The 98,125-nt window shown below is 62.6% G+C and carries 96 protein-coding genes, 1 tRNA gene and 5 pseudogenes (1 of these 102 cut by a window edge); 46 read left to right on the top strand and 56 right to left on the bottom strand.

Translation table 11 applies throughout. From position 1 onward, the window contains the following. Both NKH70_RS18335 and NKH70_RS18325 read right to left on the bottom strand, forming a co-directional pair. Positions 1-516 (bottom strand): ABC transporter substrate-binding protein (locus NKH70_RS18335; RefSeq protein WP_353025789.1); only part of this gene is annotated, 516 nt, incomplete at its 3' end. A 602-nt stretch (positions 517-1,118) separates the two neighbouring features. Further along, positions 1,119-1,418 (bottom strand): annotated as a pseudogene (locus NKH70_RS18325) (diacylglycerol kinase); the annotation flags it as partial. Between the two features lie 663 nt (positions 1,419-2,081). On the opposite strand from NKH70_RS18325, the gene NKH70_RS18320 reads away from it, so the two are divergent. The 9 genes and pseudogenes from NKH70_RS18320 to NKH70_RS18280 all read left to right on the top strand — a co-directional run bounded on the left by NKH70_RS18320 (position 2,082) and on the right by NKH70_RS18280 (position 10,051). Next, positions 2,082-2,756 (top strand): protein-L-isoaspartate(D-aspartate) O-methyltransferase, encoded by a 675-nt coding sequence (locus NKH70_RS18320; RefSeq protein ID WP_352979064.1) that lies wholly within the window; start codon positions 2,082-2,084, stop codon positions 2,754-2,756. Positions 2,757-3,424: 668 nt separating this feature from the next. Beyond that, a pseudogene (locus NKH70_RS18315) lies at positions 3,425-3,549 on the top strand (IS6 family transposase); the annotation flags it as partial. Positions 3,550-3,852: 303 nt separating this feature from the next. Beyond that, positions 3,853-4,290: a hypothetical protein gene (locus NKH70_RS18310; protein ID WP_292659986.1), complete on the top strand. Its 438-nt coding sequence runs from the start codon at positions 3,853-3,855 to the stop codon at positions 4,288-4,290. Between the two features lie 633 nt (positions 4,291-4,923). Continuing rightward, a complete protein-coding gene (locus tag NKH70_RS18305; RefSeq protein ID WP_352466759.1) occupies positions 4,924-5,238 on the top strand; it encodes a co-chaperone GroES in 315 nt (104 codons plus the stop codon). A 50-nt stretch (positions 5,239-5,288) separates the two neighbouring features. After that, complete coding sequence (groL, locus tag NKH70_RS18300) at positions 5,289-6,932, top strand: chaperonin GroEL (RefSeq protein ID WP_352979894.1); 1,644 nt, start codon at positions 5,289-5,291, stop codon at positions 6,930-6,932. 42 nt (positions 6,933-6,974) lie between these two features. Beyond that, positions 6,975-7,049, top strand: a pseudogene (locus NKH70_RS18295) (NADH-quinone oxidoreductase subunit D-related protein); the annotation flags it as partial. Between the two features lie 49 nt (positions 7,050-7,098). Further along, a complete protein-coding gene (locus tag NKH70_RS18290) occupies positions 7,099-7,464 on the top strand; it encodes a 4a-hydroxytetrahydrobiopterin dehydratase (protein ID WP_352912585.1) in 366 nt (121 codons plus the stop codon). 775 nt (positions 7,465-8,239) lie between these two features. After that, positions 8,240-8,395: a hypothetical protein gene (locus NKH70_RS35820; protein ID WP_502908371.1), complete on the top strand. Its 156-nt coding sequence runs from the start codon at positions 8,240-8,242 to the stop codon at positions 8,393-8,395. A 441-nt stretch (positions 8,396-8,836) separates the two neighbouring features. Then, a complete protein-coding gene (locus NKH70_RS18280; protein ID WP_352912584.1) occupies positions 8,837-10,051 on the top strand; it encodes an NAD-dependent formate dehydrogenase in 1,215 nt (404 codons plus the stop codon). A gap of 837 nt (positions 10,052-10,888) precedes the next feature. Here the strand turns inward: NKH70_RS18280 and NKH70_RS18275 are convergent. Next, positions 10,889-11,074 (bottom strand): hypothetical protein, encoded by a 186-nt coding sequence (locus NKH70_RS18275; protein ID WP_111549063.1) that lies wholly within the window; start codon positions 11,072-11,074, stop codon positions 10,889-10,891. A 96-nt stretch (positions 11,075-11,170) separates the two neighbouring features. Here NKH70_RS18275 and NKH70_RS18270 point away from each other — a divergent pair, with 96 nt between their 5' ends. Then, the gene (locus NKH70_RS18270; protein WP_502908370.1) at positions 11,171-11,674 is read left to right on the top strand and encodes a site-specific integrase; all 504 of its coding nucleotides are present in this window, start codon (positions 11,171-11,173) and stop codon (positions 11,672-11,674) included. A gap of 229 nt (positions 11,675-11,903) precedes the next feature. Here NKH70_RS18270 and NKH70_RS18265 read toward each other — a convergent pair whose 3' ends face one another. Continuing rightward, entirely contained in the window at positions 11,904-12,140 is a 237-nt protein-coding gene (locus tag NKH70_RS18265) for a hypothetical protein (RefSeq protein WP_352912583.1), read from the bottom strand. Positions 12,141-12,859: 719 nt separating this feature from the next. Here NKH70_RS18265 and NKH70_RS18260 point away from each other — a divergent pair. From NKH70_RS18260 to NKH70_RS18250, 3 genes are all read left to right on the top strand, one after another. After that, positions 12,860-13,942: a substrate-binding domain-containing protein gene (locus NKH70_RS18260; protein WP_353025786.1), complete on the top strand. Its 1,083-nt coding sequence runs from the start codon at positions 12,860-12,862 to the stop codon at positions 13,940-13,942. 83 nt (positions 13,943-14,025) lie between these two features. Continuing rightward, positions 14,026-16,281 carry an ABC transporter permease gene (locus NKH70_RS18255; protein ID WP_352912581.1) on the top strand — a complete coding sequence of 752 codons (2,256 nt, stop codon included), beginning with the start codon at positions 14,026-14,028 and terminating at the stop codon, positions 16,279-16,281. Continuing rightward, positions 16,274-17,065 (top strand): ATP-binding cassette domain-containing protein, encoded by a 792-nt coding sequence (locus NKH70_RS18250; RefSeq protein ID WP_352912580.1) that lies wholly within the window; start codon positions 16,274-16,276, stop codon positions 17,063-17,065. Before NKH70_RS18255 ends, NKH70_RS18250 begins: the two co-directional genes overlap by 8 nt. A 473-nt stretch (positions 17,066-17,538) precedes the next feature. Here NKH70_RS18250 and NKH70_RS18245 read toward each other — a convergent pair. From NKH70_RS18245 to NKH70_RS18235, 3 genes and pseudogenes are all read right to left on the bottom strand, one after another. Beyond that, positions 17,539-17,769, bottom strand: a pseudogene (locus NKH70_RS18245) (amidohydrolase family protein); the annotation flags it as partial. 26 nt (positions 17,770-17,795) lie between these two features. Further along, positions 17,796-18,005, bottom strand: a complete 210-nt coding sequence (locus NKH70_RS18240) for a recombinase family protein (RefSeq protein WP_352912578.1) — start codon at positions 18,003-18,005, stop codon at positions 17,796-17,798. A gap of 196 nt (positions 18,006-18,201) precedes the next feature. Next, positions 18,202-18,624 (bottom strand): CBS domain-containing protein, encoded by a 423-nt coding sequence (locus NKH70_RS18235; protein WP_125007292.1) that lies wholly within the window; start codon positions 18,622-18,624, stop codon positions 18,202-18,204. A gap of 192 nt (positions 18,625-18,816) precedes the next feature. On the opposite strand from NKH70_RS18235, the pseudogene NKH70_RS18230 reads away from it, so the two are divergent. The 3 genes and pseudogenes from NKH70_RS18230 to NKH70_RS18220 all read left to right on the top strand — a co-directional run. After that, positions 18,817-18,945: pseudogene (locus tag NKH70_RS18230) on the top strand (NAD-binding protein); the annotation flags it as partial. 184 nt (positions 18,946-19,129) lie between these two features. Beyond that, positions 19,130-19,591, top strand: a complete 462-nt coding sequence (locus NKH70_RS18225) for a phasin (protein ID WP_352912577.1) — start codon at positions 19,130-19,132, stop codon at positions 19,589-19,591. Between the two features lie 537 nt (positions 19,592-20,128). Next, entirely contained in the window at positions 20,129-21,757 is a 1,629-nt protein-coding gene (locus NKH70_RS18220; protein ID WP_352912631.1) for a recombinase family protein, read from the top strand. On the opposite strand, the gene NKH70_RS18215 is transcribed toward NKH70_RS18220, so the two are convergent. Next, a tRNA-Met gene (locus NKH70_RS18215) sits at positions 21,714-21,790 on the bottom strand. The genes NKH70_RS18220 and NKH70_RS18215 overlap by 44 nt on opposite strands. A 236-nt stretch (positions 21,791-22,026) precedes the next feature. On the opposite strand from NKH70_RS18215, the gene NKH70_RS18210 reads away from it, so the two are divergent. Beyond that, positions 22,027-22,986 (top strand): Gfo/Idh/MocA family protein, encoded by a 960-nt coding sequence (locus NKH70_RS18210; RefSeq protein ID WP_352466761.1) that lies wholly within the window; start codon positions 22,027-22,029, stop codon positions 22,984-22,986. A gap of 13 nt (positions 22,987-22,999) precedes the next feature. On the opposite strand, the gene mnmA is transcribed toward NKH70_RS18210, so the two are convergent. Beyond that, positions 23,000-24,190 carry a tRNA 2-thiouridine(34) synthase MnmA gene (mnmA, locus tag NKH70_RS18205; protein ID WP_352912576.1) on the bottom strand — a complete coding sequence of 397 codons (1,191 nt, stop codon included), beginning with the start codon at positions 24,188-24,190 and terminating at the stop codon, positions 23,000-23,002. Positions 24,191-24,451: 261 nt separating this feature from the next. Between mnmA and sciP the strand changes: the two genes are divergently transcribed. Then, the gene (gene sciP, locus NKH70_RS18200; protein ID WP_023679563.1) at positions 24,452-24,727 is read left to right on the top strand and encodes a CtrA inhibitor SciP; all 276 of its coding nucleotides are present in this window, start codon (positions 24,452-24,454) and stop codon (positions 24,725-24,727) included. A 57-nt stretch (positions 24,728-24,784) separates the two neighbouring features. Here the strand turns inward: sciP and NKH70_RS18195 are convergent, their stop codons facing one another. After that, entirely contained in the window at positions 24,785-25,711 is a 927-nt protein-coding gene (locus tag NKH70_RS18195) for an NADP-dependent oxidoreductase (protein WP_352713317.1), read from the bottom strand. Between the two features lie 91 nt (positions 25,712-25,802). Here NKH70_RS18195 and NKH70_RS18190 point away from each other — a divergent pair, with 91 nt between their 5' ends. Continuing rightward, positions 25,803-26,198: a winged helix-turn-helix transcriptional regulator gene (locus NKH70_RS18190; RefSeq protein WP_352466764.1), complete on the top strand. Its 396-nt coding sequence runs from the start codon at positions 25,803-25,805 to the stop codon at positions 26,196-26,198. Between the two features lie 62 nt (positions 26,199-26,260). On the opposite strand, the gene NKH70_RS18185 is transcribed toward NKH70_RS18190, so the two are convergent. Then, positions 26,261-26,638, bottom strand: a complete 378-nt coding sequence (locus NKH70_RS18185; protein WP_023719275.1) for a flagellar export protein FliJ — start codon at positions 26,636-26,638, stop codon at positions 26,261-26,263. Between the two features lie 450 nt (positions 26,639-27,088). On the opposite strand from NKH70_RS18185, the gene ctrA reads away from it, so the two are divergent. Continuing rightward, complete coding sequence (gene ctrA, locus NKH70_RS18180; protein ID WP_006203583.1) at positions 27,089-27,784, top strand: response regulator transcription factor CtrA; 696 nt, start codon at positions 27,089-27,091, stop codon at positions 27,782-27,784. A gap of 105 nt (positions 27,785-27,889) precedes the next feature. On the opposite strand, the gene NKH70_RS18175 is transcribed toward ctrA, so the two are convergent. The 3 genes from NKH70_RS18175 to NKH70_RS18165 form a co-directional block, all read right to left on the bottom strand. Then, entirely contained in the window at positions 27,890-28,258 is a 369-nt protein-coding gene (locus tag NKH70_RS18175; RefSeq protein ID WP_352466765.1) for a response regulator, read from the bottom strand. A 238-nt stretch (positions 28,259-28,496) separates the two neighbouring features. After that, positions 28,497-29,126, bottom strand: a complete 630-nt coding sequence (gene chpT, locus NKH70_RS18170; protein WP_023679558.1) for a histidine phosphotransferase ChpT — start codon at positions 29,124-29,126, stop codon at positions 28,497-28,499. Positions 29,127-29,147: 21 nt separating this feature from the next. After that, on the bottom strand, positions 29,148-29,393 hold the full coding sequence (locus tag NKH70_RS18165; RefSeq protein ID WP_352912575.1) for a hypothetical protein: 246 nt from the start codon (positions 29,391-29,393) through the stop codon (positions 29,148-29,150). Between the two features lie 117 nt (positions 29,394-29,510). Between NKH70_RS18165 and NKH70_RS18160 the strand changes: the two genes are divergently transcribed. Together NKH70_RS18160 and NKH70_RS18155 are read left to right on the top strand one after the other, a co-directional pair. After that, positions 29,511-30,047, top strand: coding sequence for a DUF1134 domain-containing protein (locus NKH70_RS18160; RefSeq protein WP_292660010.1), 537 nt, complete (start codon positions 29,511-29,513; stop codon positions 30,045-30,047). A gap of 147 nt (positions 30,048-30,194) precedes the next feature. Then, positions 30,195-31,358 carry a coiled-coil domain-containing protein gene (locus NKH70_RS18155; protein ID WP_352912574.1) on the top strand — a complete coding sequence of 388 codons (1,164 nt, stop codon included), beginning with the start codon at positions 30,195-30,197 and terminating at the stop codon, positions 31,356-31,358. A gap of 135 nt (positions 31,359-31,493) precedes the next feature. Here NKH70_RS18155 and NKH70_RS18150 read toward each other — a convergent pair whose 3' ends face one another. Further along, positions 31,494-32,291, bottom strand: coding sequence for a TrmH family RNA methyltransferase (locus tag NKH70_RS18150; protein ID WP_352912573.1), 798 nt, complete (start codon positions 32,289-32,291; stop codon positions 31,494-31,496). Positions 32,292-32,606: 315 nt separating this feature from the next. On the opposite strand from NKH70_RS18150, the gene NKH70_RS18145 reads away from it, so the two are divergent. Further along, positions 32,607-33,611, top strand: a complete 1,005-nt coding sequence (locus tag NKH70_RS18145; protein ID WP_352912572.1) for a L,D-transpeptidase — start codon at positions 32,607-32,609, stop codon at positions 33,609-33,611. A gap of 55 nt (positions 33,612-33,666) precedes the next feature. On the opposite strand, the gene NKH70_RS18140 is transcribed toward NKH70_RS18145, so the two are convergent. The 4 genes from NKH70_RS18140 to NKH70_RS18125 form a co-directional block, all read right to left on the bottom strand. Next, the gene (locus NKH70_RS18140) at positions 33,667-34,005 is read right to left on the bottom strand and encodes an ArsR/SmtB family transcription factor (protein WP_352466769.1); all 339 of its coding nucleotides are present in this window, start codon (positions 34,003-34,005) and stop codon (positions 33,667-33,669) included. 173 nt (positions 34,006-34,178) lie between these two features. Further along, positions 34,179-34,985: a HugZ family pyridoxamine 5'-phosphate oxidase gene (locus NKH70_RS18135; RefSeq protein WP_352912571.1), complete on the bottom strand. Its 807-nt coding sequence runs from the start codon at positions 34,983-34,985 to the stop codon at positions 34,179-34,181. Then, positions 34,957-35,718, bottom strand: a complete 762-nt coding sequence (locus NKH70_RS18130; RefSeq protein WP_352912570.1) for a 3-hydroxyacyl-CoA dehydrogenase — start codon at positions 35,716-35,718, stop codon at positions 34,957-34,959. The genes NKH70_RS18135 and NKH70_RS18130 overlap by 29 nt, the downstream gene beginning before the upstream one ends. A gap of 63 nt (positions 35,719-35,781) precedes the next feature. Further along, positions 35,782-36,318, bottom strand: coding sequence for a GNAT family N-acetyltransferase (locus NKH70_RS18125; RefSeq protein WP_353025783.1), 537 nt, complete (start codon positions 36,316-36,318; stop codon positions 35,782-35,784). 282 nt (positions 36,319-36,600) lie between these two features. Here NKH70_RS18125 and NKH70_RS18120 point away from each other — a divergent pair, with 282 nt between their 5' ends. Next, positions 36,601-37,590: a glutathione S-transferase family protein gene (locus tag NKH70_RS18120; RefSeq protein WP_352912568.1), complete on the top strand. Its 990-nt coding sequence runs from the start codon at positions 36,601-36,603 to the stop codon at positions 37,588-37,590. Position 37,591: 1 nt separating this feature from the next. Here the strand turns inward: NKH70_RS18120 and NKH70_RS18115 are convergent, their stop codons facing one another. Further along, on the bottom strand, positions 37,592-38,092 hold the full coding sequence (locus NKH70_RS18115; RefSeq protein ID WP_352912567.1) for an NUDIX domain-containing protein: 501 nt from the start codon (positions 38,090-38,092) through the stop codon (positions 37,592-37,594). Positions 38,093-38,145: 53 nt separating this feature from the next. Between NKH70_RS18115 and NKH70_RS18110 the strand changes: the two genes are divergently transcribed. Then, the gene (locus NKH70_RS18110; protein WP_352912630.1) at positions 38,146-39,090 is read left to right on the top strand and encodes a metallophosphoesterase family protein; all 945 of its coding nucleotides are present in this window, start codon (positions 38,146-38,148) and stop codon (positions 39,088-39,090) included. Positions 39,091-39,166: 76 nt separating this feature from the next. Here NKH70_RS18110 and NKH70_RS18105 read toward each other — a convergent pair whose 3' ends face one another. The 4 genes from NKH70_RS18105 to leuA all read right to left on the bottom strand — a co-directional run bounded on the left by NKH70_RS18105 (position 39,167) and on the right by leuA (position 44,622). Beyond that, positions 39,167-39,784, bottom strand: a complete 618-nt coding sequence (locus NKH70_RS18105; RefSeq protein ID WP_254819130.1) for a hypothetical protein — start codon at positions 39,782-39,784, stop codon at positions 39,167-39,169. A 134-nt stretch (positions 39,785-39,918) separates the two neighbouring features. Next, positions 39,919-40,722 (bottom strand): alpha/beta fold hydrolase, encoded by an 804-nt coding sequence (locus NKH70_RS18100; protein ID WP_352912566.1) that lies wholly within the window; start codon positions 40,720-40,722, stop codon positions 39,919-39,921. A gap of 229 nt (positions 40,723-40,951) precedes the next feature. After that, on the bottom strand, positions 40,952-42,742 hold the full coding sequence (locus NKH70_RS18095) for a tetratricopeptide repeat protein (protein WP_352912565.1): 1,791 nt from the start codon (positions 42,740-42,742) through the stop codon (positions 40,952-40,954). Between the two features lie 143 nt (positions 42,743-42,885). Then, on the bottom strand, positions 42,886-44,622 hold the full coding sequence (gene leuA, locus NKH70_RS18090; RefSeq protein WP_353025780.1) for a 2-isopropylmalate synthase: 1,737 nt from the start codon (positions 44,620-44,622) through the stop codon (positions 42,886-42,888). A gap of 772 nt (positions 44,623-45,394) precedes the next feature. Between leuA and NKH70_RS18085 the strand changes: the two genes are divergently transcribed. From NKH70_RS18085 to NKH70_RS18075, 3 genes are read left to right on the top strand one after another with little or no spacing between them, the layout of a single operon-like run. Further along, entirely contained in the window at positions 45,395-46,561 is a 1,167-nt protein-coding gene (locus NKH70_RS18085) for an ATP-grasp domain-containing protein (RefSeq protein ID WP_353025778.1), read from the top strand. Positions 46,562-46,565: 4 nt separating this feature from the next. Continuing rightward, positions 46,566-47,342 (top strand): esterase family protein, encoded by a 777-nt coding sequence (locus tag NKH70_RS18080; RefSeq protein WP_352713280.1) that lies wholly within the window; start codon positions 46,566-46,568, stop codon positions 47,340-47,342. Between the two features lie 18 nt (positions 47,343-47,360). Beyond that, positions 47,361-47,675: a nuclear transport factor 2 family protein gene (locus NKH70_RS18075; RefSeq protein ID WP_352713278.1), complete on the top strand. Its 315-nt coding sequence runs from the start codon at positions 47,361-47,363 to the stop codon at positions 47,673-47,675. Positions 47,676-47,694: 19 nt separating this feature from the next. Here NKH70_RS18075 and NKH70_RS18070 read toward each other — a convergent pair whose 3' ends face one another. The 4 genes from NKH70_RS18070 to NKH70_RS18055 all read right to left on the bottom strand — a co-directional run bounded on the left by NKH70_RS18070 (position 47,695) and on the right by NKH70_RS18055 (position 50,739). Continuing rightward, on the bottom strand, positions 47,695-48,783 hold the full coding sequence (locus NKH70_RS18070; protein WP_352713275.1) for an AbrB family transcriptional regulator: 1,089 nt from the start codon (positions 48,781-48,783) through the stop codon (positions 47,695-47,697). Positions 48,784-49,053: 270 nt separating this feature from the next. After that, the gene (locus tag NKH70_RS18065) at positions 49,054-49,362 is read right to left on the bottom strand and encodes a putative quinol monooxygenase (protein WP_352713272.1); all 309 of its coding nucleotides are present in this window, start codon (positions 49,360-49,362) and stop codon (positions 49,054-49,056) included. A 49-nt stretch (positions 49,363-49,411) separates the two neighbouring features. Then, on the bottom strand, positions 49,412-50,209 hold the full coding sequence (locus NKH70_RS18060; protein ID WP_353025776.1) for an SDR family NAD(P)-dependent oxidoreductase: 798 nt from the start codon (positions 50,207-50,209) through the stop codon (positions 49,412-49,414). Positions 50,210-50,280: 71 nt separating this feature from the next. Further along, positions 50,281-50,739: a DsrE family protein gene (locus tag NKH70_RS18055; protein WP_352713267.1), complete on the bottom strand. Its 459-nt coding sequence runs from the start codon at positions 50,737-50,739 to the stop codon at positions 50,281-50,283. Between the two features lie 102 nt (positions 50,740-50,841). Here NKH70_RS18055 and NKH70_RS18050 point away from each other — a divergent pair, with 102 nt between their 5' ends. After that, a complete protein-coding gene (locus tag NKH70_RS18050) occupies positions 50,842-51,942 on the top strand; it encodes a hypothetical protein (RefSeq protein ID WP_352713264.1) in 1,101 nt (366 codons plus the stop codon). A gap of 27 nt (positions 51,943-51,969) precedes the next feature. Next, entirely contained in the window at positions 51,970-52,245 is a 276-nt protein-coding gene (locus tag NKH70_RS18045; protein ID WP_502908369.1) for an antitoxin, read from the top strand. Positions 52,246-52,630: 385 nt separating this feature from the next. Here the strand turns inward: NKH70_RS18045 and NKH70_RS18040 are convergent, their stop codons facing one another. The 5 genes from NKH70_RS18040 to NKH70_RS18020 form a co-directional block, all read right to left on the bottom strand. Continuing rightward, a complete protein-coding gene (locus tag NKH70_RS18040; protein WP_352713258.1) occupies positions 52,631-53,560 on the bottom strand; it encodes a cation diffusion facilitator family transporter in 930 nt (309 codons plus the stop codon). Between the two features lie 32 nt (positions 53,561-53,592). Beyond that, positions 53,593-55,782 carry an anthranilate synthase gene (locus NKH70_RS18035; RefSeq protein ID WP_352713255.1) on the bottom strand — a complete coding sequence of 730 codons (2,190 nt, stop codon included), beginning with the start codon at positions 55,780-55,782 and terminating at the stop codon, positions 53,593-53,595. 226 nt (positions 55,783-56,008) lie between these two features. Beyond that, positions 56,009-57,058, bottom strand: coding sequence for a M14 family metallopeptidase (locus tag NKH70_RS18030; protein WP_352912561.1), 1,050 nt, complete (start codon positions 57,056-57,058; stop codon positions 56,009-56,011). Positions 57,059-57,159: 101 nt separating this feature from the next. Continuing rightward, positions 57,160-58,536, bottom strand: coding sequence for an FAD-containing oxidoreductase (locus NKH70_RS18025; RefSeq protein WP_352912560.1), 1,377 nt, complete (start codon positions 58,534-58,536; stop codon positions 57,160-57,162). Then, a complete protein-coding gene (locus NKH70_RS18020; protein ID WP_352912559.1) occupies positions 58,533-58,994 on the bottom strand; it encodes a DUF4126 domain-containing protein in 462 nt (153 codons plus the stop codon). Before NKH70_RS18020 ends, NKH70_RS18025 begins: the two co-directional genes overlap by 4 nt. A 146-nt stretch (positions 58,995-59,140) precedes the next feature. On the opposite strand from NKH70_RS18020, the gene NKH70_RS18015 reads away from it, so the two are divergent. Then, a complete protein-coding gene (locus tag NKH70_RS18015; RefSeq protein WP_352978776.1) occupies positions 59,141-59,698 on the top strand; it encodes a sugar O-acetyltransferase in 558 nt (185 codons plus the stop codon). 56 nt (positions 59,699-59,754) lie between these two features. Here NKH70_RS18015 and NKH70_RS18010 read toward each other — a convergent pair whose 3' ends face one another. The 3 genes from NKH70_RS18010 to NKH70_RS18000 all read right to left on the bottom strand — a co-directional run bounded on the left by NKH70_RS18010 (position 59,755) and on the right by NKH70_RS18000 (position 62,098). Further along, positions 59,755-60,264, bottom strand: coding sequence for an RES family NAD+ phosphorylase (locus tag NKH70_RS18010; protein WP_352466798.1), 510 nt, complete (start codon positions 60,262-60,264; stop codon positions 59,755-59,757). Beyond that, entirely contained in the window at positions 60,261-60,746 is a 486-nt protein-coding gene (gene parS, locus NKH70_RS18005; RefSeq protein ID WP_352912558.1) for a type II RES/Xre toxin-antitoxin system antitoxin, read from the bottom strand. Before parS ends, NKH70_RS18010 begins: the two co-directional genes overlap by 4 nt. Positions 60,747-61,108: 362 nt before the next feature. Then, positions 61,109-62,098, bottom strand: coding sequence for a helix-turn-helix domain-containing protein (locus NKH70_RS18000; RefSeq protein WP_352912557.1), 990 nt, complete (start codon positions 62,096-62,098; stop codon positions 61,109-61,111). A gap of 146 nt (positions 62,099-62,244) precedes the next feature. Here NKH70_RS18000 and NKH70_RS17995 point away from each other — a divergent pair, with 146 nt between their 5' ends. Further along, complete coding sequence (locus NKH70_RS17995) at positions 62,245-62,892, top strand: cysteine hydrolase family protein (protein WP_352912556.1); 648 nt, start codon at positions 62,245-62,247, stop codon at positions 62,890-62,892. Positions 62,893-62,969: 77 nt separating this feature from the next. On the opposite strand, the gene NKH70_RS17990 is transcribed toward NKH70_RS17995, so the two are convergent. The 9 genes from NKH70_RS17990 to NKH70_RS17950 form a co-directional block, all read right to left on the bottom strand. Beyond that, on the bottom strand, positions 62,970-64,649 hold the full coding sequence (locus NKH70_RS17990) for a formate--tetrahydrofolate ligase (RefSeq protein WP_353025773.1): 1,680 nt from the start codon (positions 64,647-64,649) through the stop codon (positions 62,970-62,972). 306 nt (positions 64,650-64,955) lie between these two features. Further along, the gene (locus NKH70_RS17985) at positions 64,956-66,080 is read right to left on the bottom strand and encodes a DUF2333 family protein (RefSeq protein ID WP_352978778.1); all 1,125 of its coding nucleotides are present in this window, start codon (positions 66,078-66,080) and stop codon (positions 64,956-64,958) included. 15 nt (positions 66,081-66,095) lie between these two features. Further along, complete coding sequence (locus NKH70_RS17980) at positions 66,096-67,394, bottom strand: DUF6638 family protein (protein ID WP_352912554.1); 1,299 nt, start codon at positions 67,392-67,394, stop codon at positions 66,096-66,098. 67 nt (positions 67,395-67,461) lie between these two features. Continuing rightward, positions 67,462-67,872: an endonuclease domain-containing protein gene (locus NKH70_RS17975; protein WP_352714560.1), complete on the bottom strand. Its 411-nt coding sequence runs from the start codon at positions 67,870-67,872 to the stop codon at positions 67,462-67,464. A 63-nt stretch (positions 67,873-67,935) separates the two neighbouring features. Continuing rightward, entirely contained in the window at positions 67,936-69,846 is a 1,911-nt protein-coding gene (locus NKH70_RS17970; RefSeq protein ID WP_352912553.1) for an AAA family ATPase, read from the bottom strand. Positions 69,847-69,870: 24 nt separating this feature from the next. Beyond that, positions 69,871-71,016: a hypothetical protein gene (locus NKH70_RS17965; RefSeq protein ID WP_352912552.1), complete on the bottom strand. Its 1,146-nt coding sequence runs from the start codon at positions 71,014-71,016 to the stop codon at positions 69,871-69,873. Positions 71,017-71,051: 35 nt separating this feature from the next. Then, a complete protein-coding gene (locus NKH70_RS17960; protein WP_292660727.1) occupies positions 71,052-72,140 on the bottom strand; it encodes a hypothetical protein in 1,089 nt (362 codons plus the stop codon). 216 nt (positions 72,141-72,356) lie between these two features. After that, entirely contained in the window at positions 72,357-72,746 is a 390-nt protein-coding gene (locus NKH70_RS17955; RefSeq protein WP_352978781.1) for a c-type cytochrome, read from the bottom strand. Between the two features lie 126 nt (positions 72,747-72,872). Further along, positions 72,873-73,484, bottom strand: coding sequence for a thymidine kinase (locus NKH70_RS17950; RefSeq protein WP_353025771.1), 612 nt, complete (start codon positions 73,482-73,484; stop codon positions 72,873-72,875). Between the two features lie 236 nt (positions 73,485-73,720). On the opposite strand from NKH70_RS17950, the gene choX reads away from it, so the two are divergent. From choX to choV, 3 genes are all read left to right on the top strand, one after another. Further along, positions 73,721-74,656, top strand: a complete 936-nt coding sequence (choX, locus tag NKH70_RS17945; protein WP_352978785.1) for a choline ABC transporter substrate-binding protein — start codon at positions 73,721-73,723, stop codon at positions 74,654-74,656. A 116-nt stretch (positions 74,657-74,772) separates the two neighbouring features. After that, positions 74,773-75,627, top strand: coding sequence for a choline ABC transporter permease subunit (gene choW / locus NKH70_RS17940; protein ID WP_352978787.1), 855 nt, complete (start codon positions 74,773-74,775; stop codon positions 75,625-75,627). Further along, on the top strand, positions 75,624-76,805 hold the full coding sequence (gene choV, locus NKH70_RS17935; protein WP_352978789.1) for a choline ABC transporter ATP-binding protein: 1,182 nt from the start codon (positions 75,624-75,626) through the stop codon (positions 76,803-76,805). The genes choW and choV overlap by 4 nt, the downstream gene beginning before the upstream one ends. 109 nt (positions 76,806-76,914) lie before the next feature. On the opposite strand, the gene NKH70_RS17930 is transcribed toward choV, so the two are convergent. Further along, the gene (locus tag NKH70_RS17930; protein WP_352978791.1) at positions 76,915-78,324 is read right to left on the bottom strand and encodes an ATP-binding protein; all 1,410 of its coding nucleotides are present in this window, start codon (positions 78,322-78,324) and stop codon (positions 76,915-76,917) included. Continuing rightward, on the bottom strand, positions 78,321-79,037 hold the full coding sequence (locus NKH70_RS17925; RefSeq protein ID WP_352466812.1) for a response regulator: 717 nt from the start codon (positions 79,035-79,037) through the stop codon (positions 78,321-78,323). The genes NKH70_RS17930 and NKH70_RS17925 overlap by 4 nt, the downstream gene beginning before the upstream one ends. A 237-nt stretch (positions 79,038-79,274) precedes the next feature. Here NKH70_RS17925 and NKH70_RS17920 point away from each other — a divergent pair, with 237 nt between their 5' ends. The 3 genes from NKH70_RS17920 (at position 79,275) to clpS (ending at position 80,433) form a co-directional block, all read left to right on the top strand. Further along, positions 79,275-79,619, top strand: coding sequence for a hypothetical protein (locus NKH70_RS17920; RefSeq protein WP_292665026.1), 345 nt, complete (start codon positions 79,275-79,277; stop codon positions 79,617-79,619). 36 nt (positions 79,620-79,655) lie between these two features. Beyond that, positions 79,656-79,871 (top strand): hypothetical protein, encoded by a 216-nt coding sequence (locus NKH70_RS17915; RefSeq protein WP_352713203.1) that lies wholly within the window; start codon positions 79,656-79,658, stop codon positions 79,869-79,871. 256 nt (positions 79,872-80,127) lie between these two features. Further along, positions 80,128-80,433, top strand: a complete 306-nt coding sequence (gene clpS / locus NKH70_RS17910) for an ATP-dependent Clp protease adapter ClpS (RefSeq protein WP_023679498.1) — start codon at positions 80,128-80,130, stop codon at positions 80,431-80,433. Positions 80,434-80,598: 165 nt separating this feature from the next. On the opposite strand, the gene NKH70_RS17905 is transcribed toward clpS, so the two are convergent. The 4 genes from NKH70_RS17905 to NKH70_RS17890 are packed head-to-tail and all read right to left on the bottom strand — an operon-like array spanning position 80,599 to position 87,427. Further along, positions 80,599-82,686: a hypothetical protein gene (locus NKH70_RS17905; protein WP_352713201.1), complete on the bottom strand. Its 2,088-nt coding sequence runs from the start codon at positions 82,684-82,686 to the stop codon at positions 80,599-80,601. A gap of 3 nt (positions 82,687-82,689) precedes the next feature. Continuing rightward, entirely contained in the window at positions 82,690-85,512 is a 2,823-nt protein-coding gene (locus tag NKH70_RS17900; protein WP_352978794.1) for a DUF4159 domain-containing protein, read from the bottom strand. After that, positions 85,509-86,423, bottom strand: a complete 915-nt coding sequence (locus tag NKH70_RS17895; RefSeq protein WP_352912544.1) for a DUF58 domain-containing protein — start codon at positions 86,421-86,423, stop codon at positions 85,509-85,511. Before NKH70_RS17895 ends, NKH70_RS17900 begins: the two co-directional genes overlap by 4 nt. After that, positions 86,423-87,427, bottom strand: coding sequence for an AAA family ATPase (locus NKH70_RS17890; protein WP_292662167.1), 1,005 nt, complete (start codon positions 87,425-87,427; stop codon positions 86,423-86,425). The genes NKH70_RS17895 and NKH70_RS17890 overlap by 1 nt, the downstream gene beginning before the upstream one ends. A gap of 145 nt (positions 87,428-87,572) precedes the next feature. Between NKH70_RS17890 and NKH70_RS17885 the strand changes: the two genes are divergently transcribed. The 3 genes from NKH70_RS17885 to NKH70_RS17875 are packed head-to-tail and all read left to right on the top strand — an operon-like array spanning position 87,573 to position 90,113. Continuing rightward, complete coding sequence (locus NKH70_RS17885; RefSeq protein WP_352714559.1) at positions 87,573-88,202, top strand: DUF1285 domain-containing protein; 630 nt, start codon at positions 87,573-87,575, stop codon at positions 88,200-88,202. A gap of 13 nt (positions 88,203-88,215) precedes the next feature. After that, complete coding sequence (locus tag NKH70_RS17880) at positions 88,216-88,848, top strand: CoA pyrophosphatase (protein WP_352713193.1); 633 nt, start codon at positions 88,216-88,218, stop codon at positions 88,846-88,848. Continuing rightward, a complete protein-coding gene (locus tag NKH70_RS17875; protein WP_352912543.1) occupies positions 88,845-90,113 on the top strand; it encodes a CCA tRNA nucleotidyltransferase in 1,269 nt (422 codons plus the stop codon). The genes NKH70_RS17880 and NKH70_RS17875 overlap by 4 nt, the downstream gene beginning before the upstream one ends. Positions 90,114-90,116: 3 nt before the next feature. On the opposite strand, the gene NKH70_RS17870 is transcribed toward NKH70_RS17875, so the two are convergent. The 3 genes from NKH70_RS17870 to hemF form a co-directional block, all read right to left on the bottom strand. Further along, positions 90,117-90,302, bottom strand: coding sequence for a DUF1059 domain-containing protein (locus tag NKH70_RS17870; protein ID WP_292662162.1), 186 nt, complete (start codon positions 90,300-90,302; stop codon positions 90,117-90,119). A 283-nt stretch (positions 90,303-90,585) separates the two neighbouring features. Beyond that, positions 90,586-90,846: a DUF1344 domain-containing protein gene (locus NKH70_RS17865; protein WP_023679489.1), complete on the bottom strand. Its 261-nt coding sequence runs from the start codon at positions 90,844-90,846 to the stop codon at positions 90,586-90,588. Between the two features lie 258 nt (positions 90,847-91,104). Then, positions 91,105-92,019, bottom strand: coding sequence for an oxygen-dependent coproporphyrinogen oxidase (gene hemF / locus NKH70_RS17860; RefSeq protein WP_352912542.1), 915 nt, complete (start codon positions 92,017-92,019; stop codon positions 91,105-91,107). 105 nt (positions 92,020-92,124) lie between these two features. Here hemF and NKH70_RS17855 point away from each other — a divergent pair, with 105 nt between their 5' ends. Further along, entirely contained in the window at positions 92,125-92,382 is a 258-nt protein-coding gene (locus NKH70_RS17855) for a hypothetical protein (protein ID WP_023679487.1), read from the top strand. Here the strand turns inward: NKH70_RS17855 and soxR are convergent. Then, positions 92,379-92,825 carry a redox-sensitive transcriptional activator SoxR gene (gene soxR, locus NKH70_RS17850; protein WP_352466819.1) on the bottom strand — a complete coding sequence of 149 codons (447 nt, stop codon included), beginning with the start codon at positions 92,823-92,825 and terminating at the stop codon, positions 92,379-92,381. The genes NKH70_RS17855 and soxR overlap by 4 nt on opposite strands. 170 nt (positions 92,826-92,995) lie before the next feature. Further along, positions 92,996-93,454 (bottom strand): tRNA (cytidine(34)-2'-O)-methyltransferase, encoded by a 459-nt coding sequence (locus NKH70_RS17845; RefSeq protein WP_352912541.1) that lies wholly within the window; start codon positions 93,452-93,454, stop codon positions 92,996-92,998. A gap of 283 nt (positions 93,455-93,737) precedes the next feature. On the opposite strand from NKH70_RS17845, the gene NKH70_RS17840 reads away from it, so the two are divergent. The 4 genes in view from NKH70_RS17840 to NKH70_RS17825 are tightly spaced (at most 26 nt apart) and all read left to right on the top strand, a layout consistent with a single transcriptional unit that may run on beyond the window. Beyond that, on the top strand, positions 93,738-94,280 hold the full coding sequence (locus NKH70_RS17840) for a hypothetical protein (protein ID WP_352912540.1): 543 nt from the start codon (positions 93,738-93,740) through the stop codon (positions 94,278-94,280). A gap of 26 nt (positions 94,281-94,306) precedes the next feature. After that, on the top strand, positions 94,307-96,196 hold the full coding sequence (locus tag NKH70_RS17835; RefSeq protein ID WP_352912539.1) for an ABC transporter ATP-binding protein: 1,890 nt from the start codon (positions 94,307-94,309) through the stop codon (positions 96,194-96,196). Further along, positions 96,193-98,076 carry an ABC transporter ATP-binding protein gene (locus NKH70_RS17830; RefSeq protein ID WP_352912538.1) on the top strand — a complete coding sequence of 628 codons (1,884 nt, stop codon included), beginning with the start codon at positions 96,193-96,195 and terminating at the stop codon, positions 98,074-98,076. Before NKH70_RS17835 ends, NKH70_RS17830 begins: the two co-directional genes overlap by 4 nt. Before the next feature lie 22 nt (positions 98,077-98,098). Then, positions 98,099-98,125, top strand: the start of a protein-coding gene (locus NKH70_RS17825) for a DUF6665 family protein (RefSeq protein WP_352466824.1). It continues 288 nt past the right edge of the window; 27 of the gene's 315 nt are visible here — the first part of the coding sequence; its start codon is at positions 98,099-98,101; its stop codon lies beyond the right edge, outside the window.

The raw sequence follows: 98,125 nt of genomic DNA, 5'->3' as shown, positions 1-98,125 counted from the left end.
CCTGTTTTCCATGAGATATTTGTAGATCGCCGGAGCCGACTGGTAGTTGGCGATCATGCCGAGCACGGCGTTGGACGCCGGCGGGGTGTAGAGTTCCTTCGGGAACGCGTAGGGAAAATAGATGAGGCCCTTGGATTCAGCCACGGGACGCACCGCCGCGGCGCCGTCGTCGACATTCGGACCGACGACATAGTGTATGCCCTCCTGGGCCATCTTCTCCATGCCGGCGATCGCCCGCTTCGGATCCTTCTGGTCGTCGAAGGTGACGATTTTGATGTCGTAGGTCTCGTCACCAATCTTCACACCGCCGGTTTCGTTGATCCAGGCGGCGCGCGTCTGCATCGAGCGGACGTTGGATGTGCCCCACGCAGCGGCCGCGCCACTCGTCACGCCGACAAAGCCGATCTTGAGTTCCTTGTTGGCGGCGTGCACCGCGATTGTGCCGCCGGCCATGATTGCCAGCGCGGAGACGGCGCCGCGCGCCGCGGATGTGATTATTGAACGTCTGTTGATCATTGTTCTTTCCCCTTTGGAGGCCGCGCATTGTTGCGACAGAACTCGACCGATACGCGGACTTTTGTGAGTGAAGGCTCAAATCAATCACCTGTCAACAAAACTTTCTCAGATTGTTGACAATCTTGTGAGCGGCCGTAGGCGAAGAACGTAGGACCGATCGCGGTTCGGTGCTTTGCTCGAGAGGTTCGTGGTGTCGGAATTCCTGAAGCTCGCATGGTGGTCAGAGCGACGGGTGTCTTTCTCACACTACCGGACCAAGGATCAGGACGAAGTCGGCGTCGTGATCGAGGATCGACGCGGTCGGGTCGTCGGTATCGAGGTGAAGGCCTCCGCAACGGTTCCGCAGGACTTTCGGGGGATTGCGCCAGTTGCAGGAAGGAGTCCGCGATCGTTTTGTGCGCGGGCTGGTGCTGCACGACCATCACCGTGTGACGCCGTTCGGCGAAAAAATTGCAAGCTGCACCGGTGTCGGTTCTGTGTTCGATGTAAAGTTGCATAAAATGCGGTCTGGAACTTGGGTCGCGAGGTGGTCTAAATAATCCCAGATCGATACGAGCCGAGCCTTCATTGGTCGCGGTGATTTCTGGCAACTTCGACACCCCCGTAAGCCATCTTGCATCGAACCAGCGGTCCGTCGGCCCGTCATAGGGCAGCCGCGTGACATCCCAGTGGCTGACGAAGCGCGCGTAGGCGTCCCAGACCGGTGGACCGCCGCCGATGAAGACGACACGGCCGGCAAAGCGCTTGAGCGTGTCCTCGGGATCCATACTGGAGCGAACGACGACAAGTTCCCGATCCGCGCGAGCAAAATCCGGAACGCTTGCGATCGTCTTGGGACCGGCGAGCAAGACGTGTCCTCTCGTGACGTCGAAAAACCGTGCAACGTCGGCTACGAACTCCGGCGAGCCGAAGCGATATTGGCAAACTGAAACGTCAGAGCGGGCATCGCGCAGATGCCCGCCACCAAGGGTACGGATGCACGCAAGGGACCGAAGAAGCGCCGGCGACCCCCCACCGCTCGAAGAACAGGAGAGGGGCCAATAGTGCGAAACCCGCTTTCCAAGCCGTTTGCCGATCCAGAAGGACAGCCAGTCCCCCAGTGCCGCGCCAATGGCGGCGGCAAGCCATCACGAAATTCCGGTTCTTCTCAGCAGCGCCACGCGGGCTAACGCTGATTATCGTATGGCCGGCCTGCAGCGCGAATAGCGCTGCTGGCTCGCCCAGGTTCGGTCATCGTCAATCGCCAGATCACGCACGATCAGCACGGGATGGAGCCGGTGAGCGACAGCGCAGGGTTCGGCGTCGTTTTGGCCTTCGGCCTATTGGTGCTCAACTGGCTGGCGATCCGCTATATCGATGTTGTCGCCTGGCTGGCGAGCTTCTGATGCGCACGCCGTTCCACCCCGGTGCGAGGAACGGGAGAGCACCAAGGACGGCGACGAAATAGCAGGGCGGTACAACCCGCCCCAACCGAAGCCGCGTTCTCGACGACATGGTTACTGTGACAAGACGAACAGGGTATAAGGCTATCAGGCAGCAGACTGGTTGAGGAGCGCCCCACCGTCATGAAGCCGATGAACGAAGAGCACCTCGCGGTTCTACGCAGGCACATGGTCGAGATGATTGCAATTCACACCGATCTTGCAAGCGAAGAACTTGGCAAGGCGGCGCTCGATGAGCGGGTATTGGCGGCGATGAGGCGGATACCGCGGCACCTCTTCGTGCCAGCATCAGTTGCGCCTTATGCCTACCAAGACATGCCGCTGCCGATCGGCTTTGATAAAACCGTCTCGCAGCCCTTCATCGTTGCTCTCATGACCGATCTCCTTGCGCCGCAACCGCACGAGGTAGTGCTCGAGATCGGCACCGGCCTAGGCTACCAAACCGCAATCCTCGCGGACCTTGCCGGGCAAGTTTGGAGCGTCGAAATCATCGAGGAATTCGCAAGCCATGCCGAGGCTCTCCTGCGGGGTCTCGGCTTCTCCAATGTCGGCATTCGTGTCGGAGACGGGTCTCGCGGCTGGCCTGAGCACGCCCCATTCGACAAGATCCTGGTCACCGCGGCCGCTGAGCGGACACCGCCGGCTTTGCTTGAGCAGCTCAAACCGGGGGGACGCCTGGTCCTGCCCGTGGGACCTGGAGAAGCGCAGTTGCTGACGGTCATCGACAAGGATGCGGCAGGGCAACTGAAGACTCGCAAACTCATCCCGGTTCGGTTCAGCCGTCTCGAAACGGTCTAATGAGGGGTGCGGCTGCGCGGAGCCGTGCTGGAAGATCAGGATAACGCGCGCCGCATCGATCACACAGGCGCTGGATGGCATCGCCGATCTTTTGACATCCATGCCGCAACGCTACTCGTCGAGCACGCCTGCAGCCGCCGGTCGCAGCCGCTGGCGATCATGCCGGCGCGGTCGTATTGCGCGCTTCTCAAAGACCCCTTATCCAGCCTACTGTGTGCCTGCCAGACGGCACTGGGTCGCTCATCTGGGAAATGACGGCCAAAGGCTCAAGGAATTCGCCCAGTGGCCAACATGTAGCGGGCAGGAGGTAACGATGGATCTCAAGGACAGGCGCCTCTGGTACGGCGTGGTATCCGTGATCGTGGTATTGGTCGTGATTGCGTATGCGGCTGGTTGGTTTGGCGGCACACCGATACCAGCGCCGCAGCAGTGAGAGCGATCGTCATTCTCGCTTGGCGGCAGCTGACTGCTCAGTCTCTAAAGGTCGAAGGAAGGGACACCTGGTTGGCTGTTTCGCTGGTTCGGCTACCATCCTGACGACGCACAGCCTGGACCGTTTTTGAGGTGGCTTCCGCTCAACTTGTTGGTTGATGGACGGACCGGTCCTTGGATCGCGCAATCCGCAACACTCCGCCATCGGGCCGGGTAACTTCGATAATGGTTTCGACACGGACAAACTGCGATCCTACGGAGTAGCCAGGCGCCAGGTCATGCCGGAAGTCGTACACTGGAGCCACAAGGGCCCAACGACCGGGCGGAGAACTCGCATCAGCCCGGCCTTCGGCGGTTTCGAAGCTAAACTGCCACTCGCTTGATCCCGCTGCCCGGCCAGCGATGAGCCGGGCTACTCCAGCACAGACTCTGCCCGTCGATCACCTCGATCGGCACGGACTCCAGACCGACATCGTCGAACAGCCGCGCATTAGACCGCGTTCGCCAAATTAATGGCCGGATCTTTGCGAAGCCTCCGCATTTTCGTGGGGGGAAGCCCTCCCAGCATCATCGTGATTGGACTTCACGATCGGTCGGAGTCACGCTGGCCGCAGGTATAAGAAGGATATGGGTGGGCCAACTATCGTCCGAATAGGAGGCTAAAATGAAGCACCAGACGCTTGAGCAACTGCAGATCGTCGCCGAGATCGATCAGGACTACCTGCGCCAGGCCATGTCGCGCAGCGAACGTCTTGAACGCTGGGCGGAGCTCCTTGAACGGAACCCTGACCGGCGACTCTCGACGCTACACCAGACCGAGTATCAGCCGGTTAGATCACGCGGGGCCATGCGCGGCGACGGCTCGCCGATCTCAGTCGCTTTCGAGGATCCTGTCCTCCGCGCCGCCGGGTTGGAAAACGACAACTACGGCGAAGCGAAGCGGTTCTTCGAACTGACCGACAGGCAATTGCATGAGATCATCTGCTATTGTCATTTCGGCGCGACGGTGAGCGCCGTAACGGCCGCCCGTCACATCCGTGCGGCGATTGCCGGGAGACAGCCCGGCATGTTCGCTCGGATGCGTGAGGCGTTCGTCGGATAAAGCCGGAGCCGTTTCGCAGCATCATTTTTGAAGCGGCTCGCATGGAAAGCCGCCGCCGTAGCGCAGGCAAGCGCTCCCCACGCGGGAGGCTGCGTTGCATGAGGGGGTGCGGCTTTCCGCAGGAGCACGCCGACCTGCATCTTTTCCATCCGAACCGGAAAGATCCCAATGCTGCCAGTACATCCGTGGTCAGCGCCGTGGTTCAAAGGCTCGAACAGAGCGACATGCGCGCCGGATAAGCGCTATACATTCGCTGTCGAAAATTCGGTGCTTCATGGTGGGTCGAAGGTCGCGGACCTATGTCGATCGGGACCGGGAAAGCCAAATCGTGCCAAATTTTCGCGAACTGTATATATCTCTCGATGCACATTCAATCAAGGCTCAATAGGTTTGGTTCATAATTGCGGATTAATATAGTCTGTTGTCGGCAAAATTAAGAGGGATGAATTACAATAAAATTGCTTATGGCTCCGCCTTTCGGACGGCCAAAAGCGCCGGTAACAACGACTGATTTACATTTCAAATATTTTCGGTTTGAGGAATTAAAAATTTGGCACTCCTATCATTCGAGTGCCAAAGGGGCTATGTTAAGTGTTGCAGTCGCTCTATGTGCGGCGGCAGAAAGAACCCCCAATGAAATTCCGGCCACTCCACGACCGCGTCGTCATTCGGCGCGCGGAAGGCGATACCAAATCCAAGGGCGGGATCATTATTCCCGACACCGCCAAGGAAAAGCCTCGGGAAGGCGAAGTGATCGCCGTGGGCCCGGGCTCGCGTGACGAGAGCGGCAAGCTGATCCCGCTCGACGTCAAGGCCGGCGATCTCATCCTGTTCGGCCAATGGTCCGGCACCGAGGTGAAGATCGACGGCGAAGACCTCCTGATCATGAAGGAGAGCGACATTTTGGGCATCGTCGAGAAGACCAAAGCGGCCAAGAAAGCCGCCTGACCGGGCGATTTCCGATCCCGCAATTTCAAGACTGAACTGGACCTAAAATCATGTCTGCCAAGGAAATCAAATTCGCTACCGATGCCCGCGACCGGATGCTTCGCGGCGTCGAAATTCTGAACAACGCCGTCAAGGTGACGCTCGGCCCCAAAGGCCGCAATGTCGTCATCGACAAGGCCTATGGCGCGCCGCGCATCACCAAGGATGGTGTCGCCGTCGCCAAGGAAATCGAGCTTGCCGACAAGTTCGAGAACATGGGCGCCCAGATGGTGCGCGAAGTGGCCTCGAAGACCAACGACCTCGCCGGCGACGGCACCACCACCGCCACGGTGCTGGCCGCTTCCATCCTGCGCGAAGGTGCCAAATTCGTTGCCGCGGGCATGAACCCGATGGACCTCAAGCGCGGCATCGACCTTGCTGTGGCTGCTGTGGTGAAGGACATTCAAGCCAGGGCCAGGAAAGTCAAATCTTCGGACGAGATCGCCCAGGTTGGTACGATCGCCGCCAATGGCGACGCGTCGGTCGGCGCCATGATCGCCAAGGCGATGAACAAGGTCGGCAATGAGGGCGTGATCACCGTCGAAGAAGCCAAGACCGCCGAAACCGAACTCGATGTCGTCGAAGGCATGCAGTTCGACCGTGGCTATCTCTCGCCCTATTTCGTCACCGATGCCGAGAAGATGCGCGCGGAGCTGGAGGACCCTTACGTTCTCATCCATGAGAAGAAGCTCGGCAATTTGCAGGCGTTGCTGCCGATCCTCGAAGCTGTGGTGCAAAGCGGTAAGCCGCTGCTGATCATCTCGGAAGACGTCGAAGGCGAGGCGCTAGCGACGCTGGTCGTCAACAAGCTGCGCGGCGGCCTCAAGGTCGCAGCCGTCAAGGCGCCAGGCTTCGGTGACCGGCGCAAGGCGATGCTGGAAGACATTGCCGTGCTCACCGCCGGCCAGATGATTTCCGAGGATCTCGGCATCAAACTCGAGAACATCACGATCGACATGCTCGGGCGGGCCAAGCGCGTGCTCATCGAGAAGGATACGACGACGATCATCGACGGCGCCGGCGAGAAAGCCACCATCCAGGCGCGCGTCCAGCAGATCAAGTTGCAGATCGAGGAAACGTCCTCGGATTACGACAAGGAGAAACTCCAGGAACGTCTCGCCAAGCTGGCTGGCGGCGTTGCTGTCATTCGCGTCGGCGGCGCGACCGAGACGGAAGTCAAGGAAAAGAAGGACCGCATCGATGATGCGCTGAACGCCACTCGTGCAGCCGTGGAAGAAGGCATCGTTGCCGGCGGCGGTGTTGCGCTTTTGCGCGCCAAGGCAGCTTTGACTGAGCTTACTGGCGCGAATGCTGACATGACGGCAGGTATTTCGATTGTGCTGAGAGCACTTGAAGCGCCGATCCGGCAGATTGCCGAGAATTCCGGCGTTGAAGGTTCGATCGTCGTCGGCAAGCTCTCCGACAGCAAGGATCACAATCAGGGCTTCGACGCCCAGAACGAAGTCTATGTCGACATGATCAAGGCCGGTATCGTCGACCCCGCCAAGGTCGTTCGGACGGCCCTGCAGGATGCCGGCTCGATTGCCGCGCTCCTGATCACCGCTGAAGCAATGATCGCGGACATTCCGCAGAAGGTTTCGCCCGCTATGGGTGGCGCGGGAGGTATGGGCGGAATGGGCGGAATGGACTACTGAGCGGCGCCTGAGACTATAGCCAGGACGACGGAAGACCAGCGACGCGGGCACATGCGAGCCGATATCTCGGCGATCATCGGTTCGCTCGACATCGTGTTCGGGGAGATCGATCGATAGGCTCGTCGCTGTCGTATTTGCTGCTAAAAATGGTCTTGGAGACAAGAACATGACCGACACTCTTGCCGAGAAAACATGTACGCCTTGTCGCGGCGGCGTCCCGCCGCTCACGCGTGATGAAGCCCAAGGGTTCCAGGCACAGGCTCCTGATTGGGAGCTGGGTGACGATGCCCACCGCATCCAGCGGAGCTTTCGATGCCGCAATTTCCGGGACGCGCTCACCCTTGTTCAGGAGATCGGTGAGCTCGCCGAAACCGAGGGCCATCACCCCGACATCAGCTTCGGCTGGGGTTATGTGACGGTTTCCCTGAGCACCAAGAAGATCAAAGGACTGCACGAGAACGATTTCATCATGGCGAGCAAGATCGATCGGATGCTCGATCGCGCGGGGCGGCCCCTCGACCGCCAACGGTGACACGGCAAATCCATTGCCAATCAAGTGAGGTCGTTTATGCACTGTCGTCCGCAGCACCATGACAATGATGTCTGCATGCTTGGCTCACCCATTCGGCGTCGGCTATTTGCGCGGAACCTCCCACGCATGGTGAATGGCGGGCGCGCTCCAGCAGCACGATCTTATCCGCTGATCCATGGTTTCCGGGAAGCTGCGCGCATCGCTGATCAATGGTGCGGTTTCCATTCCGACGCGCTCTCGGCAGGGAGCGGGCGAGGCGAGCGCCCTCCATTCGCCGGTTTTCGCGCACGGGCGACATCCGGAATGACGTTGCAATGCGTAGCGACCGTGACGCGAATGTTGCGGCAGAGGCAGTGTTCGCGGCGATTCATTCGCCCAACAGTCGGTCGCCGACGAACGTTGCCGTAGTTGACTTAACTGCGGTCGAGCCTCGGCCCGATAGCTTGTGTGTCCGGCTGCGAGACCCGCCGCAGATAGCCTGTTTGTCCAGTGCCCTTCCATAGCATCACGTTGGCAGTGGCATTCCTGGTCAAGCGCATTTCGGTCTGTTGCGTCGCGGGAACTGCAGTGGGAGGGTTGTTTCAGGGGGACGGGGAGAGATAGCGGAGGACGGGAAGGACGGGAGCGGGACAGCGGGACGGGAGGGACGGCCGCCGGTAATCGGGGCGGGCGCCTGGCGGGACGGCAAAGCTGTGCGTCGGCCGCGGCGCGACTGGTGGTGGCTGGCGACTCGGCGGCAAGATCTGCGCCTGTGAAGCAACGCAGGAGGCGAACAATGGAATTCTTTTGTGGACTGGATGTTGCGATGGATGAGACGGCGGTGTGCGTCGTCGATGATCGCGGCGAGGTGCAGCTGCAGGCGACGGCCTTGTCTGTCTCGTCACTTTCGCCATTTCCAGGTGACATCGGTGAGCGTTGCGAACTGGCTTAGCAATACCGTCTGAGCGGCAAGCGATGCGAGATTCCTCTGCTTGATAAGCGCTGACTAACAGGTTTTTTGCAATCTTTGAGGGGATGCAGAAGCCCTTGAGGCCTGCGAAGTCGGAGCCTGTCAGTGATCATGATGCACGGTGCCCAACCTCGGCAATTCTGAAGTGTCCGCATCAAGCATTTGTTGTCAGCAGACCGTGCGCGCGGTCTGAAATAAAGGAACTCGAACGCTGCACCAGTGCCGCCCGCAGCACTTGAAACCATGCCCGGGTCTTCCATGTAATACGCAATAGCGCACAACTTTCCGAATGAGGAAGCGCCGGCAGATGAGTCTGCTCCCCACCAGCAATTCAACAGAGCATCGCCGTGCCGACCATCGTTGGCCGGCAGCGTTAACAACAGAGCGTTTTCCTCTTCGTTGTCAGACGAAGGAAGATACACAATGGCAAAGGTCGTTTGCGTCCTCTATGACGATCCGGTCGACGGTTATCCGACAAAATATGCGCGGGACGGCCTGCCAAAGCTCGACCGCTATCCCGGCGGCCAGACACTTCCCACGCCGAAGGCCATCGACTTTGAACCGGGGGTCTTGCTCGGTAGCGCGTCGGGCGAACTCGGCCTGAGGAAATTTCTCGAAAGCGCGGGCCACAGCCTGGTGGTGACCTCGGACAAAGACGGTCCCGCCAGCATTTTTGAACGCGAACTCGTTGACGCCGAAATCGTGATCTCGCAGCCGTTCTGGCCGGCATATCTGACCGAAGAACGAATAGCCAAGGCAAGCAGACTGAAGCTTGCGATCACCGCCGGCATCGGATCCGATCATGTCGATCTTCAGGCCGCCATGGACCGCGGCATCACGGTTGCCGAGGTGACTTACTGCAATTCGATCAGCGTGTCCGAGCATGTGGTCATGATGATCCTGGGGCTCGTGCGCAACTACATCCCGTCCTACCAGTGGGTCGTGAAAGGCGGCTGGAATATCGCGGACTGCGTCGCACGCTCCTACGATATCGAGGGAATGCAGATCGGAACCGTCGGCGCCGGCCGGATCGGCAGCGCGGTATTGCGCCGGCTGAAGCCGTTCGACGTCAAGTTGCACTACACCGATCGCCACCGACTGCCTGAGGCGGTCGAGAAAGAACTTGGCGTCACCTTCCACCAAGATCCCGCATCCATGGTCGGCGTCTGCGACGTGGTCACGATCAATGCACCTCTGCATCCGGAGACGGAGAATCTCTTCGACGAGACGATGATCGCCAGGATGAAACGCGGCGCCTATCTGGTGAACACGGCGCGCGGCAAGATCTGCAATCGTGACGCCATCGCCCGCGCGCTGGAGAGTGGCCAACTCGCTGGCTATGCCGGCGACGTCTGGTTCCCGCAGCCGGCTCCCAAGGATCATCCGTGGCGATCGATGCCGCATCACGGCATGACGCCGCACATTTCAGGATCGTCGCTCTCCGCCCAGGCGCGCTACGCCGCGGGCACCCGCGAAATTCTCGAATGCTGGTTCGAAGGCCGGCCGATCCGTGAGGAATATCTGATCGTCGATGGCGGCAAGCTCGCCGGCGCCGGTGCGCATTCCTACAGCGTGGGAGACGCCACCCGAGGTTTGGAAGAGGCAGCACGCTTTAAGGCCAGGAGTGATCCGAGCTAGATCGATTTCCGCTGCGCTCGACTCGGACGGGAAGAAGACAAGGGTGGGGGGCAGATCAACATGGGTCCTGCTGCCAAGGTTGACGAAAAGACCAAGGCCGAACTCAAGAAAAATTGGACGATGATGCTGGCCGCTTCGACAAAGTCCGCTAAAGAAGATTGATGTGTGCGTGCCTCTGATTAGCGTTAACACGCTAGGGCGGAGCGGTTGGACAGGACTCATCCCAACCGGAACAAGTCAGCTTCCGCGCATGCATTCTCAAATTTCGTTGACTGACAAGTCTTCCCGATGTGTCCCGATCTGCCATCTATACCCCCACGCATCCGGCATCATCGCTCGTCGGTCGCCATAAGGCGGAGCAGGATGCGCTCGGCGCCTTCGAGCCCGTCATGACGCATTCCTTCGGAATTGATCCGCAGGACGGCCGGCCCGTGATGTTCCACTCTCAGATGATCTGCGACCTAGCGACCGTCGTCGACATCGGTGAGTCGTGATCGCCGAGCCTAAGCACATATTGAGGCCGACCGCTGGCTCTCCGCCCCAATGCCGCATCGTGGAGGTGGTGCGTCGCTACCGCGTAGGGTGGTCGTGGCATGAGTGCCGATGTCCGCTTGGGTCAAAGTCGACATTCAGCCGGCAGGCAAATCAAGCTAACAGAGTAGCCGAGAATTTCGTCCAGTTCAGATCGCCACCGTGCACTGGTGGCTCTGAATCAGGTGCTTCTGCAAACGGTGAAGGAAGTCCCCAGACCGCCCCTTGGATCTTGTAGGGCTCTACGGGGCCGATGAAGCCGCCCGTACGGTTGGGTAGCGACTGCGCGAGACCGGATGGCCATCGCTAGCTCTCCGCATGGCTAAAGACCACAGCGCCGTTGTCGTTACGAACTTCAACGGCGACGATTCCATCGTCACCTTTTCGGGTCTGGAACATCGAGATTGCATGGTCTTTCGCTGTCTTCTCGGCGTCGAACGTCTCCTTGTCGACGATGCCCTGTCTTCCGTACCAGATGACAGTGAAGGCCATTTTTGGTCGTTCCTTTGCGCCAAGCATACAGGAATTCAGGGCGGTAGGGGATGAAAGCACGGTGCCACATTCAAGCATTGGCGCTCCACAGGGCCGGTGGCCGCGCTTGTCCTGCACATACCCAGGCCGAAGGGCGGCGAAGTCAAGGCATTCGACATTCCGCTTTCGAACGCCATGATCCGCTGTCTGGTTCGAGTGATGCGCATTGGCCGGGCTCTCTACGGCGAGCAATCGCGTGAATGGCTCTTTCCGGCCGAGAGCGAAAGCGGTCACATCGTCGAGCACAAAGAGAAACGCAGCGATCTCTCGAAATGGGGGAATGACCTACGGCAGACGTTCCGCACAATCGCCCAAACCGCGGGCGTTGCGGAGCTGGACGTTCACCTGCTGATGAACCACTCGATCCCGGGCGTTAATGCGGGCTACATCACACGCAACAAGCTGCTGAGCGATCACCTGCGCCAGCAGCAAGAAGCCATCTCGAGCCGGATGCTGGAAGCCGGGCGCTCGCGAAGGAAAGAAACGGAGCGTCGCACTTCTGTCTGGCCCGCACTTCCAAGCAGCCGCCTGCTTTCTAAACTGATGAGCGAGGAGGACTAGCTGCTCCAAGACATTTCCGCATTGCACCGGACCTTGTCTGGGGCTAACGGCTGCTTTGCGCCTGATGTCGGTCATTCCGCCGGCCCCTCCCGCCCCCCAGAAGCGGACTTCGCAGGTGTCAACGCGATGCGCAACCGGGACTGCAACGCCCACATGCTTGAACTGTCACGCACGATCTTCGATGAAAGTTCCGCGCAACCGCCCGCAGGTCAGCCGTCGCGGCAGAGCGCTAAATCCGGCAGACCGCGACGACGAAGAACTCGCGGTAGCAGAAGTCCGGATCGTCGAGCAGGCGATCCGGCCGCTCCTTTAGTTCCTGCCAATAGGCCTGGTCGGCGTCAGGCAGGACGTAGCCCGGCGCGACGCTGGCAAAATAGGCTAGTAGGTCGCGAACATAGTTATGCGTGAGGCGAGGCGCGGCCGCCCAGCGCTCGACCAACCAGCCCTTGCGACTGACGACCTCCAAGCCCCGCCTGCCGCAGACGCGCCGGAAGCGTCGAACCGCAATCGGTGCCGAGCACGCCTCGGTCGCGAAATCCTTGGAGCATGGCTGCCATGAAGCGCGCGAACAGGGCTCGATCCATAGGCAGGATCTGCATGACGCCGGTCATTGCACCCGTCATTTGAAGGCTGGATGGACAAGATGCGCCGCATTTCGGTACCTCAGGTCGACGTTGCCATTTCGCGCAAGCGGACATAGCGGCCAGCGAAGCCCAAGTCGTGGTTGCGCCAGAAACGGTCCTTCCCAGGTGGGACAGCCAAAGGCGTGTCACTATACAATTGCGGTCATTCGCATTGGCCGATTTCTGGCGACGATTGTGCTGTATCCATCCTCGCTTGCGAGCAGCGGATCGGCCGTCCACTGAATGAGTCATCGCTTCCCGTATCGCCGCTGCCCCGGCGTCGATCTTCTTCTCGAACACCGTCATGTCGAGCTGACTGCCGTTCGGGATCGCGCTTCGCCGGCCAAAAGCCTTCCGAACTCTCAGCCGGCCTTCACTTGCGTCAGGTGACCTTTCGACGGCGGATGCTTTTCCGCTCTAAACCAATTCGTCGGTGAAAGTGGGAGCACTATTTACGTGGGCGGGCTTTGGGCAGAATATGAGGGGTGGGAGGAAGCATTCGGAATCCCTGAATAAATGCGCCCGAACGGCTTCCGACCGTTGGTTGCAAGGGAGGAAAATCATGAAACGCATTTTCTCGCTCGCGGCGTGTGCCGCGGCGTTATCGCTCGGCGTATCGAACGCCTACGCACAATCGGGCGGCGTCGATAAGGCGGTCGGCGGCTACAGCTTCGAAGAAGCCGCAAAGGAGGCCCCCGGTACCAAGGACTTCCATTCGGCCGATGGTCACCTCACTTTCGCTATCGTGACACACACTGCCGGCAATGGCTTCTTCGATCCGGTCTACGTCGGCGCGACCGTCGCCGGCAACCTGATCGGCGCCAAGATCCTGCTGCTCGGCTCGGAATCGCCGACCGACGACCCTGCCCGCGAGATCGAAATCCTGAACCAGATCGTGCAGGATCCGACGATCGACGGGCTGATCATGACAACGCCCCAGGTCGGCGCCTATAACGACATCGTCAAGGCCGCCGAGGCGAAGGGCATACCAGTCGCCACGACCAATTCCTTTGACGGCACGATCCTCAACCGCAGCGGCATCGGCCACACCGGCCAGGACGCCTCCGCTGCCGCAATCGCCGGCGAGGCGCTCGTCAAGTGCCTCGCGGACAAGGATATCGAGAAGGGTTCGATCGTCCTGCCGTCGTCGACCGCAATGGGCAACATCGAGGTGAACAATCGCGTCACTTCGGCTTTCAACGCCATCGTCAAGGGCTTGAAGGATGCCGGCAAGCTTGATGCCTTCAAGGTCGGCGCGGGTCCGGAGAACACCGGTATCGACACCAATCCGAATGATCCGGTGAACGGCATCGTGACGCTGTTCGAATCGCGCGGCGATGTCGTTGGCGCCTTCGCCGGCAACAACGTGTTCACGCCGGCGCTTGCCAAGGCCGTCGCTCAGACCGGAATGACCGGCAAGATCTGCGCCTACGGTTTCGACCTCGGTCCGGCCCAGCAGGATGCGATGAAGAGCGGCGATCTGACCGGCGCGCTCGGGCAGCAGCCCTTCTTGCAGGGCTTCTGGCCGGTCATGCAGCTCTATCTGGAGATCGATCGAGGCATCGCGGCGGCCAACCTCGACACACGCGCCCAACTCGTGACGAAGGAGACCGTCGAGGACGTCGGCAAGCGCTTCGAGAACTGAGTCCGCTCGGAACGTCTGAAATCACTGCGGGAGGGCGCAGGCTCTCCCGCAATGCGGCAGCAGGAAATCGACCAGAAGAGACCATGGCGCTTACCGCGACCACATCGCTCGGCCGTGCGCCGTCCCAGATTGTCGGCGGCTGGGAGGTGGGGCTCGTTGCCTTGCTTTTGCTGCTCTATCTCGGCGGCGCTCTCGTCAATCCCGCGTTCTTCGGGTCAACAGGAGCGTTTCACTCGCTGCTCCGCGACACCTCGCGGGTTGCCATCATCGCGGTCGGAGTGACCTTCGTCATCGTCAACAAGGACCTCGACCTTTCGGTCGGTTCGACTTACGGCCTAGTCGCCGTCGTCTTCGCCAGGCTGTTCGCGCCGAACTTCCTTGACCTCGGCGTCGTCACGTCGGTAATCCCCTGCGTCCTTCTCGGCACGCTGATCGGGCTGGTCAACGGCGTGCTCGTCACCATCTTGAAAGTGCCGGCGTTCATCGCCACTCTGACTGTCCTCTTCATCGGCCGCGGCTTCGTGCTGGCGCTCACTCACGGCCAGGCGATCTACTACCCTGCCAAGGCGACCGGCTATCCGGTTTTTTTTCACCTCGGCGAGACTAACCTCCTCGGCTTCAACAACCAGATCGTGATCTTCCTCGTTGTCGCCGTGACCGGCGCCTATGTGCTTGCCAAGACGCGCTGGGGCTACGAGACCTTCGCCACCGGCGGCAACGAGCAGGCGGCGTCCTATGCCGGCATCCCGACCAACTGGGTGCGCATCCGAGCCTTTCTGATCTCCTCGCTCTGCGCGGCGCTAGCCGGCTTGATGTCAGCCGCCCAAGACAAGGGCGTGACGCCCCTCTACGGCGTCAGCGGTGAGCTGACCGTCATTGCCGCCGTGATCATCGGCGGCGCCTCGATCCTCGGCGGCCGCGGTCGGGTCGCCGGATCCTGCCTTGGCGCCCTGCTGGTGGTGCTGCTCGACAAGGTGTTGCGCGAGGGCTGGCCGATCACGCGCATCATCAAGATCGGCGACGAGGAGATCACGGTCAACGCCGTTTTCTCGCTACCGGTCGGCGCGGTGCCGGTGTTCCTCGGGCTGCTGCTCGTCGTCGCGGTGCTCATCGAGCCCTATCTCATCCGCCGCCAGGTGGCAGGGCGCCTCTGGGCCTGGCTCCGCGGCCGGCCGCCGCCACCGGCCTACGAGATCGGCGGCATCGCGATCGAGGGGGTGCAGACCAAGGGCGCGATGGTGACCGACATGGCGCTGTCGGCCACCGGGTTCGGCAAGTTCCTCGCCCGGCGCGACGCGCTCGCCATCATCCTGACCGCGCTCCTGTGGCTGACCGGCCTCGCGCTCCGGCCGGACTACTGGTGGAACCTGTCCAACAGCTTCGCGATCTTGCTCAACTACACCGAGCTTGCGCTGATCACCATCGGGCTCACCTACGTCATCGCCGCCGGCGATATCGACCTCTCCGTCGGGGCGGTGCTCGCCCTCGCCGGCAGCACCGCCGCCTATTTCCTCAAGGTCCTTGGCGCCGACCCCGTGACCGCCGTGGCTATGGGCCTGCTCGCGGGCATGTGCGCCGGCCTCGTCAACGCGATCGTCACCGTCGGCTTCAAGCTGCCGGCCTTCATCGCCACGCTCGGCATGTTCTACATCGCCCGCGGCCTCGCCGCCTGGTTCGTCGCCGGGCAGCAGCTCACCGGCTGGCCCGAGGGCTACAACCTGCTTGGCCGCAAGGTGAACGACATCCTGCTGCACTACCGCATCTCGCTGCCGGACGGGCTCCTGCGCTCGATCGCCGAGGTGGTGAGCGTCCAGACCATCTGGATGCTGTTCGTCGCCCTCATTGCCGGCGTCGTGCTCGCCTACATGCCGTTCGGGCAGAAGGTCTATGCGACCGGCGGCAACATTCGCGCCACCGCTTATGCCGGGATCAACACCAACCGGGTGCGGTTCCTCGCGCTCATGCTGGCGGCGCTCTGCGCGACAATGGCCGGGATCATCAACGTCGCCTACTTCCGCAGCTTCAACCCGGTGGCTGGCCAGTTCCGCGAGCTCGACGCCATCGCCTCGGTAATCATCGGCGGCGGTTCGATCTTCGGCGGCTACGGCACCGTGATCGGGGCGCTCGCCGGGGCGGCGGTGATCACCCTGATCCGGGCGCTGCTGCAGCTCAACGTCCAGGGCTTCGCCATGCCGCAGCACTGGATCAACGTCTTCATCGGCGGCATCCTGATCGTGGCGGTGCTGATTGACATCTGGGTGCGCCAGGCCAACATCCTCGGCCGCCTGCGGGCGCGCCTCGCGCGGCGCACAAGAACGGCGGAAACCACCCATGCGTGACGCGACGAGGCCTGCACCGATCGTAGAAATGCGGGGCATCGAAAAAGCCTTCGGTGCGGTGCAGGCGCTCCGCAACGTCGACCTCGTGCTCTATCCCGGCGAGATCCTGGGCCTCGTCGGCGACAACTCGGCCGGCAAGTCGACGCTGATGAAGATCCTGACCGGCGCCTACCAGCGCGACGCCGGCGGCGAGGTCTTCGTCGCCGGGCAGCCGGTGCACTTCAAGAGCCCGCACGAAAGCCGCGACGCCGGCATCGAGATGATCTACCAGGATTTCGCTCTTTGCGGGAATATGGATGTCGGTCAGAATATCTTTCTTGGCCGTTGGCCGCTCAAGGGCCTTTTCGTCAATCGGCGGAAAATGTACGCGGAAGCCGACAGCGTGCTGAAGCGGCTCAAGGTCGACGTGAACTCCGTCTATCAAAAGGTCGAGAGCCTGTCGGGCGGCCGCCAGCAATCTGTGGCGATTGCCCGCGCTATCTCCTTCCAGCCGCGCGTGGTGATCCTCGACGAGCCGACCGCCAATCTCTCAGTGATGGCGACCGAGCGGCTGCTCGAGACCATGCTGGAGCTGAAAAAGCAGGGCGTTGCCCAGATCATCATCTCCCACCGCCTCGTCGACATCTTCGCTGTGGGCGACCGCGTGATGGTGCTGAAGCGCGGCGAGAACGTCGGCGATCGCTACGTCAGGAACACCGACGAGCACGAGGTCCTGGAGATTATTGTCTCCGGCACGCGAGCGCGCGCCCTTACGGCAGATGAAGCGTCGCCAAGCAAGATTTAACCGATCAGGACCAACGTCTCCGGGTGTGGCTGTCAAACGGCCCTTTCACAGCGGACGTTTCCCGCCAGGAAGCACGCACCGGATATGCAACCGCATAATGAAGGCCAGCCTTCGCTAAACTCGGTTCATCTCCCCTATGGCGCGCTTTCCGGCTCGAATGGCAGCTTCCACCCTTGTGCAGATCCTGCACCGTGACCTCAAGAAGGTCGTCACCGGGTCAGATCCAGACCATCTGTGTGCGGAGATGAATGTCCGTTTTGACAGTCCTCGCGGCGAAAGCTGCCATTCCGCTGTCGGCCCGTAGCGGAAATCTCTGCGGCTATCGGGTTCGTCGTTCGTTAAGCACAAACTGCGCCAAATCTCCATACGGAGCGGAATAGATGATGTATCGCAAATACGCGTTGCACCCGAAGGACAAATTAGTCCTGAAAAAAGATGCGATATCGCAGAACAAGTTGAAGTTACTTCTGGATCTAGACCATTCTCACAATATATTTACCGGCTCCCCTCGGTCCGCAGAGCTGTCCCTCTGAAATCATGACAGTGCCGCCCACGACGACCGTAGTCGGCCAACCGCTCACTTCCAAACCTTCATAGGGCGAATAGTCCGACCCATCATGTAACTCGCCGTGACGTATGGTTTTGCGCATGCTGGGGTCCCAGATCGCAATGTCAGCGTCTTTGCCCACCGCAATTGAGCCTTTATGTTTCAATCCAAAACCGTCCCGGTCTAACCGGGGCGGTTTTTGCGGCAACTCGATTTGGGCGAACTGCTCGCCGCCTCAACCTGGGCCAGGCGACCAGTCGCAGCCGCATCGCTGGCATTTCGTGGATTACCCAGCTTTTCGCCACGCTGCTTCCGGGCTGCCAGTTCGGCCCGAATCCGTTCGGAAATTTTCCGGCGCTCCTTCCTGGCCAGTGCGGTGTAGAGGTGCAGCATGAAGGGTCGGCGTCGGCCCCGAGTTCTGCGACGATGAACGACACGTTAGGCCATCAAGTCGGCAATAAACGCGACGTCGCGCGCGAGGCGGTCGAGCTTGGCCACGAGGACCGGACATTTCTGCCGGTTGAGGTCTTCGATCGAGGGCATGGGCAAAGCCCGGCGGATATCGACTATCCGCCGGGCGAGCCGCCCTTCAGTGGTGATGGGCGGAAACGCTCTTGACGTATTCGGACACAAGTTCCCTCGGCGCCGACTGACCGACGTCGCCGACGCTGAGGATGCCGACCATCCGCATACTCTTGTTGATCACCGGCAACCTGCGGATTTTCAGTTCCTCCATGTGCCGCATGGCCTTGGCCAGATCGTCGTCTTCGCGGCAGCAGTGAATGCCGGTCGTCATGACATCGCGCGCCGTCGCGGTGCGGCTGTCGAAACCGTCCTCCGCCAGTCCTTTGCAGACAATGTCGCGGTCGGTCACCATTCCGATCAGCCGGTCGTTCTCTCCGATGGGAATCGAACCGATATCCTCGGCTCGCATCAATTTCGCAAGTTCGGTGACAGCGGTTTCGGGGCTGACCCAGTCGACACCCTTGTGCATTGCGTCTTTGACTTTCATGGCGGACCTCCCTTTCTGGGGTTGGTGCATGTCCCTCTGTCTCATGTTACCGCGGACAGGATTTTCTGGAAACATCAAAAGGCTCTCCGACACAGAACCGGTGGAGCATCGACGAGTACGTTGAGTGCGTATCGATCGCCTTTCTCTTCGAATGGTCCAGCCGCTATTTTCTTCGGCACCCTCCGGCTCCCGACTGCGCGCCGCGGCATCGTGCTTGGCGCCAGTTTCATTGGCCTGGAAGTTGCCGCGGCCCTGCGCTCGCGCGATATCGAAGTTCATGTCGTGGCGCCGGATAACGGCCCATGGAGCGGTCCCGGAATGAGAGGCATGCGAGTGCCCCAGGTTCCGTTTCCGCCAGCGATTGCGGGCGCCGCCCTGCCTTCAGCGCTCGGTTGCCGTAGGGGAAGAAATTCATGGTGCAGCGCACAAAAACATTGCTATTGGGTTGTGTCGGTTTCATAATGAACGAGGCGTTTTTGGGGGTATCCACTGAAGGATGGAAACTATGTCCACCACTGAAAAAACCGCTGATGCCATTGAAGGCACCGCCCTACCGACCTTCGATCCGTCCAAGGTAACGGCCGAGTTCCGCGCTGCCGCTGAAAAGGGCGTCGAACAGTCGAAAGAAGTTTTTACCAAATTCAAGGCCGGCTCTGAAAACGCCCAGAAGGCTCTCGAGTCGAGCTTCGAAACCGCCAAAGCCGTTGGCAGCGATCTGTCGCTGAAGACAATTGCCGTTCTGCGCGCCAATACTGAAGCCGCCTTCTCGCACTTCGAAGCCCTAATTGCCGTTAAGTCGCCTTCCGAATTCGTTGAACTGCAGACCGCCTTCGTTCGCAAGCAGGTTGAAACGGCCGTCGAGCAGTCCAAGGAACTCCAGGCCATCACGACCAAAGCCGTCGAGGACGTATCCAAGCCGATCAAGTCCGCCTTCGAGAAGGCGATCAAGGAACTCAAAGTCGCCTAGCTTTTTCTTGGGCGGAGCCTTGGTCGCCGAGGCATCGGCGAAGGGGCAGGGGTAAGTGCGAGTAGGTCGGAAAGAGTCGCCACCGCGAGGCCAGTGCAGGAATGCCGCAGGCTTTGTACGTTTGAGTGGTCGCACGTCCGTTATTTGAACTTGTCGTTTTTCCCGACAAGGCTGAACGAGTTCAACCGATCAAGCTCGCGACTTTCCGAATAGCACGCCTTGCTATCCTTTTCTGCGACTGGTCGGTTTGATGGCTTCTCTGGTCTCCTGCATGAGCACATCTTGGAACACATGGACCAAGATCATGAACTCGGCAGGCTTGAAGGAGGCTACCCATCCTGCGGACTGCTATTCTCCGAGCCAACATGGCGGACGCTATTCTTGACTCGTTGCGAGCGCCACCCGCAATGGTGGTGAAATCCCCAAGACGGGTCTTGCGCCAGGCGCCTGACAGAGCGATTCTGCGCCTTGCAAGCGCTCTCGCGCGCCAGGCGGCCCGCGAAGATCACGCACGTGAACAGGCCGAGAAAATACATCATGAATCGAGCCGCGATCTACGCACGCTTCTCAACCGATCTTCAGAATGAACGATCTATAGACGATCAACTCGCGTTGTGCCGAACATACGCCGAGCGCGAGGGTCTGAACATTGTCGCAACGTTTGACGACCGAGCTCGCTCTGGCGGGTCCGTTATGGGCCGTGATGGTTTGCTCCACCTCATGGACAAAGCTCGTGAGCACGAATTTGATGTGCTGGTCGTAGAGGCGCTTGACCGGCTCTCTCGCGACATGGAAGACCTCGCCGGCATTCACAAGCGCCTTTCATTTCTTGGCGTCGAAATTCGTGCCGTCCACGAGGGCGTGGTGAACACAGTTTTGGTCGGGCTTCGCGGTCTTGTTGGGCAACTCTATCGAGAGGACAATGCTCACAAAGTTCGGCGGGGCCAAGCCGGCCGGATCAACAAGGGGCTCCACGCGGGTGGAATAACCTACGGCTACACTTACGTGCTAGGAGATCCTGGGAAGCGGCTGATCGCAGAGGACGAAGCGGAGATCGTGCGTCGTATCTTCAGGGAATACGTCGACGGACAGACCCCGCGCGACATCGCTCACAAACTCAACAGAGACCGCATACCGCCACCTCGTGGTCGAGCCTGGAATGCCTCTACCATCAATGGAAACGCGCAGAGAGGGACGGGGCTGCTTCAGAATGAACTCTATGTCGGCCGGTTGATTTGGAACAGGGTCCGAATGGTCAAGGACCCTGATAGCGGGAAGCGTGTCTCGCGCCCGAATCCTAAGAGCGAATGGCGAACAATCGAAGTTCCCGATCTCGCCATTGTTTCGCCCGACCTGTTCGAGGCGGCACGGGAGAGGAAAAAGGCTCGCGCAATCACCCATCCAAGCCATCAGCGCCGACCACGGCATATGTTGTCGGGGCTCCTTAGGTGCGGCGCTTGTGGAGCGGGAATGTCGTCAAACGGCAAGGACAAGTCCCGGCGTATTCGCATCCGTTGCTCGGCCGCCACGGAAAGCGGAACATGCCCTGATCCTAAAACCTTTTATTTGGATACAGTCGAGACCGCGGTTCTAAATGGGCTTACCGCCGAGTTGCGTCATCCTGAAGTAATTGCCCACTACGTCCAGACGTATCAAAAAGAACGGAGGCGCCTGGCAGCCGAAACCGATGCGCGGCGCACTCGTTTGGAGCGAAGGCTTGGAGAATTATCTCGGGAGATCGAGCGGCTGGTCAACGGCATCGCCAAGGGCCATGGCGACCCAGCCGTATTGGGACCGCAATCAACGACGCTCAATGAAGAGCGCAAGTGCATTGTGGCTGAGCTGGATCAGGCGCCCGCGGCGACCGGCGTGATCGCGCTGCATCCTGCAGAGCTGGCACGCTACGAGGAACAAGTAAACCAACTTCGAGCAGGGCTTGCCAACGGCCTTGAGGCAGGCGATCCCGAGTCCGCAGAGGCGATGCGGGAGTTGATCGACACCGTTACTGTGTTTCGAGATCCTTCGAGGATCGGCGGAATCGAAGTCGAAATCGCCGGACGTCTAACGGCACTCTTGGGCGAGAATGCCTTCCCCAACGGCGTCAAAGGAGTGTGGGGAAAGGTGGTAGCGGGAGAGGGACTTGAACCCCCGACCCCAGGATTATGATTCCCGTGCTCTAACCAACTGAGCTACCCCGCCAGGGCGGCGAAGGCCCGAAATCCAGCTTAAATCGGCAGGCATATCGGCGCGTTCGCCAAGGTCGCGCGGATATAAGGTTGCGAGGCCAAGCCTGTCAAGCATCGAAGTGGCTGCCGAGCCGGCATATTGCTGGCGCCTAAAGCTTTGCCGGGCAGACATTTGGGCGCACAGGCCGGGGTTGAGTTCAGCGAGGCACGTCGCTATGTCTCGGCCACGAAAGCCATGGTCAGGAATTGATGAAACCGCGCATTGCAGTCCTCGGTTGCGGATACTGGGGCAGCAACCACATCCGCACCCTCAAGGCGCTCGGCGCGCTGCACGCGGTTTCGGATGTCAACCCTGCGCGTGCGGAGGGTTTTGCCAGCGAGCAGGATTGCCTGGCAATCGAGCCGGAGGCGCTGTTTGCCCGCGACGATGTCGACGCCATTGTCATGGCGCTGCCGCCGCAGTTCCATGCCGACATGGCGGTGCGCGCCGTGCTCGGCGGCAAGGACGTGCTGGTGGAGAAGCCGATCGCGCTGACGGTGGCCGATGCCGAGCGCTCGGTGCAGGCGGCCGCCGATAATGGCCGTGTCTTCATGGTCGGCCACGTGCTGCGCTTCCATCCCGCCTTCGAGACGCTGAAGGCGCTGATCGACAATGGCGAGCTCGGCGAGGTCCGCTACATCCATTCGCATCGGCTCGGCCTCGGCAAGTTCCACACCGAAAACGACGCGCTATGGGATCTGGCGCCGCACGATCTGTCGATGATCCTGGCCATCACCGGCACCGAGCCGGTCGAGGTGCGCGGCGAAGGCGCTGCTCTTCTCGACAATCTCAGCGACTTTGCGCATCTGCACATGCGCTTTCCCAACGGCCTGCGCGGCCATCTGTTCGCCTCGCGGCTCAACCCTTACCGCGAGCGGCGGCTGACCGTGGTCGGCACCAAGGCGATGGCCGTGTTCGACGACGTCGAGCCGTGGGAGCGCAAGCTTGCCGTCTACCGCCACGCGGTGTGGCAGGACAGCGGCCAATGGGCGTTCACCGCCAACGAGCCGTCCTATGTGGCCGTCGGCGAGGGCATGCCGCTGACGCGCGAGCTCGAGCATTTCATCCACTGCATCGAGACACGGGCCGAACCGCGCACCAGCGGCGAGGAAGCCATCAGGGTGCTGCGCATCCTGACCGCCGGCACCGTCGCCCACACCAGGCCCTAAGCGAAAACGCCGTCTATTCGGCGGGAACCCGCGCCGGCTGGACGGCAAGCCGCGTCAGCATCGCCTCGGCTTCGGCGCCGCGCTCGGAGCGCTCGATGAAGCCGCCGCCGAACACACGCGCCTCGTTGCCATCGTCGGAATAGAGCACGCAAGCCTGACCGGGCGCGATGCCGGATTCGCCGTCGACCAGCTCCACCGAAGTGACACCGGCGCGGTGATGCAGCACGGCCGGGCGCGGCGGCCGCGTCGAGCGCACCTTGGCAAAAAGCTCAAGCCCGGTCGCCGGGATATCGGCCAGCGGGCCATCGCCCAGCCAGTTCATGTTGCGCAAGAAGATCTTGTGGGTCTCCAGCGCCTCGCGCGGGCCGACCACGACGCGGGCCCGGTCGGCGTCGAGATGAACGACGTAGAGCGGCTCGCCCGAGGCGATGCCGATGCCGCGGCGCTGACCGACGGTGTAGCGCAAAATGCCCTCGTGGCGGCCAAGCACGCGCCCGTCTATATGGACGATGTCGCCCGGATTGGCGGCAGCCGGCTTCAGCTTGGCGATGATGTCGGAATACTTGCCCTGCGGCACGAAGCAGATGTCCTGGCTGTCCTGCTTGGCAGCAACCGTCAGGCCCATCTCCTCGGCGATAGCGCGAACCTCAGGCTTCGACAGGCCGCCGAGCGGAAAACGCAGATAGTCGATCTGCGCCTGGGTGGTGGCGAACAGGAAGTAGCTCTGGTCGCGGTCGGCGTCGACCGGCCGGTAAAGCGCGCGGTGGGCGCCATTGGCGCCGGAACGGATGTAGTGGCCGGTCGCTAGCGCGTCGGCACCGAGTTCCTTGGCGGTCGCGAGAAGGTCGGCGAATTTCACCGTCTGATTGCAGGAAACGCAAGGGATCGGCGTTTCGCCGGCGACATAGCTCTCGGCGAACGGGTCGATCACTGCCTTGCGGAAGCGTTCCTCGTAATCGAGGACGTAATGCGGGATACCGAGCGTCTCGGAGACGCGGCGGGCATCGTCGATGTCCTGGCCGGCGCAGCATGAGCCGGCCCGGTGCGTTGCCGCGCCGTGGTCGTAAAGCTGCAGCGTGACGCCGACGACGTCGTAGCCCTCGCGCTTCAGGAGACCGGCAACGACCGACGAATCGACACCGCCCGACATGGCGACGACGACACGGGTGTTTTCTGGGCGTCCGGGAAGATCGAGGCTATTCATGGTTCTTTCGTTCTGCGCGGCGCTTCAATGCCAATGGCGGGAATATAGGTCAAGCGTCCCGGCTGCGCCAGCTTTGCCGGGCCGGCTCATTTTTCCGGGCGGGTTCAACGCGCTTGCCGGCAGATGTCTCAAATGCCGATGAAAAGACTAACGCCGCGTTCATGATCCTTACCTAACCATTAGGGTCTGCTTAGGCAAATTTTAAAGCTGTGGCGGTAATGTGGTGGGGATTGGGTCTTTGAGTTTTTTGTAGAGAGTACGATGACCGATCTAATTAGACCGCGAGTCAAATATGTTATCGGGCCAGACGGCAGCCCACTTACCATCGCCGATCTGCCGCCGACAAACACACGTCGCTGGGTTATCCGGCGCAAGGCGGAAGTTGTGGCGGCGGTGCGTGGGGGGCTTTTGAGCCTCGAAGAGGCGTGCCAGCGCTACAAGCTCACCACCGAGGAATTCCTGTCCTGGCAAGCGTCGATCGACGAATACGGCCTTGCCGGGCTGCGCACCACGCGCATCCAGCAATACCGCCATTAGGCCGGTAAGGGCGCCGATCCGCGCCCTTACGTTTGCGAGGGGCGACGATCTGCAATTTCAGACCGTCAGCACCACCTTGCCGATCGGCCTGGTGGCGAGGAAGGCATGGGCGGCACCTGCCTGTTCGAGCGGAAACGCCTTTGCCACGTGGACGGCCAGCTTTTTCGCGTCGATCAATTTGCCGAGCTCCACCAGAGCGGCACGGTCGGGCACTACGGACATGCGCTCGACGCGGATGCCTCGCGTCCTGGCCTTTGCTTTGGTGACATCGCTGACATCGAGCAGCGATACCAGAACGCCGCCGGCCTTGAGCACTTCCAGCGATTGCTCCGCATGCTCGCCGCCGAACGGGTCCAGAACCAGATCGATGTCGCGGGCCTTCCCGGTGAAATCATCCCTTGTGTAGTCGATCACCTCGTCGGCGCCGAGCGAGCGGACGAAATCGAGCTTTTCCGGGCTGGCGGTTGCGACGACGTAAGCGCCGTGCGCCTTGGCGATCTGCACCGCCAGATGGCCGACGCCGCCGGCTCCGGCGTGGATCAGCACGCGCTTGCCAGGTTCGAGCCGGCCATGGCGGACAAGGCCTTGCCAGGCCGTCAGGCCGGCCAGCGGCAGCGCGGCGGCTTGCGCGTGATCTATGCCTTCAGGTTTCGGCGCAAGCTCATCAGCCGGGACAGCGGCGAGTTCGGCGTAAGCTGCCGCCTGTTTGGGAAAGCGCGTCATGCCGAAGACGGCATCGCCGACCTTGAGGCCGGAGACGCCGGAGCCCAGCGCCTCGACAATTCCCGAAACGTCCCAGCCAAGGACAAAAGGCGGCTCACCAAGCAGCGGATAGTGGCCGCCGCGCACTGCGCCGTCGACCGGATTGATGCCGGCCGCCTCGATGCGGACGAGCACTTCGCCAGCCTGGGGTGATGGCGCGGGGCGATCGGCAATGACGAGGACGTCGGGTCCGCCGAAGGAATTCTGGATAATGGCACGCATGGAGGCTCTCCTGCTGGTTTGATATGCCACTATCATTTGGATAGTTACATTCTATTGTCTAGTATGTACCTTTATGATATATACGCACCTCATGGATAGCGATGATTGTTTCCCTTCTGGTTATGACGCGTTCCGACGGACGTGCCCGTCGCACGCCGTGCTTGAGACGCTCGCCAGCAAATGGGTCTACCTGGTGATCTGTGCGTTGCGCCAGGGCCGGCTCCGCAATGGCGAATTGGCGCGCAAGCTCGAAGGCATCACGCCGAAAATGCTGACGCAGACGCTGCGTATCCTGGAACGCGACGGTCTGGTCCGGCGCGAGGTTTTCCCGGTCATTCCGCCGCGGGTCGAATATGAGCTGACCGAACTTGGCCAGAACCTGGCAGGACTGCTCAATCAGATCAGAGCCTGGTCGGAGCAGCATGTGCCCGACATCAAGAATGCGCGCGCGCGGGCGGCGGAACAGCAGGAAGATCTGGGTGCCTGAGGCGGGCACGGTTCGGTGCGCAGCAATGGCGCTCAAGCGCGGCGCGCGTTAAAGCCTTGTTTTCAGCCGATCATGGCGCTGCGGCCGCCGGCTTCCGTGTCACGCGCCTTGGTGTCGCGCGATTCCAGCATCTCGGCCTTGGAAAGCTCCGCTTCGGCTTCGCTAAGCAATGATTCGGCGACATTTCGCTGCTGGGCGAGGTCGCTTTGCGAATTTCTGAGGTTGTCGCGGCGCAGACGTGCCGCCTTGGCGAAGGTCGGATAGGCAAAATGATTGATGTCGGTGATGCCGGCCTTCTTCTCCTCGGCGGCGATCTGAAGTTCCAGCTCGACGGCCATGCGCTCGAATTCGGCGATCATCATGTCGAGCTGCAGCAGCTGCCGCCGCTTCTCGCTCACCTGAAATTGCTTCAGCCGAACGAGGTTTTCACGTGACTTCATGATTCGGTACTCCCGGAAACGCACACCTGCACATATCGTCCAATTCACCCGGCAAGGCCCAGGCTTGACCCGTTTCCACCGGCTTTCCCGGAACTATGGGAAACAAACTCCTAAAGTTTTTTGCCGGCGGTAACCATTCGTTTACGGGCATTGTTAATCATACGGCTCAGGACTTAAGGGCGGGTAAAAATTCTGCGTCTCGTCGCGAAACCCAGCCAACGAGTCTGAAGAGTCACTTAGTCTGGCTTGTTAATGTGTCGTATTAGCGGTTTGGGTCTGTGATTCGTTATTGGATTCAATAAGGTGTAGAAAGGGGTTAAAAAATCTGATACCGTCACGGACGGGGAATTAGGTTTTATTAACCATTCGATGGCAGCCTCTGCTCAGGCAATCACTGCTCCGGTCCTGGACGGGTCGTGAAATGGTCCGGCAGCAGAAAAGGGGAATGAAATGCGCGTTCTGCTGATAGAAGACGACAGTGCAACCGCACAAAGCATCGAGCTGATGCTGAAATCAGAAAGTTTCAATGTCTATACGACCGACCTTGGTGAAGAGGGCGTCGATCTAGGCAAGCTTTATGATTACGACATCATTCTCCTCGACCTCAATCTGCCCGACATGTCGGGCTACGAAGTGTTAAGAACACTTCGCCTTTCCAAGGTGAAGACGCCGATCCTCATCCTCTCCGGCATGGCCGGCATCGAGGACAAGGTGCGCGGCCTCGGCTTCGGCGCCGACGATTACATGACCAAGCCCTTCCACAAGGACGAACTGGTCGCCCGCATCCACGCCATCGTGCGGCGTTCCAAGGGCCATGCCCAGTCGGTCATCACCACCGGCGACCTGGTGGTGAATCTCGATGCCAAGACCGTTGAAGTCGGTGGCCAGCGCGTGCATCTGACCGGCAAGGAATATCAGATGCTGGAGCTGCTCTCGCTGCGCAAGGGCACCACGCTGACCAAGGAAATGTTCCTCAACCATCTCTATGGCGGCATGGATGAGCCGGAGCTGAAGATCATCGACGTCTTCATCTGCAAGCTCCGCAAGAAGCTCGACGCCGCGTCGGGCGGGCAGAATTACATAGAGACCGTCTGGGGCCGCGGCTATGTGCTGCGCGAGCCTGAAGATATCCGGGTCAGCGCCTGAACCAAGCGCATGATCCCAAAGTGGGCGCCGGTTTTTCGGAAAAGAACCTGGTAAAACAACGAGATAGAGCTCATCCGACTTTCATCGGAATGGAACAGGCTCTGATCAGGCGGCAATCTTCAAGGCGCGGAAGCACTCGAGCAGTTGCGGCCTGTTGAACGGCTTCAGTAGGTAGCCCTGGGCGCCGGCGCGCTTTGCCCGCATGATCGCCCCGACGTCGACCTCGACCAGCGAAATCAAAACTTGCGGCAATACCGGGCTTTCCATGGCGCGCACGCGGCGGATGAGATCCTGCGCCTGCATGTCCGGCAAGGCACCGTCGACGACGATGATATCAGGCATGTCGGCCGCGCACATCTCGATCGCCTCATGGCCGCTGGCGGCTTCGATCACCATCATGCCGGAACCGCCCAGGATACGCCTTGCAACCTTCCTGATGACGCTCGAATTGTCGACGAACATGCAGCGTTTCATTTCCGGACCCTCTTTGCCATGTGGCGAACCGGCAGCGTCGTGGCATCTGCCGGGGAACATAGGCCGATCTGGTAAAGAAGCCGAAAAGCCGTTAGGTAAAATTTTCCTGAAGGTGTTTTAAGCGAAATCTTCTTTCGCAATGCTTCACGCAATCAATCTGCAAGCCGGTCCCACAGATGTTAAGACGACGCCGCAAATATGATTTGGAGAAAATACTTTCCCGGCTCTTAGCAGAACTTCAGACTGCAGAAAGGACGATCTCGTCGGCGGTCGCATGGATCGAAATCGTCATGTTGGCTTCGCGGGCCAGGAGCAGCGTGTAATAGGGCTGCACCGAATGCGCGTCGATCGGCTCTTCCGGCCTGTGGCCGGAATGCAATTCCAGGAATTTGGGCGGCACGCGCAGCATCGGGCCGCTCGCCGCGAGCGCAAAGCGCGGCTCGGTCTCGAGGTTCTCCAGCGTGACCACCAGCCTGCCGCCGCGCGGAATGGCGGCGTTGGCGACGAGGATGAGGTTGAGCAGCAGCTTGACCTTGTTCTTGGGCAACAGTGCGCGGGTTCCGTTCCAGATCAGTTCCGGCTTCTCGTTCTTCAGGAAGGCGATGGCCACGGCCTCGGCGTCCCCGGTGTCGATCAGCATGCCGGCGGAACCGGCGGCGCCGAAGGCGATGCGGGCGAATTGCAGGCGGGCGGAGGCGTTTTTGGCGCTTTGGCGGATCAGCTTCATGGCGTCTTCGTCGGCGCCGCCTTCGTCGAGCAGCTCAAGTCCGTTGTTTATGGCGCCGACCGGCGAAATGATGTCGTGGCAGACCCGGCTGCACAGCAGCGCTGCCAGGTCGGGTGCGGAAAGGGTGAAAAGCTCGGCCATCGGCAAAAATCCCTGCAAATTTCACAACACAATGACCGGGCGATCATGATCACGCCTGTCCACACGAATCACGCTCTCTCCCAAGCATTCTGAATACACAGCGCCTGTGCGTGCAGCAACAAATCCAAAATCATGATTGTCGAAAATGGTGTGTTCACGCAGCAGGGTGCTGCGCGGGCGATGCGAAACAGCCTTCGAACCGCCATCTTCATGTGAGAGTTTAATGGTTGAAAAAGGATTACGGCATAGTTTGCCCCTAACAGTCATCCTTAACGGCCGCCAAAGAGCCGTACGGGTGCGAGGCGTCGGCGAAAGTGCTCCCTGACGGAGATTGGAAGCATGGTTTCCCGATTCTACGACCGGACTTTTTTCCGTGTCATCTCAATGACGATCGCCCTCATCGGCCTTGTCGCCTTTTCGGCATCGGCCGCGCGGGCCGACGAATACACCGCACAGGAGATCGTCGATTCCGGTCATAAATTCTTCGGCGCGACATCGGGCGGGCTCGCCACCGTCGTCGAGAAGATTTTCGCCACCTATGGCCTGCCGAACGGCTATCTGCTCGGCGAAGAGGGGTCCGGGGCGCTGATCGGTGGCCTGACCTATGGCGAAGGCACGCTCTACACCAAGAATGCCGGCGATCACAAAGTGTTCTGGCAAGGCCCGTCGCTCGGCTGGGATTTCGGCGGCGAGGGCTCGCGCGTCATGATGCTGGTCTACAATCTCGACGATGTGAGCAGCCTCTATAACCGTTTTGGCGGCGTCGCCGGCTCCGCCTATGTCGTCGCCGGCGTTGGCTTCAATGTGCTGAAGAACAACAATGTGCTGCTCGTACCGATTCGTACCGGCGTCGGCGCCCGTCTCGGCGTGAATCTCGGCTACCTCAAGCTCACCCAGCGCGCGACCTGGAATCCGTTCTGACCTGCATGATGGCGCCACTGCGATTGGACCTGTGATCCCACGGTCTGAGCTTTGCCGCGGCATACTCTTGCCGTGGCGCCGGATTTCCGTCATGCGAAGATGGCAAAGTCGACCTTTGGCGGTTGCCATGCACAACGGATAGTCATCTTGGTCCAGTCGATCCTGTTCTTTGTCCTCGGCTTTCTCTGCGCGGGCTTTCTGGCGCTGATGATTGCCCCGGCCGTGTGGCGGCGGGCGGTGGCGCTGACGCGCAAGCGCGTCGAGGGCTCGATGCCGTTGACGCTGGCCGAGATCCAGGCGGACAAGGATCGCATTCGCGCCGAGTTCGCCGTTTCGGTGCGCCGGCTTGAAATGACCGTCAAGTCATTGCGCGAGAAGGCCGCCGAGCAGCTGGTCGAGATCGGCCGCGACCGCGAAGCCCTGAAGGAATTGGCGGCCGAGCGGCAGGACAAGAACCGGGTCGTCGCCGACCTCACAACCAGAGGCGAGGAGCTTCGCAAGCGCGACGAGCAGCTGCAGCAGCTGTCGGAGCGGCTTGCGGAGACCGAGCGCGCGCTCGAAAAGCGCGGGCTCGAACTGCGAAAACTGGAGCACATGTATGACGACGCCAGTTTTTCGTCCAGCAGCCGGCAGATCGAGCTGGTGGCGCGCGAATCCGAGCTGCAGAAGCTGGCGAGCGACATTTCGCTGCTGCGCGGCCAGCGCAAGGAGGCGGACAGGCGCAGCCAGGAATTGGCAGCCGAAAGCAAGGCTTTGCGGGACGCGCTGAAGGCCGAGAAGAAAAGAACCGGCGACCTGGAAAAGAAGGTCGAACGCCTGCTCGCCACGCTGGCCGATCGCGAGGACAGGCTGGAGCGCCGCGAGAAGGAACTGGTGCGCCTTCGCGAAAAGCCGAAAGGCGCTGAAAGGGCGCCTGCGGTGGGCCTTGCCGGCGTGCCAGGCAGTCAGGTCAATGTGGCCGCCAACGGCGACATCGAAAAGGCAACCGCCAAGCTCGATGCCGAGCGCGAGCGGCTGGAGGCCAGGCTGACATCGCTGGCACGCGAGAACAGGAGGCTGAAGACAGATCTTGCTGCCGTCGAAACATCGAAATCACAGGCCGGAGACGATACCGGCAGCGCCAGCGCCGCATTGCGCGAAGAGATGAACGATCTGGCGGCGCAAGTCGTGGCCTTGACGGCAAAGCTCGACGGGCCGGATTCGCCGATCGCCCGGGCGCTTGCAGCGCCTGAGGATACGCGGCCGGGGAGCGGCGGACGCAGCCTTGCCGATCGCGTGCGGGCGCTGCAGAAGGCCGCTTCGACCGACTGAGATTCCGCAAGCGCGAGCGCGGGACGCCCCGGCTCTAAAGCGCGTCGCGTTCGATCGGCCTCATGCGACGCTTTAGGTTCTTGTTTTGATGCATGTCGTTACCGCAAAACCGCTGCACACTTTGCGCGACATGCATTAGGCTCCGGAAAAATGATGCAGCGCGATGGCTGACGCGGCGGCGACGTTCAGGCTGTCGAAGCCTTGCGCCATACCGATCCGCAGCGTCTGCAGGCGGGCAAGCAGGCTTTCCGGCAGGCCTTCGCCCTCGGTGCCGAGATAGAGCGCCAGCCGCTCGTTTCTCTTGGCATCGCGAATGTCGATCTGCCCGCGCGGCGACAAGGCGAATTGGCTGAAGCCTTGCCGGTCGAGCATTGCGATGCAGCTGGCGGCGTCGGCAAAGCAGGCGAAGGGAATTTTCAAGGCGGCGCCGACCGAGACGCGGATAGCCTTGCGGTACAGCGGATCGCAGCAGGTCGGATCGAGAAGCACGGCATCCGCGCCAAAGGCGGCGGCATTGCGGAAGATCGAACCCATATTGTCATGATTGGCGATGCCGACCAGCACCACGATCAGCGTGCGGGCGGGCAGTGCGCCAAGCAAGGCCTCAGCGGAGATGGCCGTACCTTTGCGGCCGATCGCCAATATGCCGCGATGCATGTGGAATCCGGCGATCCTGTCCATGATTTCGCCGGATGCGACATAGATCGGAAGCCCGGCAGGCGCCTTGCGCAGGACGTCATCGAGGCCGGCCAGCCGGTTTTCGAGTACCAGCACCGATTCTGCCTCGAAGCGCCGGGCGGCAAGCAGCGTGTCGAGCACCACCTTGCCTTCGGCGACGAAACGGCCTTGCCGGCCGGCAAGATCTCGCTCCCGGATGTCGAGATAGGCGGCGACGCGGGGATCCTGCGGGTCGTCTATGCGGATCGGATTCATGGCTTCCTCGGCGGACCATGGCGTCGGCCGCGAATCGGGATTCGGTTTCGGAAGGCATGATGCAGGATCCGAAGCTCAGACCGTATCTCAGCGTCCAAATGGATGCACGTCGTTCGAACGGTCAAGCCCAATCAGGTGGATGCCGGGCTCAGATTGGGCCTGCCTGCCTCTTAGCGACAGGGAAATCTTGATTCCCGCGGCACGGCTCGTCGGCCAAGCCGTTTCAATGCAGAATTTTCGATAGAGCGAAGGAACCGCATGGGGCCATGCCGCGTCATAGAAGCGGGCTCCTGCTGCGGTCCTGGGAGGACATCAATGATCAGGCTCCTCCTCGTCTTTGCCGCCACGCTTACCCTCGCATGCGGCGTGGCTCGCGCGGCCAAGCTCGATCCAGCCACCGTCAATCAGGCCCAATTCACTATCGGCGAACCGAAGGGTGTCGATCCGACGCTGCTGAAGGCGCAGATCCTTCTGGATCGCGCCCGTTTCTCGCCGGGCCTGATCGACGGTCGCCTTTCCCAGAACTTCGCCAAGGCCGTCGCCGCGTTTCAGGCGGCAAACGGACTTCCGCCCGATGGCAAGCTCAGTCCACAAACCTGGAGCAAACTCGTCGCAACCTCCGCCAAGCCGGTGCTGGTGACCTATGAGGTGATGCGCAAGGATGTGCGCGGACCTTTCACCAGGCGTATTCCGGCCCGCTTGGAGAGGATGGCCAGCTTGCGGCGGCTCGGCTATCGCAATGCGGTGGAGAGGTTGGCTGAGCGCTTCCACGTCAGCGAACAATTGCTGAGAATGCTCAATCCGGGCACCAGCCTCAGGAAACCAGGCAGGACCTTGGTGGTGCCGGATGTCGACAGGGGCGACCCTCCCGCCGGCGTTGACGCCATCGAGGTCGACAAGGGCGCTCGCCAGGTGCGTGTGCTCGACCGTGCCGGCAAATGGCTGGCGGTCTACCCCGCCTCGATTGGGAGCGAGGAGAAGCCGGCGCCAAGCGGCACGGCAGAGGTCAGGCGTGTGGTCCACAACCCTACCTACCACTACGATCCGGACTTCGCTTTCAAGGGGGTCAAAACCAAGCGGCCCTTCACCATCGCTGCCGGGCCGAACAATCCCGTAGGATCGGTCTGGATCGATCTCTCCATCGAAAGCTACGGCATTCACGGCACGCCCGAACCAGGCAAGATCGGCACGACCTTTTCGCATGGCTGCATCCGGTTGACCAATTGGGATGCCGAAGATCTTGCCTCCATGGTGCAGCCGGGCACGAAGGTCGAGTTCAAAGACGAGATGGCGCAGACCGCCGACGAGCGCGTTCAGTAGCAAGGTGGACTTGGCAGCAAAGCGGATTTGGCGGGGCGTTCTCCGCCCCGGCCGCTCAGGTCCCGGCGCGACGCAGCCGGTGAGCCATTTGCGACAGTTCACCTTCGCCGAAAATGCCGTCCAGCATATGCAGCAATTCGCGCACCGCCTCGGATTTGCAGGAATAATAGATCATTTGCCGATCGCGGCGGGTCTCGACGAGCTCGGAAGCCCTGAGCTTGGCCAGATGCTGTGACAGGGCGGATTGGCTGAGCGACACTTTCTCGGCTATGGCGCCGACCGACATTTCGCCCTCGGCCAGATAGCTCATGATCAACAAACGTTTTTCGTTGCCCATCAGCGTCAGAAACGCAGCCGCGGTTCCGGCGTTGGCGACTAGTTTGTTCGAGACCATAGATCCCCCATGCCTTCTTGCTCATCCGCCGCTATGGGGGCAATAGCGTCGGATTCCATAGACTTTCCCTATAGATGCACGCCAGCGATTCAGCGTCACTCGCAAAGGTAGAACATTTCGCTCAAATCTCAAGGCTTGCTTTCCATGCAAGCCGATTAACTCTGCGGCTGTGATCAATTTGCCGATCGGGCAGCTTTTGCCATGTCGACCAGGACAGGCCTGAGGTCGCGTGCCGCTCTCAGCGGCTCGGGGAAGAAAACCCGACAGACATTGTCGCCCGATACGAGATCCATCCCGTCGGCGTCGAACCCGGTGACGATCCAGCCGTCACTCTCGGCCCCGCCGAAGTGACTTGCGTAGAGGGCAATCGCATCGAGATGGTCGGCGTTCATGTGGTCGAGTGCCGATTGCTCGCCGGCGGCAAGCTCTTCGACGATCGCTCCCGTCGCGACCAGATCGGTGCGGTCGAGCAGATAGGCCTTGCCGAAGCCGCCGTTCAGGCTGGCGCGCTCCGGTTCGAGCCGGAAGATCGAGAAGTCGCCGAGCCCGGCATAGAGCTTCGCCTTGGGATTGCGGTTGAGGTAGCGCCGCTCGGCGCGGGCATGTTCGTTCGAGCCGCGTTCGAGCCGCACGGCGCGGCAGACGAGCGTCAATCGCGGATGCGCCAGCGGATCGCCCTTGCCGGGTTCGCCGACGAGCAACGAGCAGCGCGGGTCGGCAAGGATAGCGCCGGTATGGGCGGACAGCATCGACACCAGGATCAATGGCGTGCCGTCGATGTCGGTGGCGACGCCGACCCGGCTGGCCAGCGGCGAACCGGTTCCTGGTTCGAGCACCGCCAGCGCGCCGAAACGGGCGCTGCGGATCAGCGTCTTTGCCAGCCTGATCGCCTCGGCGTCGGTCGCGCGGATCACGTCTTTCCTGGGTTCGTCCAAGGCACCACCGTCGCTTTTATTTCGGCGCCATGCGGATGGCGCCATCGAGGCGAATGGTCTCGCCGTTGAGCATCTGGTTCTCGATGATGTGCAGGGCAAGTGCCGCGTATTCCGAAGGCTCGCCCAAACGGGAAGGGAAGGGTACTGCGGCGCCGAGCGAATCCTGCACCTCCTGCGGCATGCCGGCCATCATCGGCGTCCTGAAGATGCCGGGCGCGATGGTGCAGACGCGAATGCCGGAGCGGGCGAGATCGCGCGCCACCGGCAACGTCATGCCGACGACGCCGGCCTTGGACGCGGAATAGGCCGCCTGGCCGATCTGGCCGTCATAGGCCGCGACCGATGCGGTGTTGACGATGACGCCGCGCTCGCCGCCCAGCAGCGGTTCGAGCCTGGCGGTCCGGTCGGCGACCAGGCGGATCATGTTGAAGGTGCCGATCAGATTGACCTCGATCACCTTGCGGTACTGGTCGAGCGGATGCGGTCCGTCCTTGCCGATCGTCTTCATGCCGATAACGATGCCGGCGCAATTGACCAGGATGCGGACCTCGCCGAGGGTCTCTGCCACTTCCGCGACCGCGGTGGCACCGTTCTCCGCGTCGCTCACGTCGCATTGGACGGCGATGCCGCCGATGTCGGCCGCCACCTTGGCCGCACGCTCGATACCGAGATCGAGGACGGCAACCCTGGCGCCGCCGGCGGCAAGAGCGCGCGCCGTCGCCTCGCCAAGGCCGGAGCCGCCGCCGGTGACGATCGCAATCTGGCCGTTCGGGTTCATCTTGACGTCCTCCTCCGTGCCCAGACTATGCTGCCAAGCCACCGTGCAACAGCGCCGGCATGGTCACGCCATCGCGGCGATGTGCTCGGCTATCCTTCCCTGGTCGGCGTGGCAAACCTCGCCCACCAGCCTTGCCACCGCGCCCGGCAGGATCTCGTGCGCCAAAAGCCGGTCGGGATCGATCGGACGCGGCATCGAGATCTGCCCGCGCGCCAGCCTCTTGAAGCCGAGCGGGCCGTAATAGGGTTCGTCGCCGACCAGCATCACGGCCGGCGCGCCGGCCTTGGCAGCGGCTTCCAGCGCGATTGCCACCAGCTTGCGGCCGATACCGAGATTTTTGAAGGCCGGCTGCACGGCGAGCGGCCCGAGCATCAGCGCGCGGCCGGCACCGGCGGCGATACGCGTCATCCGTACCGAGGCGACGACGATTGCGCCATCGACGGCCACGAAGGACAACGCGCGTTCGTGCGGGCCACCTTGGCGGATCTTGTAGGCGGCAAGCACGAAACGGCCCGGCCCGAAGGCCTCGTCGTTGATAGCTTCGATTTCAGGATCATGCGCCGGAGTTTCCGGCAGGTATTTCACGTCGGCAAGGCTCATGGTCTTTGCGTTCCGGTATACGAGGAAAGGTTTGCTGCAAGCGGCAGCGTTCGCCAGTCAGCGCTTCGTCAAGCGCGGGCGCTCTTTCGTCGTCGGTCGAACCGGATCACGGCAAAGTCGAACATGCGGATTGTCCGCTAGCACCAATTTTCAGTCGCCGCAATCGGCCGGCGCAATCGACACGCACTCGACGACGCAGCCGTTGACGATCTGTTCAGCGCTGGCGATTTCGGCAGGTCCATTTCATGCCCTACATCAGGCAGGAACACGAAAGGACATTTCATGGGATTGCTAGTCGAAGGCCAATGGCAGGACCGTTGGTACGATACCGGGGAGAGCGGCGGCAAATTCGTGCGGGCGCAGTCACAGTGGCGCGACTGGGTGACCCGCGACGGCGCGCAGGTCGAAGGGCGAAAACGCGGCTTCAAGGCCGAGCCCGGCCGCTATCACCTCTATGTCTCGCTCGCCTGCCCGTGGGCGCATCGGACGCTGATCTTTCGCGTGCTCAAGAAACTCGAGGACGTGATTTCCATCTCGGTCGTCCATCATTTCATGGGCGCCGACGGCTGGACGTTCCTGGCCGAGGACGGCGCCACCGGCGACACGCTCTACGGCCTCGATTTCCTGCACCAGATCTACACCAGGGCCGATCCCGGCTATTCGGGCCGGGTCACCGTTCCCGTGCTGTGGGACAAACGCGAGCAAACCATCGTTTCGAACGAATCCTCCGAGATCATCCGCATGCTCAATTCGGCCTTCGACGAATGGGGAGACGCAAAGCTCGATTTTCATCCGCAACCGTTGCGCGGCGAGATCGATGCGGTCAATGCGCTGGTCTATCCCGCGGTCAACAATGGCGTTTACCGTGCCGGCTTCGCCACCACGCAGGCAGCCTACGAGGAGGCGTTCGGCGAATTGTTCTCGACGCTCGACATGCTGGAGGACCGCCTGTCAAAGCAGCGCTATCTCGTCGGCGGCCGCATCACCGAGGCGGACTGGCGGCTGTTCACGACACTGGTCCGCTTCGACCCGGTCTATGTCGGCCATTTCAAGTGCAATCTGCGCCGCATCGCCGACTATCCGAACCTGTCGAATTATCTGCGCGATCTCTACCAGGTGCCAGGCGTCGCAGGCACGGTGAATTTGCACCACATCAAGGCGCATTATTACCGCAGCCACGAGACCATCAACCCGACGCGGATCGTGCCGGTCGGGCCAGAGCTCGACTATGGCGCGCCGCATGACCGGGCGCGATTCAGGAAGGCGGCGTGATCTACCAATAGGGTAGTGCCGGTTGACCCCCAAGAATCTCCGCGATGCGCCGCAAAGTTGCCGGCGTCGTGCCTTCCGGCAGACGATCGAGCGAAAAGAAGCCGGCCTCAGCGATCTCGCGGTCGGGCAGTTTGGGTGCTGTCTGGTTGAACTCCTCGACCAGATAGAGACCGACATGATCGCGCCGGCTGGCGCGGCGGTTGAAATGCAGGGATTTCAGCACCGGCGGTCCAGTCAGCGCGATGTTGCCTTCCTCGAAGACTTCGCGTGTCAGCGCTTCGATCATCGTCTCGCCCAACTCGACGCCACCGCCGGGCAGGTGCCAGCCAGGAACATAGGTGTGGCGGATGAGGAAGACGGAATTGGAGGGGCGGTCGTGAATCAGGCCGCGCACGCCGAGCGTCATCGGCCGCCGCAGCACGAAATACAGGTGGAACAGCCTTGCCCTGAGGCCCGGCCATCCGGTCTGGCGCAGGACTTGCTCCGGATCCGGCGCCGTCATCGTCCGCGAAACCGTGAGTGGAAAGCCGCGCGCGCCTCGCCTATGAAGAAAAGATGTTCAGGCTCGCGCATATTTCCGATGTCCATCTGGGGCCGCTTCCCGATGTAACCTATCGCGATCTCGCCTCCAAGCGCGTGGTCGGCTACGTCAACTGGCAGCGCAACCGCCGCCGCCACATGCACGACGCGGTCATCGATACGATCGTCGCCGACATGAAGGCCAGCGGGCCGGACCATCTCGCCATCACCGGCGACCTGGTCAATCTGGCGCTCGACGGTGAGCTCGAGATGGCCAAGCACTGGCTGGAGACGTTGGGCTCGCCCAACGACGTGTCGGTGGTGCCGGGAAACCATGATGCCTATGTGCCGGGTGCCTTCGACAAGACCTGCCGGTCCTGGGCGGCATGGATGACCGGCGACGGCGTCAATACGCCGGTCGACCGCAACACCTTTCCGTATCTGCGGGTACGCGGCGATGTTGCGCTGATCGGCGTCTCGACGGCGCGCGCCACGGCTCCCTTCATGGCCAACGGCTTCTTTCTGGAAGGCCAGGCGGAACAGCTGCGCGACATGCTCGACGCCACAGGCAAGCGCGGCCTGTTCCGGGTGATCATGATCCACCACCCGCCGGTGCGCGGCGCCGTTTCGCAGAACAAGCGGCTGTTCGGCATCTCCCGCTTCCATAAGGTTCTCCACCGGCACGGCGCCGAGCTTGTGCTGCACGGCCATTCGCATGTGCCGTCGCTCTTCTTCATCGGCGCCCGCAAGACCAAAATCCCGGTGGTCGGGGTCGCCGCCGCCGGGCAGGCCCCCGGCAGTTCGCATGCGCCGGCGCAATACAATCTGCTCGACATCGACGGTGAAAAGGACAATTGGCGGATCAAACTGACGCGCCGCGGCCTGACCGGGCCGGCGTTGCCGCCCAGCGACCTGCAGACAATGGAGCTTGGCGTCGAAGCCGACGCGTCGATGGCTAGAGCAATTCCAGGAAATGTGTAAAACGGATTTCCGTCCGGAATTGCGTCAAAACAAAGAGATAGAGCGGTTCAGCGTTTCCGTGAAACGATGAACCGCTCTAGAAGCTGATTTTCATCGCGACGATGCGGTCCCAGAACAGCACGAGCGAAATCGCCAGGCCGACCAGGGCGCCGGCGGCGATCAGGCCAAGGCCCGAGAAGAACGCCGACCAGCCATTGCTGCGCGCAGCGATCTGCAGCGGCGGCTCGGCCTCCGCCACCAGGGCGCGTTTCAGGCCGGCGACGGCCTGCTCGATGCCGCCTTCCATCATTCTCTGGCGTTCGACGACGCGCTCGGCGACATAGCGTGTCACCTGGTCGGCAACGACCTTCATGTCGGTCGACTCAGCGAGCACGACGCGGCCGATGCGCGTGTCCTTGAGAAAGCGGTAGGTGCGGCGGTCGCGTCCCATGGCGACATGGCTGACTGCGTCGATCCACAGCCGTGGCTGCAGGCCGGACGAGACGGCGAAGTCGAAACTGTCCATGTCGGTGGGCACGTCGCCAAAAACCGGCGCGAGTTCGGCGGCAAGCAGATCGAGCCGCATGCGATGCGCTTCGCGCATGTCGACGACGACGTCGTCGCGGTCGGCGAAGGCGTTCTTGACGTCGCGAATGGCATCGGACAGTTTTCGCGACTGATCGATCTGGGTGATGTTCTCGCCTGCGTCCTTCATCGGCGTGGCCTCGCGGGGTTTGGTTAACACCGAATTAACACAGCCGCCGGCAAAATGCACTTGCGAGATCGATGGCCGGGCAAGGGTTCGCTGGAGGAGCACCAGCGGCGCCGCCGTGCCTGCGCGAGACCCGATCAGCTCGCCGCCGCGGCTAATCCCGGGCGAAGCCGCCTGCTGCGGCGCCGCATATTGCGACGGACAGCCTCGACGATCAGGCCGGGCGCTTCCTCGACCAGCATATGGCCGGCTTCCAGCACGTGGTGCAGGTGAAAATGCTTCGGCACGCCGTCCGCCTGGCTGACGGGCAGCATCGCGTCGTCGGTTCCCCAAACAACCATCACCGGCATGTTCAGCGTTTCAAGCCGCTCGCTCGGGATGACACCTTGCCGATCATCCCTGGTCATTGCGGCTGCGAGCTCGACAAGTGTCCGCAATTGGCCGGGACGCTGCCGCATCCCGTTGAGGAGATCGATCCTATGCAGCGGCGGCCGGCTTTGCGGTCCCGACATGGCGGCTAGACAGGCGCGAATTTCGTCGGTGCCGGCAGCCGCGGCGTAGCGGCGCAGCAGCGGGCCATTGATCTCAGGACCAAGACCGCCCGGTGCCAGCAGCGTCAGCGACGCCATTCTTTCGGGCTCGCTCAATGCCATCAGGGCGGCTACGGCGCCGCCCATCGAATGGCCGACGAGATGGGCCCGCTTTATTCCGCGAGCGGAAAGATCCGCAAGGACGGCACTGGCTGCGACCCTGGCCGGACCGCCGCGCGGAAAATCGAGCGACAGCCCATGCCCCGGCAAATCATAGGCCAACGTCCGCGCGCCGAGTGCCAGGGACGCGGCCACGTCGCGCCAGTCGTCGTGACAGCCACCGAAGCCATGCAGGAAGGCAATCGTTGTCGGGCCGGTGCCCCGTTCGGCAGCGTAAAGAGATGGGGTCATGCAAACTTTATGGATTGGTGCCGGGATCAGTCAGGATGCCGGGGGCGGTCTATGCGAGGATCAGTCTTTGCGGGAGGTCAGACTTGTGCGGAGATCAGTCTTATGCGGGATCAGACCTATGTGGGGATCAGATTGGCCGGTTCAAACTGTGTCTGAATTGCGCTTTGGCCGTGCGGATGGCCAGTAAAATTTTTGCGATCACCTGACGTCGCGCACGCGCCGGGAGACGTCAGCTGGCGCCGCCAAGCCCGGCGGCGCGCAGGGCCTCCACCAGCCGGTTGGTCAGATCGGCGGGATATCTTCGCTCCACGAAGGTTGCGCGCGGATCGGCTACGAATTTCGGGAATTTGGCGGTCAGTTCCTGCAGCAGCCTGCTCGCCAGCTTCTCGCGGCCGGCAGCCTTGGCGCCGATCAGCCGCGCCGCCAGATAATGCGATTTCATTTCCGTCGTTCGCAAGCCGTCGCTGGCAAGCGTGGCCTTGTTCATGTCGCCGATCATGAACTCTCCGGCGAAGAGCCCGTAATCCCACCATGTCGGATGGGCGCTGGCGATGTCCACGGCGTGAGCAAGGATCGGGGTGCCCTCGCTGTACCTGCTGGCGAAAACCAGCCCGTAGCCATAGGCTGCGGCCATTGCGAGATCGTAGGGATTGAGCTCATAGGCCTTGCGCATCCAGCGGATCGATTCCGCGGAATCGCCCATGCGCGAATTGAGATAACCAAGGGCGCGGTGCGCGTAGGGGCTGGTCGGGCCCATCTGGATGGCGCGATGGGCAAACGTCATCGCTTTGTCGATCGTCGCGTCGGCGGGGTAGGGATAGTGGTCGGTGACCGCTTCGAGATGCAAGGACGCGAGTTCCGAATAGACGAGCGACGACTTGGCCTCCCGGTTGGCAAGATCTTCGAGGCAGCGGTAGGCGGCTTCGTGCGTCTGGGCGTTCTGGTCGAGATAATATTTGCCGTTGAGCACCAGACACGCCGTCAGCCCGGTCTGGATGCCGCTCTGCTCGATGTAGTTGTAGATCGTGCCCGAGGCGGGAAGAGCCGAGCTCAAAATGCCGGAGATTTGGTCCTCGATGGCGATGTTCGCGCTGTCGCCGGCGGTCAGGTTGCGTGACAGCAGCACGCGGCCGGTCGCCACGCTCTGCAGCTCGAGCATAATGTCGCCGCTGCGCGGCCCGGGCAGGACATCGAACACGAAGCTGGCGGCGTCGGTAAGTGGATCGGGCGGGCTGTCGGCATCACGGCCGATGAAATTGATGGTATCGAAGCCGCTAAGGCCGGCGCGCAGCGATGCGGCGACACGGCGAGCCACGTCGCTGTCGGCCTTGATGGCGATGTAGACCTGGGGGAGGGTTTCAACCGGAGGCGCTGCTATGCTGCCGGTCGCCACCGCGGTCTCGACCGCCGTGTCGCCGCCGGTCAGCAATACCACGCTGCCCTGGCGAAGGATCAGCACACCCAGCATCAGGATGACCAGCGCGATCGCCAGCCAGAAGAACTGCAAATGGCGCTGCAGCGAAGGTGCAGCAGGGGCCACGGCTGGAACGCTCAGCAATGCAGCCGGATGTGCCCGGTTGCGGGTATCCTGTGGCGATCCGGGCGGGGCGGTCGCCGCCGCCTCCTCTGTCGCCGGCTGCGGCTTGCCCTCTGCCTCGGCCTCCGCCGGCAAGCGAATGGCGTTGAGTTCGTAGGATGGAACATAGCCTCCGCGCGGAATAGCGATGCGGACCGGTTCGGCAACGCCCTCGTTGGCGAAATACTGCTGTAGCAGGTCGCGCAGCCTGCCGGCCTGCACCCGCACCACCGCATCGGTCGACGGGTCGAAATCGCCGTCCTTGCCGAAGACGTCCATCGCTATGGAGAAGCCCTTGAGCCTATCGGCTTCGCCTGCCTGCTCGCGCTCGACCAGGTAGCGGAGCAGCTTGCGCGCGCGCTCGGATCGTCCGAACGTTTCGCTGGCAAGCAATCGCTCCAACGTTTCGCGCACTGCGGGGGCGGCAGGCGTGGTATGCTGCAAGTGTCGATCCCTTCGAATTCGGCACAGGTTGAGGTACGATCATATAGCGCTGGCGCCGCCATACAAGCATCTGCTTATGGTGCGATAGCGTACCCACCGGATAAATATCCGGTGGGCTGATGGCGCGAGCCTGGCAGTCCCGGCTAGCCGTCCTTTCGGCCGACGATGCGGTTGGCGGCCGAAACGACGGCTTCGAGCGAGGCGGCGACGATGTTGGTGTTGATGCCGGCGCCGAACAGCTTGCCGCCCGGATGTTCCATCTCGACATAGGAAATGGCCGAGGCATTCGAGCCGCGCTGCATGGAATGCTCGGAATAATCGAGCACCGACATCGGCACCCCGACATGGCGCGACAGCGCATCGACGAAGCCGTCGATCGGGCCGGTGCCGGTGCCTGATATGGTCACCTCCTTGCCTCTGTCGAGGATCACCGCTTCCACCACGCGCCGGCCCTTGACCCAGGTGTCGGGGTAGGTGTGGTGGTCGAGGAATTTCAGCCGCGCGCCGAGCTGGTCGACATAGGTGTCGAGAAAGCGCTCGTAGATGCGCTTGGCCGGCACCTCCTTGCCTTCAGCGTCGGTGATCGCCTGGATGGCCTGGCTGAACTCGATCTGCAGGTTGCGCGGCAGGTTGAGGCCGTAATCCGCATGCAGCACATAGGCGATGCCGCCCTTGCCGGACTGCGAGTTGATGCGGATGATGGCTTCATAGCTGCGGCCGACATCGGCCGGGTCGATCGGCAGATAGGGCACCTCCCAATGCGGCGTGTTGGCCTTGCGCAGCGCCTTCATACCCTTGTTGATGGCGTCCTGGTGCGAGCCGGAAAAGGCGGTGTAGACGAGCTCGCCGACATAGGGATGGCGCTCGGGGATCTTCAGCTGGTTGGAGTATTCGTAGACGTCCTTCATGCGGTTGATGTCGGAGCAGTCGAGCCCGGGATCGACGCCTTGCGTGTACATGTTGAGCGCCAGCGTGACGATGTCGACATTGCCGGTGCGCTCGCCATTGCCGAACAGCGTGCCTTCGACGCGGTCGGCGCCCGCCATCAGGCCGAGCTCGGTGGTGGCGATGCCGGTGCCGCGGTCATTGTGCGGATGCAGCGAGATCAACAGGTTCTCGCGATTGTCGAGGTTGCGGCACATCCACTCGATGCGGTCGGCATAGATGTTGGGCGTCGACATCTCGACCGTGGAGGGCAGGTTGATGATCAGCTTGTTTTCCGCCGTCGGCTTGACGATCTCGGTGACGGCGTTGCAGATCTCCAGCGCCACTTCGAGCTCGGTGCCGGTAAAGCTCTCCGGCGAATATTCGAAACGATAGCCGCCGCCGGCCTTGGCCGCCATGTCGGTGATCATCTTGGCCGCATCGGTGGCGATGCGCTTGATCCCGGCGACGTCCTTCTCGAAGACGACGCGGCGCTGCAGCTCGCTGGTCGAGTTGTAGAAATGGACGATCGGGTTGGTGGCGCCCTTCAGCGCCTCGAAAGTGCGGGTGATCAGTTCCGGCCGGCACTGCACCAGCACCTGCAGCGAGACGTCGGCGGGCACGTTGCCTTGTTCGATGCACCAGCGGGCGAAATCGAAATCGGTCTGCGAGGCTGACGGAAAGCCGATCTCGATCTCCTTGAAGCCCATGTCGAGGAGCAGGGCGAACATGCGCGCCTTGCGTTCCTGGCCCATCGGATCGATCAGCGCCTGGTTGCCGTCGCGCAGGTCGACCGAGCACCAGATCGGCGCCTTGTCGATCACTTTCGAAGGCCAGGTGCGATCGGCAAGGCCGACGGTCGGATAGGGCTGGTATTTGCGGGCGGCGTCCGGCATGCCCTTCGCGGGCTTGGCGGTTTCCTCTACATTCAGACGGATATCTTCTCGTGCGTTCATCGTCGTTTCTCCCGGCGGCTCGCGGATCCAGCTTCAGGCGGATTGGTGGCGAGCGGCGCCTTTACCAGAATTTCGTTCGCTTGATGTGACTTGCCAATTTGTGACTGGCCAAGGAGCGTGCGCGTGAGCGGCGAATTCGACCGCCGGGCGCTCCTTCAGCGAACCCGGCGATCGCCGATAAGGCCGAGAAGCAGCAGGGCGGAGGCGAGCGCGCGGACGGTCTGGCCGGCAATGCCGGTCGGACGGGACGCAAAAGAGGTGGCGCGCGGGCTCATGGCGGTTTTCATACAGGAGCGGGCAAAGCGAGGCAAGTGGGAGCCTCGCTGTCGCAGAAGCTGCGGATCCAGCCTCAAGACCTGGGTTCCTCGCCCCCGCGAAGCGGGGGAGAGGTGGCCGCAAAGCGGCCGGAGAGGGGGCCTTCATAGGCGCAGTTCCCTCTCCGTCTCGGCTTCGCCGAGCCACCTCTCCCCACTTTCGTGGGGCGAGGAACCCAGGCTGCAATGAAGGCGCGGCGCTGACAGGAAGCGATTTTTCCTGATTATAGCAACTTTGTTCTTGCTTTGTGCCGGCAGCTATGCTACTAATTTGGGTATGGTGCTGATTGGCACCGAGGACCCGCCGTCGAGGCGGGTTTTTTATTTCACGGTTTTGGCGTCACCTTTCGCGGACCCAACCGCTCACCTGATCCAGTTGCTCTTCCCCGAGCCCGGCAAATGCGCCAGAGTCGATTGTCGGCGGGGGTGCGATGGCTCGCCGCCGGGAGGAATCGTCCATGAACTTCGTGTTCTTCTCGCCGCATTTTCCAGCCAACGGCGCCGATTTCTGCGACCGGCTGAAGAAGGCCGGCGCCACCGTGCTCGGCATTGGCGATGCGCCGTTCGATGCGCTGGACGGCAAATTGAAGGCAGCCCTTTCGGAATATTACCGCATCGAGGACATGGAGGAGTACGAGCCGGTGTTCCGGTCGATCGGCCATTTCATCCACAAATGGGGCCGCGTCGACAGGTTCGAATCGCTCAACGAGCATTGGCTGGAGCTGGAAGCCAATATCCGCACCGACTTCAACATCTTCGGCACCAAGCTCGACTTCGTGAAGAATTTGAAACGCAAGAGCCGCATGCGGGCATTCTTCCGCAAGAGCGGCGTCGAAACCATCCCGCAACGCAAATGCTCCGACCGCGCCGGCGCCATGACTTTCATCCGCCGCGTCGGCTATCCCGTGGTGGTGAAGCCGGATTCCGGCTCCGGCGCCTCGAACACCTTCAAAATCTCCAACGCCGGCGAACTCGACCGGTTCTTCAGGGACAAGCCGGAAGGCGTCAGCTTCGTCATGGAGCAGTTCATCGAAGGGCTGGTGGTGACCTATGACGGGCTGGTCAACCGCGACGGCGAGGTGGTGCTGGCCGCCAGCCACCGCTATGACCAGAGCGTCATGGAGGTGGTCAACCGCGACCGCCATATGAGCTATGTCTGTTTTCCCGAGATCAGCCCGGCGGTCGAGGAGGCCGGCAGGAAAATCCTCAAGGCGTTCGACGTGCGCGAGCGCTTCTTCCACATCGAGCTGTTCGAAACCAGGGACGACCGGGTCATCGCGCTGGAGGTCAACATGCGGCCGCCCGGCGCCTGGATGACCGATGCCATCAATTACACCTTCGATATCGATGTCTATGCCGCCTGGGCCGACATGGTGGTCAAGGACACCGCCGGGGGCCCTTACAGGGGCAAGTATTTCACCGCCTATGCCAGCCGCAAGCGGCACCTCAACTATGTGCACAGCCATGCCGACGTGCTAGCCGCCCATGGCGACATGATCGTCCATCATCACGCCATCGAGGAGGTTTTCAGCCGCGCCATGGGAAACTACGCCTATCAGCTGCGCTCCACGGACCCGAAGGCGCTGCGCCGGGCGGTCGACTACATCCATGCGGAAAAGGCGTGAGGCGATGGACGTTTCCTACCACAAGGGTTTTGGCCGCAACCTCGGCCGCGACATGGAGTACAAGCGCTACGGCCATGCCGGCCGACCCGTGGTTGTGTTCCCGACTTCGCAAGGGCGGTTCTACCAGTTCGAGGATTCCGGCGCCGTCTCGGCTCTCGCCGAGTTCGTCGACACCGGTCGCATCCAGTTGTTCACGCTGGACGGCATCGATGCGGAATCCTTCTTCGACCGTCATGCCGCGCCGGCCCATCGCATCGCCCGGCATGAAGCGTATTTCCGCTATGTGCGCGAGGAGGCGCTGCCGGAACTCCTGTCTGTCGCAGCCGAGGCCAATGGCGGGCGTACGCTGAAGCCGCTGTTTTGCGGCTGCTCGATGGGCGGCTATCATTCGTCGAATTTCGTCTTCCGCTTTCCGGAACTGGCCAGCGGCGTCATCGCGCTGTCGGGGGTCTATTCGACCCACGATTTCTTCGGCAGCGCGCTCGACGGACAGATTTTCTTCAACTCGCCGCTCGACTACCTGCCGGGTATCGTCGATCCGGGGCTGCTTGTCAGGCTGAAGGCGCTGCGGCTGATCTTCTGCTGCGGGCAGGGTGCCTGGGAGGAACGGATGCTGGCCGATACGCAGGCGCTGGAACAGATCCTGCGCGACAAGTCGATTCCGGCCTGGGTCGACTACTGGGGCGGCGATGTCGCCCATGACTGGCCGTGGTGGCACAAGCAACTGGTCTATTTCTTCGCCCGCTGGCTGGACGACGATCTGATGCACCGGCTGGATTAGGCCACCTGGAGGAAGGAAATGACCACGCCCGATGCCATCCGCCGCTTTGTCGAAGCTACCAATGCCGGCGACACCAAAGCTTTCCTCGAGACGTTCACGGCCGATGCCTTTCTGAGCGACTGGGGCAGGTCGTTCCAGGGCCGCGACCAGATTGCGCGCTGGAACCAGTCGGACAATATCGGCGTGCAGTCCAGGCTCCGCATCCTCGGCATCGCAGCGGAGGACGGCACCTGGCGCGTTCGCATCGCGGTCGAAGGCAACGGTTTCAACGGCGAGGGCGATATGGTCTTCACGCTGGACGGCGAGCGTATATCGAGCCTGGTGATCAGCTGACGCGCTGCCCGGCTGGTCTTTACTCCCGCAGGCTTCTCGCCACCAGCCGCGCCACGCTTGGGCCGACCAGAAGCACGATCAGGAAGCGTGCCGATTGCAGCGCCATGACGAAGGATATGTCGACATGCTGCGCGGCGGCGGCGATGATGGCGACGCTGTCCATGCCGCCGGGGCTGGTTGCCAGATAGGCGGTCAGCGGATCGATGCCGAGCAGGCGGCTGATCAGGAAGGCGAGGCCGCCGCAAAAGACGATCAGGGCAATGATCGAGCCGACAATCTGCGGCAGCGCGCGGGCCGCGTGGCGCAAAATGGCCCTGGTGAAATTCAGGCCGATGCTCCAGCCGATCATCGTATAGCTCAAGGCGAGCAGCCAGGGTGGCAACTGCATGGTCACGCCGAGCCCGAGATGCATCACGGTGCCGAAAATGAAGGTGCCGAGGAAAAACGGCGACGGCAGCCGGAAAAGCTTTCCGGTGAGGCCGCCGACCAGCGCCACGCCGAACGTTGCGGCCAAGCCCTGCGGGTCGACCGGTGGGAACCAGACGATGGCTGGCACCTCGATGCCTGAGGTGTCGACCCAAAGCTTGGCCACCAAGGCTGCCGTCATCGAGACGCAGATGACGCGCAGATATAGCATGAAGGCGACGAGGCGCTGGTCGGCGCCGAAGGCACCGGCCATCAGCACCATGGCGGTGGCGGCGCCCGGCGACGAGCCCCAGACCGCGGTGGTGCCGGGCAGGATGCGCCAGCGGCTGATTAGCCAGCCGAGCAGGCTGGATGCCGCGACCGTGGCCATCACGACGCCGAGGAACAGCGGCCATTCCTTGTAGAAGACGGGAAAGATATCGGCCGAGATCGAACTGGCGACCAGGCAGCCGACGACCGCCTGGGCGGAGCCGAACAGAACCCGCGGCACGCGCACCGTGGCGCCGTTGGTGCCGGCAGCGATGGCCGCCAGCATCGGTCCGATCAAGAGCGCGGCGGGCAGGGCGGCGAGTTCCAGCGCGCCGGCAAACAGCACCGAGACCACCACCAGGACCGGCCACTGCCAAGCCTTGTGGATCCGCGCCAGATGCTCGATGGCCGGCGGGTTCGGGGAAGAATCCATAGATCGGCTCTTAGACCGGTGGCGGAAAAATGCGAACCCTTTTTGCGGGGGAAACGGTCGTGGGTGGTAATGGCACAACCATCCGTAGCGATCCTTCGCGCCCCCCTCTGGCCTGCCGGCCATCTCCCCCTCTAGTGGGGAGATTGGCAGCTTCGCCGACAGCGCTCTTCTTTGGAGGTTGGCGAAGGCCGAAGTGACATTCAATCTCCCCACTAGAGGGGGAGATGGCCGGCAGGCCAGAGGGGGGCGCTGTCCCGCCGGCCTCTCCCTCTATCCCGCCTTCACCGCCGGTAACCCGAAGCCGCCAACAGGATGCGTTTCCACCTGGAACTCGAAGCCGGCGATGATCGGCCGTGCCTTGGCGATTGCCGCCTGGACTTCGGGCAGCTGCAGCGAAGCCTTGTGGCTTTCGGCGTCGGTCCACACCTCGGTCACCCAGATCGCGTCGGCATCGGCCGGGTCGGTGGCGATGATGTAGTTCAGGCAGCCGGGCATGGCGCTGGTGCTGGCGAGCAGGATATCCATCATTGCGTCACGCTGGCCGCGCATTGCCCGCATCTTGCCGATCAGTCCGTACATTCGCTTTGCTCCGTTGAGATGACGCAACCAGGAGTATGCAGTTCGCCGTCTACGGCATCAACTGCCCGCCATTGACCTCGATCACCTGGCCGATGATGTAGCCGCTCAACAGATCGGAGGAGAGGAACAGATAGGCGCCGACGCAGTCCTCGGCGGTGCCGGCGCGGCCCTGCGGGATGGTGGCGATCATGCCTTTCATCTGGTCGTCGGTCGAGTAGCGCTCGTGGAAAGGTGTCGCGATCGTGCCGGGCGCCACCGCGTTGACGCGGATGTTGAAACCGATCAGCTCCTTGGCCATGCCGCGCGTGACGTTGGAGACGAAGGCCTTGGCCGAGCCGTAAAGGCCGGCGCCGCCGCCGGCGCCGTTGCGCGCGGCGATCGAGGAGGTGTTGACGATGAAGCCACCCTGCCGCTTCAGCCATGGGATCGCCTTGCGCGAAGCTGTCAGCACGGAACGCGCGTTGAGGTCCATCACCGCGTCGTAATGCGCCTCGGTCTGCTCGGCATAGGACACGCGGCCGAGCATGCCGCCGGCATTGTTGACGAGGCCGTCGAGCCGGCCGAAATGTTGCGCACTGTCCTCGACGACGCGCTCGACATCGGCAGGGATCGAGAAATCGCCCTGGGTGAGGAACACGTCGCCGCCGCCGTTGCGAATGGTCGCGGCCAGGTTTTCGGCTGCCGCACGGCTCGAATTGTAGTGCAGCGCGACGCGGCATTTCTGCCCGGCGTAGGCAAGTGCAAGCGCCGCGCCGATGCCGGTCGAGGCGCCTGTGACCAGGACCGCCTTTCCGGCAAGGTCGGGGATGACCAGAGAGGGGCTGACAAGGGTGGTGGTGGCTGGCACGTCTATTCCTCCGGGGACTCTGCCTGCTCTTCGTAGGCCCTCGCAGTCCTCGCGTTCAAGTCCGTAAAAGCCTATGGCCTGAGATAGGCGTAGCCTTGGCGTTGCAATTCGGCGAGCTTGACGACGCCACCCCGGTCGGCTGCATGGAAGCCGTCGAGCAGGTCGGCCAAGCCGATATCCATGCCGTGCATGGTATTGGCGCAAGCGTGCGGGCTGAGCCCATCCTGGACAAGGCCGGCGAACCGCCCGGAAATGGCGGCCGATATGCCCTTCGACTTGAAGGCGGCAAGTGCTGGGCCGTGCACGACAAGCGCGATGTCGACTTTGCCGTCGGTGCCTTCGAAGTGGTTCTTGATGTTGCCGAGCACGAAATTGACCTTGTCGAGGTCGCTGAGGTGATAGGCGACCTTTTGCCTTTCTTCTTCGGAAGCCGCCGGCTTGACTTCATTAGCTGCTGCCTTGATCGGGCGCAGCCCGAAAAGCCCGGCGGCCCCGGCAAGACCGACGCGGAAAATATCGCGGCGTCGCATGGCTTCATCTCCCATTTAGCCGGCCCGCGCAAATTGCGTGGCCTCGGCCTCGATCCTAGCATAAATTGACGCCACGTCTTGTCGGGGCAATGGAGGGGTAGCATGACGTCGAGGACCATAATGGGGACCTTTGTGGGTGCCGGGCTCGGGGTTGCCTTGCTTGCCGCCGTCGCCGGCGCTGCTTTCGCCGATGACACGCTCAAACTCACCGAGCTCAGCCCCGACGGCAAGGACGCCTGCTTCGGCCGCGTCTACGACGCCGCGCATCTCAAGTCGCATCCGCACCAGAAGGTGACGCGCATCTTCTTCTATTACGGCCGCGATCCGGTCAGCCGGCCAAACGAGGAGCCGAGCGCCGGCATCGATTCCTCCTACAATGGCTTCATGGCGACGACGGTGCGCGGCGCCGAGGCGCCGGAATGGCTCGGCGGCTGGTGCAGTCATGAGTCGGAGGACGGCAAGACCGGCCCGATCCGTTGCGGCATGGACTGCGATCGCACCATGGCGTCGCTGAAGGTCGACGACAAAGGCCGGCTGATCGTCTCGGACGTGCAGCCCGACCTCTATCTCGACGCCGGATCGGAAGACGAGCTCGGCAAGGCGGAGTACGAAAGGCAGGCGCTGGGCAAGGACGACAACGGCTTCAGGCTCGACCCGATGCCGGCCGCGACCTGCAAGGCGGAGTTCGCGCGCATCGACCCGATCGACCCGGCCCTTGGCCCGCCATTGCGTGAGCGACTGAAGCTGGACCAGGCCTTCTGCTACGGACGCGACTACGATGCGGCGCATCTCGGCTTGCATCCAGACCAGCTGACCCAGTCGATCAGGGTGTTCCGCGGACCGGTCGAGCTGGCGTCTTTCGCCAAGGAGGGCGATCCGGCCAATTGGCCAAGCGGCGCCGATATCGCCGTTTCGGTTAGCACGCGGCAGAAATCGGCCAAGGTCACGCAGGTCTATAACTGCCAGGGCGAGGGCGACCAATGGCGCTGCGCGGCGAGCGCGAAGACGGGTGCTGCCACCTGCGACATCGCGCAAAAGGAGGTCTTCCTTCGCCGCGGCGCCAACGGCACGATGATGCTGGCCAACCCGAACAGCGGCCTGCCGATCGTCGATCTGTGCTCGAAGGCGGCGGAAGGCGACACCGGCTCCGACGACAAGGTCTACCGGCTGGAGCCGATGCCGCAGGCGGCCTGCGGGCCGTGATCAGGGTTCGGGACCCCAGGTTCGAAATTGGCCGAATGTGACGAGGAGGTGGATGCCATGCGCAAGACAAGGGTGTTTTGGTCCGGCCGCTCGCAGGCGGTGCGCTTGCCAAAGGAGTACCGTTTCGACACCAAAGAGGTTTTGATCAGCCGCCACGGCCAGAGGGTCATTATCGAGCCTCTTGCGCAGGACTGGGCCTGGCTGGACGGAGTGATAGGTCCGCTTGACGACGATTTCGCGGAGGCGGCGCTGGAAAGTCCGTCGGATCAGGAGCGAGCCGCCCTTGGTGTGGTCTTTAGCTGATCTCGCTCCTCCAAAGGGACTGTGGAGGTCGGCGCCGCCCCTAATTGCCAATCGACAACGCTGGTGATTGGCCAAAAGTCACCATCCCTTCGTCATCCCAGGGCGGAGCAGGAGCGAAGCGACGTCGCGGAGACCCTGGGATCCATGCCGCGATATATGCGGCACACGAAGGCGGACCAGAATCGAGAGTGCCACTTCGTCACGGCGGGTTAGGAGCGGGGTGACACATTCCGACCCGCAGCATTCTTCGGCGGATGTTACGGCATGGATCCCAGGGTCTGCGCTCCGCTTCGCGTCGCTCCGCCCTGGGATGACGAAGGGATGGATGTCTCAGCTAATCTCCAAGATATATGCGCTACCAACGAGGAGACCGATCTGCGCCACCTCACGCGAAGGGCACGGCGGTCGTGCCCTTGGGCAGTTTCGCCTCGTCGTCGGGCTCGACATGGATGATGACGCGGACGGAAGGGATCTCTGCCTGCAGCGCGTCCTCGATGCGGTCGCAAATGACGTGGCTGGCGCCGACCGACATGTCGGCGTCGACGACCAGATGGAACTCGATGAAGGTGGCGCGGCCGGCGATGCGCGTCTTCAGGTCGTGGACCTCGAGCGCGCCCTTGCAATTGGCCGAGATGATGTCGCGGATGCGGATATGTTCCTGAGTGTCCACGGCGCGGTCCATCAGCCCGTTCATCGACGAGCCGATGACGTGCCAGCCCTGCCATAGAATGTTCAGCGCCACGATCACGGCAAGAGCCGGATCGAGAACCTGCCAGCCGGTCAGCACGGCGCCGACCAGGCCGATGAACACACCGACCGAGGTCGCCACGTCGGTCATGATGTGCCTGCCGTCGGCGACGAGAGCCGGCGATTTTTCACTCCGTCCGGTGCGGATCAGCGTCAAGGCCCAGACTGCGTTGATGACCGTTGCGACGCCGTTGACGGCAAGGCCGGTCCATGGCTGTTCCAGCGGGGCCGGATGCTGCCATGACCACCAGACCTCGTTGAGGATCAGCAAGGCGGCAAGCACGATCAGCACGCCTTCCAGGACGGCCGAGAAATACTCGGCCTTATGGTGGCCGAACGGATGGTCCTGGTCGGCTGGCTTGTAGCTGACCTGGATTGCCCAATAGGCGGCGGCCGAGGCAATGACGTTGACGATCGATTCCAGCGCGTCCGAATAAAGCGCAACCGAGCCGGTGATGTACCAGGCGGCCAGCTTCAGGCCGAGCACGACGAAGGCGACAATGATCGACCAGAAGGCGAGGCTGGCGACCTTCTGCCTGGCGGCGGCCTTGATTTCTGCCGCGGTCATTGGGGAAAAGATCCCAACACTGAGCCCTCGAATTAAGCGGCCTTTTCCTTGGCCTTGCGCGGCAGGTGCGCGACAATGTTCTCGATGATGCGCATGCCGGCATTGTGGCCGAGCGTCATGATCGATTCCGGGTGGAACTGCACTGCGGCTATCGGCTCCTTGCGGTGCTCGAAGGCCATGATGATGCCGTCCTCGGTCTCGGCGGTGACGACAAAACCATCGGGCAGCCGCACCGGATCGGCGAAGATCGAGTGGTAGCGGCCGACCGTTACTTCCTTGGGCAGGCCGGAGAAGATGATGCCCGGCTTCGACACGCGGATGCGCGACGGCTTGCCATGCATCGGGATGTGCAGTTGGCGCAGCTCGCCGCCATAGGCCTCGGCCAGCGCCTGCAGCCCGAGGCAGACGCCGAAGATCGGCAGGTCGCGCGCACGGGCCCGCTTGATGGTAGCGGCGCAGTCGAAATCCTTCGGCGTGCCGGGGCCGGGCGACAGCACGACCAGGTTTGGCTTCAGCCGGTCGAAGATCTCGTCCGGCACCGGTGTGCGCACCGTCGAGACATTGGCGCCGGTCTGGCGGAAATAGTTGGCGAGCGTATGGACGAAACTGTCCTCGTGATCGACCAGGAGGATGTTGACGCCGTCGCCGACACGCGCGGTGCTGCGTTCGGTGCTGGCGGCATTGCCTAATTTGGCGTCGCGGATGGCGGAGAGCATGGCGGATGCCTTCAGTTCGGTTTCGGCTTCTTCTTCCTCGGGAATGCTGTCGAAGAGCAGCGTGGCGCCGGCGCGCACCTCGGCGATACCGTCCTTGATGCGAATGGTGCGAAGCGTCAGGCCGGTGTTCATGTCACCGTTGAAATTGACCATGCCGATCGCCCCGCCATACCAGGCGCGGGGGCTCTTCTCGTTCTGCTCGATGAAGCGCATGGCCCATAATTTCGGCGCGCCGGTAACGGTGACGGCCCAGGCATGCGACAGGAAGGCGTCGAAAGCGTCCATGCCTTCGCGCAGCCGCCCTTCGATGTGGTCGACGGTGTGGATCAGGCGCGAATACATCTCGATCTGCCGGCGGCCGATGACGCGCACCGAGCCCGGCTCGCAGACCCTCGATTTGTCGTTGCGATCGACGTCCGAGCACATGGTGAGTTCGGACTCGTCCTTCTTCGAATTGAGCAGCTTCAGGATCTGCTCGCTGTCGGAGATGGCATCGTCGCCGCGCTTGATCGTACCGGAGATCGGGCAGGTCTCGACGCGGCGGCCGTTGACGCGCACGAACATTTCCGGCGAGGCGCCGATCAGATATTCGCCCTCGCCGAGATTGATGAAGAAGGAATAGGGCGAAGGGTTGATGCTCTTCAGCTTGCGGGAAATCTCGGAGGGCTGGGTTTCGCAGCGTTCGTAGAACATCTGCCCCGGCACCACTTCGAACAGGTCGCCGCGCTCGAAGCTCTTCATCGCCTTGCGCACCAGCTTGGCATATTCGCCGGGCTCGTGGTCGCCGCGCGGCGGGATGCGGTCGGCGGTCATGAACGGCTCGACGATTTCGTCGCGCGGCAGGCCTTCGGTCGAGAAGCCATCGCCGGAATAGTCGTAGCGGTCGGTCCAGGCCTTGGTCGAATAATGGTCGACGACGAGGATCTCGTCGGGCAGGAACAGCACGAGATCGCGCTGGCTTGGCTTGCGCTCGAGCTTGTAGTCGACCGGATCGAACTGGAAGGCGAGGTCGTAGCCGAAGGCGCCATAGAGACCGAGATTGGCGTCTTCCTCGGTCTTGAACAAAGCGGTGATGGCGCGCAGCACGGTGAAGACGGAGGGAACGCGGCTGCGTTCCTCCTCGGTGAAGACACGGCCGGGCTTGGCGACTTCGAGGCGGATGAGCTTGTTCGACGTCTCGGCGATCGTGACATCGTCAAGGCCGGCAAGCACCGTGCCGATCACCGGCAAAAGCACCTCGCCGCGGCGGTTCAGCGCCTCGATGCGCATGCCGCGGCCGCGTGCCGAGATCACCAGCGGCGGATCGATGATGGCGGTGTCCCAGCGCGTATAGCGGCCGGGATATTCGTAATTCGAGGAAAACACGGCGCCGCGGCGCGAATTCAGGCCATCGACATAGCCGTCGATCGCCCCTTCATATGGCCGGTCATGGCGCTGGCGGGTAATCGCCACGCCACCCGCCGTGACGAAGCGCTCGGCGCCATTCTCCAGAATTTTCGTCGTCATTGCCGTCTCCATCAGCGTCTTTTGGGGCAACGGACCCGGGAATGGCTTGAAAAAACAAATGGCCGCCCGGACATTCCGCTGCGGCCACCCTCTATTGTCACGCGAACGCGTTCGAACAGGCCGCTGTCAGCGAGCCCACCACCAAATGGTCTTGATCGAACGCATATTCATGGCGATTCCCATAGCGGCGATTGGACGGCCGCGCAACTGGATTCAAAGGAAGGCTTCAATCCTCCAGCGTCCCGGACCTTGCATCGGCGCTCTTCCTGTCGCCGACCAGCTTCAAGAGGTCTTCGCCGGCGCGGATGATGCGGCGGGAACGCCGTGTCAGGATGAGGCCCGCCTGCGGCGCCAACACTTCCGTGCGGCCGTCGGGCTCACCCGGCGCGTGGACGATGGTGGCGAGCCGCGCACCCTTGGCCACGCGGTCGCCCGGCTTCACCTGGTAGAGGATCGCGCCCGAGCGGGGCGCCGGCATCATCTCGATGTTTTCGATCGGCGCGACGAGCCCTACGAAGCTGCCAGGCGCGGGCAGCGCCTGATCCCGGATGACGCCGCGCGCCACCAGCAGCCGGTAGAGTCCTTCGGCATCGTCGCCGGCGAGGGCGCCGTCGACATCGAGTATGCCGCGATATTCGACCGTGGTGGCGACGCGCCGGTCCAGGCGCGCCACGTCGGCTGGGACGTTCTGATACGGCATGATCGAGGCGCCTTCGAAGGTGCCGTCGGGATCTTCGTCCCACAGCATCACCGCATCGACGCCCATGGCCGCCGCACAATCCGCCATGGCCGGCCACAGGCTGGTGTGGACGTAGAGATAGGCGAGGCCTTCATCGTCGCAATGCAGGTCGAGCACGATGTCGTGGCCGATCGAGAGCTGCAGCAGCCGCGTCTTCAGCCGCTGGTCGACTGTGCCGTGCGCCGGCAGGAGGGCGACGTCGGGCGAGGCGAGCCGCGGAAAGCCGCGGTTGAAATTGGTGCGCGTGCCCAGATGGAAGCGGCCCTGATGATCGCCGTTAAGATATTGCGCGCGGCCGATCGGATTGGCCCAGGGCACGATGGTCATATTGCCGCTGATGCGGCCTTCGGCTTCCGCCTTGCTGAGCATCGGCATCAGCGCATCGATGGCGACGACGCCCGGCAATTCGCCGCCATGAAGTGCCGCCTGCAGATAGGCCGAAGGCGCCGTCTTGTCCGTTCCGGTGAAGCGGAAGACGGGGAATTCGTAGGAGACGCCTTCGCTGTCGCCGGCGATGCGTTCGATGGATTTCTGCATAGGATGCCTCCGCGAGAAGAGGCGGAACACATGCCCTTTTGCCGATGGGCTGTCGATTGGTCCAGCCGGCGCCGCTATGGGCGCACGATTCTCCCCGGCCGTCACACCAGCGGCTTGAGTTCCTGGGCGATGGTCGGCAGAAGCTCAGAGACGTTCGGGTGGATGTGCACGGCGCGCGCCAGCGTGCTGACCGGCGCCTTGGCATACATCAGGTCGAGCACGCAGTGCACCGCTTCGTCGCCGCCCGGACCGAGCACCGAACAGCCGAGGATCTCCTTGGTGTCGGCATCGACCAGGATCTTCATGAAACCTTGCGTCTCACCTTTTTCGACGGCACGGCTGACGCGGGTCATTGGCCGCTGGCCGACCAGGGCGCGGCGGCCGGATTTCCTTACCGCGGCTTCGGTCATGCCGCAGCGGCCGAGTGGTGGGTCAATATAGAGCGCGTAGGCCTCGATGCGGTCGCTGACCTTGCGCGGATCGTTGTCGAGCAGGTTGGCGGCGACGATCTCGTAGTCGTTGTAGGAGGTGTGGGTGAAGGCGCCCTTGCCGTTGCAGTCGCCCATCGCCCAGATGCCCGGCACGCTGGTGCGCAGCTGATCGTCGACGACGATGAAGCCCCGTTTGTCGACCTCGACGCCGGCTTTGTCGAGGCCGAGATCGTCGGTATTTGGCGTGCGGCCGAGCGCCAGCAGCACATGCGAGCCGACCGCAGCCGCCTTGCCTGGCGAGAAGGTCACGGCGATTTCGTTGCCTCGCCTGGCGAAGCGGATGTCGTCGGCGCCGAGATGGACGGCAATGGCTTCGTTTTCGAGGATCGACAAAATGGCGTCCGAGACGTCATCGTCCTCGCGGCCGATCAGACGCGGGCTCTTTTCGATGACCGTGACTTCGGAACCGAAGCGACGGAACATCTGCGCGAATTCGAGCGAGACATAGCTGCCGCCGACGACGATGAGATGGCGCGGCAGCACGTCGAGATCCATCATCGACGAGTTGGTGAGGTAGGATACGTCGTTGACGCCGGGCAGGTCGGGCACCGAGGCGCGGCCACCGGTGTTGAGGAATATCCTTTCGGCGCTCAGCAGATCGTCGCCGACGCGCACCGTATTGGCGGTCACGAAGCGCGCATGGCCGCGATAGAGCGTGCATTTGTCCATGCCGGCAATCCAGTCTTCGAGATTGCCGCGTGCGTCGTTGGAGACCTTGTCCTTGCGCGCCTTGATCGCCTTGTAGTTGACGCCGACGGGACCGGAGAGCGTCACCCCGTAGTCCGCGGCGGAGCGGGCGAGATGCGCGGCATAGGCGCTTGCCACCATCGTTTTGGTCGGCGTGCAGCCGGTGTTGACGCAAGTGCCGCCGACCAGCTTTCGCTCGATCAGCGCCACGCTCATGCCGGCCGCATTCAGCCGGCCGGCGAGCGGTGGGCCGGCCTGCCCGGCACCGATGATGATGGCGTCGAATGTCTTTGCCGTCATGCCACCGCCGCCACGATCAGAAGCCCGCCTACGATCGCCACCGCGTCCTCGATGAAGGCGGCGGGCGGGTCCTTGCCGAAGGCGGTGGCCAGGCGTTTACGCGCCTCGGCGCCGCCCAGCGTGCCGATCACCGCGCCGACGGCGCCGGCGATCAGGCCGCCGATAGTGGCGCCGCCGGTCGCTCCGATCACCGCGCCGGTGAAAGCGCCCAGGACGATGCGCGTCCCGAATTGCTGCGGCACCTTGCGGCTCGGCGCCGATGGCAGCTGGTCGGTGACCAGTTCGGCGATGGCCAGGATGGTGAAGATGCCGACGGCGATCCAGTGGCCCATGAAGCTCGCCCAGGTGCCGGCGACCGGCAACCAGCCAAGCCAGGCGCCCCAGGCGACCGCGGCGGGCGCAGTCATGGCGCGAAGCCCGGCAACGACGCCAATCAGGAGTGCAAGAATGTACAGCATGATTGATCCCCTCGATGGCTAGGCGGGACAGGTCGCATGGGCAAGCTACCATAGGTCCGGCGTTTGACCAGAGCTGGTGTCGTCGCCGGCGCTTCCGTATTTTCACCATTTGTGCTTTGGCAAAGATTGAGACTGGAGTCGCGGCCATGGCCGGAAGCGAGCGCACGAAAATGGCGGCGGGCGAGTGGTATTGCTGCCTCGATCCGGAACTGGAGGCGCTGCGGATCACGGCACGCGACGCGGTGTTCGAGCACAACAGCCTGCCACCCCGGCAGCGTGCCGATATTGGGCCTGGCATGCGGGCGCTGCTCGGCGCTGCGGGCGAGCGCGCCCGGGTCGAAGCGCCGTTCCACTGCGCCTATGGCTTCAACATCTTTCTCGGCGACCGCGTCTTCCTCAATGCCGGCTGCACGATTCTCGATACGGCGCCAGTCCGCATCGGCAAGGGAACGCTGCTCGGCCCCAATGTGCAGATCTATTGTGCCGAGCACCACAAGGAGGCTGCGGGGCGACGGGCAGGGCTGGAGATCGCCAAGCCGGTCGAGATCGGCGACAGTGCCTGGATCGGCGGCGGTGCCGTCATCCTCGGCGGGGTCAGGATCGGCGATGGCGCCATCGTCGGCGCCGGTGCCGTGGTGACGCGCGACGTCGCGGCGAACACCACGGTGGTTGGTAATCCGGCACGGATAATCAGGAACGGCTGAGCACCGTGCTTCTGTCGCCGGTCATGTCCTCGTTCTGATGGACATGGGCGGCTGTGTCACTTGGCCGGAGGTGGATGCAACCGCGTGTCGAGCGCAAACGCCTCCTGGGTCTTCATGGCGTATGCCCCCCTGGCGAGGCTCGCGTCGAAGATCAGGTTCCAGCTGTGCTGCGATACGGCGCTCGGAATCACAACGAACCGGTGCCGTTGCAGAAGATCGTCGCCAAACGCCTGTTGTCCTGAGCTCGGAATGCCCGGGCGCAACCAGTTGGGGTTGGGCACGGCGGCGGGGTCGACGATATGCACATCCGCGACATCGCTGACGATTGCTGCCGTCATGACATGCGCAATCGTGTCGAGCGCCCTGAAGCCCTTATGGACCGCAACTTCGAGGATCGCAGTCGACGGATCGATCGAGCAGTAGACGGCGCGCACGCCCTTGCTGTTCCAGCGTCCGCCCACCCTGTATGCGCCCTCGCCACTATCCCATGTAGGCGCAAACGCGGCTTGATCGAGGCGCCATCCGATGAGGTCGGAGCCACCAAGCGCCGCCGGCAGCGGCGTCATGCATAAACGCCATATTCAAGCCGTTCCAGATAGTCTTCTACAAGCTCGATCCCCGCCGGCGTCGCCAGAAGGTCGATTGGACGACGCTGGTCGAGCCCAATCGCCGGGCGCTCCAGCCATTGCTCTGCCTCCGCCTGCGAACCCAACACGTCGGTAGCTTTCGACAGGATCTCCGCGAACTTCCAGGTTCGTCCGCTCTGGTCCTGACTGAGAGGCTTGGAAGGAGCATCCTTGCGGCGCTGGTAGGTGCGCAGGCTCATGCCGACGGCCTTCTCCAGCGAATCGGTCTTCTGGATGAAGACGAGTTGCCCGATAAGATGGTCCAGCGCTGAAGCCGGCAGGCCGTGCAGAAGCAGCTCGTGGGCATCCAAAGCGCTGCTGAGGCGCCTTGCCAGAATGCGGCTGCCGCCTAGCAATCTCGCCACCTTCTGCAGTTCATTGTTTTTTGCTGCTGGCGCAGCCTTTTCCAATGCTATCGCCACGGCGGGCCTCTTCGCGTCATCTGTCGCTTTAATATATGACAGATGACGCAGAGCCTTTCAAGGACGACAGGATCGAGAGCAGGCAATCGCTTCGAGAAAAAAGATAGCCTATAATTCAGGCCAGATGCCAGTTCGACGTCGGCGCCGCCCCTCATCTGCCTGCCGGCATCTTCTCCCCGTATAGTGACGGGGAGAAGGGGCTGGCCGCAACCTCCGCACCCTTTCTCTAACGCTGGTGATTGGCGAAATCCTTTGCGATGCGACTTTCTCCCCGTCTCTATACGGGGAGAAATGCCCGGCAGGGCAATGAGGGGCAGCGCAAACCCGAAGCGATTGCCCTGGAATCGAGCGCGAGCCGAATTTCACCTCGGCATGTGCGCCACGCGCTCCTCCTGAGCGCTCCTCGAGAATTCGCGCCGGTATTGCGCCGGCGAGGTTCTGAGCCGCGCCGCGAAATGCTGGCGCAGTGAGGTAGTGCTGCCGAAGCCAGCCTCGAAGGCAACCGTGTCCATTGATTTTTCCGTTGCTTCCAGCAGCCGCTGCGCCAGCTGGACGCGCTGGTCGGTCAGCCAGTCGCCGAAACTGGTGCCGATCGTTTTTTGGAAGTGGCGCGTGAACGTCCGGCGGGTGAGGCCGGCGAGACCGGCAACGCTGTCCAGGCCGTGCGGATCACCCAGGGTTTTGCGCACCGTTTCGAGAGCCTGGGTAAAGCGGTCCGCATTGCCGGTCCTGGCGATGGGACGTTCGATGAATTGAGCCTGCCCGCCCTGCCGATGCGGAGAAAGCACGATCTGCCGGGCAAGCCGAAGTGCCGCCTCCGCGCCGTAACGAGCCCGTACGACGTGCAGGCAGCAGTCGAGCCCTGCGGCGACGCCGGCGGATGTCACGACATCGCCATTGTCGATGTAGAGCACTTCCGGTTCGACGAGAATGTCGGGATAGAGTTCCTGCAGCTGACCCGCGTAGGCCCAGTGCGTCGCCGCTCGCCGCCCTGAAAGCAGTCCGGTCGCCGCGACAGCGAACGTTCCCAGGCACAGTCCGACGATCAGCGCGCCGCGCTCGTGCGCGCCAAGCAACGAGTCGATCAATGCCGCTGGAGGCGAGCTCCCGAGATCCTTCCAGCTTGGCACGATGACGATGTCGGCGTCATCGAGCGCGGAAAGCCCGTGCGGGACGCTGATGGTCAGCCCGGCATCGGTGCGGATCGGCCCGTTCTCAATCGCGCAGACCCGGAAGTCGAAGCGCGGCAGGCCGAGCGTCGTGCGATCCGCGCCGAACACGAGACACGGCACGGAGAGATGAAACGGGCTGATGCCATCGAAGGCGATGGCGGCAACGACAGGATCGGTCATGGCAGCACCAACAGTCATGGGCAGCACCAACAGGAGTAACAACCAATTGTCCCAATTCTTTCGAATAATGTCAATCGGGACACTTTTTGCCATCCGGTGCCGAGCCTATCGTCCACCCATCAATGTCCAACGGGAAAGGAAAACCCATGTCGCAACCAGCCAAAGGCAAAGCTCCACGCCGCGCCCTCATCGTTATCGACGTTCAGAACGACTATGATGGCGGCAACCTCGCCATCCAGCATCCGCCCTTCCGCGACAGCGTCGTCAATGTAGCGCGAGCGATGGACGCGGCCACCGAGGCAGGCGTCAAGGTGGTGGTCATCAAACAGTTGGCGCCGGAAACCTCACCGGTCTTCGCCAAGGGTAGCCATGGCGCCGAGTTGCACCCGGAAATCGCCAGGCGAAACCACGACCACTACATCGAAAAGAACTTGCCCAGCGCCTTCACCGGCACAGACCTCGAGGAGTGGCTGCGCGCCAACTCTATCGATACGATCACGGTCATCGGCTACATGACGCATAATTGCGATCTGTCGACGGTCATCCACGCCGTGCATATGGGCTTTGAGGTGGAGTTCCTGTCTGACGCAACGGGGTCATTGCCGTACGCAAACAGCGCCGGCTACGCTTCGGGGGAGGAAATCCATCGCGTCGTGACGATCGTATTGCAGTCGCGCTTCGCGGCCGTTCTCAAAACCGCCGAGTGGATCGATTGCCTGAAGACCGGCGTGGTACCCCAGCACGACACACCCTATGCCTCCAACCAGCGCGCGCTGGCGCGAAGCGCGGCGTAGGGACGAGATCGTCGCGAAGACGCCAAAAAGGGCGCCGCAGCGTTGCGGCGCCTTTGCCGTTCAAGCGTTGATTATCCCTAAAACAGGCCTTCGATCTGGCCCATTTCGTTCAGGAAAATCTTTTCCGAGGATGGCGCCTTGGGCAGGCCGGGCATGGTCATCACCTCGCCGCAGATGATGACGACGAAGCCGGCGCCGGCAGACAGCCTGACCTCGCGCACCGGCACGGTGTGGCCGGTCGGCGCGCCGCGCAGATTCGGATCGGTGGAGAAGGAATATTGCGTCTTGGCCATGCAGACCGGCAAATGACCGTAGCCGGCGTGCTCCCAGGCGTGGAGTTGGTCGCGCACCGACTTGTCGGCGATCGCTTCGGAACCGCGATAGATGCGCTGGACGATGGTGTTGATCTTCTCGAACAGCGGCATGGCGTCGGGATAGAGCGGGGCGAATTGCGACGCGCCGGATTCGGCCAACGCCACGACTCTTTTGGCCAGTTCCTCGATGCCGGCGGATCCCTGAGCCCAGTGCTTGCACAGGATCGCCTCTTCGCCCATCGAGGCGACGTAGTCCTTCATCGCCTGGATCTCGGCCTCGGTGTCGGAGTAGAAATGGTTGATAGCGACCACTGCCGGCACACCGAACTGGCGGATGTTCTCGATGTGGCGGCCGAGATTCGCACATCCCTTTTTCACCGTCTCGACGTTCTCCTTGCCGAGGTCCTCCTTCTTGACGCCGCCATTCATCTTCATGGCGCGAACCGTTGCGACGATGACCGCCGCTGCCGGCCTAAGGCCGGCCTTGCGGCATTTGATGTCGAAGAACTTTTCGGCACCGAGATCGGCGCCGAAACCGGCTTCGGTGACGACGTAATCGGCAAGCTTCAGCGCTGTCGTGGTGGCAACGACGGAGTTGCAGCCATGCGCGATGTTGGCGAACGGGCCGCCATGGACGAAAGCCGGGTTGTTCTCCAGCGTCTGCACGAGATTGGGCTGCATGGCGTCCTTCAAGAGTACGGCCATTGCACCGTCGGCCTTGAGGTCGCGGGCATAGACGGCCGACTTGTCGCGGCGATAGGCGACGATGATGTCGCCGAGGCGCTTTTCCAGGTCCTTCAGGTCGGTCGACAGGCACAGGATGGCCATGACTTCCGAGGCGACTGTGATGTCGAAACCGGCCTCGCGCGGGAAACCGTTGGCGACGCCGCCGAGCGAACAGATGATCTCGCGCAGCGACCGGTCGTTCATGTCCATGACGCGGCGCCAGACGACGCGGCGGGTATCGATGCCGAGCTCGTTGCCCCAGTAGATGTGGTTGTCGATCAGCGCCGACAGCAGATTGTGAGCGGTGGTGATGGCATGGAAATCGCCGGTGAAGTGGAGGTTCATGTCCTCCATCGGCACGACCTGCGCGTAGCCGCCGCCGGCGGCACCGCCCTTGACGCCGAAATTCGGTCCGAGCGAAGCCTCCCGGATGCAGACGATGGCCTTCTTGCCGATGCGGTTGAGGCCATCGCCCAAGCCCACTGTCGTCGTCGTCTTGCCTTCGCCGGCCGGTGTCGGGTTGATGGCGGTGACGAGGATCAGCTTACCGTCCTTGTTGCCCTTCACCGACTTGATGAACTCGGCCGAGATCTTCGCCTTGTCGTGGCCGTAGGGCAGAAGATGTTCGCTCGGAATGCCGATCTTCTGGCCGATCTCCTGGATCTGCTTCTTCCTGGCGCCGCGCGCGATCTCGATGTCGGACTTCACTTCGGCCATGACGGCTTCCCTCTGGATTGGACGGATTTGACTAGTGTGGTCGCAAGAACAGCCCGGCATTGCAGGCGCGAGCATGTTCTACCCCTGTCGCTGCCGCGGCGTCAACTTTCATGCAACTATGTTTCCTGCGAAGAAAATACCTCTGCCGCCGGCCGCTCTGCTACAGGTTCTTTTTGCGCCGGTTGCAGCGCCGTATAGAAGCCAGAGCAGGCGCGGTTCCGCCGTCTCAAAACAGCCGCCTAATACGCGAAAAGCGACAGAAGCAACGGCGCAAATTCACCAGCGCCGGCTGTGCGGCACGATCCGCTACTGCGTCAGCACGTTGCTGATCTCGACCATGTTCGAGCGCACCCTCAGTATGTAAAAACCCATCGTCGTCAGATGTGTCGGCAACAGCCAGCCGTCCTCGCGCCCATTGGCGATGATGAAGGGCTGGATGCGCAGCGCCGAGACGAATTGCGCGTCCATCGTATCCCACAGGTTCTGCAGGTGCTTTTCCTTGATGACGTCCTCGAAGTCGGCCTGTGCGCCCTTCATCAGCCCGTAATAGGCATAGAGCTGGCCATAGGCGAACCAGAAGCGGTCGTCGGCGCGAGTGTCGAACCAGCCATTATTGTGGTTTTCGGCACGCTCCTTGAGGATCGCCGAGGTCGAACCGATATCGGACGAAATGCGGTCGATATACTGCTTGAGATTGTCGGCGCGGGCATCGAACGTCGCCTGGCAGGCTGCGAGGCGGGCGTTGAAGGAACGCAGCTTGCGCACCGCGTCGCGATAATAGCTCGGCGTCGGCGTCTTGGGCCCGAACGGGTTCAAGCCGAAATACCAGGTTTCCTCATCGAACTGCAGATTGCCGCGGGCGTCCTGCAGGTCGGCGTCGATCTGCGAGGTGGTGCGGACGCGGCCGAGATTGTCGGCAAGCTCGGTCGCCGTGCGCCGCACCGCCTGGTTGATTCCGCGCTGGAACGAAGCCTTGTTGTCCATGAACGGCGTGTGGTCCCAGTCGATGCCGAACAGGCCGAGCTTGTAAAGGATCATCGACGACACCCAGGCATTCTGGTTGACGTTGAAGTCGGTCAGGTCGGCCGCAACCTGGGCAATGGCTGAATTTCCGCAGGTCTTGGCCGTGTCGGTGCCGGCGCCGGCGGAAACCTGTTCACCGGCGGAGCTGTTGCGCTTTTCGAACGTGTATTTGTCGACGTAATTCGGGTCGAAATTGTTCCACCACTGTGTGGCGTAGAAGAAATTGACATAGAGGCCGATCAGCAGGAGCAACGCCAGGCCGAGCACCGCCTTCAGGATCCAGCCGCGTTGCGTGTACCAGCGCCCCGCCCACAGGAACGGCCACAGGATCGCGCCGATGAGCAGGCCGATGCCGCGGCCAATCCACTGGAAAATCCGGGTGAAGAAATTCACGATCGGATCAAGCATGGCGATGTCACCCCCTCAGTCAGTCAAACCATAGAGGCGTGTGCGAAACGCCACCTTGTCCTTCAGATATGTGGTTTTCAGAACGTCCACAACATGCGATCGCCAGGCGTCGCTGAAGCCTTCATAATCCCTGTAGAAGCCCGGCTTGTTGAAGACGTAACGCGAAACGAAGTCCTGCGGCACGAAGTCCGAGATTAGCTGGTTGCTCAGCCAGGCGTCGGGATGGTCCGGCTTGGCGCGGATGACCAGGAAGCGCTGCTGCGGGAACACATCCTCGATCTTGAGATGGCCGAGTTGGGCGATCTCGCGCTTGGCGGCGTTGAGGAAGGGAAAATTGCCGTCCCTGGTGATCAGATCGGCGTGGCCGTGGATCCAGGTCTGCAGCCAGACCTTGTCGACGTCGGTCAGATTGCGGTCGGGCTCGGCGTCGCGGATCAGCGCGCGCACCACCATTTCGGCGCGATGCTCGAGATAGCCGGAGGTTTCGATCCATGAGGCGCGCGGCAGCTCGATGCGGCCGGTCGAAGCGAGGAATTTGAACACCTTGTCGGCATCGTGGATCGAGAGGTAGCTCACCTGCCAGGGCCGCGAACGGCGGAAACCCGGCGCTGCCGGGTCGCTGATCACCGTCGTCACCTCGGGATCGACGAACACATAAAGTCCACCGAAATGGCTGGTCCAATAGGCATTGTGGCGGAAGATCACCTGGTCCGGCACCAGCGCATTCTCGCGGATGTCGCCGCAGATCTTCGCCAGCTCGACCATGTGGGCCAGCATGGCGTTGTCGCGCCAGGCATCCGGCTCCTGCTTCAGCCGGTCGACCAGTTTGCCGAGTTCAGCGGCCTTGCCAAGCACATCCTCGGCCGACAGCACCTTGAATTCGACCTGGTTGATCGACAGCAGGTCCTCGATGTCGTCGACCTTGGGAACCGAATCCTCTATCTCGCCGTAGATGACGTCCTTGATCGTCAGTGCATCGATGGCGCGCTGGTTCTTGGACATGAATTCGTACATCAGCAGCGAGGTGTTGGAGAAAGCCGTGTGCACCACCGGCAGGTCGATCTGCGACGGCGTCAGGATGATAAAGCGGCGGTTGACCTCGTTCGGATCGAGGTAGCTGTAGTCGCCGCATTCCTCGGCGACCTGCGGCGAAAAGCCGGTGCGGTCGATCTCGAAGCTTTTCAATTTGGTCGGCTTCAGGCCGAACGCGACCATTGCCTTGTTGTAGCGCTGGATGAGATGCGGCTCGTCGATCGTCAGCAGCCGGCCGTAGATCAGCTCGTTGTCGCGCAGCAGATCGGGCTTCTTGGCCATTATTCCTTCTCCCCGTTCACGGGGAGAAGGTGCCCGAAGGGCGGATGAGGGGCGGCGCAGACGCTCATCATTCTTTTCCTGCAGCTGTCGAAGGCAGAAATTTTGCGTCAACAGCAATCATTTTTTCATCCAGTCGACCGTCAAGGACGGCCACGATCGTGTCCAGCACGCTCTTGCGGCTCGTCAGCACATCGGCGTGCCATATCCTCAGTACCGACCAGCCATTCCGATTCATCGTCTCGTCCCTGTATCGATCCTGAGATCGATTTGCGTGCTGGCTTCCATCAACTTCAACGACCAGATTGGCTTCACGGCAGGCGAAGTCAGCAAAATATGGACCGATCGGCAGTTGGCGAATAAATTTATGGCCATTCAACCTTCGTCCGCGCAGTTCGCTCCAAAGCTTGTCTTCGGCGCCGTTTTCGACCTTCCGCAGTTGCCGGGCTCTCGTAACTTTCGGCTCGTTTCCGCCACGCATTGCGCTGCCCCTCATCCGCCCTTCGGGCACCTTCTCCCCGTGAACGGGGAGAAGGGAAAGGGCTCACGCATTCCACAGCCCTTTCTTCTTCAACTCCTCGATCTCGCGGACGGCACGCTCCCGCAGGCGGGTGTCGCGGATCAGCTTGGTCACCGCCGCATCATCGGACTTGTCGGAATAGCGGAATTCGGAATCCGCGTAGCGGTTGATCTCCTGCATGACCATATCCATCGAGAATGGCCCGCGCAGTTCCTCGATCATCGCTTTCTTGTCGTCGTAACCCTTGTGCATGAAGGCTTCCGGCTTTTCGAACCACTCGTCCGGCAATTCGATGTCCATGGCGCGCATCTTGATGGCATCGGTGACGTTCTTGATGGCGCGGCCGGTAAAGCGCGGCTCGGCATCCTTGATCATATGCAGATAAGTGCCGATGTCGGCCATCGTCTTTGGCGCGCCGTTTTCCTTCATGTAGCGCTCATAGACCTTCATCAACCCGTCTTCCTGCGGCTTCTCATGCTCCTCGTAAGCTTCCATCACCGCGCGCTGGATCTCTTGCGCCGCATAGAGCTTGTGGTCGCCGAGCGGGATCTTGTGGTTCTTGCCGGCGAGCAGAACGAAGATGTCGATGTAGTCGTCGCGGCTCTGCGGGCCATCGACCAGCCAGCGCGCGCCGGCGCGCTGGCGCAGCGCGTCGTCGACGTTTTCGGGATAGTTGGAGAACATGCCGAAGGAGCAGTTGCCGCGCACCACGGTCGCCGCACCTCCAAAGGCGTCCATCAGGACGCCGGTGATTTCCTGCTGGCCGGCGGAGGCGCGATCGTCGGAGCGACGTGCCGCTACCTGGTCGATATCATCGATGGTGCCGAAGCCGATGACGCGCGGGTTCAGCACATTGTTGATGAACTGGCGGCAGTTCTGGCCGGACTTGCCCTGGTACGAGGAGATCTGGTCGACGCCGAAATTCTCGTAGGCGAAGGGATAGCCGGCGATCTGGCAGTAGCCGTTGAGCAGGCCGGCGATCATCTGGATCAGCGTCGTCTTGCCGGTGCCGGGCGCGCCGTCGCCGATGAAGGTGAACAAGAAGCCGCCGAGCTCGACGAACGGGTTCAGCTCGCGCTCGAAATCGTAGGCCATCAGCATCTTGGCAAGCTTGACCGACTGGTATTTGGCGATGTGGTTGCCGACGACCTCTTCCGGTTTTTTGAAGGTCATCACCAGCGGCTTTGCCCGCTTACCCGGCGCGACGTCGAAACCGTCAAGGGTAAAATCGTCGACGTCGATGCGGATATGCGCGTTCTCGAACGGGCCGATGCCGTCGAAGCGGCCCTTTCGCGCCAACAGCCCGTCGATGGCGACGCGGGCAAAGGCGCGGGCGCGGGTCATCAGGTCGGCATCGTCCTTCGAACCTGCTATCGCCCTGTCGAGCCCGGCCACGATCGACTTCACCGCATCCTGTGGCGTGTCGAACAGAAAGTCCGGCTCGGGCGTGTCGTTCGGCGCCTCGCCGTCGCTGTCGATCAGCTGGAACAAATAGGAGGCAAGGCTGAAGGCGGAGATGTAGGCAGAGGCCGACAGCAGCTTCTTGAAGGTGGCAGCTTCATCGCCTTCGAGCGGCGCGCGGGCGTTTTTCGCCTGCAGGCTTTCGAGGTCCGAGCCCTCGGCGAAGACATCCGATATGGCCAGCGCTATCGCTAGCCCGCGCCGGGCGCGAAACAACAGCGTGTGCTGCGGGATGGTCAGCAACTGGTCGTCGGAATGGACGGCGGCGACGGTTTTGGCGAGCTCGACCTCGCGCGTGTGGCGCACCGAGCCGACCGAGACGGTCGAGACGAAGCGGCGGTTGGTGCCGGCAAGCGCGGTGCCGGACTCGCGCGATGGGTCCTCCAGCACGACGATGCGAGTGATGAAACTTTGCGCAGTGGCGCGGTGCTTTTCAATTGCCGCTTCCGGGATGGTGGTCAGGCCGGTGTCCATGGAGGATGCTCCGCGATTTGACGGTCAGACGTCGCTGATGACCTGCCCATTCGACAGGATGTGGACCTTGTAGCCCGAAAAGATCTTCTGCGCCTCGCCGGCGGCATAGAGCGCCTGATAGGCCTCGTGCGGAATCAGCGCATGGTTCTCATAGCTCGACACGCCTTGCCGCGCGGCCTCGAGATCGTCGGTATTGATGAAGAATTCCTGCGTCGTCTTTTCGCTCGAAAACAACCCCTTGCGGCCTGGCTTTTCGGCCTTGGAAAAGACCTCCTGGATGGTCCAGGTCAGCAGCCAGGCGTTTTCCGGCTTGCGGACCTTGGCCAGCACTTCGCTCACCGTCGAATTGTTGTCGGTAATCCCTGCAGAATAGAACGGGCCGAGCACGACGCGACGCAGCTGCTTGGGATGCAGCGGCTCGAAATCCTTGTCGAGGTTGACCGCGATGGTCGCCGGCGACAGCGCGTAGGCGGAATTCTTCTCGGTGAAATCGTCGAAACGGTGGGCAAGCTCGGGATTGAGCAACCCGTCGACCGGCAGCGGGATGTCGACCCTCTCATTAAGTTTGCCATTGGAGTCGACAAGCTGCCGGATCATGTCGTCCGAGGAATCCTCGACCGTCACCATATAGACGAGCGGCAGGTTGGCGCTGCCGTCGAAGCAGGCCCAGTGGACCAGATAATAGGGCCGCAACGTCTTCGGATTGACCGACACCTTGACCGTCTGGGCCAGCGTGAACGGGCCGAAGGTGGTCTCGCTCTTGACGTCCTCGAGGTAAAGCCGCTCGGCCATCGACTTCTGCAGCGCTTCGGGGAATTCCTTGTGGCGCAGGATGAAGTCCGCCATTTCCTCGCGCAGCTCATCGGCCAGCGGGAGATTGGCGAGGCGCGCATCGGCCTGGAGCCGGTCGTTTTCCAACTCGAGCAGGTTCTGGAAGACCGGGAAACCGCTTTCGGCGCGCGAGATGCGGAACGTCTCGGTGAAGCCCAGCCGGTTGCGCCAGCACGAGAACGACTTGTCGAGCCGCGCAATATATTCGGCGACGACCTTGGCGACGATGCCGTGCCGGTAGAGCGGCGAGCGATCGTCGCGCATGAACACTTCGAGGCCGCCAAGTGCCGCCGCGATCGCCGAGAAATAGCGCGCCGCGGCTTCGTTTTCGGGGGTCATGCTGCCAGCCCTTGGGAGCAGTGCACGTGCAGCAATTACGACTGCACGTAATTTGCCGAATTGTGCTTCTTCATCACATCGTCGAAGCGGCGGGCGAAGGCATCGTCCGCGAGCTTCTTGCGGCGCTGGATGTCGGCGGTGGCGACCATGTTCTTCTCGTGCATTTCAAGCAGATCGCCAATGTGCTTCTGCGAGGCAGCACCAATGCCGGCCATGGTCTCTTCGGCGGTGTTATCGACCTGGCTGCCCAGCGTGTTGATCTTGTGGGCGACATCCTGCTGGGCGGCGGTCTTCAGCGAATCTTCCAAGGCCTTGTAGAGCACGATGCGCTGCTCGGTATCGATGGTCAGTTTGTTGATCAGCGTCGATTGCGCCGCGATCTGGTTGTTGAGCGAATCGACGAAGGTCTGGAACATCGAGGTGTAGCGCTCCAGCGTCTGGCTTTCGGCCAGCAATTCTTGCTCCTTGGCCTGCTTCTCGTTGTATTCCGTGGCCAGTTTCGAGCGTTCGCCCTCAAGCTGCGTGCGCTCCTTCTGGCTGGTCGAGGCGGCGATCTTGTTCTCGATGTCGAGCAGCATCGGGTTGAGTTCCTCGATGCGCTTCTGCACGGTCTCGAGATTGGACATGGTGGTCTTGCGGCGCTCGATCACCTGCGACAGGCTGGCCTCGGAAGTCTTGTAGCGGGTGTCGAGAACCTGCTTCTGCGCCTTGAGGATGCCGACGATGGTGTCGGATTTCGCCAGCAGCTCCTGCAGATTGCCGGCCAGCGACATGTTGCGGACGCGGTCGGTGCGCATGCGCTGCTTGCGCTGGCTGGAGAAGACGCCGACGAAACTTTCCCAGCCGGTGTAGTTCTTCATGCTCTCGAATTCGGCGCCGAAGACGTTGGTGGCGTCCTCCAGGCCGATGATCAGGTCGGCGATATTGCCTTCCATCACCTTCTGCTGCTTCAGCACATCCTCGATGCGGGCATTCTCGATGTCGAAATTGGCATCGCCGATCTTCTTGTCGGCGGTGGCGAGCGTGTCGAGCACGCTCCCGGACTGCTCGATCTTGGTGCGCATGTCCTCCACGACCTGCTTGGTCTTGGCAATCTCGGCATCGAAATTCTGCAATGTCGCCATTGGGGCCTCCCGCTTCGGCATCGGTTTCGTGTCGCAAACCGCCGCGAATATATGTGCCGGGTTTGGCGAATGAAAGACGGAAGACATGGGATTACAGGAAAACAAAAGAATTTCAGGAGGCCGACGGCAGGATAGTCAGGCAATGATTACGGTGTAACTGCCGGCCGGTCAGGCACCGCTTCCAACCGCGGCTGGACTTTTGCTCGGGAGCGACGCTCAGGGCTTGGGATCGGCCTTGAGATAGGCGATGACGTTTGCGATGTCGTCGTCGCTGGTCAGGCCGGAGAAGGCCATTTTGTTGCCGGGGACCTTCTGCCGCGGCGCGCGCAGGTATTCGGCAAGGTTTGCTTCGTCCCAGACCAGGCCGGCAGCGCCCGCGTCCTTCATCCCCTGCGAGTAGCGGCTGAGGTAACTGTCCGCGGTGCCGGCGGTCCGGCCGACGACACCCAGCAGATGCGGGCCGACCTTGTCGCGGTCGCTCGTTGCCTCATGACAGGCCATGCATCTGTTGAAGACCTTCTTGCCGAGAGCAGCATCGCCGTCGGCATGCGCGGCAAGAGTGCCGGTGATGAGGAAAGCAGCGGCAGACGAAATGGCTCGAAGCATGGGAAATCCCGACGGCTCTGGCTGAGAGGTTCTGAAATAGGAAGCAAACCTTAACAAGCGCCGCACGATGGCGCGATTGCGGAACGAATGTCGGCCGGGAGGTCGGATGAAAGCAATAGCGCTGGTTCAGGCTTTGGTGAAGCCGATGAAATCGTCGGGCACGGCGCGGCCCATTTCTTCTTCCCAATGGCGGCGGCAGAGCGAGACATAGACATCCTTGCCGATCGCCACCTGTTCGCCCTGTTTCGCCACCTTGCCGTCGGCGCCGAGGCGCACCACCATCGTCGCCTTGCGGCCGCAACGGCAGATGGTGCGCACCTCGCGCAGGTCGTCGGCGATCGCCAGCAGGGCGCGCGAGCCGGAAAACAGCTTGCCTTGGAAATCCGTGCGCAGGCCATAGCACATGACCGGGATGTTCAGCCGGTCGGCGATGCGGGCGAGTTGCCAGACCTGCTCCTCTTCGAGGAACTGCGCCTCGTCGACGAAGACGCAATGCACCGTGACGTGGTCGTGATGCTCGGCGACCCGGGCAAACAGATCGTCGCCGTCGCGGAACATCTCGGCCTCCGTCTCCAGGCCGATGCGCGACGAGATCAGCCCGGTATCGCCCTTGCGGTAGTGGCCGGCGATGAACAGCATCGTCGTCATGCCGCGCTCGCGGTAATTGTACGAGGCCTGCAACAGCATCGTCGTCTTGCCGGCATTCATCGTCGCATAGTGAAAGTACAGCTTGGCCATGCCGTCCTTTTAAGCCGAGTTGCAACAAAGCGGGGAGGGGGAGCGCCTACATCCCACCGGGAAAAGGCGGCTTCTATCCGGAAAGCGGCGGGCGTGTCGCTGATCGGCCAGCCTGCGCCGTTGTTCGTGATTGCCTTAGTGCTTGAAACCGCAGCAGAATGATGTTTGGCTGACGCGACAAGGCGGAGATAAAACCGTCGCTTCGCTTCACCGAGAACTGAAATGGGAGAATTTTCATGTCGCGTCTGAATTCATTCGTCGCCGGCCTCGGCCTGGCGGCTTTTCTATCCACGACTGGGGCCTTCGCCGGCGATGCGGAAAGCTGCAAGACGGTGCGGCTGTCCGATGTCGGCTGGACCGACATCCAGGCGACCACCGGCATAGCCTCGGTTCTGCTCACCGCGCTCGGCTACGAGCCGAAAGTGATTCAGCTTGCAGTGCCGGTGACCTATGAATCGCTCAAAAACAAAGACGTGGACGTCTTCCTTGGTAATTGGATGCCGTCGATGGCTAGTATCATAGAGCCCTTCACAACCGACGGCTCGGTCGAGACTATCAGCGAGAACCTTGCGGGCGCTGGCTACGGCTTGGTGGTGCCAACCTATGTCGCTGACGCAGGCGTCAAGACGCTGACCGATCTAGGCAAGTTCAAGGACAAGTTTGACGGCAAGATATACGGGATCGAGGCCGGCAATGACGGAAACAAGATTATTCTCGATATGATCGCGAAGCCGGAAAATAATCTCGAAGGCTTCGATCTGGTCGAATCCTCCGAGGCCGGCATGCTCACCCAGGCCGAGCAGGCGATGAAGAACAATGAATGGATCGCCTTCCTCGGCTGGACGCCGCATCCGGTGATGGGCGCCATGAAGATCACTTATCTCGAGGGGATGGGTGATAGCGGCTTCGGCGCTGCCACGGTGCACACAAATGTGCGCAAGGGCTACACAACCGAGTGCCCCAATGCCGGCAAGTTCATCACCAACCTGAAGTTCAACCTGGACATGGAAGGCGAGATAATGGACGCGATCATCAAGGGTGCTGACGGCAACACCGCAGCCACAGACTGGCTGAAGAAGCACCCGGACGCGGTCGCTCCCTGGATCGCCGGCGTCACCACCTTCGACGGCGGCGATGCGGCGGCAGCGGTGAAAACAGCGCTCGGAAGCTGACCTGACCGCTTGCACGACAAGACGAGGGGCAGCCACGGTAGAAATGGCTGCCCTTTTTCATATCCTGTGACAAGATGACCGTCCGGCAAGGACGGCGCCGGCAGAAGAGGGGCTAGATGGATCCGATCTCCAAATTCCTGGTCAGCTACAAGATTCCCATAGGGGCGTGGGGGAAGGCGTTTTTCGGCTTTCTCACCGATAATTTCGACACCGTCTTCAGGGCTTTTTCCAACAGCCTCAATTTCCTGCTCGACGGCATCGTCGACGCGCTGCTGCTGCTGCCGCCGGTTCTGCTGATCGCGCTGATCGCTTTGCTCGCCTATTTCCTGCAGCGCTCGAAAGGCTTGGCCCTGGCGGTGTTCATCGGTTTGCTGTTCATCCTCAACCAGAATCTGTGGAAGCAGACGGTGGAGACGCTGGTGCTGGTGGTTGCCGCCGCCGCCGTGTCGATGGCCATCGGCGTGCCGCTCGGCATCTGGGCGGCGCACAAGCCGAAGATCTATCGCGTCATGCTGCCGGTACTTGACCTGATGCAGACGCTGCCGACCTTCGTCTACCTGATCCCCGTGCTGACCCTGTTCGGCCTCGGCAACGCGCCCGGCCTGATCGTCACCATCATCTTCGTCATACCGACCTCGGTCCGGCTCACCCATCTCGGCGTCACCTCGGTGCCGAAATCGATCGTCGAGGCGGGCGAAGCTTTCGGCGCCACCAAGCGCCAGCTGCTGTGGAAGGTCGAGCTGCCTTCGGCACTGCCGACCATCATGGCTGGGCTGACCCAATCGATCATGCTGTCGCTGTCGATGGTGGTGTTCGCCGCCCTTATCGGCGCCGGCGGGCTCGGTACAGAAATCAACCGGGCGCTCGGTTCGCGCAGGATCGACCTCGGGCTTGAGGCAGGGTTGGCCATCGTCGTGCTCGCCATCGTGCTCGACCGGATGACGCGCATCGGCGTGGGAGGCAAGAAATGACCGTCGCCGTCGATTTCAGGAATGTCGACATCGTCTTCGGCGCCGACCAGGCCGGCTCGCTGGCGCTGATCGACAGCGGCGCCACCCGCGCCGAGATCCTCGAACAGACGGGCAACGTGTTGGGCTGCGCCGGCGCCAGCCTCACCGTGAACGAAGGCGAGATTTCGGTGCTGATGGGGTTGTCCGGCTCCGGCAAGTCGACGCTGCTCAGGGCCGTCAACCGGCTGAACGTCGTCTCGCGCGGCCAGGTGCTGGTCAAGGACGGCGATGGTACGGTCGACGTCGTCACCTGCGACGAGGCGACGCTTCGGCGGCTGCGGCAGAAGCAGGTGGCAATGGTGTTCCAGCAGTTCGGCCTGCTGCCGTGGCGCACCGTCGAGGAGAATGTCGGCCTCGGCCTCGAACTCGCCGGGGTACCCGAAGCCGAGCGCAAGGAGCGGGTGAACAGGCAGCTGAGGCTAGTCCATCTCGACCAGTGGTCGAAGAAATACGCGCATGAGCTTTCCGGCGGCATGCAGCAGCGCGTCGGCCTGGCGCGCGCCTTTGCCACCGAGGCGCCGATCCTGCTGATGGACGAGCCGTTCTCGGCGCTCGATCCGCTGATCCGGACCAAGCTGCAGGACGAGTTGCTGCAGCTCCAGGCCGAGCTGAAGAAGACCATTATCTTCGTCAGCCACGACCTCGAGGAGGCGCTGAAGATCGGCACCCATATCACCATCATGGAAGGTGGGCGCATCGTGCAGACCGGTGCGCCGGAAGACATCGTGCTGCGGCCTGCCAACGACTATGTCCGCGACTTCATCGCCAATGTGAACCCGCTCTCGGTGCTGACCGCGTGGAACGTCATGCGCGACCGCCGCGACCTCGAGCACGGCGAGGACGGCTGGGTGTGGCTCGACCGGCGCAAGACGACGCGTTTCAAAATCGACGAACACGGGCTGGTGGTGGCGGCGGAGCGCGACGGCAAGCCGGCGGTGTGGGTGTCCTGCGCCGATGTCGAGGCCCAGCCGGAAGAGACGGCGCAGGTGTTCTGGGCCAACCCCGGCACCTCGCTAAAGACCGTGATGCTGGCCATGCATCGCTCGCAGACCGCACCGGTGGCTCTGTTCGACGACCAGTCGCGCTTCGTCGGCGCCATCGGCGTCAGGGATGTGCTGAGCGCGGTGTTGCGAAGGTAGTTGTTTTCCTCTGGAAGAACGAAACGGCTCGTAGCGTTTCTTCGCGCCCTCCGGTCCTGCCGGACATCTCCTCACAGTTGGGGAGGCTGGCAGTTTTACCGACCGCTCTCTACACCGCCAGCGGCAGGCGCAACTCCGTCATCAGGCCGCCATCGGGATGGTTGGACAGGCTGACTTCGCCGCCGGCGCCGCGGGCGATATTGCGGGCGATGGTCAGGCCGAGGCCGAGGCCGCCGGTTTGGCGGTTGCGCGACTGTTCCAGGCGCACGAACGAGCCGAACACGGCGTCGAGCTCGGCCTGCGGTATGCCCGGACCCTCGTCGCGGATCGCCAGCGTGATGATCCTGTCCGATTGACGCAGGCTGAGATGCGCCTTCTTGCCGTAGGTCACCGCATTCTGGACGAGGTTGGTGACGCAGCGCCGGAGCGCGACTGGGCGCGCTATGCAGATCAAGCCGCGCGAGCGCGTGTACTCATTGTCGAAGGAGACCTCCTCGAAGCCGTCTGCGATCGATTCCACCAGCGACCAGAAATCGATCCTCTCGCTCTTCTCCTCGGTCACCTCGAAAGTGGCGAAGTCGATGACCGAGCTGGCAATGCCTTCGATGTCGGCGAGGTCGTGCGCCAGTGCGGCGCGGACGATGGAATTCCTGAGCAATTCGAGGCGCAGCCGCATCCTGGTCAGCGGCGTGCGCAGGTCGTGCGCCAGTGCGGCCGCAAGATGCTCACGGTCCTCGACATAGGCGCGCAGCCTTGCCTGCATGGCATTGACCGCCTTTGCCGCGGTGCGCACCTCGCGGCTGCCGCTCTCGGCGATCGGCGGGCTCTTCAGGTCCTCGCCGATCCGGTTCACCGCGGTCTCCATCATCCGGTACGGCGCCGTTAGCCGGCGCAGCGACCAGATCGAGGAAGCCACCACCAGCCCTGCGATCAAGGCATAGAGCGGCAGGCTCTCGAAGCTCAGTATCGGCCCGGCCGGCGTGTTCGGTTCGGTGAAGTTCAGCCATTGCCCGTCGGCAAAGCGAAGCGAGGCCGTCAGCTTGTCGCTCTGGGCGAAATCGGCCGCCAGCACCAGCAGGTCGCGCTCGACCTGGCCGATATCGGGACCGGCGACCGTCCCACCGGGAGCGTCGGCTTCGTGCGTTGCCGGGTCGCGGCGGACCCGCGCGTCGGTGATGCCGAACTTCGATAGCCGGCCGACCAATATGTCCTCCAATTCGGCCAGCTCGTCGTCGCCGGCTATCGAGGAAGTAACAGCGGGCGTGCCGGAGACGGTGAGCGCATAAGTGGCGTTGAACAGGCCGGAGGCCGTCGCCTTGCGCTGTTCGGGGGTGGCGTCATGCATCAGCTGCACCAGCGAGAAGGCGCGGTCGTTGAGCCGATAGAGATCGACGACGTCATTGGCGGCGGCACGGTCGCGCGAAACGATGTAGAGGGTCGCGATCTGGCTGATCAGCAGGCCGGCGATGACGATGAGCAGCACCCAGACCGGCAGCGTTTGCGGCAGAATGCGTCTCATTCGGAGGTCGTCTCAGGCAGGAACTGGTAGCCGCCGCTGCGCACGGTCAGGATCAACTTCGGCGTTTTCGGGTCGTCCTCCATTTTGCGCCGCAGCCGGCTGACCAGAATGTCGACGCTGCGGTCGAAGCTGTAGCCGCTGTCGCCGCCGGACAGCTCAATGAGCTGCTCGCGGCTCAGCACGCGCTGCGCGCTCTTGACGAAGGTCTGCAGCAGGTTGAATTCGGCCATCGTCAGCTCGATCCTGACGTCGCCCGGCGCCATCAGCCGGCGGCGCGAACAGTCCATCGTCCAGCCGGCGAAATGGTAGATTTGCCGCGAGGCGGCGCGTCGCGGTTCGGCGGCGCCATTGCGTCTCAAGACGGCCCGGATGCGTGCGAGCAGCTCGCGCGGATCGAAGGGTTTCGGCACGTAGTCGTCGGCGCCCATCTCCAGGCCGACGACGCGGTCGGTGGTCTCGGTGACCGCGGTCAGCATGATGATCGGTGTCGAATAATTGGCGCGCAACTCGCGGCAGAGCTCCAGGCCGCTCCTGCCGGGCAGCATGACGTCCAGAACGATCAGGTCGACCTGGGCGCGGCGCAGCACGGTCTCCATCTCGGTGCCGTCGGCGGCGACCGATGTATGCAGCCCTCGCTTCTGGAAGAATTCCTGAAGCAGGTCGCGAATGCCCTTGTCGTCGTCGACGATCAGTATGTGGGGGTCGGATTTCACAGGGAACCTGTCATTTGTGGATCGCCCAAGCCGTGCTTCGGCCGTCAGCCAGACGATAGAATTCAGGCCATAAGTTGGCCAGTGGAGATCGGCGGCTCGATCCGGGCTGCCCAGAAACAATCCAGAAACAAAATTCTACAATCCGGAAAAACTACCGAAAAAAATCAAAGGCATAAGTGGTGCCGTGGCGGTCAGGTCATCGGCTGCGACACGCGTTACGGGATTACGGACAGACCAATGCAAAGGTTCTCGATCAGTCTGATGGGTGCGTTGCTTTCCATTTCGCTCGTCACGGCCGCGGTTGAACAAGCCGACGCAAAACTGGCCGATGCGAAGGTGGCCAATGCAAAGGCGGCCGATGCAAAGGTGGCGACCACCCGCAGCGAGCGTTGCATCGATCTGAACCGCCAGTTTGACGAAGCCCTCGAAACCCATGCCGCGGCAACGCAGGTCACCGCGGCGAAAGCACTTCAAAGAAAGGGAAACCGGTTCTGCGCCAACAAGAAACAGGCACAGGGAATCCGGATGCTCGCGAACGCTTTGAAGCTGCTTGGAGTGACACCGATCGATCCCGTTCAGTGACACTCAACCCGATCTGCACAAAAAGGAAGTGAAGCCATGAAAAAGTCCCTCCTCTCCGCCCTCGGTCTCGCCATCGCGCTGGCCTTCTCGATGCCGGTTCTCGGCGCCAGCAGCGCCAATGCCGCGACCACCACCCCGGCTGCGACGACAACGACGACCGCTGCGCCGGCCAAGGCCGTGAAGAAGGTCGCTGCCAAGAAGACCGTCAAGAAGCACAAGAAGCACGCGGTCAAGGCAGCTCCGAAGGCCTGATCAAGCGACATCTTTCTACCCTATGAGAAGACCGCTCCAGTTGCGATTTGCCTGGAGCGGTCGTCTTTTTGTTGCGTGCAGACAATAGGATCAGTCCCGGCCCACACCCTCCGTTGAACGCCAGACGGCAGTTCCCACATAGGCACGGACTTTTGAACTGCGCCCGCCGGGAAGCCGATCGCGCGCGGTTGAATGGACGACCGCTTTTGCCCATGTCAAAATGACCGCAAAGCTGTCGTACGCAATTGCCGGTCCAATGCCTGAAATCACCACAAAACCCCGTACCAGCACGAAGCCGAAGGTCGAACGGCCGAAGCTCTACAAGGTCATCCTGGTCAATGACGATTTCACGCCGCGCGAGTTCGTCGTGACGGTGCTGAAGGCCGAGTTCAAGCTCAGTGAAGACCAGGCGCATAGGATAATGATCACCGCGCACCGGCGCGGCGTCTGCGTCGTCGCCGTCTTCACCAGGGATGTCGCCGAGACCAAGGCGGCGCGGGCAACCGATGCCGGCAAGGCCAAGGGCTACCCGTTGATGTTCACGACGGAGCCGGAGGAGTAGAGCTCCTCCCTCGCCCCGTTTACGGGGAGAGGGAGGCGAGGCCCGGCTTGCCGGACGGAGCAGGGTGAGGGGCAGCGCAATGTCTGAAGAAAGTTTCACAGCGCCGGCGCCGCCCTCATCCGCCTGCCGGCACCTTCTCCCCGTATAGAGACGGGGAGAAGGGAACTACCGCCCTTCGCGGTACCACATCGAGCCCATCGCCAGAAGCAGCAGGCCGAGGCCGAGGAAGCCGCCGAACAGCGGCACGCGCGAGACGGCCTTGAGCACGCTGTCGTCGGTGGTGCGCAGGCCGATCCAGTCATTACCGGAAGCCGCGCCCGAGGAACGGACTGGGACGACGGAGGGCAGCGTGACCGTGCTGGTGAGATTGCCAAGTGCCGAGGCAGGCGCCAGCCGGCGAACGCTGCCGCCGGTTGCCTCAGCCGGTGGTTTCAGCCGGTTTTCGGTGGAGACGACGTCGGTGAATTCCGGCGCGTTGACCGGCCCGACATGGGCCAATGCCGTCAGGTCGCCATTGCCGACCTGATAGAGACCGATTTCGCTGGTCTCGACGCTGCCGAGGAAGACGCCTGGCTCGGACTTCTCAAGCCTGACGATCAGTGCCTTGCCGGACGGCGTGATGACTTGCGCCGGGCCGGGATCGTCACTCATCGTCTGGCGGCGGATCTCCAGCACCATGCCGCGGCCGTCGGCGGTCAGCCGCTCCTCCTCGAGTTCGGGCTCCTTCATGAGCCAGTGGGCGATGCGCCGGTAGAGTTGGACATGCGGCCCGCCGCCCTCGAAGCCGCGCGCCCACAGCCAGCCCTGGTCGGACAGAAGCATGCCGACGCGGCCTTCGCCCTTGCGGTCGAGCAGCAGCAGCGGCCGGTTGTCGGCGCCCTTCATCACCACCTCGCCCTCGGGGTTCTCGACGCCGATGGTGCGGAACCAGCGGCTCCAGTGCGGCGGCTCGGTCGCCGAGCCATCAAGCCCGCGCGTTACTGGATGACGCTGGCCGGTATCGGTGAGGCGCGGATAGAAGGCCTTGTCGATGACCTCGCCGGTCGGCATTGCCGGCAGCGCCGACATCAGCGGCGTGCGGGCGATCGAGCTTTCGCCGGCGTATTCGGGGCCGGCCGCGATTAGCAGCGCGCCGCCTTTTTCGACATATTCGGAGATGTAGTCGTAATAGAGGATCGGCAGCACGTCGCGGTGCTGATAGCGGTCGAAGATGATCAGGTCGAAATCCTTGATCTTCTCGACGAACAACTCGCGCGTCGGGAAGGCGATCAGCGACAATTCGTTGATCGGCGTACCGTCCTGCTTTTCCGGTGGGCGCAGGATGGTGAAGTGCACGAGGTCGACCGAAGCGTCGGATTTCAGCAAATTGCGCCAGGTGCGCTCGCCTGCATGCGGTTCGCCGGAAACAAGCAGCACGCGCAGATTTTCGCGGATGCCGTCGATCAGCGCGATGGCGCGGTTGTTGGTGTCGGTGAGTTCGCCCGGCTCGTGGTTGATGGCGAGTTCGACGATGTTGCGCCCGGCGTTGGGAATGGTCACCTGCAGCGGCATCGCCTGGCCGATGTTGGCGTGCTCGACCGATACCTGCTCGCCGTTGACCGATACGCGGACGTCGACCGGGCCGGTTTCGTTGTTGGTGGCAATGACGCGATAGGTCATGTCGAGCGGCTTGCCGACGAGGCCGAAACGCGGCGCATTCTCGAAGCGGATGCGGCGGTCTTTTTCATGGTCGTTGCCGGTAATCAGCGCATGCAGCGGGGCATTGAAGTCGGGCGCGCCGGGTGGCGCGTCATGGACCTCGCCATCGGTAATCATGATGGCGCCGCCAATGCGCGATGGCGGCACGTCGCGGAAAGCATTTTCGAGCGAGGAAAACAACCGCGTCTCGGTGCGCTCGTCGGCGGCTTCGGACTTGCCGGCTTCGACGACACGGACGTCGAACTGCTTGAAGCGGCCTAGACGCTGCTGAAGACCGGCCAACGCCGCGTCGGTCTGCTTGGTGCGGTCGCCGATATCCTGGCTCTGACTGCGGTCGACGACGACGGCGACGATGCTTTTCAGCGGCTCGCGTTCTTCGTCGAGGAACACCGGATTGAGCAGCGCCGCAGCCAGAGCAATCAGGGCTGCCAGGCGGAAGACCGCGCCGCGCTGGCGAAACCAAAGGCCGACTAGCGCCAGCAGCAGCAGCAGCACCACAACCGCTGCGAGCAGCGGCCAGGTGGTGAGCGGTTCGAAGGCGAGCGACCAGTTCATGGTCTATTGCCCCAGCCGTTCGAGCAGCACCGGGACGTGCACCTGGTCGGATTTGTAGTTGCCGGTCAGCATGTACATCATGATGTTGACGCCGGCGCGCAGCGCATAGATGCGCTGCATCGGATCCGACGGCACGGTCGGCAATAGCGGGTCGCCATTCTCGTCGACGGCCCAAGCGCCGGCGAAATCATTGGCGGTGATCATGATTGGCGAAACGCCGTCGCCGGTGCGCACCGGGCGGTTCTCGGTGTTGCTGGCTTCAAGCGATGCCTCGACCCAAAGCGGGCTGCCGGCAAAACGGCCGGGAAACTCCGGAAGGATGTAGAAGGATTTGGTCAGCACGTGGTCCGACGGCACCGGTTCCAGCGGTGGCACGTTGAGGTTGCCGAGGATGTCGCGCAGCCGCTCCGTCGCCGGGCTGGTCGAATCCGCACCAATGCCATTGGCGAACTGGTCGCGGGTGTCGAACAAGACGGTTCCGCCCTGCTGCATATAGGCGTCGACGCGGGCGATGGCGGCCTCGCTCGGCATCGGGGCCGAGGGATCGATCGGCCAGTAGATCAGCGGATAGAAGGACAGTTCGTCCTTCGAGATGTCGACGCCGGCCGGTGCTCCGGGTTCGAGCGCGGTTTTTTCGATGAGGAATCGGGTCAGGCCTTCGAGCCCGGCGCGGCTGATCGAATCGATACCCGGCTCGCCGGTCAGCACATAGGCGATCCGGGTCTTTGAAATGTCCCCGATCGCCTCCGTATCTCCCGGTTTGGCGTCGTCGGCACGCGCGACGTCCGCGTGGCCAATCAAGGCGCCGAGCGCAATCAGCAGGACGGCTGCCGTCGCCGCAGCGCCGGCACGGCGCGGCCGGCGCGACAACAGGCCGCCCATCCAGAATACGGCAAGCGTGTCGAGCACCATCAGCACCAGGGCCGCCGTGACCAGCGGACCTTTGAGGTTGCGCTGCTCGTCGAAGGCATACTGGATGGTGGTGACCGGCACGGTGATTTCAGGCCGGGCCAGCGGCGTGAATGCGCTGTCGCCAACGAGCAGATTGTGAGCGAACACTCCCGTCTCGGAGCCGTAGAGGCCGGGCGGGTTTTCCAGCGTCACCGGCTGCGGGCCGGCGCCGGGCACCAGCGGCCTGGCATCCGGCGTCGGCGGCACCAGCGTGCCGTCGGCGGAGATCATGCGATAGGGTGCCAGCGACGTCGCGGCGGCCTCGGCATTGGCGACCGCCGCGCCCTGGTTGCGCGACAGTTGCACGATGCGCCGCAGCATCTCGACGAAGCTGCCGGAGATCGGCAGGTTGGACCACGTCGCCTCGGGGGTGACGTGGAACAGCACGAGGGTGCCCTTGTCCTTCTTCATCCCGGTCACCAGCGGCGTACCGTCGGCAAGCGTGGCCCAGGTGCGCTCGACGATGTCGGGCGTCGGTTCGGCCAGCACCTGCCTGGTGACGGTGACCTCGGTGGGCGGCGCGAGGTCGGCGAAGGGGCCGGTTTTCGGGAATTCAGTGACCGGCTGCGGTGCCGTCCATGACAGCGCGCCGCCAAGCGATCGCTCGCCGGTAAGCAGCCGGACCGGCAGCAGATCGTCGTCATTGCCGGCAGCCGCCAGCCGCGAACCGGCAAAACGCACCAGCGTGCCGCCCTTGTCGACCCAGTCGACCAGCCTTCGCCGTGCCTGTTCCGGAATGGTGCCGACATCGGCCATGACGATCATCGCCGGTTTTTGGTCGAGCAGTTGCGGGATGGCGTCGGCGAGATCGACGCTCGACGGCTCGACGAGATCGGCGAAAGGCTGCAGGGCGCGGCGGATGTAGTAGAGCGGCGACAGCAGCGGTTGCGCCTGGTCGGCCTCGGCCTGCGACAGCAGCCCGACGCGGCGGCGTTTTGAGCTCTCATCGAGCACGCGGACGGCACCGGCCTGGCGCTCGCCATCGAGCGCGATGTAGGCGAAGTCGTTACGCAGTTCGAACGGCACCGCCATCGTGCTGGTGGCGGTGGTTCCGCCCGGTGCGAAGGTCAGCGTCGCGTCGGCGATGCGGCGGCCCTTGTCGTCGAAGGCGCCGGCCGTCACCTGTGCAGGTGCCGGATCGCCCGGTGCGCGGATGGCGGTCAGGGCGAAGCCGTCGACCTGGTTGTCGGCGCCGGTCAGGCCGGTCAGCGACAGCCGGTCGGAGACGGCCCAGACGACGCGTGCTGCGTTCTTCGACAACAGCGTGTTGAAGGCGGCTTCGTCGCCTTGCGCCGCCAAGCCATCGGCGAGCACTGCGACGCTGGCGCCCGGCAGCGACTCCAAGGCTGACGCGACGCGGGCGTAGACGGCGGGGCGGTCGGTCGGGATCGGCCGCGGCATTGCCGCGCGCAGCCGGTCGAGCGCGGCAGCGGCATCGAAGGGACCGATCTCGGCATTCGGCTTCTCGGCGGTGAAAGCGATGAGCACCGGCACGCCGTTCGAATTGGCATCGGCGATCAGCCGCTCGGCGGTGGCGACGCGCTTGCCCCAGTCGGCGGCACTTGCCCAGTCATTGTCGATCACCAGCGCCAGGGCGGCGCCCTCGGCCGGCAGCTTTTCGCGCGGGTTGAAGACGGGTTCGGCAAGTGCTGCCACGATAAGCGCGGCCATCAGCAGCCTGAGCAGCGTCAGCCACCAAGGGCTCTGCTGCGGCGTTTCTTCGCGCCTCAGCACGCGGGCGAGAATCCTGAGCGGCGGAAACACCTCGGTTTGCGGCCTGGGCGGGGTCAGCCGCAGAAGCCACCAGATCACAGGCAGCGCCAGCAGGCCCCACAGCACCATCGGCGCCCCGAAGGAGAGCGGCAGCCAACTCATGCGCGGGCCCTCCCGGCAAAGCTGCCCTCGGCGGTCATCGCCATGTGGATGTGCACCAGCGCCTCGGAGGCAAGGCGATCGGTATGATTGACGGTAAAGCTCCAGCCAAGCCGTTTGCACCAGGCAGCCAGTTCCTGGCGGCGGGCGGCATAAAGCAGGCGATATTCCTCGCCCAGCATTTCGGCGCGGCCGGCGGTCAGCTTGTCGCCGGTCTCAGGATCGGTGAATTCGGTGCGCCCGGCATAGGGGAAGCTTTCCTCGGCCGGATCGGCGACCTCGATCAGATGTGCGCGCACGCCGTGGCGGGCGAGCACGTCCAGCCAGGCTATGGTGTCCTCGACCGGGTCGAGGAAATCGCTGACGAGGACGATGTCGCAGAAGCGGCGAATGCCGGACAGGTCGGGCTTTGCCGGCAGGTCGGCGGCGTGCATCAGTTGCGCCGCGATGCGCTCGGCGCCATTGCGGGCGGTGAACGGGTCGGTCAGGCCCGGCCAGGCAATGCGCTCGCCGCTGCGCGACAAAAGCTCGGCCATGGCCAGCGCCAGCACCAGGGCGCGCGATTCCTTGGAAACGCTGGCTCCGGTCGATTTGTAGAGCATGGAAGGCGAGGGGTCGGCCCACAGCCACACCGTATGGGCGGCCTCCCATTCACGGTCGCGGACATAGGTGTGGTCGTCGCGAGCGGAACGGCGCCAGTCGATGCGCGAGGAATCGCCTTCGACATAGGGCCGGAACTGCCAGAAATTCTCGCCGATGCCGCGCTTGCGGCGGCCATGCCAGCCGGCAATTACCGTGTTGACGATGCGGCGCGCCTCGACCAGCAGGTCCGGCACCAACGAAGCCCGCAACCGGCCTCTGGCGAGCGCATCGCGCGTCGCTGCCGGTGCCTGCGCTTCACCGATGCGCGCCATCAAATCCCTTTCGCGAGCTTCGCCACGACATCGCGAACCGTGGTGCCCTCGGCGCGGGCGGCGAAGGTCAGCGCCATGCGGTGCTGCAGCACCGGCTCAGCGAGCGCGCGAACGTCGTCGACCGACGGCGCCAACCGGCCGTCATAGAGGGCGCGGGCGCGGGCGCACAGCGTCAGCGCCTGACTGGCGCGCGGGCCTGGGCCCCAGGCGACGTGCTTGTCGGTATCGGCGTTGCCCTGGCCGGGGCGCGCCGAACGCACCAGCTTGAGGATCGCCTCGACGACGCTTTCAGGCACCGGCATGCGGCGGATGAGCGTCTGGATATCCTTCAGCCGCGCCGGCTGCAGCACGTTTTCAGCCTTGGCATCCTCGATACCGGTGGTTTCCAGCAGGATGCGGCGCTCCGCCTCGATCTCGGGGTAGAGGATGTCGACCTGCATCAGGAAGCGGTCGAGCTGCGCTTCCGGCAGCGGATAGGTGCCTTCCTGCTCCAACGGGTTCTGCGTCGCCAGAACGTGGAACGGTGACGGGAGGTCATGGCGCACGCCGGCAATGGTGACGTGGTATTCCTGCATCGACTGCAGCAGCGCCGACTGGGTACGCGGCGAGGCGCGGTTGATCTCGTCGGCCATCAGCAGTTGCGCGAAGATCGGCCCGGAAATGAAGCGGAACGAGCGCTTGCCGAATTCATCCTGCTCCATCACCTCGGAGCCGAGAATGTCTGATGGCATCAAGTCGGGCGTGAACTGGATGCGGCGCGAATCGAGGCCGAGCACGATGCCCAGCGTTTCGACCAGCTTGGTCTTGGCTAGGCCGGGCACGCCGACCAGCAGTGCATGGCCGCCGGCCAGCAACGCAACCAGCGTGCGCTCGACGACGCTTTCCTGGCCGAAGATGACCCGGCCGACGCCGTCGCGGACCCTCGAAATGTCGGCCAGCGCCTTCTCGGCCTGTGCCACCATGTCTTTTTCGCTGATCGGGCTTTCCTTGATCATAACGCTCATGCAGCATCGATCCTTCTGGTTGGAAATACCGCTTGGCACCTTGGGTGCCGCAGAATGCCGCGATTCGGCCTCGCATGGCGCCTGCAATGAACTTAAATCACAGACTTAGGCTGACAAGCGGAACAACAGTGACTATTTCGTGACCATGACAGAAGCCGCCGACCATCGTGAAGAGAGCCTGACGGCCGCGACCGAGGCGCGCGGGCTGGAGGCGCTGGTCTCGCGCGCGACGCGCGCCGGCAAGGGGCAGGCGCCGGTGGAACGCTGGAATCCGGCGTTTTGCGGCGATCTCGACATGGAGATCAAGCAGGATGGCACCTGGTTCTATCTGGGAACGCCGATTGGCCGGATGCCGCTGGTGCAGCTTTTTTCCTCGGTGCTGCGCAAGGACGAGGACGGTAGGACCTACCTGGTGACGCCGGTGGAAAAGGTCGGGATCCGCGTTGCCGACGCGCCCTTCATTGCCGTCGAGATGGATGTGTCGGGCGCCGGCGACGGACAAATCATCACCTTTCGCACCAATGTCGGCGATGTGGTCGAGGCTGGGGCGGAGCATCCGCTGCGCTTCGTCGATGAGGATGAGACAGGTGGCCTGAAGCCCTACGTGCTGGTGCGCGGGCGGCTGGAGGCGCTGGTGGCGCGGCCGGTGATGTACGAGCTGGTCGAGCACGGCGAAGAGATCGACATCGGCGGCAAGACGATGTTTGCCGTCCGTTCCAAAGGCGAGGTCTATCCAATCATGCCGGCTGAGAAACTGAAACGGCTGAGCGCATGATGGACCGTCTATGATGGATCAGGTGACGCCGTTGCCGTTTTCCGCTGCCGAGTTTCGCCAGCGCGTCGCGGCGCAGCCACTGGCGCATGCCGGCGACGATTTTGGCGACCACCGCTTCAATCCGGGCCATGCCAGGCTGAAGCTGGCCAAGGCGCTGCGCGACGCCGCCGTGCTGATCCCGGTGGTCGATCATGGCCATGAAGCCACGGTCCTTTTGACCAGGCGGGCGGAAAAGCTGCGCAACCATTCGGGGCAGGTGGCTTTCCCCGGCGGAACCATCGATCCAACCGATGCGAGCCCGGAAGCGGCGGCATTGCGCGAGACATTCGAGGAGATCGGTCTCGATAGGGATTACATCGAGATCATCGGCCGTCTGCCGGACTACGTCTCCGGCAGCGGCTATCGCATCGCCCCGGTGCTCGGGATTGTGCGGCCCGGTTTCAGCCTGACGCTGAATTCCGACGAGGTCGATGCCGTCTTCGAAGTGCCGCTGGGCTTTCTGATGGACCCCGCCAACCACACCAGAGACAGTCGCATGTGGAATGACCTCGAATGGTTCTATTACGAGATGCCCTATGGCGGCCAGCGCATCTGGGGCGTCACCGCGGGTATCATCCGAACGCTTTATGAAAGGCTCTATTCGTGAGCAATCCGGTGTCGATTGCTGGCAAGGCCGGCTGGCTCGGCGAAAGCCACCTGCAGCGCCTGCTCGCCGCGCTCACCGACAGCGGCGAGGAGGCACGCGTCGCCGGCGGTGCCGTGCGCAACGCGCTTATCGGACAGCCTGTCGCCGACATCGACATTGCCACCACCACGGTGCCTGAGGAAACCATCCGGCGCGCCGAGGCGGCGGGCTTCAAGACGGTGCCGACCGGCATCGAGCATGGCACCGTCACCGCGGTCGCCCACGGCAAGGCCTATGAGGTCACCACGCTGCGTGCCGATATCGAAACCGACGGCCGGCGCGCCAAAGTGTCCTTCGGTCGCGACTGGAAAGCCGACGCTGAGCGGCGCGATTTCACCATCAATGCACTCTATGCCGAAGCCGATGGAACGGTCGTCGATCTGGTCGGCGGGATCGCCGATATCGAAGCGCGGCGGCTGCGATTCATCGGCGATCCGGAAGCGCGCATCCGCGAGGATTATCTGCGCATCCTGCGTTTCTTCCGCTTCTTCGCCTGGTATGGCGACGGCAGGCCGGATGCCGAAGGGTTGAAGGCTTGCGCCAGGCTGAAGCAGGGGCTCGACCAGCTCTCGGTCGAGCGCGTCTGGTGGGAATTGAAGAAATTGCTGTCAGCGCCCGATCCGTCACGGGCGCTGCTGTGGATGCGTCAGGCCGGCGTTCTGACCGCCGTTTTGCCGGAAAGCGAGAAATGGGGCATCGATGCCATCCACGGGCTGACCAAGACCGAGAAGGACCTGGCCTGGGCGCCGGACCCGCTGCTCAGGCTGGAAGCCATCGTGCCGCCGGATGCCGCGCGCATGAAAACGCTTGCCGAGAGATTGAGGCTTTCTGTGAGCGAGGCAAGCCGCCTGCGGCATTGGGCGATCACGGCTGCCGTCGATCCGAAAACGACCGAAGGAGAGTTGGCGAAAAGGCTCTATTTTGGCGACCGCCAAGGCTTTGTCGATCGGTTGCGGCTGTTGCTCGCTTCCGCTCGAGCCCGCGCGGTCGAAGACAATGACGCACTGCTCGAAGCCGGCGGCTTCTCGCGCCTGCTTGCCTTCGCCGCAAAATGGCAAAACCCTGTTTTTCCGGTCAAGGGCGCCGATCTGACGACACTTGGCGCATCACCGGGGCCGAAGCTTGGTGCAACGTTGAAGAATCTTGAAAAGGAATGGGTCGAGTCCGGTTTTGCGCTTGATCGCGGCGCGCTGCTCAAGCGCGCCGCAGAGGCACTCGAATCCTAACCGTCACGCTGCGTCGCGGGCCTTTTCGATGCGCGAGCGGATCGCCTCGATCATCGTCTCGCGGATCACCGTCTCGCCGTGCGTCTCGCGCAGATGCTCGACGGCACGGCGCATGACCTCAGCCTCCTCCTCGGCGCGTGTGTGCCACTCGCAGCCGGGTACGAGCGACCCGCAATGGAACTCCTTCATCGGCTTCTCCTCATCTCCTCCTTGGAGCGCCGCAGCGCACTGACACGGAAGCTCCAGACCTTTGATCTTGCGCAGCATCCGGAAACCGGGTCCGGTATCCGGGTTACACGCTGGCCAGCTTAGCATAACACGATCGAACGGTTTTGGTTGCCTTAGAGCGCCGCGCGTCCAAGCCGACACGCAGTGCTCAAGGGTACGGATTGCGAAAAGGCGGAGCATCGCTGCTCCGCCCTCTTACGCTACCCCGGAGGCAAGACCTTGTCTTGCTCCAGCGGGCAGGACATCACTTCACGATCTTGACTGCCTCAGCAATTTTATCCTTGCCGCTCATATCCCACGTGACGCGGACCTTTTCGCCGACCTTCAGGCCAGGATCCTTGAAGGTCTGGGGCAACGTAAAGGTGGCTCCGTTATCCAGAACTAGGCTCATCGCCGTTCCATCAAAGCTTTTGATCGTGCCGGTGGTGTGCTTGACCGCAGCGAATGCGGCAGTACCAGAGGCGAGAACGGCAGCGGCGGCCGCGGTCATAATAAGCTTGCGCATGGCATGCTCTCCTGGAAAATGCGGGCACCCGCTTGGGAAAGGTGCCCCATTCAATCATGGGCCGTCCGGTCACGTCGGGTCGCGGCTCTCGGGAGTAAAGAACCGCCGGCGTTTCCCGGCCCGACGCGACAAATAGCCCAATCTTTTCAATAGAATATTAGACGAAAAAGATATTTTCTGGCGCGCGTTGCGCCACATTCGCCGTCAAATTCTGGGGATTTGGACCCGATTGCGGCTCACGTTGCGCTCACCGAGATTTTACGGCCATTTCACCTCAGGCGGCAGGCTGGACAGGATCGACGCGACATTGCCGCCGGTCTTCAGCCCGAAGATGGTGCCGCGATCGTGAAGCAAGTTGAATTCGACATAGCGGCCGCGACGGATGAGCTGCTCGTCACGGTCGCCATCGGTCCAGTTATCATTGAAGTTGGCGCGCACCAGATGTCCGTAGACGACGAGAAAAGATCGCCCAACGTCCTGGACGAAGTTGAAATCGGCGTCCCAGCCGCCTTTGTCCTCGCCCGAATGCAGCCAGTCGAAGAAGATACCGCCGGTACCGCGTGGCTCGTCGCGGTGCGGCAGATAGAAGTACTCGTCGCACCAAGCCTTGAATTTCGCGTAGTCGGCGATCGCCGCGTTCTTCTCGCAGGCAAATTGCATCGCCCTGTGGAAGGCGATCGTGTCGGGGTCGTCCTGGCTGCGGCGGCGGTCGAGCACCGGTGTCAGGTCGGCGCCGCCGCCGAACCACTGGCGCGAGGTGACGACCATGCGCGTGTTCATATGCACTGCCGGTACGTTGGGGTTCCACGGATGGGCGATCAGCGAAATGCCGCTCGCCCAGAAGGACGGGTCCTCTTCGGCGCCCGGCATCTGCTTCCTGAATTCGGGCGAGAACTCGCCGTGGACGGTCGAGGTGTGGACGCCGACCTTCTCGAAGACGCGGCCGTGCATCATCGACATGATGCCGCCGCCGCCCTTGCCGGCATCGCGTTGCCACGGCGTCTTTTCGAAGCGACCGGGCGACCAGCTGGCCTGCGGCCCCTGCAGGTCCTGCTCGATCTGCTCGAAGCTGGCGCAGATGCGCTCGCGCAACGTCTCGAACCACAGCCGTGCCTTCATCTTCTTCTGTTCGATGTCGGCTGGCAGCCCCGCCGGTATCTCGGGTCGTTGCAAATCCTGTCTCCGGTTGCGGGGCGTACCCCGACAAATGACTCGTCTTTTCCGGCCGCGATCCCTAATCTCTTAGGTGCAAGGGTCAAGTGTGAATGGAGTTCTTTCGTGCGCACCCCGGCAAGACCGCCGCTGGATGGCCTGAAGAAGAGGCTCGACCGTTCACGCGCCGAGAACGCGCGCATGCCGCGCGACGGATTTCTGCGCGAGACCTTCGTGCTGCCGCGCTCCGACGCTCGTCTCAAGGCGAAGGAATGGTTCGAGCGCTTTCCCAAGCAGGCCTATTGGACCGAGATCGAGAGCTGGTTCGAGCGGCCGGGCGACGTCATCGAATTCACCATCAGGCGGCTGCCGGCGGCGGATTAACGCTCGATCAGCAAACGTCTCGCTCCCGGCCCCCGGGTGCTCAGCCGGTCGCCCTTGTTCCTCAGCGGGCATTTGTCGATCGACATGCAGCCGCAGCCGATGCAGTCGGTCAGCCCATCGCGCAGCTTCTTGAGCTGGGCAATCTTCTGGTCGAGCTCGTCGCGCCAAGCCGTCGAAAGCAGGTTCCAATCCTCGCGCGTCGGCGTCCGGCCTTCGGGCAATGATCGAAGTGCGGCGCCGATCTCGGCCAGCGAAATGCCGACCTCCTGCGCCACCTTGATGATCGCCACACGTCGCAGCACGTCGCGGCCGTAACGCCGTTGGTTGCCTGATGTGCGGTGGCTGCGGATCAGCCCGCGTGCTTCGTAGAAATGCAGCGCCGACACCGCCACGCCGCTGCGCGTCGCCACCTGGCCGACTGTTAATTCCGTTGCCGCAGCCATCTCCGAGTTTCCGCTTGACCTCAAGTTAAGTTGAGCTTGTAGCGAAGAAGCCTCGAAGATGCAAACGGCAGGAGAAGGCGATGTGCGTCTGGATGAGAATGACCGGAGAGGACGCAGTGTTGCGTGAGGACGACGCCTTGGTCGCTACGGCCGGCGATCGCGTACACATCCTAGCGGAGCTGCCGGATCGCCTCGGCCGCCACCATCGCAACGGAAAGCGCGACGTTGATGCTGCGCGCGCCGGGCTGCATCGGGATGATCAGTCGCGCATCCGCCGCCTCGTGGACGGCATCCGGCACGCCTGCGGATTCGCGGCCGAACAGGAGAATGTCATCGGTGGCGAAGACGAAATCCGTGTAGGCGACAGCGGCTTTGGTCGACAGCAGCACCAGCCGCCGCTTGCCAAGTTTGCGCCAGTCATCGAAGGCGTGCCAGTCGACATGCCGGGTGAGCGCCGCCATTTCGAGATAGTCCATGCCGGCCCGTTTCAGCGCCCGGTCGGAGAGCGGGAAGCCGGTCGGTTCGATGATGTCGACGCCGAGACCGAGGCAAGCGGCGAAGCGCAGGATTGTCCCGGTATTGCCGGCGATATCCGGCTGGTAGAGCGCGATGCGGAGACGGTCGTTCATTTCCGCGTCTTTCTAATAAGTGGCAGATCAGCCACAGAGCTCTCGCGGTTTTGGAAATTCCTGGACTGGCGGGTGGTCATTTTCTGCGAAGTCGGTTATACGGCCAGCATTGTCAACCCGAACCGATGGAGGGGTAATTCATGATGGCCATGCACATCCACCACCCCTCTCGTGGGCTTACCAGCCCGATGGCGGATTCGGTACGACGATTCTCCTGACCTTCTAGACTTCAATCGCACCGATTCCCGCCGAAACCTTTTTCGGCCTTTGAAGGAATCCTGCGATGTTTTTCAAGCTGTGGAAGGGGCTGAACGCCCCACCTGAACACACTTCGACCGATGTGACCTTTGCCGCGCTGCGCGTGCCCGCGGCCTGGGTTGGTTCACCCTTCTATCTGCATCTTCAACTGGAGGACGGACCGATGTTCGATCCCTGTAGAATACCCGGCTCAAGAAGCCTGCACGAGCGCAAGACTGCGACTTGGGCGCTTTTGATCGGCGAGACCTACTCGTCAGCGGTTCACGCCGAGACTCGCCGGCGTCCGCATCGCGGCATGCTGCCGGACGTCGATTTCTCGCGCGCCGTTCCGGACCATAGCCGGCCGTCGCTGGTGCGCCGGATCATCAGGCTGATCCGGCCTGGTGCAAAAACCGGCGCGAAAATCCGGATCGTCAAAACGTCGTCAGCATCGTCAAACGAGACTGTCGGCGAAAGGCCCGCGACAACCTATATAGCGCGAAGCAGGACCGGCGAGGCGGACGATTCCGTATCGCCGGTCCTTGACGCCATGCGGTCTGGGCACCTCGTCCGTTCCCGTGCCGCGTGAGCGGAACCAATATTGTGAGCATCACTATGTTTAGCTGGTTTGAAAAAAGGCTCGATCCGTTCCCTGCCAAGGAGCCGGTCGAGCCGCCAAGGACACTGATCGCCTTCTGCGTGCATTATACGCGCGGCGCGTGGCCCTACATCGCTCTCGATGCGGTGCTAGTGACGGCCATCGCGCTTGCCGAGGTGTGGATGTTCGGCTTCATGGGCCGGATCGTCGACTGGCTGTCGGCGCAGAATCGCGAGACGTTCCTGCAGACCGAGAGCTTGAAGCTGGCCGGCATGGCCTTCATTGTGGTTTTCGCGCTGCCGGCGACGGTCTGGTTCCATTCGCTGCTCAACCAGCAGACGCTGATGGGCAACTATCCGATGCGCATCCGCTGGCAGGTGCATCGCTATCTGCTCAAGCAGTCGATGAGCTTCTATCAGGACGAGTTCGCCGGGCGCATCGCGACCAAGCTGATGCAGACGGCGCTCGCGGTGCGCGAATGCGTCATCAAGCTCATCGACGTGCTCAATTACATCGTCGTCTATTTTCTTGGCATGATGTTCATTGTCGGCTCGGCAGACTGGCGGCTGGCTGCGCCGCTTGCCGTCTGGCTTGCCGGATATGTCCTGCTGTTGCGCTATTTCATCCCGCGGCTGGGCCAGGTCGGCGAGGAGCAGGCCAATGCGCGCTCGACCATGACCGGCCGGGTCGTCGACAGCTACTCCAACATCCAGACGGTCAAGCTGTTCTCGCATGCGCGGCGCGAGGCATCCTTCGCCAAGGACGGTATGGCCGGCTTTCTCGATACGGTCTACCGGTCGATGCGGCTGGTGACACAGCTCTACGGGTTGCTCTATGTCCTGAATTCGCTGCTGTTGTTTTCGGTCACCGCAATCTCGCTATGGCTGTGGCTCGGCCAAGCCGTGACGATCGGCGCGGTCGCCCTGGTCATCGGCCTCGTGCTGCGGCTCTGGGGCATGTCGCAATGGATCATGTGGGAGATGTCGACGCTGTTCGAGAATATCGGCACGGTGCAGGATGGCATCAGCTCGATCTCGCTGCCGCGCCTCGTCGAAGACCGGCCTGGCGCCAAGGATATTGCCGTGACCAAGGGGGAGATCCGTTTTGAGGACATCCGCTTCCACTACGGCAAGCAGAAGGGCGTGATCGAAAGCCTGTCGCTGACGATGAAGCCGGGCGAGAAGGTCGGCATCGTCGGCCGTTCGGGTGCCGGCAAGTCGACGCTGGTCAATCTTCTGTTGCGCTTCTACGACCTCGAAAGCGGCAAGATCCTGATCGACGGCCAGGACATCGCGGCGGTGGCGCAGGACTCGCTGCGCGCCCAGATCGGCATGGTCACGCAGGACACCTCGCTGCTGCATCGCTCGGTACGCGAGAATATCCTCTATGGCCGGCCGGACGCCAGCAACGAGATGCTGATCGAAGCGGCGCGGCGCGCCGAGGCGCTGGATTTCATTGCCGGGTTGTCGGATTCGAGCGGCCGCAAGGGTTTCGACGCGCATGTCGGCGATCGCGGCGTCAAATTGTCCGGCGGCCAGCGGCAACGCATCGCCATAGCCCGTGTCATGCTGAAGGACGCGCCGATCCTCATCCTCGACGAGGCGACCTCCGCCCTCGATTCCGAGGCCGAGGCGGCCATCCAGGAGAACCTCTACAAGCTCATGCAAGGCAAGACCGTCATCGCCATTGCCCACCGGCTGTCGACGATCGCAGCCATGGACCGCCTCGTCGTCATGGACAAAGGCCGCGTCATCGAGGAAGGTTCGCATGAGGAACTCGTTGCCAAAGGCGGGCTCTACGCCCAGCTTTGGCAGCGCCAGTCGGGCGGCTTCCTGCTCGACGACGGCCCCTCTGCCAACGATGCAGCCGCCAACGATGCACTCGCCAAGGGTGAAGCCGCCGAATGATGACTGCCATCTACCGCTGGTTCGAGAACTGGGTCTATCCATTCCGGGAGCCCGCGGACCTTCGGCCACCTGCCGGCGTCAGGGGTTTCCTCTGGCACTATGTCGGGCAGGCGAAGATCGCCTTCTTCGCCATGCTGGTGATCGGCGGCATCGCGCCGCTGGTCGAAGCCGGATTGTTCTATTTCGTCGGGCGGCTGGTCGACATCCTCGACCAGCTTCCCGGCGAACGCAGCTGGCACGCGCTGTGGACTGCCGCCGGCCCGGAACTTGTCTTCATGATTGCCGTGGTGCTGGTCATCCGCACCATCGTCGTCGGCCTGTCGGCGCTGGTTGACGAGCAGACGATCACGCCGGGTTTCTACAATCTGGTGCGCTGGCAGGCGCATCGCCATGTCTCGCGCCAATCCTACGCCTTCTTCCAGAACGACTTTGCCGGACGTATCGCGACCAAGGTCTGGCAGGCGGGACAGGCGACCGGCGATCTGATGGAAAGCTTCATCGAGGTCGTCTGGTTCATGGTCGTCTATACGGTGACGACGCTGGCGCTGGTCGCCGGGCTCGACCTCCGGCTGGCGGTGCTGGTGGTGATCTGGATTACCGCCTTCGGCCTGCTGGCCAGACGCTATGTGCCGGCGATCCGCAAGCATGCCGAAGCCACCGCCGAAGCCGGCTCGATGATCACCGGCCGCATCGTCGATTCCTATTCGAACGTGCAGACGCTGAAACTGTTCTCCGCCGATGGCGACGACCGCTATATCAGGAACGGCTTCGACATCTATCTCGACGCGCTGCGCCCGTTCACCCGCCGGCTGACCGGCGTGCGCATGGCGCTGACGATGCTGTCGGGGATCATGATCACCGCGATCGCCTGCTTTGCCGTTTATCTCTGGGTCGAGGGCACGATCACCGTCGGCGCCGTGGCCTTCACGCTGTCGTTGGTGTTGCGGCTGAACATGCTGCTCGGTCGGCTGATGATGCAGCTCAACAGCATATTGCGGAACCTCGGCGTGCTGGAAAACTCCAAGGCGCTGATCTCGCAGCCGCTCGGCCTGACCGATGCACCGGACGCGAAAGAGCTTGTCATCGGCGGCGGCCGCATCGACGTAAGCAACGTCGAGTTCCACTACGGCAAGGGGTTCGGCGTGCTCAACGGCATCGACTTGGTGGTGCGGTCGGGCGAAAAGGTCGGGCTGGTCGGACCGTCCGGCGCCGGCAAGACGACCTTGGTCAATCTGATCCTGCGCCTCTACGACCTCGAGAGCGGCAAGATCACCATTGACGGGCAGGACGTCTCCAGGGTCACGCAGAACTCGCTGCGCGCCAATATCGGCGTCGTCAGCCAGGATACGGCACTTTTCCACCGCTCGCTGCGCGACAACATCAAGCTCGGCATGCTGGAAGCGACCGACGCCGAGGTGGTCGCGGCAGCGGAGAAGGCCGAGGCGCACGAGTTCATCCTCGGTCTGCGCGACAATCGCGATCGTATTGGCTATGAGGCCTATGTCGGCGAGCGCGGCGTCAAGCTCTCCGGCGGCCAGCGCCAGCGCGTGGCGATCGCCCGCGTCTTCCTCAAGGACGCACCGATCCTGGTGCTCGATGAGGCGACCTCGGCGCTCGATTCCGACATCGAGGCGGCGATCCAGGAAAATCTGGCAAGGCTGATGGAAGGCAAGACGGTCATCGCCATCGCGCACCGGCTGTCGACCATCGCGGCACTCGACCGGTTGGTGGTGCTCGACCAGGGCCGCATCGTCGAGCAAGGCACGCATGACGAGCTGGTCGCGCTCGACGGGCTCTATGCAAGGCTGTGGAAGCGGCAGTCCGGCGGCTTCCTGTTCAACGAAGAGAGCGCGCTGGCCGAGACCCGGCCGGCAGAGTAGTTTCTACAAACCGGAGTAGACCATGGCGGTGAGAATGCCATCGAATTTC

The sequence above is a fragment of the Mesorhizobium sp. M0991 genome, assembly GCF_040318915.1.
Classification (GTDB): domain Bacteria; phylum Pseudomonadota; class Alphaproteobacteria; order Rhizobiales; family Rhizobiaceae; genus Mesorhizobium.
Note: the sequence above shows the minus strand (reverse complement) of the source record. Positions and strands in the feature narration are given on the sequence as shown.

What these genes read in the sequence shown, in the direction of transcription:
- NKH70_RS18165 (WP_352912575.1), bottom strand. Translation starts at nt 29,393, where the DNA reads ATGACTGTTAGGGGCAAACTATGCCGTAATCCTTTTTCAACCATTAAA.
- NKH70_RS18050 (WP_352713264.1), top strand. Translation starts at nt 50,842, where the DNA reads ATGACGTCGAGGACCATAATGGGGACCTTTGTGGGTGCCGGGCTCGGG.
- NKH70_RS18135 (WP_352912571.1), bottom strand. Translation starts at nt 34,985, where the DNA reads ATGGCGCCATCCGCATGGCGCCGAAATAAAAGCGACGGTGGTGCCTTG.
- NKH70_RS18260 (WP_353025786.1), top strand. Translation starts at nt 12,860, where the DNA reads ATGAAACGCATTTTCTCGCTCGCGGCGTGTGCCGCGGCGTTATCGCTC.
- NKH70_RS18125 (WP_353025783.1), bottom strand. Translation starts at nt 36,318, where the DNA reads ATGAGCCTTGCCGACGTGAAATACCTGCCGGAAACTCCGGCGCATGAT.
- NKH70_RS18320 (WP_352979064.1), top strand. Translation starts at nt 2,082, where the DNA reads ATGAAGCCGATGAACGAAGAGCACCTCGCGGTTCTACGCAGGCACATG.
- NKH70_RS18290 (WP_352912585.1), top strand. Translation starts at nt 7,099, where the DNA reads ATGACCGACACTCTTGCCGAGAAAACATGTACGCCTTGTCGCGGCGGC.
- NKH70_RS18250 (WP_352912580.1), top strand. Translation starts at nt 16,274, where the DNA reads ATGCGTGACGCGACGAGGCCTGCACCGATCGTAGAAATGCGGGGCATC.
- NKH70_RS18015 (WP_352978776.1), top strand. Translation starts at nt 59,141, where the DNA reads ATGGCCGGAAGCGAGCGCACGAAAATGGCGGCGGGCGAGTGGTATTGC.
- NKH70_RS18190 (WP_352466764.1), top strand. Translation starts at nt 25,803, where the DNA reads ATGGATAGCGATGATTGTTTCCCTTCTGGTTATGACGCGTTCCGACGG.
- leuA (WP_353025780.1), bottom strand. Translation starts at nt 44,622, where the DNA reads ATGAACGCACGAGAAGATATCCGTCTGAATGTAGAGGAAACCGCCAAG.
- NKH70_RS17970 (WP_352912553.1), bottom strand. Translation starts at nt 69,846, where the DNA reads ATGGACACCGGCCTGACCACCATCCCGGAAGCGGCAATTGAAAAGCAC.
- NKH70_RS18115 (WP_352912567.1), bottom strand. Translation starts at nt 38,092, where the DNA reads ATGACGGCGCCGGATCCGGAGCAAGTCCTGCGCCAGACCGGATGGCCG.
- NKH70_RS18185 (WP_023719275.1), bottom strand. Translation starts at nt 26,638, where the DNA reads ATGAAGTCACGTGAAAACCTCGTTCGGCTGAAGCAATTTCAGGTGAGC.
- NKH70_RS35820 (WP_502908371.1), top strand. Translation starts at nt 8,240, where the DNA reads ATGGAATTCTTTTGTGGACTGGATGTTGCGATGGATGAGACGGCGGTG.
- mnmA (WP_352912576.1), bottom strand. Translation starts at nt 24,190, where the DNA reads ATGAATAGCCTCGATCTTCCCGGACGCCCAGAAAACACCCGTGTCGTC.
- NKH70_RS18240 (WP_352912578.1), bottom strand. Translation starts at nt 18,005, where the DNA reads ATGCTGCACCTCTACACCGCACTGGCCAGGAAGGAGCGCCGGAAAATT.
- NKH70_RS17975 (WP_352714560.1), bottom strand. Translation starts at nt 67,872, where the DNA reads ATGCGTGGCGGAAACGAGCCGAAAGTTACGAGAGCCCGGCAACTGCGG.
- choV (WP_352978789.1), top strand. Translation starts at nt 75,624, where the DNA reads ATGACCGTCGCCGTCGATTTCAGGAATGTCGACATCGTCTTCGGCGCC.
- NKH70_RS17885 (WP_352714559.1), top strand. Translation starts at nt 87,573, where the DNA reads ATGACAGAAGCCGCCGACCATCGTGAAGAGAGCCTGACGGCCGCGACC.
- NKH70_RS18255 (WP_352912581.1), top strand. Translation starts at nt 14,026, where the DNA reads ATGGCGCTTACCGCGACCACATCGCTCGGCCGTGCGCCGTCCCAGATT.
- NKH70_RS18235 (WP_125007292.1), bottom strand. Translation starts at nt 18,624, where the DNA reads ATGAAAGTCAAAGACGCAATGCACAAGGGTGTCGACTGGGTCAGCCCC.
- NKH70_RS17870 (WP_292662162.1), bottom strand. Translation starts at nt 90,302, where the DNA reads ATGAAGGAGTTCCATTGCGGGTCGCTCGTACCCGGCTGCGAGTGGCAC.
- NKH70_RS17890 (WP_292662167.1), bottom strand. Translation starts at nt 87,427, where the DNA reads ATGAGCGTTATGATCAAGGAAAGCCCGATCAGCGAAAAAGACATGGTG.
- NKH70_RS17930 (WP_352978791.1), bottom strand. Translation starts at nt 78,324, where the DNA reads ATGAGACGCATTCTGCCGCAAACGCTGCCGGTCTGGGTGCTGCTCATC.
- NKH70_RS18020 (WP_352912559.1), bottom strand. Translation starts at nt 58,994, where the DNA reads ATGCTGTACATTCTTGCACTCCTGATTGGCGTCGTTGCCGGGCTTCGC.
- NKH70_RS18175 (WP_352466765.1), bottom strand. Translation starts at nt 28,258, where the DNA reads ATGAAACGCTGCATGTTCGTCGACAATTCGAGCGTCATCAGGAAGGTT.
- NKH70_RS18035 (WP_352713255.1), bottom strand. Translation starts at nt 55,782, where the DNA reads ATGACGACGAAAATTCTGGAGAATGGCGCCGAGCGCTTCGTCACGGCG.
- NKH70_RS18065 (WP_352713272.1), bottom strand. Translation starts at nt 49,362, where the DNA reads ATGTACGGACTGATCGGCAAGATGCGGGCAATGCGCGGCCAGCGTGAC.
- NKH70_RS17905 (WP_352713201.1), bottom strand. Translation starts at nt 82,686, where the DNA reads ATGAACTGGTCGCTCGCCTTCGAACCGCTCACCACCTGGCCGCTGCTC.
- NKH70_RS18130 (WP_352912570.1), bottom strand. Translation starts at nt 35,718, where the DNA reads ATGAACCCGAACGGCCAGATTGCGATCGTCACCGGCGGCGGCTCCGGC.
- NKH70_RS17985 (WP_352978778.1), bottom strand. Translation starts at nt 66,080, where the DNA reads ATGCTTGATCCGATCGTGAATTTCTTCACCCGGATTTTCCAGTGGATT.
- NKH70_RS18100 (WP_352912566.1), bottom strand. Translation starts at nt 40,722, where the DNA reads ATGACCCCATCTCTTTACGCTGCCGAACGGGGCACCGGCCCGACAACG.
- sciP (WP_023679563.1), top strand. Translation starts at nt 24,452, where the DNA reads ATGACCGATCTAATTAGACCGCGAGTCAAATATGTTATCGGGCCAGAC.
- NKH70_RS17895 (WP_352912544.1), bottom strand. Translation starts at nt 86,423, where the DNA reads ATGGCGCGCATCGGTGAAGCGCAGGCACCGGCAGCGACGCGCGATGCG.
- NKH70_RS17960 (WP_292660727.1), bottom strand. Translation starts at nt 72,140, where the DNA reads ATGGCGACATTGCAGAATTTCGATGCCGAGATTGCCAAGACCAAGCAG.
- NKH70_RS17915 (WP_352713203.1), top strand. Translation starts at nt 79,656, where the DNA reads ATGAAAAAGTCCCTCCTCTCCGCCCTCGGTCTCGCCATCGCGCTGGCC.
- clpS (WP_023679498.1), top strand. Translation starts at nt 80,128, where the DNA reads ATGCCTGAAATCACCACAAAACCCCGTACCAGCACGAAGCCGAAGGTC.
- NKH70_RS18220 (WP_352912631.1), top strand. Translation starts at nt 20,129, where the DNA reads ATGAATCGAGCCGCGATCTACGCACGCTTCTCAACCGATCTTCAGAAT.
- NKH70_RS18105 (WP_254819130.1), bottom strand. Translation starts at nt 39,784, where the DNA reads ATGAAGGACGCAGGCGAGAACATCACCCAGATCGATCAGTCGCGAAAA.
- NKH70_RS18120 (WP_352912568.1), top strand. Translation starts at nt 36,601, where the DNA reads ATGGGATTGCTAGTCGAAGGCCAATGGCAGGACCGTTGGTACGATACC.
- NKH70_RS18055 (WP_352713267.1), bottom strand. Translation starts at nt 50,739, where the DNA reads ATGCGACGCCGCGATATTTTCCGCGTCGGTCTTGCCGGGGCCGCCGGG.
- NKH70_RS18195 (WP_352713317.1), bottom strand. Translation starts at nt 25,711, where the DNA reads ATGCGTGCCATTATCCAGAATTCCTTCGGCGGACCCGACGTCCTCGTC.
- NKH70_RS18145 (WP_352912572.1), top strand. Translation starts at nt 32,607, where the DNA reads ATGATCAGGCTCCTCCTCGTCTTTGCCGCCACGCTTACCCTCGCATGC.
- NKH70_RS18080 (WP_352713280.1), top strand. Translation starts at nt 46,566, where the DNA reads ATGGACGTTTCCTACCACAAGGGTTTTGGCCGCAACCTCGGCCGCGAC.
- NKH70_RS18310 (WP_292659986.1), top strand. Translation starts at nt 3,853, where the DNA reads ATGAAGCACCAGACGCTTGAGCAACTGCAGATCGTCGCCGAGATCGAT.
- NKH70_RS18280 (WP_352912584.1), top strand. Translation starts at nt 8,837, where the DNA reads ATGGCAAAGGTCGTTTGCGTCCTCTATGACGATCCGGTCGACGGTTAT.
- NKH70_RS18030 (WP_352912561.1), bottom strand. Translation starts at nt 57,058, where the DNA reads ATGCAGAAATCCATCGAACGCATCGCCGGCGACAGCGAAGGCGTCTCC.
- choX (WP_352978785.1), top strand. Translation starts at nt 73,721, where the DNA reads ATGTCGCGTCTGAATTCATTCGTCGCCGGCCTCGGCCTGGCGGCTTTT.
- NKH70_RS17920 (WP_292665026.1), top strand. Translation starts at nt 79,275, where the DNA reads ATGCAAAGGTTCTCGATCAGTCTGATGGGTGCGTTGCTTTCCATTTCG.
- soxR (WP_352466819.1), bottom strand. Translation starts at nt 92,825, where the DNA reads ATGGCTGCGGCAACGGAATTAACAGTCGGCCAGGTGGCGACGCGCAGC.
- NKH70_RS18160 (WP_292660010.1), top strand. Translation starts at nt 29,511, where the DNA reads ATGACGATCGCCCTCATCGGCCTTGTCGCCTTTTCGGCATCGGCCGCG.
- NKH70_RS17830 (WP_352912538.1), top strand. Translation starts at nt 96,193, where the DNA reads ATGATGACTGCCATCTACCGCTGGTTCGAGAACTGGGTCTATCCATTC.
- NKH70_RS18040 (WP_352713258.1), bottom strand. Translation starts at nt 53,560, where the DNA reads ATGACCGCGGCAGAAATCAAGGCCGCCGCCAGGCAGAAGGTCGCCAGC.
- NKH70_RS18225 (WP_352912577.1), top strand. Translation starts at nt 19,130, where the DNA reads ATGTCCACCACTGAAAAAACCGCTGATGCCATTGAAGGCACCGCCCTA.
- NKH70_RS18000 (WP_352912557.1), bottom strand. Translation starts at nt 62,098, where the DNA reads ATGACCGATCCTGTCGTTGCCGCCATCGCCTTCGATGGCATCAGCCCG.
- NKH70_RS18025 (WP_352912560.1), bottom strand. Translation starts at nt 58,536, where the DNA reads ATGACGGCAAAGACATTCGACGCCATCATCATCGGTGCCGGGCAGGCC.
- NKH70_RS17900 (WP_352978794.1), bottom strand. Translation starts at nt 85,512, where the DNA reads ATGAGTTGGCTGCCGCTCTCCTTCGGGGCGCCGATGGTGCTGTGGGGC.
- NKH70_RS18075 (WP_352713278.1), top strand. Translation starts at nt 47,361, where the DNA reads ATGACCACGCCCGATGCCATCCGCCGCTTTGTCGAAGCTACCAATGCC.
- chpT (WP_023679558.1), bottom strand. Translation starts at nt 29,126, where the DNA reads ATGGCCGAGCTTTTCACCCTTTCCGCACCCGACCTGGCAGCGCTGCTG.
- NKH70_RS17840 (WP_352912540.1), top strand. Translation starts at nt 93,738, where the DNA reads ATGTTTTTCAAGCTGTGGAAGGGGCTGAACGCCCCACCTGAACACACT.
- NKH70_RS18210 (WP_352466761.1), top strand. Translation starts at nt 22,027, where the DNA reads ATGAAACCGCGCATTGCAGTCCTCGGTTGCGGATACTGGGGCAGCAAC.
- NKH70_RS17965 (WP_352912552.1), bottom strand. Translation starts at nt 71,016, where the DNA reads ATGACCCCCGAAAACGAAGCCGCGGCGCGCTATTTCTCGGCGATCGCG.
- NKH70_RS18110 (WP_352912630.1), top strand. Translation starts at nt 38,146, where the DNA reads ATGTTCAGGCTCGCGCATATTTCCGATGTCCATCTGGGGCCGCTTCCC.
- NKH70_RS17990 (WP_353025773.1), bottom strand. Translation starts at nt 64,649, where the DNA reads ATGGCCGAAGTGAAGTCCGACATCGAGATCGCGCGCGGCGCCAGGAAG.
- groL (WP_352979894.1), top strand. Translation starts at nt 5,289, where the DNA reads ATGTCTGCCAAGGAAATCAAATTCGCTACCGATGCCCGCGACCGGATG.
- NKH70_RS18070 (WP_352713275.1), bottom strand. Translation starts at nt 48,783, where the DNA reads ATGGATTCTTCCCCGAACCCGCCGGCCATCGAGCATCTGGCGCGGATC.
- NKH70_RS17995 (WP_352912556.1), top strand. Translation starts at nt 62,245, where the DNA reads ATGTCGCAACCAGCCAAAGGCAAAGCTCCACGCCGCGCCCTCATCGTT.
- NKH70_RS18010 (WP_352466798.1), bottom strand. Translation starts at nt 60,264, where the DNA reads ATGACGCCGCTGCCGGCGGCGCTTGGTGGCTCCGACCTCATCGGATGG.
- NKH70_RS17955 (WP_352978781.1), bottom strand. Translation starts at nt 72,746, where the DNA reads ATGCTTCGAGCCATTTCGTCTGCCGCTGCTTTCCTCATCACCGGCACT.
- ctrA (WP_006203583.1), top strand. Translation starts at nt 27,089, where the DNA reads ATGCGCGTTCTGCTGATAGAAGACGACAGTGCAACCGCACAAAGCATC.
- NKH70_RS18305 (WP_352466759.1), top strand. Translation starts at nt 4,924, where the DNA reads ATGAAATTCCGGCCACTCCACGACCGCGTCGTCATTCGGCGCGCGGAA.
- NKH70_RS18150 (WP_352912573.1), bottom strand. Translation starts at nt 32,291, where the DNA reads ATGAATCCGATCCGCATAGACGACCCGCAGGATCCCCGCGTCGCCGCC.
- choW (WP_352978787.1), top strand. Translation starts at nt 74,773, where the DNA reads ATGGATCCGATCTCCAAATTCCTGGTCAGCTACAAGATTCCCATAGGG.
- NKH70_RS18085 (WP_353025778.1), top strand. Translation starts at nt 45,395, where the DNA reads ATGAACTTCGTGTTCTTCTCGCCGCATTTTCCAGCCAACGGCGCCGAT.
- NKH70_RS17845 (WP_352912541.1), bottom strand. Translation starts at nt 93,454, where the DNA reads ATGAACGACCGTCTCCGCATCGCGCTCTACCAGCCGGATATCGCCGGC.
- NKH70_RS17880 (WP_352713193.1), top strand. Translation starts at nt 88,216, where the DNA reads ATGGATCAGGTGACGCCGTTGCCGTTTTCCGCTGCCGAGTTTCGCCAG.
- NKH70_RS18140 (WP_352466769.1), bottom strand. Translation starts at nt 34,005, where the DNA reads ATGGTCTCGAACAAACTAGTCGCCAACGCCGGAACCGCGGCTGCGTTT.
- NKH70_RS17835 (WP_352912539.1), top strand. Translation starts at nt 94,307, where the DNA reads ATGTTTAGCTGGTTTGAAAAAAGGCTCGATCCGTTCCCTGCCAAGGAG.
- NKH70_RS17980 (WP_352912554.1), bottom strand. Translation starts at nt 67,394, where the DNA reads ATGGCCAAGAAGCCCGATCTGCTGCGCGACAACGAGCTGATCTACGGC.
- NKH70_RS17865 (WP_023679489.1), bottom strand. Translation starts at nt 90,846, where the DNA reads ATGCGCAAGCTTATTATGACCGCGGCCGCCGCTGCCGTTCTCGCCTCT.
- NKH70_RS17950 (WP_353025771.1), bottom strand. Translation starts at nt 73,484, where the DNA reads ATGGCCAAGCTGTACTTTCACTATGCGACGATGAATGCCGGCAAGACG.
- NKH70_RS18275 (WP_111549063.1), bottom strand. Translation starts at nt 11,074, where the DNA reads ATGGCCTTCACTGTCATCTGGTACGGAAGACAGGGCATCGTCGACAAG.